This window comes from Oceanicaulis sp., assembly GCF_051859625.1.
GTDB lineage: Bacteria > Pseudomonadota > Alphaproteobacteria > Caulobacterales > Maricaulaceae > Oceanicaulis.
Window position 1 is genome coordinate 558908 of sequence record NZ_JBHYFH010000002.1, and the last position, 113713, is coordinate 672620.

A 113713-nucleotide genomic window follows, 5' to 3' on the forward strand; every position below is an offset into this window, starting at 1 on the left:
ACGACGGGCGCTCCAGATCTGGCGGACTCACCGCTTCATTCTAGCGCCCGCCCGGCGCTGAGGTCAGCCCGCGATTGCGGCGGACAGGCTGAGCGCGACAGCGATGAAGCCGACGATGACTGCGGCGGACGTCATATCTTCAATCAGGTTACGCATGGGGACAACTCCTTGATCAGCTGCGCTTAACAGCAGTTATTCCTGTTTTGTTCCATTGAATATTTTCTGCTTTTGTTCCGATCGTCAAGCAGATTTTGATTCGAACTGAAAAGCTGCGGAAAACCCGCAACTTGGAACATTTTAAGAACGGAATTCGGGGCGCGTCAGGCGCTCGTGAACGGGACCACGCGGCCGTGATCCAGAGTCACCACGCGATCCATGCGCGACGCCAGCTCGTGATTGTGCGTGGCGATCAACGCCGCCGCCCCGGCCCCGCGGCACGCGTGCGCGAGCGCTTCAAACACCTGATCAGAGGTCGCGGGATCAAGATTGCCCGTCGGCTCGTCCGCCAGAAGAATGCGAGGCTCGTTCACTAAAGCCCGTGCAATCGCGACGCGCTGCTGCTCGCCGCCTGACAACTGCCCGGGTCGATGGCGCAAGCGTCCGCCCAATCCCAAAGCGGTCAGTTGGGTCTCCGCCGCCTCGCGCGCGGCCTTGTGGCTGGCTCCAGAGATCATGCGCGGCAAGGCGACATTATCCAGAGCATCCAGTTCAGGCAGCAGATGATGAAACTGATAGACGAACCCCACCTCACGGCGACGCAAAGCCGTCCGGTCGCGCTCCGACAGCGCCAGCCCGTTCTGCCCGCCAATCCAGACCTCGCCGGCATTGGGGGCTTCCAGCAAGGCTGCGGCGTGCAGCAAAGAGGACTTGCCCGATCCGGACGGCCCCACCAACCCCACGAGCTCGCCGGGATTGAGGTCGAGATCGGCGTCGGTGAGAACCTCGAGGCGTTCGCCCTCGGTCTCATAAATTCGGGTGATCCCGCGCAGGGAGAGCGCTGGCTTACTCATAACGCAGCGCCTCCACAGGATCGATGCGGCCCGCGCGCCAGGACGGCGCCAGGGTCGCCACAAGAGAGGCGAACACGCCCCAGAAGGACACAAACGCCACCTCGCCCCAGTCGAGCCTGGCCGGCAGGCGATAGAGCGAATAGACGCTGGGGTCGAACACATTGACGCCGCTGACCCAGGAGACGAAATCCTGCAAGGGGCCGATCCCGACCACCGCCAACAGCCCCAGAGCAATCCCGGCCAGCGTGCCCAGCACGCCCACCGCCGCCCCGGCGATCAGGAAAATACGCATGATCGCGCCCTGACTGGCGCCCATGGTGCGTAAAATCGCGATATCGCGGGTCTTGTTCTTCACCAGCATGACAAGGCCGGAGATGATGTTCATCGCGGCGATCAGCACGATGGCCGACAGAATGAGCCGCATGGCGACCCGCTCGACTTGCAAGGCGTTCCAGAACGCCTGGTTCTGTCGCCGCCAGTCAAACATGACGCTGCCCTGGGGCGCGATGGCGCGAATGGCCTCGATCACCGGCTCGGGCGAATCGGGATTGGCGATCCGCACATCGATATAATCGCCCTGGGCGGGCCGATTGAAAAACAACGCCGCCTGGTCAAGCGGCATGTAGATGAGGATCTGGTCAAGGTCCTGGACCCCGACGCTGAGCAGCCCGCCAATGGTGTAACGCTTGGAGCGCGGCGTCATGCCAAGCGCGGTGGACGCGCCCTGGGGCGACACCAGGGTCACCTGCTCGCCCACGCCAACGCCGAGCTGAGCGGCCATGACGGTGCCCATGATGATCACGTCGCCGCCATTGCGTCCTTCGCCGAACTCATCAATCGAGCCGGCCACAAGACCGCCGCCCGCATCGTCTGCGCCATGCGCGCCCGTGATGAGGTCAAACCGCGCCAGGTCTTCAGGCCGCACACCGGACACCTGCGCGAAGGCGGCGGACCGCCCCGATGTGACAAGCGCTTGTCCGGTCGCAACCGGTCCCGCCTGACGCACGCCCTCAAGCTCACGAATCCGGTCAGCCAGCGTCAAAGCCGCCTCACCCTGCTCGGAAGGCACATAGACATAAACATGGGGCTGAACGCCCAGAAGCCGCGTCAGAAGCTCGTGCCGGAACCCGTTCATCACGCTCATCACGGTGATGAGCACCGCGACCGCCAGCATGATGCCCACAAACGAGATCACCGAGATCAGCGTCACGCCGCCATGTTTCTTGCGGGCGCGCAAATACTTGAACGCCAGCATGAACTCATAGCCGGAGAACGGCGCCGCGCCAGAGGATGGCGGCGACTGGGGCGCTGCTGTCGACGCGGCGTCAGAACTCACTTGAACGCGCCCTCCACAAGGCGATTGACGGCGTCTTCAAGGCTCAGCTCATGGCGTTCGCCGGAGGCGCGGATCTTCACCTCGACCTTGCCCTCTTTCAGGCCGCGCGGACCGATGACCACCTGATACGGCACGCCAATCAGATCCATGGTGGCGAATTTCGCGCCTGCGCGTTCATTGGTGTCGTCCAGAAGCGGCTCAAGCCCGGCTGCGTCGAGCTTGGCGTAGACATCATTGGAGGCAGCGTCACACGCCTCGTCGCCCGCGCGCATATTGATCACGCCCGCGCCGAACGGCGCGACGGCTTCAGGCCAGATCACGCCGTTCTCATCATGGCTGGCTTCAATGATCGCGCCCAGAAGACGCGACACGCCGACCCCGTAAGAGCCCATATGAACCGCCGTATCCTTGCCGTCCGGCCCAGTGACCAGCGCTTTCATCGGATCAGAATACTTGGTGCCGAAATTGAAGATATGGCCCACTTCGATGCCGCGGGCGGACAAGCGGCGCTCCTGCGGCACCTCCGCTTCAAACCGGGCGGCGTCGTGCATTTCCTCGGTGGCGGCGTAGAGCGCGGTGCGCTCGTCGACCAGCGGCTGAAGATCGCCGTCGAAATCGACCTCGCCGGGCGCCGGCATGTCCACCAGCTGAGCGTCGCAGAACACTTCGCTCTCGCCGGTTTCGGCCAGGATGATGAATTCGTGCGACAGCTCGCCGCCAATCGGCCCCGTGTCCGCCCGCATCGGGACGGATTTGAGGCCCATCCGCGCAAACGTGTTGAGGTAGGCCACGAACATTTTGTTGTAAGCCTTGGTGGCGCTAGCCAAATCAAGATCGAAGGAATAGGCGTCCTTCATCAGGAATTCGCGGCCGCGCATCACCCCGAACCGGGGGCGGATCTCGTCGCGGAACTTCCACTGGATGTGATAGAGGATCTTCGGCAAGTCCTTGTAGGACCGGCAATAGCCGCGGAAGATCTCCGTGATCATCTCTTCATTGGTCGGACCGTACAGAAGATCGCGCTCATGGCGGTCGACAATGCGCAGCATCTCCTTGCCGTAATCGTCATATCTCCCGCTCTCGCGCCACAGATCGGCGGGCTGCAAGGTCGGCATCAACAGCTCGATCGCGCCAGCGCGGTTCTGTTCCTCGCGCACGATATTTTCGATCTTGCGCAGCACCCGCAGCCCGAGCGGCAGCCAGGCGTAAATGCCCGCCGCTTCCTGGCGGATCATGCCCGCGCGCAACATGAGCTGATGAGAGACGATCTGCGCGTCAGAAGGGGTTTCCTTCAGGACGGGCAGGAAAAAACGGGACAGGCGCATGGGGCAAGAATCCGGCGACAATGAAAAACTGCGGGAACCCAACGATTAGACTTAGCGTTAGAGAAGGACAAGCCATCCATACCCGCCTCGCCTCACGGAACTCACAGGCCAAGCTCCGGAACTCCACTGATGAGCGAAACCCCGAACTCTTCTGAGGGCCAAGCCTCCCATAAAGCGTTGACCGTCACGCAACTGATCGCGGGCATGGCGATGTTCGGATCGGCCACGCCCGTGAGCAAGATCGTCACCCAGGCTGCGCCTGTTTTCATCGCCTCGTTGTTCCGGGTGGGACTGGGCGCGCTGTTTCTGGCGCCCCTCGCCTGGCGACGCCGTGACACCGTCCGCGACATAACGACGGGCGACTGGGTGCGGATCGGCTTCATCGCTCTCTTCGGCATGGTGGGCTTTTCCGCCTTCATGCTCTACGGAATGCGGCTCGCGTCCGGCGTGACGGGCGCCGTGGTGATGAGCACCACGCCAGCGGTGACGGCCGCCGCCTCCATGGCGTTTCTGGGAGACAGATCCACCTGGCGCAAAATGGTCGCCCTTGGCTGCGCGGTTTCAGGCGTCCTGATCTTGCAACTGGGCGGCTCTGGCGCTGAAACGGGCGGCTCGCTCTGGGGCGTCGTTCTGGTCTTCGCGGCGGTGTGTTGCGAAAGCGCCTATACGCTTCTGGGCAAGACGCTGACCAAGAACATGGACCCTGTGCTGGTGGCCTTTCTGGCGTCGGCGCTCTCCATTCCGCTCTTTGTTCCGCTGGCGGTCTGGCAATGGCCGTCATTCACCCCGTCAGACTTTGACGTCGGCGTCTGGACTGCACTGATCTGGTATGGCGTGGGCACCCTCGCACTGGGAAGCTGGCTCTGGTATGCGGGCGTTCAGAAAGCCGAAGGCGCGACCGCAGCGGCGTTCATGGGCGTGATGCCGGTGTCCGCTCTGGTCCTGTCCTACATCTTGCTCGGCGAAGCGTTCGCCTGGGTGCATCTGGCGGGCTTCGCCGTGGTCTTTGCAGGCGTTGTGCTGATGAGCTGGGAGCACGCCAGCATGTCAGGCGAGAGCGAAACGGACAGCCGCGACTGACCGCTACTCGTACTCGATATAACTCGGGCCCCAGCTCAGGGAGTCCAGATCGATCAGGCCAAATTCGAGAACCGTGAACAGAACCAGCCATACGCCCGCGGTCAGCACCGTCGCCAGCCACATTTTCTCTTTGATGCGCGGCGATACGGGCGCGCCGGGCTCGGAGCCTTCCACCACGTCATTGTCTTCAAACTGACCGCGGATATTTAACGGCAGCACGCCCAGAAACAGCATCCACCACGAAATCAGGAAAATCACCACGCCCGTGACGACCCCGACGCCGCGATCAGGCAGGAAGCCCTGAGCGATCCAGATCACAAAGACCAGGCCCAGCAGGGCGTATTCCGCATAGCGCCTCAATGGCCCGCCTCACCTTGGTATAGCGCCGGGTCCTGCATCAGCTCGACCAGCACGCCGCCTGTGTCCTTGGGATGGACGAAGATCACCGGCACCCCATGCGCGCCGATATAGGGCTCGCCGGTCCCGAGCACCGTCGCGCCGCGCTCGACCATGGCGTCACGCGCTTTGACGATGTCCTCCACCTCGAAGCACATATGGTGCTGACCGCCCTTGGGGTTCTTTTCGAGGTATTTGTGGATCGGGCTCGCCTCGCCCAGAGGCTCGATCAGCTCGATTTGCATGTTCGGCAAGGTCACAAACACCACCCGGACGCCCAGATGCGGGAAATCCTTGGTCTCGGTCCGCTCGGTCGCGCCATAAAGCTCGGCGTAGACCGCCGCCGCGGCGTCCACATCCGGCGTCGCAACGCCCACATGGTTCAAACGTCCCAGCTTCATGACGACTCTCCGTGCTTATCAAACCGTGAGAATAATAGCTTCCACATGAGGTTTCTTGCCCCAGATTCGGCTGGCCTCCCGCCGCACGCCGCGGCGGATCGCTTCCTCAACCGCGCCCGGATCCTTGCGCGCCCGGCGATCCAGGCGTTTGAACGCGGTGTCAGCCGCCTCCGCCAGATCATCCAGGAAGTCGTCAAGGTCATAGGCATGGGTGGACGCCACGCCCATGGCGCGCACGTCAATCTCTGACACCAGCTCGCCGTCCGCCAGCACAGCCGCCACGGTCAGATGACCGTTATAGGCCAGGCGGCGGCGTTCCTTGATGGATTCCGCATCCGCCTCGGTCAGAAAATTGCCGTCCACATGCAAACGGCCAGCGGGCGCTTCATCCACGATGGACGCGCCATCCTGGGTGATGCGAATGATCGAGCCATTGCGCGGCACCACGGCGTTGGGCACCTGAAGGTCACGCGCCAGCTGGGCGTGTTCGACCAGATGGCGATACTCGCCATGCACCGGGATCGCGGTGGTGGGCTTGGCCCAGGCGTACATCTGACGCAATTCGTCGCGGCACGGATGGCCCGAGACGTGGATATGCTCGTCGCGCTCGGTGATGATGTCCACGCCGCGCTCGGCCAGACGGTTCATCAGATCAAAGATGCCGCGCTCGTTCCCGGGAATGATCCGGGAGGAGAAAATCACGCTGTCACCTTTGTTTAGCGTGACATTGCGATGTGATCCTTCAGCAATGCGCGACAGTGCGGCGCGCGGTTCGCCCTGAGAGCCGGTACACAGCAGCAAGATCTTGTCGGGCGGGAAATAGCCGATTTCCTCTTCCTCGATGAAAGGCTGGCAATCGGCCAGAAGACCGACCGCTTTCGCGGCCTGGGTCATCCGGTGCATGGACCGGCCCACCAGGCAGACACGGCGACCATTGGCTTCGCCGGCGCGGATCGCGGTTTCAAGGCGCGCCACATTCGACGCGAAGGCCGCGATGGCCACGCGGCCCGTCTGCTTGCCGACGAGCTCGATCAGATTATCGCGCACTTCGCTCTCAGAGCCGGATTCCCCTTCGGTGAAGACATTGGTGCTGTCACACACCATCGCCATCACGCCTTCTTCGCCCGCCGCTTCCAGCGCGGCGACATCGGTTGAAGCGCCGATCAGCGGTTCGGGGTCGATTTTCCAGTCGCCGGTGTGCAGCACCGTGCCGACCGGGGTGCGGATGATCACGCCATTGGGTTCGGGGATGGAGTGGGTCAGCGTCACCAGCTGCATGTCGAACGGGCCCAGCTCAAACCGGGTGTGCAGGTCGATCTCGTGCAGCGCCACCTGATCGAGCAGGCCGTGCTCGGCCAGACGGTCGCGCATCAGCCAGGCCGTGAACGGCGTGGCGTAGATGGGACATTCCAGCTGGCGCCACAAATGAGCGACCGCGCCCATATGGTCTTCGTGGGCGTGGGTCAGCACGATGCCCAGAAGCTGGTGCTTGCGCTCCGCGATGAAGCGCGGATCGGGAGTGATGATGTCCACGCCCGGCGTGGTCAGGTCGCCAAAGGTCACCCCGCAATCGAGGATGATCCATTTGCGATCTTCTTCGGGACCATAGCCATAAAGGTTCAGGTTCATCCCGATCTCGCCGGAGCCGCCGAGCGGGACGAAATACAATGCGTTGTCAGTCTGGGTCACGATGCGTGCGCCCCTTCGCCCTGAGGCGCGTTACGTTTCCAGATTTCCAGAAGGCCCCGCATGGTCAGATCAGGGTCGTAATGGTCGATTGTGCGCGCCGCGTCCTCAAACAGGGAAACGACGCCGCCAGTTGCAATAACGGTCATGGGCTGGCCGTACTCGGCTTTGAGCCGCGTCACAAGCCCGTCGATGAGATCGACATAGCCCCAGAACACGCCCGACTGCATGGCGCCGACGGTGTCTGTGCCCATAACCCGTTGAGGTTTCTCGATTGCGATGCGCGGCAGTCGCGCCGCAGCCTGATGCAGCGCTTGCATGGAGAGATTGATGCCCGGCGCGATCACCCCGCCTTCAAAATTACCATCGGCGGAGACCACGTCGAAGGTGGTGGCCGTGCCGGAATCCACGATGATCATCGCCCCGTCATAGCGCACCCGGCCGCCTAGCGCGTTCACCAGACGGTCCGCGCCCGCTTCTTCAGGACGCGGCAGATTCACGCCAACGCCCAGATCCACATGGGCGTCGCCCACGACCACAGGCTCCGCCCCCACATAACGCCGCGCCAAGTTGCGCAGGTTAAACAGCGATTGCGGCACCACCGAAGAGATCACGCAACCCTTCAAGTCTTGCAAGCTAAGCCCTTGCAGTTGCAGGAGTTGCTGCAGCCAGACCGCATATTCATCCGCCGTGCGCGTGGAATGGGTCGCAGTGCGCCATTGCGCGCGCCAGTCATCGCCGTCATGCACGGCGAACAACGTGTTGGTGTTGCCGCAATCAATCGCGAGAAGCATGGATCGGCTCCCAGAAAGGGCGCATCAGCTTGAAGCGCCGGGAAAAAAGACATCGCCTGCGGAGATAAAGCGCCGACCGCCATCTTTCAAATCAAGTCGCAGCGAGCCGTCCGACCCCAGATCCGCGAACACGCCCTCAAGCGTCTCATGATCAAGGCGCACAAGGCAGCGCTCTCCCAGGCCATGCACACGTGACAGCCAGGCCTCACGGATCGGCGTGAACCCATCCTGCGCCCATCGGTTCAGCCAATGGTCAAAGCGCTGGGACAGGCGTTCCGCGGCGGCCTCCACGCTGAGTTCAGCGCCGTGAGCGCGCAGATCGGTGGCGGGACGCTCGGAGTCTTCAGGGTGATGGCTGAGATTGACGCCAATGCCCACCGCCAGCCAGAGCCCGCCATCAGCATGCTGACCGGATTCCAGCAAGATGCCGCTGATCTTGCGTCCACCGACCAGGACATCATTCGGCCATTTCAGGCGGACCTGTTCAGGGTCCAGAACGCTGGCGCACAGATCACCGACGGCCAACGCCGCTGCGAACGAGAGCTGAGCGGCCTGCGAAGGTTCGCACTCAAGCCGATACAGCCCGGTGGTGAAGAGATTGCCCGGTTTCGATGTCCAGACGCGGCCCCGACGCCCTCGCCCGGAACTCTGACGACGCGCGACGATCCAGAGCGGACCCGTTGCGCACGCCAGAGCCTGACGCTTGGCTTCCTCGTTCGTGGAATCCAGCGTGTCGAAATAGGTGATCGGCAGGCCCGGCTTAGCCGCCAATGCCTGCCCCGGCGTTGACCACAAGCGCGATGATCACGCCGACGACCGGCATGGACACCGCCACCAGAGCCGCCAGACGCGACACGATGGCCGGACCGGCCGGCGCCGGCAGGAAATCGCCATTGGGCTCGTCAAACCAGATCACCTTGATGACGCGCAGATAGTACGCGATCGACACCGTGGAGAAGAGCACCGCCAGAATGACCAACCAGATCAGACCCGCCTGCACCGCCGCATAGAACACGAAGAGCTTGCCGAAGAAGCCGATCATGAACGGCATGCCGCCAATGGAGAACATCAGGGCCGTCATGGACCAGGCGAGCGCCGGACGGGTCTGGGACAGACCGGCCAGATCCTCGATCCGCTCCACCATGCCCTCAGAGCGGCGCATGGAGAGGATGACGGCGAACGCGCCGGCGACGCCGATCACGTAAAGCGTCATGTAAAACAGCACAGACCACAGGCCGAGCGCGGTGCCGGCGGACAGGCCGACCAGCACATAGCCCATATTGCCGATGGAGGAGTAGCCCATCAGGCGTTTGATATTGGACTGCATCAGTGCGCCGAACGAGCCGAACGCCATCGACAGCACCGCCATCACCATGGTGACTTGCTGCCATTGCTCGGTCATCGGGCCGAACGGCTCCATCAGAACGCGGGCCAGCAGCACCATGGCCGCCAGTTTCGGCGCCGTGGCGAAGAAGGCCGCGACCGGGGTCGGCGCGCCTTCATACACATCCGGCGTCCACATGTGGAACGGCGCGGCGGAGACCTTGAAGGCGAGACCGGCGATTACGAAGACCAGCCCGAACAGCAGCCCCATATTCTGGCCGCCTTCCGCCGCCGCGACAGCGATGGCGTCAAACGCGGTGGAGCCTGAGAACCCGTAAACCAAAGACGAGCCGTACAGCAGCAGGCCCGAGCTGAGGGCGCCCAGCACGAAGTATTTCAGGCCCGCTTCGGATGCGCGCAGGGAATCGCGGTTGAACGCGGCGAGCACGTAGAGCGCCAGAGATTGCAGCTCAAGGCCCAGATAAAGCGTGATCAGGTCGTTGGCCGACACCATCACGCTCATCCCCGTGACGGCGAGCGTCACCAGAACCGGATATTCAAACCGGGCGAGCTGTTCGGCGCGCAGGTAATGCCCCGCCAGCACCAGAGCCACCGCACCGGCGAGATAGACAGCCGTCTTGGCGTACATGGAGAAGGAATCAAGCACGAACGCGCCGTGAAAGGCCGTGCCGCCCGGGCTTTGCGCCATCCAGACCGACACGCCGGCGGCGAGGATCAACAGCGCCGTGGCCAGCGTCATGATGCGTTGGGCCGCCTGGGCCTCGCCCTTGGTGTAGACCCCGATGAGCAAGAGCGCCATGGCGCCGACAGAGAGCAAAAGCTCCGGCGTCAGCAGTTGAAGGTCGGCGAGCAGCGTCGAAACAGTCATGACCTGTCCTTGCTAGTGCGCAGCGGTTTCAGCCGGCGCGAGATCAGAGGCTGTCGCCTCGACCGTCTGCGCGGACTGGTAGTGCTGAATGAGTTGGTCCACAGAGGCGCGGGTGGTGTCAGTGATCGGCGTCGAGAAGAAGCCGAAATACACCGCCAGCACGGCCAGAACGCCCAGATTGATCCACTCGCGGCCATTGAGGTCGGTGGCGGTTTCAAGCTTGGGATTGGTGATCACGCCGAAGACGACTTTCTTGTAGGCGACCAGCATGTAGACCGCCGAGAAGATCACGCCGAGCGCAGCGCCCGCAGCGACCCGCGGGTCCACCTGGAAGGCGCCGGTCATGGTCATGATCTCGCCAATGAACCCAGACGTGCCGGGAAGCCCGACATTGGCCATGGCGAACAGGCCGAACACGGCGGCGAACACCGGCATCTTGTGCACGAGGCCGCCGTAAAAGGAGATCTCGCGGGTGTGGAAACGGTCATAGATCACGCCGATGCACAAGAAGAGCGCCGCGGAAATGACGCCGTGGCTGAGCATCTGGAAGATCGCGCCCTGCACGCCGAGCTCGGTCATCGTGAAGATGCCCAGGGTCACAAACCCCATGTGCGCGACAGACGAATAGGCGATCAGCTTCTTGATGTCGGTCTGACGGAAGGCGATCAGCGAGGTGACGACAATGGCGATGATGGACAGCACGAACACCATCGGCGCGAAGAATTCGCTGGCGTTCGGGAACATCGGGATCGAGAAGCGCAGGAAGCCGTAGCCGCCGAGCTTCAGCAAGATGCCCGCCAGGATCACAGAGCCTGCCGTCGGCGCCTGCACGTGTGCGTCCGGCAGCCAGGTGTGAACCGGCCACATCGGCATCTTCACCGCGAACGAAGCGAAGAAGGCCAGCCACAGCCAGATCTGCAGGTCACGGGCGAACGGATGCGCCAGCAGAACTTCGATGTCGGTGGTGCCGACCTGGGAGAACATGACGATCATCGCCGCCAGCATCAGCACCGAGCCGATGAAGGTGTAGAGGAAGAATTTGAACGCCGCATAGATCCGGTTCTGACCGCCCCAGACGCCGATGATCAGGAACATCGGGATCAGCGAACCTTCAAAGAAGATGTAGAACAAGATCATGTCGAGCGCGCAGAACACGCCGATGACCAGGGTCTCCAGCAGCAAGAAGGCGGCCATGTAATCGGCGACGCGCTTGTCGAGCTTCCAGCTCGACAGGATGCAGATCGGCATCAGGAAGGCCGTCAGCACCACGAACAGGACCGAAATGCCGTCCACGCCCATCTTGTAGGAGATGCCGAGCGCGGGCAGCCAGGGCAGGTTTTCCACGAACTGGAACCCGGCCTGGGAGGAATCAAACTCGACCAGCAGCAGCAAAGACAGGGCGAAGACAAAGAGAGACACGAAGATCGCGACGCCCTTGGCGTTCCGGTCCAGCACCGCGCTTTCTTCGCTGCGCATCAGGGCGCGCAGCAGCAAGATCGCAACCGCCCCGAGAGCGGGCAGGAAGGTGATGGCGGAGAGGATGGGAAGTTGACCGAGCATGAGACCCTACGCTCCAGCGCCAGCGATCAGCCACAGGGCCAGTCCGAGGACCCCGATCAGCATCACGAATGCATAGTGATAGAGATAGCCGCTCTGCAGCTTGGCGATCCGGCGGGCCGAAGACATCGCCGTAGCGGCGATGCCGTTCGGGCCCAGCCCGTCGACGATCTTCTGATCGCCGAACTTCCAGAACAGATCACCCAGACCGCGCGTGGCCCGGACGAATGTGGCGTTGTAGATCTCGTCCACATACCATTTGTTCAGCAGGAAGCGGTGCAGCGGACCGCTCTTCTCGGCGATACGGCGCGGCAGTTCGGGATTGGCCATGTAATAGTACCAGGCCAGCGCGAAGCCGAGCAGCGTCACTGCGAACGGCGCAAACAGCACCCAGGTGGGCGGGTGATGACCGGCATGCTCGCCGTCATGAGCGTCGCCATGATCATCAGCGGCGCTGACAGCGTGCTCCTGAGCCGCATGGGCTTCATCGTCCGACATGGCCGCTTCCAGCGAGGCGGCTTCCGCCTCGCTCAGCTCGACGCCATGCTCATCGGCGTGGCTCTGGCCATAGCCTTCGACCAGATGGCCGTAATTGCCTTCGGCGTAAGGCCCGGCCGGCAGGCTCTCCTCCCAGAAGGTCAGAGCGCCCTTGCCGACGAAATCGGACTTGAACGCCATGCCCGCGAACAAGGCGCCAATGGCCAGCAGCACCAGCGGGATCACCATGACGGGACCGCTTTCATGGGCGTGCTTGAGCACTTCTTCCTCGCCGCGGTGCTTGCCGTGGAAGGTCATGAAGATCAGACGCCAGGAATAGAAGCTCGTCAGACCTGCCGCGATCACGCCGATCCAGAAGGCGAACATGCCGAAGGCGACGCCGTCCTGGCCCATCATGAAGGCTTCTTCGATGATCATGTCCTTGGAGTAGAACCCGGCGAAGCCGATCCCGAGGAGCGGAATGCCTACGCCGGTCAGCGCCAGCGTGCCGATGATCATCATAATCCAGGTGACAGGCAGCAATTTGTAGATGCCGCCCATATTGCGCATGTCCTGCTCGTCATGCAGGCCGTGAATGACCGAGCCTGCGCCGAGGAACAACAACGCCTTGAAGAAGGCGTGCGTGAACAGGTGGAACATGGCCGCTGAATACAGGCCCAGCCCCGCCGCGAAGAACATGTAGCCCAGCTGCGAACAGGTGGAGTATGCGATCACGCGCTTGATGTCGTTCTGCGCCAGCCCCACGGTCGCCGCGAACAGAGCCGTCGACGCGCCGATAAAGGTGATGAAGGCGGAGGTGTTGGGCGCCAGTTCGAAGATCGGATAGGCGCGGCACACCAGGAACACGCCCGCGGTCACCATGGTGGCGGCGTGGATCAGCGCGGACACAGGGGTCGGGCCTTCCATCGCGTCAGGCAGCCAGACATGCAGGAAGAACTGCGCGGACTTGCCCATGGCGCCGATGAACAGCAGGAAACCGATCAGTTCGAGGACTTTGAAGTTCATGCCGAAGAAGGCGATGGTTTCATCCACTATGCCCGGAACCTGGGCGAAGACTTCGTCAAACTGCAGCGAGCCGAACACCAGATAAATCGCCATGATGCCGAGCGCGAGGCCGAAATCGCCGACGCGGTTGGTCACGAACGCCTTGATGGCGGCGCTGGTGGCGCTCTCTTTCTGGTACCAGAACCCGATCAGGAGATAGGAGGCGAGCCCCACGCCTTCCCAGCCGAAGAACATCTGGATGAAGTTGTCCGCCGTCACCAGCGACAACATCGCGAAGGTGAACAGCGACAGATAGGAGAAGAACCGCGCCCGGTGCGGATCATGGGACATGTAGCCCCATGAATAGACGTGCACCAGCGAGGACACCGACGTGATCACGACCAGCATGACCGCCGACAGCGTGTCCAGGCGGATCGCCCAGTTGATCTCGAAATTGCCGACCGCCATCCATTGCGCCAGCTCGATGGTGCGGGCGTTGCCGTTCACCGCGACGTCAAAGAACAGCACCACAGAGCCGAGCGCCGCCGCGATGGTGGCGCCGGTGGTCAGGATCTGGGCCAGACGGTCCCCGATCTGCTTTTGCAGCAGACCGGCGATGATGGCCGCCAGAAGCGGGGCGAAGACGACGATATAAGCCATGACCGTGCGCTAGCCCTTCATCAGGTTGACGTCATCAACCGCGATATCGCCACGGTTGCGGAAGAAGACGACGAGAATGGCGAGACCGACCGCCGCTTCGGCGGCCGCGACCGTAAGAATGAACATGGCGAAGACCTGGCCGGTCAGATCGCCCAGATGGGCGGAGAACGCGACCATGTTGATGTTCACCGACAGCAAGATCAGCTCGATCGACATCAGAAGAATGATGACGTTCTTGCGGTTCACGAAAATGCCGAAAACGCCAATGGTGAACAGGATCGCCGCCAGGGCGAGATAATGACCCAAACCAACTTCAAGCATTAGCCAATCCCCTCGCCGCTTTTGATGTCGACGATCTCGACGGAGTCTTCGCGCTTGCGATTGACCTGGGCGTGCATGTCCTGGCGCTTGACGCCGTCGCGATGGCGCAAGGTCAGAACGATGGCGCCGACCATGGCGACCAGCAGCACAAGGCCCGCAAGCTGGAAGAAGAACACGTAGCGGTCATAGATGAGCGCCCCAAGAGCGGCGACATTGGTCATGTCGTCCGGCGTCGGCGATTGCAAAGCGGAGCTGGCGCTGTCGGCGCTGACCCAGCCCAGCCCCGTGGTCGCCAGGATGCCGGCGAGCGCGAGGGCCACCAGACCGCCGAGCGGCGCGTGACTGATAAAGCCTTCCTTGAGCTGGGCGAAGTCGATGTCGAGCATCATCACCACGAACAGGAAGAGCACCGCAACCGCGCCCACATAGACGATGACCAGGATCATCGCCAGGAACTCGGCCCCGAGAAGGACGAACAGCCCCGCCGCCGAAAAGAAGGCGAGGATCAAGAACAGCACCGCTCGAACCGGGTTCTTGGCGATCACCACCATCAAGGCGGAGAACACGGCGGTCGCTGAGAGAATGTAGAAGGCCGCTGCTGACAGCACTGTTGCCCCCCTTACGGGCGACGAGCTGAGACTCGCCGGACTGAGATCAAGTGGAGCAGGAGAGAATCCCCAGCCCCGGTATGGAGTCGCGCGCCGTGATAGCGTTAACGGTAGCGCGCGTCGAGTTCGAGGTTCCGCGCAATTTCACGTTCCCACCGGTCGCCGTTATCGAGGAGCTTGGCTTTGTCGTAGTACAGCTCTTCGCGGGTTTCGGTGGCGAATTCAAAATTCGGCCCCTCAACGATTGCATCCACCGGGCACGCCTCCTGGCAATATCCGCAATAGATGCATTTGGTCATGTCGATGTCATAGCGCGTGGTTCGGCGCGAGCCGTCCTCGCGCGGTTCGGCTTCAATGGTGATCGCCTGCGCCGGGCAGACCGCTTCACACAGCTTGCAGGCGATGCAGCGCTCTTCGCCATTGGCGTAGCGGCGCAGGGCGTGCTGACCGCGGAAACGCGGGCTAAGACGTCCCTTTTCAAAGGGATAGTTGATGGTCGGCTTCTTGCGGAAGAAGTACCGCATGCCAAGTGCGAACGCGCCCCAGAAGTCCATCAGGGCGGCGCCGCGCAGGGTTTGTGCAATCCGGCTCATGTCAGATCCTTAGCCCTTAACCAGCGTTCGAGTAGGCGACGATGCCGCCCATAAGCGCCACGGCGGCCAGCGAGGTGGGCAGGAAGATTTTCCAGCCCAGACGCATCAGCTGGTCATAGCGGTACCGGGGCACCAATGCTTTGACCATGGCGAACATGAAGAAGAAGAGAACCACTTTGATCGCGAACCAGAACACCGGGGGGACCCAAGTGAACGGAACAATATCAAACGGCGCATGCCAGCCGCCCATGAACAGGACGGTCATCAGGGCGCACATCAGAACAATGTTGAGATATTCGCCGATCATGAACAGCAGATACGGGGTGGAGGAGTATTCCACCTGATAGCCGGCCACCAGTTCGGATTCCGCTTCCGGCAAGTCAAACGGCGGACGGTTGGTCTCCGCCAGCGCCGAAATGAAGAACATCACGAACATCGGGATGGTGATCACGAACACCGGCACCGGGAACATGTCGAACGACAGGACGTGCCAGTTCCAGAACCCGCCGGCCTGCGCCTCGACGATATCGGTCAGGTTCATGCTGCCGACCATGAGAAGGATGGTCACCAGAATGAAGCCGATGGAAACCTCATAGGACACCATCTGCGCCGCCGAACGCATGGCGCCCAGGAACGGGTATTTCGAGTTGGACGCCCAACCGCCGATGATGATGCCGTAAACGCCCAGCGAGCTGATGGCGAAGATGTAGAGGATGCCGACATTGAGGTCGGAGATGACCCAGCCCGGAGCGACCGGGATCACCGCCCAGGTGATAAAGGCGAAAGTCAGCGTCAGAAGCGGCGCCAGAATGAACAGCGGCCGGTCCGCGCCGGCGGGCACGATGATTTCCTTCAGGACGAACTTGATGAAGTCCGCAAAGGACTGCAGCAGCCCGAACGCACCGACCGTGTTGGGACCTTTGCGCATCTGAACCGCCGCCCAGACCTTGCGGTCCATCAAAAGCAGGAAGGCCAGCGACAGCAGCAAGACGACCATGAAGCCCAGGATCTGGCCCACAGACGCCAGCGTGCCCCAGAGCGGTCCCCATTGAGTGACGAAATCGTACATGCGCCCTACTCCGCCGCTTGCAGGGTTTGCCGCGCCGCCGTCGCCGCAGCTGAACACTCAGCCATGGTCTTGGACGCCCGCGCGATCGAATTGGTAAAGTAGAAGTCTTCAACCGCGCTCTTGAACGGCGCGTCGGACACATCGCCCGCCTCGCCCAGCTCGGCGGGTTTGAAATCAGCCGCTGTCAGAGCCCCCGGCGCGTGATCAATCTGGCCCAGGATCTCATGATCCCCGATCAGCTTGGCGCGCAGAGCGTTCAGATTGTCATACGGCAAGGTCTTGCCAAGGCGCGCGGACAGGGCCCGGAAAATCGCCCAGTCCTCTTTCGCTTCGCCTTTGGGGAAGACAGCGCGCTCGGCCATCTGCACCCGGCCTTCGGTGTTCACGTAAAGGCCCGGCTTTTCGGTATAAGCCGCTGACGGCAAAATCAGGTCCGCGCGCTGCGCACCTTTGTCGCCATGGTGGCCCACATAGAGCACGAAGGCGGAGCCGAGCTTTGACATATCGATCTCATCCGCGCCCAGAAGCACGACGGTATCCACGTCGCCCGAAGCAGCGCCGTCAAGAATGGCATTGGTGTCGCGACCGCCTTCACCCGGCACGAAGCCGAGATCCAGAGCACCCACACGGCTCGCCGCCGTATGCAGCACGTTAAAGCCGTTCCAGCCCTCTTTCACCGCGCCGATCTTGTCAGCCAACTCACCCGCAGCGCGCAGCACCTGCTGGCCGTCTTCACGCGCCAGCGCGCCCGCGCCCAGGATGATCATCGGACGCTCAGCGTCTTTCAGGGTCTTGATGAAGCCGGAGCGTTTGCCGCTGAGGGCTGCGAGGTCTTTCGCGCCCTCGCCCACATGCGCATAGTCATAGGTCAGGTCATGCGCTTCGCCGATGACGCCGATCTCGCACTTGCCGGTCAGCCAGCGCTGGCGGATGCGGGCGTTCATCACGGCCGCTTCCACGCGCGGATTGGCGCCGACGATCAAAATCGCGTCGGCCTGATCAATGCCCTTGATCGTGGAGTTGAACAGATAGCTTTCGCGCGGACCGGCGCCGAGTTTCGAGCCGTCCTGGCGCGCGTCGATGGATGTGACGCCAAGCGCATCAAACAGCTCTTTGGCGGCGTAGAGCCCCTCGACATCGTTCATATCGCCGGCGATGACGCCGATTTTTGACGCGTCGCCGGACAGCTTGTCTTCGGCGATGGTCAGGGCTTCATCCCAGTCGATCGGCGCGAGCTTGCCGTCTTTCTTGGCGAACGGACGATCCAGACGCTGGCGGCCAAGGCCGTCCCAGACAAAGCGGGATTTGTCGGAAATCCACTCTTCGTTCACGTCGTCATGCAGGCGCGGCATGATGCGCAGCACGGCGCCGCCGCGGCTGTCGACCCGGATGTTGGAGCCAAGCGCGTCCATCACGTCGATGGTCTCGGTCTTGGTCAGCTCCCACGGACGCGCATTGAAGGCGTAAGGGCGAGAGGTCAGCGCGCCCACCGGACACAGATCGATGACATTGCCCGACAGTTCGGACGTCATGGACTGTTCCAGATAGGTGGTGATCTCCATGTTCTCGCCACGGCCGATCGCGCCCAGCTCGGGCACGCCCGCGATCTCGGTGGAGAAGCGGACGCAGCGCGTGCACTGGATGCAGCGGGTCATCTCCGTCTTGATCAGCGGACCCATGTATTTTTCTTCGACCGCGCGCTTGTTCTCGTCAAAGCGCGACCCGGAGCGGCCATAGGCCAGGGACTGGTCCTGAAGGTCGCATTCGCCGCCCTGGTCGCAGATCGGGCAATCGAGCGGGTGGTTGATGAGGAGGAACTCCATCACCCCTTCGCGCGCCTTTTTCACCAGCGGGCTGAGCGTGCGCATTTGCGGCGGCTCGCCATTGGGCCCGCCGCGCATGTCGCGCACCAGAAAGGCGCAGGAGGCGACGGGTTTCGGCGCGCCCACCAGCTCCACCAGGCACATGCGGCAATTGCCCGCCACTGACAGACGCTCGTGATAGCAGAAGCGCGGGATTTCCCGGCCTGCCGCTTCGGACGCCTGAAGCAGGTTATAATCGTTGGGGACGGTGACTTCCTCGCCGTCGATCACGATGGTGCGCAGATTATCAGACATGTCTGGTTCCTACTCCGCAGCCTGGGGCGTGAACACCGGCTTGCCGGCGCGGTAGTTGTTGATGCGATCCTCGATCTCGCCGCGGAAATGGCGGATCAGGCCCTGAACCGGCCAGGCCGCCGCATCGCCGAGCGCGCAGATCGTGTGGCCTTCCACCTGGCCGGCCACGTCCAGAAGATCGTCGATCTCGCTCGTCTCCGCTTCGCCGCGGGACATCCGGTCCAGCACACGCCACATCCAGCCGGTGCCTTCACGGCACGGCGTGCACTGGCCGCAGCTCTCGTGCTTGTAGAAGTACGAGATGCGCGCGATCGCTTTGACGAGATCGGTGGATTTATCCATCACGATCACGGCGGCGGTGCCAAGACCGGATTTGTGCTCTTTGAGCGCATCGAAATCCATCAGCACGTCGTCGCAGATTTCCTTGGGCAGCAGCGGCACGGACGAGCCGCCCGGAATGACCGCCTTGAGATTGTCCCAGCCGCCGCGCACGCCGCCGCAATGGGTCTCGATCAGGGTTTTGAGCGGGATGCTCATCACCTCTTCGACATTGCATGGCGCGTTCACATGGCCCGAGATCGAGAACACCTTGGTGCCGGCGTTGCCCTCGCGGCCAAAGCCCGCGAACCAGTCCGCGCCGCGGCGCAGAATGGTCGGCGCGACGGCGATGGATTCCACGTTGTTCACGGTGGTCGGCGCGCCATAAAGGCCGGCGTTCGCCGGGAATGGCGGCTTCAGGCGCGGCTGGCCCTTCTTGCCTTCGAGGCTTTCGAGCAGCGCGGTTTCCTCGCCGCAAATGTAAGCGCCGGCGCCGTGGTGGATATAGAGATCGAAATCCCAGCCATGGACATTGTCCTTGCCGATCAGCTTGGCGTCATACGCCTCCTTGATGGCGGCTTCCATCCGGCCCAGCTCGAACTGGTACTCACCGCGGATATAGATGTAGCAAGCGTGCGCCTGCATGGCGAAAGACGCGATCAGGCAGCCCTCGATCAGGGTCTGGGGATCATTGCGCATGATCTCCCGGTCCTTACAGGTGCCCGGTTCGGATTCATCGGCGTTCACGACCAGATAGTGCGGACGCGCCCCCACTTCCTTGGGCATGAACGACCATTTCAGACCGGTCGGGAAGCCTGCGCCGCCGCGGCCGCGCAGACCGGACTTTTTCATCTCGTCGATGATCCAGTCCCGGCCCTGATCCAGAATATCCTTGGTGGCGTTCCAGTGACCGCGTTGCTTCGCGCCCTCAAGGCGCCAGTCATGGCGGCCATAGAGGTTGGTGAAGATCCGGTCTTTATCCTGCAATAGCTGGGTCATGGATTACCCTTCCGCCTTGCCGGCCAGGGCTTTCGCCTGGTCGATCCAGTTATCGCGCTCGATCCGGCCGCGCAGCTTCAGCGCCGCATCGACCCAGACCGCTTCTTCAGCGCTCCAGCTTGCGATCTGGCTGTAATGATAGACGCCGATCTCATTGAGCGAGGTTTCAAGCTTCGGCCCGAGACCGGTCAGCTTTTTGAGATCGTCGGCCTTGCCGCTCGGCTTTTTCAGGAGCTTGGGCTCCTTACCGGCGCCAGCGTCCGCTGCGGCCGCTTTGGGCGCCGGCGATTTCGCCTTGGCTTTGGGCTTGGCCTTGGTCTCGGCTGACTTTTCCTGCGGCTTGGCGGGCTCCGCCTTGCGCACGTCTGAGTCGGTCGCGCCCTTGGTGTTGGGCAGTTTGACCTTTTTGGCGCGCGAGCCGTCATAAAGACTCTCATCGACCAGGGTCAGCGTCGTCGCCTGGGTCGGCTCGGAGCAGGACCGCCCCGAGATCGGACCCGCCTTGACCTCTTTGCCGGCGCGCAGATCATCAAGCATCTGCTCGAGAGCGTCCGCGGTCAGGTCTTCGTAATACAGATCGCCTTCGGTGTTGGAGATCTGGACCATCGGCGCATTGGCGCAAGCGCCCAGGCACTCGACTTCTTCCCAGGCCAGAAGACCGTCCGAAGAGACATGCTCGCGCCCCTTCTTGCCGATCTTCTTCTCGCACACCGCCTTGAGGTCATCCGCGCCGCGCAGCCAGCACGGGGTCGTGCCGCACACCTGGATCAGGTGTTTGCCGGTCTGGGCGAGATTGAACATGGTGTAGAAGGTCGCCACTTCATAGACGCGGATATACGGCATGCCGCAGCGTTCCGCGATCTCGCGCATGGCGGGCTCGGACACCCAATTGTCCTGCTTTTGCGCAATCCAGAGCAGCGGAATTACCGCCGACGCCTTACGCTCTTCAGGGTATTTGGCGAGCCAGAACTGGACCTTGGCTTCGCTCTTCTCATTAAAGGCGAAGCTTTCAGGCTGTTCGGCGGCGATGCGACGCGCGCTCATCGGTCAATCTCCCCGAACACGATGTCGAGTGAGCCCAGGATCGCGGAGACGTCCGCGAGCATGTGGCCCTTATTGAGGTAATCCATGGCCTGAAGGTGCGCGAAACCGGGCGCGCGGATTTTCAGGCGATAGGGTTTGTTGGTGCCGTCGCCGATCAGGTAAACGCCGAACTCGCCCTTGGGCGCTTCGACGTAGGCGTAGGCCTGACCTTCAGGAACGTGCACGCCTTCGGTGTACAGTTTGAAGTGCTGGATCAGCGCTTCCATGGACCGCTTCATCTCGGCGCGGCGCGGCGGCGCAAACTTGGAATCCACAGGCAGCACGTCGCCCTGGTTCTCCTCGCGGGAGAGCCAGTCGCAGCACTGCTTCATGATTTTCATGGATTCGCGCATCTCTTCCATGCGGCACAGATAGCGGTCGTAATTGTCGCCGTTCTTGCCCAGCGGAATCTGGAATTCCAGCTCATCATAGACTTCATAGGGCTGCGAGCGACGCAGATCCCAGGCCAGGCCCGAACCGCGCACCATGACGCCGGAGAAGCCCCATTCGAGCGCATCCTGCTTGGACACCACGCCGATATCGACATTGCGCGCCTTGAAGATGCGGTTCTCGGTCAGAAGGGTCTCAAGATCATCCACATGCTGGGTGAACTGGTCGCACCAGGCGTCGATATCATCGATCAGCTCTTGCGGCAGGTCCTGGTGGACGCCGCCCGGACGGAAATAATGGGCGTGCAAGCGGGCGCCGGAGGCGCGCTCGTAAAAGCCCATCAGCTTCTCGCGCTCTTCAAAGCCCCAGAGCGGCGGCGTCAGTGCGCCCACATCCATCGCCTGCGTCGTGACGTTCAGCAAATGGTTCAGGATGCGGCCGATTTCAGAATACAGGACACGCACATAAGAGGCGCGCTTGGGCACGGGAATGCCCGCGAGCTTCTCGATCGCCAGGCAGAACGCATGCTCCTGGTTCATCGGCGCCACATAGTCGAGGCGGTCAAAATAGCCGATGCCCTGAAGATAGGTCTTGTGCTCCAGCAGCTTCTCGGTGCCGCGGTGCAGAAGGCCGATATGCGGATCGACGCGCTCGACGACTTCGCCATCCAGCTCCAGCACCATGCGCAGCACGCCGTGTGCGGCGGGGTGCACCGGGCCGAAATTGATCGTGAAATTGCGGATATCGGTTTCAGCCATGACGTTTACGCCTTCCCTTCCGCTTTCTCATCGCCGGGCAGCACGTATTTCGCGCCTTCCCAGGGGCTGAGGAAGTCAAAGTCACGGTAGTCCTGGACCAGCTCGACGGGTTCGTAGACCACGCGCTTCTGCTCGTCGTCATAAACGACCTGGTTGAAGCCCGAGAGCGGGAAGTCCTTGCGCAGCGGGTGACCATGGAAGCCGTAATCGGTCAGGATGCGGCGCAGATCGGGGTGGTGATCGAACAAGATGCCATACATGTCGAAGGCTTCGCGTTCATTCCAGTTGGCCGCCGGAAACAGCTCGACCACAGAGGCCACAGGCGTGTCTTCATCCGTGCTCAGAACCACGCGGATGCGCTGGTTCAGATGCATGCTCAGAAGGTGATAGACCACGTCAAACCGGTCCGCGCGCGACGGCCAGTCAACGCCGCAAATGTCGATCAGCGTCGTGAAACGGCACAGGGCGTCGTCACGCAGGAAACGCAACACCTTCACCACGCGATCGCGGTGAATGGTCAGCGTCAATTCCTCATGGGCGACATCCACACTGCGGACATCGTCGCTGAGCGCCGCCGTAAGGTGCGCGCCCAGTTCTGTCAGCGTTTCGGTCTTGCTCATAAGAGCGTCTCCTAGACGGGCGCCTTAGCGCTCAATCGAGCCTTCGCGGCGAATTTTCTTCTGAAGCTGCAAGATGCCGTACACCAGCGCTTCAGCGGTCGGCGGGCAGCCCGGCACATAGATGTCGACCGGCACGATCCGGTCACAGCCGCGCACGACTGAGTACGAATAGTGATAATAGCCGCCGCCATTGGCGCAGCTGCCCATGGAGATGACGTAGCGCGGCTCAGGCATCTGGTCGTAGACCTTGCGCAGGGCCGGAGCCATCTTGTTGGTCAGGGTGCCCGCGACGATCATCACGTCAGACTGACGGGGCGAGCCGCGTGGCGCAGCGCCCAGACGTTCAACGTCATAGCGCGGCATGGAGGCTTGCATCATCTCAACCGCGCAACAGGCGAGACCAAAGGTCATCCACATCAGCGAGCCGGTGCGCGCCCAGGTGATCAGGTCGTCGGCGCGCGCCACAAGAAAGCCCTTGTCGGCCAGCTGATCGCTGACGCCGTCAAAGAACGGGTCGTGCTTTTGCGGGTCGTAATGCGGCGTCTTGGCCGTCGCGGCGGCGCCCGCCGGAACAATCAGGTCAGACATAAGCCCTACTCCCAGTCCAGCGCGCCTTTGCGCCACTCATAAAGAAAGCCAACCGTAAGCACCCCCAGGAAGACCATCATCGACCAGAAGGCCGTGATGCTGCCGTCGAAAATCGGGAACAGCCAGGGGAAGAGGAAGGCGACTTCCAGGTCGAAGATGATGAACAGGATCGCCACCAGATAGAAGCGCACGTCAAACTTCATGCGTGCGTCATCGAAGGCGTTGAAGCCGCATTCATAGGTGGAGACTTTTTCCGGATCCGGATCAGACGGCGCCAGCACGAAGGCGGCGAGAATGAACGCCAGGCCCAGCCCTGCGGCTATGCCCAGAAAGATCAGGATCGGCAGATATTCCAACAGGAGCGCGTTCATGAGAGGTCGCACCTTCCCCGCATCAAGATGGCCAGTGGGCCGAAGCATCACAGCGGTTCATTCGGTCAGATAAATCCAAACAAACGCTTGCACAGTGAGTCCCCGGCCGCGGTTGAGGCGGAAGCTAGTCCGGTGACTGCCCGCTCGCAAGCCGAAAGCACTGTCCAAATGCGGTCTAATATGGGGAAAAGACGACAATAATTGCGAATGCATCTCAATTACCGAACTAATCCTTTCAAGTGTTTCATTTTCTGCAACAGATCCAGCCATGTTACGCCGTACGTAAGGGCAAGATGACGCAACAGCGTCCACATTCGGCCAGGGGCATATACGTGAAACGCATTCTACTCGCAGGCGGAGTGATTATCGCCGCCGCAGCATTGATTTGGTTCCTCTTTTTCCGTGGCGGCGCTGCTGCGGCCGGCGACCTGCTCATAGAAACCTCGCCCGTGGAAGCGCGCGACATCTCGCGAATCGTTTCCTCCTCCGGCGCCATCGCCCCCCTGATCACCGTCGAAGTGGGCTCACAGCTGTCCGGCCAGGTGCTTGAGCTGCATGCCGACTTCAATGACCAGGTGACGGCCGGCGACCTGCTCGCGCGCATTGATCCCCAGACCTTCCAGACGCGTGTCGAGGAAGCTCAGGCCACATTGCAAGTGGCCAGCGCCCAGGTCTCGGTGGCGGAAGCCAATCTGGAGCGCGCGCGGGTCGATCGTGAAATCTCCCAACGCAATTTTGATCGGGCTGAAGAGCTGGTTCAGCGCGGCACGTATTCGGCGGCGCAATATGACGCTGCAGAATCGGAACTGGCGGCGGCCAACGCCGCGCTTCTGGTGGCCCAGGCCAATCTGCGGAACTCTCGCGCCAGCGAACAGCAACGCCGCGCCTCGCTTGAAAGCGCAGAGGTCGATCTGGAGCGCACCTTCATTCGCTCCCCCATTGAAGGCGTTGTGATCGACCGCCAGATTGATGAAGGCCAGACCGTGGCCGCATCCTTTAATGCGCCGGTGCTGTTCCTGATCGCACAGGATCTGTCGCGCATTCAGATCGAAGCGGAGATCGACGAAGCTGATATTGGCCAGATCGACGAAGGCCAGACCGTCACCTTTGATGTGGACGCCTATCCCGACCGAGAATTTGCCGGTGAAGTCACCCAGGTGCGCCTCGCCGCCACCAATGAAGGCAATGTGGTCACCTATACTGTGGTGATCCAGGCGGACAATCCCGGCCAGCGCTTGCTGCCTGGGATGACGGCGAACGTCTCCATCGTGACCGGTCAGGTCGAAGACGCGATGTCCGTGCCGAACGCGGCGCTTCGCTTCGCCCCGCGCGGCGCAGCGGAAAGCCTGGTGGTCGCCGCAGAAGACGAGGCGGACGGCGGGCAACGCGGCGGGCGCGGCGGCGCCGGCATGATTGACCGTCTGGCTGAAGAGCTTGAACTGACCGATGAACAACGCAGCGAGGCCGAACGCGCCCTGCGTGAAACCTTCCAGCAAATCCGCGCCCAGTTCCAGAACCCCGCCCCCGGCGGCGCGCGCCCAAATCCGCAAGCGCTGATCCGGCGCGCCTTGTCTGACATTCTGACCGCGGAACAATTGGCGCGATATGACCAGTTGAGCCAGGAACGCTCGCGCCAACGCGATCAGGTGCGCCGCGGTTCGATCTGGATTGAAACCGCCGAGGGCCGCCTTCAGGAACGCCAGGTCGGCATCGGTCTTTCTGACGGGCAGTACACCCAGATCCTCGGCCCTTCGATCACCGAGACGGATCGCGTGGTGACGCGTGTGCGAGAGACGAACGGATGACCGAGCCTCTCATTCAGGCGCGCGAACTGACGCGCGTCTACACTCTGGGCGGCAGTGATGTATACGCGCTCGCCGGGGTGGATTGCACCATCAACGCCGGCGAATACGTCGCCATCATGGGGCCGTCAGGTTCTGGCAAATCCACGTTCATGAACATGGTGGGCGCGCTGGACCGGCCCAGCTCTGGCGAGCTTGTGATCGCCGGAGAGGCGCTGTCGGGAATGACGCCGGACGAGCTGGCTGATTTTCGCAACCGCAAGGTCGGTTTCGTGTTCCAGCAGTTCAACCTGCTGCCCCGCACAACCGCGCTCGACAATGTCGCCCTTCCTCTGCTGTATCGCGGTCTGCCGCCCAAGGAGCGCAACGCCCGCGCGGCGGAATGCCTGACCATGGTCGGTTTGGGCGACCGGATGGATCACCACCCCTCCCAACTCTCCGGCGGTCAGCAACAGCGCGTCGCCATCGCCCGCGCTCTGGCTGGCAAACCCACGATCTTGCTGGCGGATGAACCCACAGGCGCGCTCGACAGCCAGACCACCATTGAAGTGCTGGATATTCTCGACCAGCTCAACGCTGAAGGCATCACCATTGTGCTGGTGACCCACGAAAACGAGGTCGGCGCGCGCGCCAGACGCCGTATCTGGTTCCGGGACGGCCTGATCGTGGAGGATGACCAATGAATATGATGGCGGCGATTGGGGTTGCGCTGACAGCCTTGCGCGTCAACGCGCTGCGGAGCTTCCTGGCCATTCTGGGCGTGATTTTCGGGGTCATGGCCGTCATCACGACGGTCTCGCTGGCCGATGGCGCCAGCCAGGCCGTGCAGGACCAGATTTCGTCTCTGGGTTCGAACTCGCTCAACATACGCGCCGGGTCCAATAATCGCGGCGGACGCCGCGGCGGCGCCGGCAGCGGCACGCCCTTTTCCTCTGACGATGTCGACGCCATGCGCAATCAGGTGGACGTGGTCGTGGCGGCCTCCGGCACGATCGACGGAGCCGTCACCGCCGTCGTGGACGGTGTGAACTGGCCGACGCAAATCACGGGCGTTCATCCCGATTATCTCGAAATCCGCGACTGGACGGTCTCGGACGGCCGCATGTTCTCCGTGGTCGATGTGGACCGCAGCTCCCGCGTCGCGGTTCTGGGCCAGACGGTGGCGGATGAACTCTTTCCCTCTGGCGGCGCCATCGGCGCTTCGGTCCGGCTCAACAGCCAGCCGTTCGAGATCATCGGCATCCTGTCTGAGCGGGGCCAGTCGAGCTTTGGGCAGGATCAGGACGATATCATCATGGCGCCCATCTCCACCGTGCGCTCCCGCGTGGTGGGCTATTCTCGAGCTGGCGTACGGGATCCTGTCCAGCGGGTCTGGGTGAAGATCGCCGCAGGCGAGGACATGGATTACGCCACCGAAGAGCTGGAGAATTTCCTGCGCGTCTTGCGCGGTATTGATCCGGGTGAGGACGATGATTTTCAGGTTCGCAATTTCGCTGAATTCATCACCGCCTTCCGCGCTACCGAAACCGTGATGGGCTTGCTGCTGGCGGTGGCGGGTCTGATCACCCTGATCGTCGGCGGCATCGGCATCATGAACGTGATGCTGGTCTCGGTGACCGAACGCACGCGAGAGATCGGCCTGCGCCTCGCCATCGGCGCGCGTCGGGCGGACATCCGCAATCAGTTCCTGATTGAATCCGTCGTGCTGTGCTCTGTCGGCGGCGTGCTGGGGTTGTTGTTCGGTCTGGGATTGGCGCTTAGCATCGAGCAGTTTGCGCCGGCGCTGGGCGTCAATCTGAACGTGGCGGTGAAGCCCACCATCGCGCTGGTGGCCATCGGCGCATCAACGCTGGTCGGCGTCCTGTTCGGGTTTTATCCGGCCCACCAGGCCAGCCGCCTCGATCCGATCACGGCGCTGCGCCACGAATAAACCCTCACCACTCGACAGGCTCATCCATCAGAGGCCGCTCCCAGAAGAGCGGCCTCTTTTGCATCCGTTACGCACCAGGCAAGCATCTGACTTTGGACATTCATGTTTTCAAAGTGAGTTAGCCATGACCGCCTCGCCCCGCCCTCTCCTGTTACTGGAGGTCCTGATCGCAGCCTTAGCGGCCACGGCGATCAAAGCCCTGATCAGCCTCGTCTTGTGGCGCTATGCCGGGCCGTTGACCCTGCTGATCGTTTTGTCAGGGCTGACAGTCTATTTACGCTGGCGCGGGCAGAGCTGGCGGTCCTTTGGCCTGATCAAACTGCCAAAGCTGAAATCCTGGCTCCTGCTGCCCCTGCAAGCGTTTCTCGGCGTCGTCGTCATCCTGGCGACGGGTGTGGGCGCAGCCTCTATCGGGACCGCGTTGGGTTTTGAGTTCATGGGCGAGGAAGCCGCCGGCGTCACCGATCGCTTCGGCGCAGTCTCGGACGGAAGCCTGCCTCATTATTTGCTATGGCTCGCAATCTCGATCCTTGCAGCCGGGCTTGGCGAAGAGCTGTTCTTTCGCGGATACATGATCAACCGGCTGCGAGACGCCTTGGGATCAGGCGTGCTGATGACCGCCATGAGCGTGCTCCTGCCGGCGCTCTTTTTCGGCTACGGACATATGTATTATCAAGGATTACGGGGCCTGATCACGACCGGCCTGATCGGGCTTTCACTGGGCCTGCTATTCTTGATCTACAAACGCAATTTATGGCCGCTGGTGATCGCCCACGCGACAGTGGACTGCCTGGTGTTCACCGCGCTCTATTTCAATCTGGACATCTAGACGCACAGTCTCAGCCGGCGCCTGGAACCGGGCGTCGGCTGCTGAGATAGCCTTTGAAAGTCTGGACTTTTTCGATCTGAACTGGCGCGAGTGACCGGGCTCGAACCGGCGACCTCCGGCGTGACAGGCCGGCGCTCTAACCAACTGAGCTACACCCGCTCAGATCAATGCACCGATGAGTTCGGGGCCAACTAAAATGCCGCTCGAAGCGGCGCGTCCTCATGATCTGAACTGGCGCGAGTGACCGGGCTCGAACCGGCGACCTCCGGCGTGACAGGCCGGCGCTCTAACCAACTGAGCTACACCCGCTCAGATCATCTGCGGCGCAAGGCCGCGTCAGGAAGCGTGTGTCTAAAGGCGCTCCCGCCAAGGGTCAAGCGGGTTTTGCCAGCAAATGCAGCGTCTGACTGTGGGAAAATCACAGCGTCGTGAGCCCGCTCGCCGCGGGCCGGGGACGGCGCTAAGCTGGCCTTATGACCCAGCCCCGTTACGTCCTGAAAACCGCCCTCCTCCTCGCGCTCATCACGCCCTTGATGCTTGGCCTCGCCGCCTCATGCAGCCCTGTGCGCTATATCATGATGACCGCCAATCCCCATGGCGCAGGTCCGGCCGCGGAGCCGCCTCTGCCGGGGCTGAACGCGGGGCTGGAGGGATGGATCCAGACCCGACCCCAGATCGCACAATCGCTGTCTGACACGCTGTTCGGCGCCCCCTTGCCCGCCGCGGATGTGCAGGTCGTCGACCGTGAACTGATCGATCCGCAGGCCTATCATCAATCGGGCGTCCTGGAGCGGGTGTCGCTCTCTATCGCCCTTGAAAACGGTGGTCAGGGCGCAATTGATCTGGCGCTGATCACGCCGCGCGATGCTCAAGGCCCCGTTCCGGTCATTCTGATTCCCAGCGATTGCGGCTTGCGCGCCCAGCTGCGCCGTCCTGACTGGCCTCAATCCACAAATCCGGTTCCAGGCTATTGCGAACCCTCGGGCTCGGCGCTTGAAGACTTCGCCAGCAGTTTCTTCGGAGATTACGTCGTCAGCCCGCCGATTGAGCAGATCCTGCGGCGCGGATATGCGGTCGCCGCATGGCATGAAAGCGATATCGCGCCAGATCGCGCCAGCGTTCATGACGCAACGCTCCGCGCGCTCAATCTTGATCCAGACGCACCTGACAGGCCCGGCGTCATCGGAGTCTGGGCGTGGATGATGAGCCGTGTGGCCGATCATCTTCAAACCGATCCGCGCATCGCGTCCGACCAGCTGAGCGTCATGGGGCATTCACGCCGCGCCAAAGCGGCCTTGCTGGCGGGCGCGCGCGATGAACGCTTCGGCGTCATCCTCGCGCATCAGTCCGGCACAGGCGGCGCCTCGCTCCATCGGGACAATCTGGGCGAACCGCTCGCCTCTATCACACAAAGCTATCCGCACTGGTTCGCGCCTGCCTATGCGACCTATGCAGACCGTGAAGACGCCTTGCCGCTGGATGCGCATTATCTTCTGGCGATGATCGCGCCGCGCAGCGTGCTCCTGGGCAATGGTCGCCGCGATGTCTGGTCTGACCCGGCGGGCGCCTGGCGCGCGGCGGAAGCGGCGAGCCCGGTCTGGTCGCTCTATGGCGAGGACGGTCTGATGCAGGACAGTCTTGAAGAGATGAACGTCACCGGCCGTATCGCGTTTCACATCCGCCCCGCCACGCATGGCGTGCGCGGGGAAGACTGGGATGCGTTTTTGCGCTTTCTGGATGCGCAGTTCGGAGCGTGATCAGCGCCCGAACGCTAGCGCCACTGCTTTATGCGGCCTTCGCGCACTTCGGTCAGTTGTTCACCGCCTTCGGCGCCCAGCATGGCCCGGCTCCAACCGAGCCGCCAGGCGGAATAGGCGCGTTGACGGTCATCGCCCTCAAGCCCCGCCTCGTCCATCGCTTTGAGGAACGCGGCGTAAGTCTCGAAATCAGTGTCGATATGAGCGGCGATAAACGCGTCATACGGGGTCATCGGGCTTGCTCCCCTAGCCAGGAGGCGCAAAGACGCCTCTCAGGCCTGAAACACTGGCTGAGCCGTCTGAGGACGGCAATGGGGAAATATCCCGACACGTCTGGTCCTGTGAGAAAAGTTGAGCCGGATGGTGGGTGGTGACGGGGTCGAACCGCCGACCTACTGGGTGTAAACCAGTTGCTCTACCAGCTGAGCTAACCACCCGTTTCCGACTCGAAGGACGTTCTTTTAGCCCTCAAGCGATGTCGGCTTCAAGCGATCTGAACCGTAAGAGCCGAAGCGCCGGACAGATTTCGCATAACCGGACAAATGCTCCAGCGCCTTGACCACAGCCTTGTCTTCCTCATGGCCATCCAGATCGAGAAAGAACATCTGCTCCCAGGGTGATCCGGGGACAGGACGGCTTTCCAGCTTGGTCATGTTCACCCCGTGTTGGCGGAAGCCGTCCAGAGCATCCACGAGCGAGCCGGACGCGTCCGACGTGATGAAGACCAGCGAGGTTTTGCACTGCAAGAGCGGGGACGCCGGGGCCGGATCAACCGCCAGCGCGACGAAGCGGGTTTCATTGCCTTCAAAGTCCGAGATCATCGGCTCGATCAGGTTCAGGCCGAACAGGCGCGCGGCGTCCGGTCCTGCAACGGCCGCCACCGACGGCCCTTCATCAAGCGCACGTTCCAGCGCTCGCGTGGTGGAGGTGACCGGGACTTTCTTCAGATCGGTGCGCGAATTGAGCCATCGTTGCGCCTGCCGCAGCGCCTGGGGGTGGCCGTAGACCGTCCGGACGGGCCCCAGATCGCTCGCCTTGCCCATCAGCGCGTGCTGGATCTTCATATGATGTTCGCCGGCGATCTTGAGGTTGGAGTCGCGCAGCAGGTCATAGACTTCGTTGACGCCGCCCGTGGCCGTGTTCTCGATCGGCAGGAAGCCGTAATCCGCCTCACCCTCCTCCAGCGCTTTGAAGATTGATGCGTAGTCTCGCTTGATCACCGGCGCGACGCCCGAATACCGGCCCGAGAAGTGCGCGTTCGCCGCAAACTGCGAATAGGAGCCGGGACCGCCGAGATAGGCGACCCGCGCCTCGGTCAGCATGGCGTCGCCCACCCGTGCATCCAGACCGGCGCGCTGTCGGCGCAGGGAATCGTCGATAATCGCCTGGAACAGGGTTTCAACGAAGCTGTCAGACAAGCCGTACTCGCGCCCCTTTTCCACGGCGCGCTCGATTACGGCGCGCTCACGATCCGTATCGCGCACCGGGCTGTGTTCGCCCGCTTTCAACGCCCCAAGCGCCTCGACCAGGCGCCGGCGCTCAGCCAGGATTTTCAAGATCTCTGAATCGGACGCATCAATCGCCTGACGCAGAATTAGACGCTCATCGCGCGGCTCGGTCTGGCTCATGGCCGACTCCCATTAAAAAACCCCGCCGAAGGGCGGGGCTGGTGACTTTCTCTTGCAAGCAAGCAGCGTCAACCGGCCCCGAAAGGACGATAGAAATAGCCGCCGAAGAAAAAGAGGTTCGTGTTCATCATGCGTCGCAGCATGAAACCCTAAACCTCACATGGTCAAGTCCTTTTGGCCGGACAATTGACATTCCGCCTGCGACACCGCCCGATAGCGCCACCCCGGTCAAAGGACACGCCCATGCCTGCACTCGTCACACTGCTGTCAGCCACAGCCCTTACGCTCGCCCTGCCTCAGGCCGTCATCGAAACCAGCCACGGCGCCATCGTGGTGGAGCTTGATGAGGCCGCCGCGCCGCTGAGCGTCGCCAATTTCATCGCCCACGCCCAGGCGGGGCATTTCGATGACGGATCTTTCTATCGCTCAGTCCGCGACGACAACGAGCGCGAAGGCGTCGCTCCGATGAACCTGATCCAGGGCGGGCACAGCTTTGACGGGTTGGCTGAGGCTGAGGGTATCGCCCATGAATCAACGCTCGACACCGGCCTGAGCCACACACGCGGCGCCATCTCCATGGCGCGCGACGCGCCCGGAACCGCCACTACTGAGTTTTTCATCATGGTTGCTGACTATCCCGGCCTCGACGCCGGGCCGGATGGTCGCAACCCCGATGAAGCCGGATACGCAGTGTTCGGCGAAGTGATCGAGGGTATGGATGTGGTGGAGCGCATCTGGATGAGCCCGACCAGCCTGGACCGCGCGCCGGACGATTTTCCCTACCCGCAGTTCATGACCGACCCCGTCGTGATCGAGACGGTTCGCATCCGCAATGCAGACTAGGGTCTAGCTTTTCAGCTCAAGGCGCAGCGTATTCAGGCGCTCGGCCACATCGCTCGCAATGTCCTCGCCCATCATCTTTTCAAGGCGCGCATTGACCGCTTCAAAAGCCACGCGGGCGCGTTCCGCCTTGGCGAGGCCATCGGTCGTGACCTTCAGGCGCCAGCGGCGGCGATCGTTTTCATCGCGGGTCCGTTCGATCAGGCCTTCACGCTGAAGCCGCGCCACCATCTGGGTGACCGCCGGTTCAGACAATTCCAAACGCACGGCTATATCACTCTGGGTCGCGTCTGGGTCGTTCAGCACCACGCCCAGAAGCGCCGCTTGCGCGACCGTCAGCCCCGCCGCCTCGATGACGACGGAATCCGCTTCCTGGCGAAGCCGTTCGGCGCTTTTGATCACGGCGGAATACAAACGGGGGCTGCTGGCGCTCATTCATTCTCTCGATAGGCAAGGCTCGCCGGATGAGACGAGACAACAACATAGATTTATACCGCTATCCCAGTTCGGTGAGAAAAGCCAAGTCGCTAAACGTCTAAAGCAAATGTCAGGACCATAAGAAAAGGCCCCGCAGTCGCCTGCGGAGCCCTTTCCCTCAGTCTTAAGCGGTTTTAGTGCGGGCGTTGCTCGCCGCCGCCGCTGACTTCAGTGGAACCGGGAAGCGCAGCCAGCGCCGCCGCATCCGCTTCCGTCCATTCGATCGGCTGGATCGGCTCGGTCAGCGCGACATTGAGGACTTCCTCAACCGTTTCAACCGGTATGATCTTGAGACCGTCTTTCACATTGTCCGGGATCTCGGCGAGATCCTTTTCATTGTCCTTGGGGATCAGAACCGTCTTCACGCCGCCGCGCAGAGCCGCCAGCATCTTCTCTTTCAGACCACCAATGGGCAGCACGCGGCCACGCAAGGTGATCTCGCCGGTCATCGCCACATCCTTGCGCACCGGCACGCCAGTAAGCGTGGAGACGATGGCGGTGATCATGGCCCCGCCCGCGGACGGGCCATCCTTGGGCGTCGCGCCTTCGGGCACGTGCACGTGGATGTCCGTGGTGCGGAAGACGGTGGGCTTGATGCCCAAGGCCGGCGCCCGGCTCTGAACGTAGGAGTTCGCCGCCGAGATCGATTCCTTCATCACCTCTTTGAGGTTGCCGGTCACCGTCATCTTGCCGCGACCGGGCATCTGCACCGCTTCGATCGTCAACAGATCGCCGCCGACCTCGGTCCAGGCCAGACCGGTCACCAGACCCACCTTGTCCTCGGATTCCGTCTCGCCATAGCGATACTTGCGGACGCCCGCGAACTCATCGAGATTCTCGGCGTTGATGATGATGTGGTCACTTTCACCCGCCACCAGCTTGCGCACGGTCTTGCGCGCCAGACGTGCGATCTCGCGCTCCAGATTCCGCACGCCGCTTTCACGGGTGTAATAGCGGATCAGATCACGCAAGGCGCTGTCCTCAATCGTCCACTCGCTTTCCTTAAGCGCATGCACTTTAAGCTGTTTGGGGATTAGGTGACGGCGCGCGATCTCCACCTTCTCATCCTCGGTGTAGCCCGCGATCCGAATGATCTCCATCCGGTCCAGAAGCGGCTGCGGCAGGTTGAGCGTGTTCGCCGTGGTGATGAACATCACGTCGGACAGATCGTAATCCACTTCCAGATAGTGATCGTTGAACGTGGAGTTCTGCTCCGGATCGAGCACCTCAAGCAGCGCTGACGCCGGATCGCCGCGATAATCCGCGCCCAGCTTGTCGATTTCATCGAGCAAGATGACCGGATTGGTCGATTTGGCTTTTTTCAGCGACTGGATGATGCGCCCCGGCATGGAGCCGATATAGGTGCGGCGGTGACCGCGGATCTCGGCTTCATCGCGCACGCCGCCCAGAGACACACGCACGAACTCACGTCCCGTCGCTTCCGCGATGGAGCGGCCCAGCGAAGTCTTGCCGACGCCCGGCGGGCCCACAAGGCACAGAATCGGGCCGCGCATCTTCTTCACGCGGGTCTGCACCGCGAGATGCTCGACAATACGTTCCTTGACCTTCTCAAGTCCGAAATGGTCGCGATCAAGCACCTGCTCGGCCACGCCCAGATCTTTCTTCAGGCGTTTGCGCTTGCCCCAGGGCAGCGCCAGCATCCAGTCGAGATAGTTGCGCACCACCGTGGCTTCCGCCGACATGGGGCTCATCTGGCGCAGCTTCTTGAGCTCCGCCTCGGCTTTTTCGCGCGCTTCCTTGCTGAGCTTGGCTTCCGCGACTTTCTGCTCAAGCTCGGACAGCTCTTCACGGCCGTCATCGCCCTCGCCCAGCTCGCGCTGGATCGCCTTCATCTGCTCGTTGAGATAATATTCGCGCTGGGTCTTCTCCATCTGCCGCTTCACGCGGTTGCGGATTTTCTTCTCGACCTGCAGCACGCTGATCTCGCCTTCCATCAGCGCGAACACCTTTTCCAGGCGCTCCACCACGTTGGAATTGGCCATCAGCGCCTGCTTCTCGGCGATCTTCACCGACAAGTGCGCCGCGATCGTGTCCGCCATCTTGGCGGCGTCCGTGATCTCGCCCACTGCGGCCAGCGCTTCAGGCGGCACTTTCTTGTTCAGCTTGACGTAGTCTTCGAACTTTTCAGCCGCTGCGCGCATCAGCGCCTCGACTTCCGCCGGATCGGCCAGTTCTTCTTCCACCAGTTCGGCTTCAGCTTCGAAATAGGCCTGATTGTCCAGGAAGCGGGTGATGGTCATACGACGACCGCCCTCGACCAGAACTTTCACCGTTCCGTCGGGCAGTTTGAGAAGCTGCAGCACGGACGCCACAACGCCATCATTATAGACCGCTTCATGGGCTGGATCGTCATCAGCCGCATTCTTCTGGGTGGCCAGAAGGATCTGCTTGTCCGCGCGCATAACTTCCTCGAGCGCCCGCACGGATTTCTCGCGGCCCACAAACAGGGGCACGATCATGTGCGGGAAGACGACGATGTCGCGCAGCGGCAGCAGGGGAAGCGTTTTAGTTTCGCTCATAGTCATTCTCCAAGGGGCCGGGTCGCTCCCGAACCGGGGCGCAACTCAACCTCGCCGACCCTTGCGGCGCCGGCCTCACGACCTGACCCGCTCATCAAGCCGAGCCTCGCCGTGTTTGCATGCCTAAACAAGTGGAGGCGGCGCCGTTCAGCTTCAAGCCTGAGGCTCAGCGCCGACTGCAGCGCATGGGCCTAGCGGGTGATGAAAGCCGGGTTGGCGCGCGCCTCGATGCAGGGCGCCGGGCTCGTATCCGTGATCATCTCATCGGGTGATGAAAAAAACCTCACAGCAAGCGACATGGCGCAGCCATCGCCATCCCAATTGGTCGTTTCAGTGTGAAACCCGCCGGGCAGGACGATCACGCGGCTATGGCTGAGGGTACGGGCCGCATCATAGCCCCAGGCCGGAGGGGTGAGCACGTCCAGCTCTCCCGCCAGGATCAAAGTCGGCGCATCGCTTGTGGTGATCGCCACCTCAGACGCCGGTCGCGCCGGCGCCCCCCAGCTCTCACACGTCTCCGGTGTGAAAGTGGCGCTGTCGATCCCGGCGAAACTGTTCGGCAAGGGACCGTTGCGGCGCTCGGCAAAGGGCAGCGCCTCGCTGCACCACACAGACAGGCGCACACCCCAGTCAAAGTCGGACACGCCAGAACTCAGAGACGTCGCGGCTTGCATACGGGTCGCCTGATCCATCAGACGTGGCGCCCGCTCCAAATCGGCCGCAGAGCCGAGCGGAACCGCATTCACAATGGCGCGCTGACACACCTGATCGGCTTCACACGCTCTGGGAGCGGCTTCGATCGCTGCGAAGAATCGGGCCTCGAGCTCTGGGAAGGCCGCGTCACACTCGGCTTGCGCGGCGCACATTTGCGCGACCCGGCGCAGTGCGTGTTCAAGATTGGCGGGGTAAGCGTCGTCAAACCGCGCGCTGTGAGGCAAAGGCGAGTCCAGAACCATGGACTGCACGCCCTGAGGATATTCCCGCGCATAGGTCAGGGCCAATCGCGTACCGTAAGACAGAGCGAACAGCGACCATTGATCAAAGCCCAGCACCTGCCGCAAGGCCTCTATATCAAACGCGCTGGCGGCGCTGTGATAGGCGTCGAGCCTGACGCCTTGCGCAACGAGCGCCGTGCGACACGTTTGAAGAGCCGTCTCCAGCCGCGCTTCAGCGCCGGGTTTCGCACTCGCCAGAGCCGGGCCGATCGCCTCACATCGCATGGAAGGCTCGGCGTATTGCGTGCCGCGACGTCCCAGAATGACGAAATCGCGTTCAGCGCTCCAGGGATAGGCGCCGGGATACTGCGCAGCGGATAACCCGCCCACCCCCGGCCCGCCTGGCAGAAACAGAACGGGCGCCAATCCTGGACGGGGCTCGGCCGCGCGGATGTGGATGACAGGAAGCCGGAGCTCCAGCGTGTCTTCGGGGTCATCGCTTTGCGCCACCACCAGATAGCCGCGCTGATAGCGTGGACCGCTGACCGCGAGAGGAAAGCTCGCCCCCTCTTCCACAGGCTCAAACCGGGGCAGCGCATCCTGAGCTGTCGCCGGCGCCAGAACGCTCAATGCGCCCGCCCAGGCCGCCAGCATCAAAGCAAACCGTCTAGAAAACGCCATACGCGCCCCCGATTCACAGCAAAAAGGCTGCACCAGGGGTGCAGCCTTTGAGCATATGGATCGGCACGCTTTAGAAGCGAATTAATTTCTGTTTACCCGAATCCCTACGCGCCTTGTTTCGGCGCAGCCTCGCCTTTGGACTTGGCGTAGATGTAAAGCGGGGTTGCGTCGCCCGTGACGACTTCGGCGTTGACCACCACTTCCTCGACGCCCTCAAGGCTGGGCAGGTCGAACATGGTGTCGAGCAAAATGCCCTCCATGATCGAGCGCAGGCCGCGCGCGCCGGTCTTGCGGTGGATCGCCTTGTTGGCGATGGCGGTCAGAGCGTCCTCGGTGAAGGACAGGCCGACGCCTTCCATCTCGAACAGACGCTGATACTGCTTGACCAGAGCGTTCTTCGGCTCGGTCAGGATCTGGACCAGAGCGTCAACGTCGAGATCTTCCAGCGTTGCGATCACCGGCAGACGGCCCACGAATTCAGGGATCAGACCAAACTTGGTCAGATCATCCGGCTCGACTTCAGACAGCACTTCCCCCTGACGACGGGCGTCAGGATCGCGCACATCAGCGCCAAAGCCCACGGCGGAGCCTTTGCCGCGCTGGGAGATGATACTTTCCAGGCCGGCGAACGCGCCGCCCACGATGAACAGGATGTTGGTGGTGTCCACTTGCAGGAATTCCTGCTGCGGATGCTTGCGGCCGCCCTGGGGCGGGACCGAAGCCACCGTGCCTTCCATGATCTTCAGAAGCGCCTGCTGCACGCCCTCGCCCGACACGTCGCGGGTGATCGAGGGGTTGTCGGATTTACGGCTGATCTTGTCGATTTCGTCGATATAGACGATGCCGCGCTGGGCGCGTTCGACATTGTAGTCCGCAGATTGCAGCAGTTTGAGAACGATGTTCTCCACATCCTCGCCCACATAACCGGCTTCGGTCAGCGTGGTGGCGTCGGCCATGGTGAAAGGCACGTCCAGAATGCGCGCCAGCGTCTGCGCCAGCAAGGTCTTGCCGCAACCCGTCGGGCCGATCAGCAGGATGTTGGACTTGGACAGCTCCACCTCGCCGTTCTGACCGGCGTGGTTGAGACGCTTGTAGTGGTTGTGAACGGCGACCGAAAGCACGCGCTTGGCCTTGGCCTGGCCAATCACATAATCCTGCAGGACCTGGAAGATTTCCTGCGGGCTGGGCACGCCCTCATTGGACTTCACCAGCGAGGTTTTGTTCTCCTCGCGGATAATGTCCATGCATAATTCAACGCATTCATCGCAGATGAAAACCGTAGGCCCTGCGATGAGCTTGCGGACCTCATGCTGGCTCTTGCCGCAGAATGAGCAATACAGGGTGCTCTTTCCGTCGCCTGTGGTCGCCTTGGTCATGGCTGCTCCCGTCGGTCCCGCTGTGCGCCTTGGCGCGGTTGGTTCGCTTTGGCCTAAATTCGTCAAAAGTGACTCGGCCCGTTCCTGCAAGATCAAGGCCGGACCTTAGCGAAACGTTTCTAAAGCGCATGTGATCACAGCCAGAGGGGGGTGATCAAGCATGCAAAACCGCGCTGGCCATATCTGGCGCAGCGCGGCTTGGGTGCTCAGAACCGGGACAGACCTGACTTAAATCAGGACGCTTCCGGTCCGCCGCGCTTCTCGTAAACATGGTCGATCAGGCCGAAATCCTTGGCTTCCATCGCGTCCATGTAGAAGTCCCGATCCAGCGTTTTCTCGACCTTTTCGATCGGCTGGCCGGTGTGTTTCACGTAAATTTCGTTCATCCGGCGCTTGATCTTGAGGATGTCCTCGCCGTGACGCTCGATGTCCGCCGCGGTGCCGCGGAACCCGCCGGACGGCTGGTGCAGCATGATGCGGGCGTTCGGCGTTGCAAAGCGCATGTCCTTGTCGCCGGCCGTCAGCAGCAGCGAGCCCATGGAGGCCGCCATGCCGACGCAAGCCGTGGCCACCGGGCAGCTGATATATTGCATGGTGTCATAGATCGCGAGACCTGCGCTCACCGACCCGCCGGGCGAGTTGATGTACATGGCGATCTCTTTTTTCGGATTTTCCGATTCGAGGAACAAGAGCTGAGCCACCATCAGGCTCGCCATATGGTCTTCGATCGGCCCGGTGACGAACACGATGCGTTCCTTCAGCAGGCGCGAATAGATGTCGTAGGCGCGTTCGCCCCGCGCACTTTGCTCGACCACCATGGGAACGAGGTTCATCATCACATCCTGCGGCTCACGCATAGCCAGCTCCTCAAGGAAAGCAGTGTTCGTCTAGGTCGGCCGGATATGGCCATGGATCAGCACTGTGACAAGGCCCGCGCCTGGGCGCAAACCCTCAAATGCACAAGGCCCGGGCCTTTTTCCTCTCGTTTGAGAAGAAACCGACCCAGGCCTTGATGGTCCCGTCAGGGTTAAGACTGGATTAGTCCTCGTCGGACTTTGCAGCCTTTTTCTTCGGAGCCGCCTTTTTCTTGGCCGGAGCCTTCTTCTTGGCGGGCTTTTTCTCTTCGGCGGCGGGCGCCTCGTCGTCTTCAGCGAACAGGGTTTCGCGATCGACTTCCTCGTCGGTCACATCAGCCAGTTCGAGAATGTAGTCGACGACTTTCTCTTCATAGATCGGCGCGCGCAGAGCCTGAATGGCGCCCGGGTTCTTTTGATAGAACTCGACCACTTCACGCTCACGGCCCTGGAAGCGGACAGCTTCCTGGTTCACAGCGCGCGACAGCTCTTCCTGCGTGACGTCAACATTGGCTTTACGGCCGATTTCCGCCAGCACCAGGCCCAGACGCACGCGGCGCGCGGCGATCTTGCGGTAATCGTCCTTGAGCTCGTCCTCGGACTTGCCCTTGTCTTCATCGTCAAGCTGGTCGTTCTCGATAGCGTTCTGGACTTCGCGCCAGATCTGCTCGAACTCCTGCTCGACCATTTTCTCAGGCAGCTCGACAGAGCCGTGCTCGGCGTCGAGCGCGTCCAGCAAGGTGCGCTTGACCTTCATGCGAGAAGCCTGGCTGTGCTCGCCTTCGAAACGCTTGATCAGCGCATCCTTGAGCGCTTCCAAATCTGAGAGGCCCAGACGTTCGGCCAGCGAATCATCAATCGTGGTTTCGCCCGGCGCTTGAACGGCCTTCACCTCGGTGGCGAAGACAGCGTCTTTGCCGGCCAGGTGTTCAGCCTGATACTCTTCGGGGAAGGTCACTTTGATCTCGACCTTGTCGCCTGCCTTGGCGCCGATCAGCTGGTCTTCAAAGCCCGGGATGAACTGGCCGGAACCAATGACCAGCTCTGCGCCTTCAGCGGCGCCGCCCTGGAATTCCTCACCATCGATGGAGCCGACGAAGTCGATCACGACCTTGTCGCCGTCCGCAGCCTTGCCGTCCTTGTCTTCATAGGAGACGGACTGCTTGGCCAGCTCTTCCAGAGCCTCATCGACCTGCGCATCGGCCACTTTGGCGACCGGGCGGGTCAGCTTGAGGGTTTTGGGATCGACAGTGTCGAATTCCGGCATGATCTCGAGGCTGATCTCGAACGCGAAATCAGCGCCGCTCTTCAGAACGTCTTCCGCATCGGATTTCACATCCACAGCCGGCTGAGAGGCCGGGCGGATCTTGCGCTCGTCCAGGGTTTCCTGGGTGGCTTGCGGGACCAGCTCCTGAAGGATGTCGCCCATGATGGACGCGCCGAACATCTTGCGGATGTGGTTGGCGGGCACCTTGCCGGGGCGGAAGCCCTTCAGGCGCACTTCAGGACGAATCTCTTCGATCTTGGCGGTCAGTTTCGCTTCGAGCTCCGACGCGGGCACGACAACCTCAAACGTGCGCGAGAGCCCTTCAGCGGATTTTTCAACTACGTTCATCTTGGCGAGGCCTTGTTAGAATGCGGTCGCCGCCTTGCTCAAACGTGCAGATGCACGCGGGGCGGCGGCCGGGAATGAGCGCGCGTTATGTCACGCAGAATTTGCAGACGCAACGCCCAGCGGCGGTGAATGTGTGCAGCCCGAGCTCCCACGCAGAGATATCGGGGGTGTCGAACGGGTGCAGGAACAGCTTAAACAGCATGCCCCCGCCCCGGACTCAATCAAAGCTTCGGCGCCAGCTGAGCGAGATTTCATTGCTGGAATCACCACTGACTTCCGACGCCAGGACGAAAGCCGGGGTCAACCGCCATTCGATGCGCGCCGCGCCCAGCGCCTGCCCCACGCCTGTCTCCAGCTCCAGATACACATCCTCGGTCAGCTGCCTGCCGCCCAGAAGCGTGACGGCGCCATCACCGTTCTGGCGCAAATCGAGCCGGTCCACGCCGAGCGCCGAGCGCACGCCCGCCATGGCGTCGAGCCATCCGGCGCCTGACAATTGCGCGGCCAGCTGAGACGCCTGCAAGGGGCTCAGGTCTGAAACGCCAGACCCGAACAGAAGCCGTGACAGAATTTCGTCCTCAGGCAGGCTTGGCGTGCTTTCAAAGGACACTTCTGGCGCACGCACCGAGCCTTCAACGCGCCCGATGACAAGCAAATCACTGGTTTCGTGCCGGGCTTCGATCGCGAGCCGGCTTTGATTCACAGGGCCGTCAAAGGTCACCCGCCCCGAAGTCAGGTCAAAGGGCGCCGTCAGCAAGGACGCCTGGCCCGACATCAGCGTCGCCTGCCCTGACAGGTTCGGCCGGTTGGCTGTGCCTGTGACATGCACGTCAGCAGACCATTCGGACGTAAACGCGCGGCTGGAGACGAACAGGCGCTCTTCAGCCCGCAGGTGATAATCAAGCTCGATCCGGATCGGACGACGATAGGCGCGATCAAGGGCATCGGGCCGGTTCAGCTCCACAACCTCGATCTGGGGGATGGCGTGGCCGTTGCCGCCTGATGTCGGACGCACATCCAGCCGCTGCACATCCGCTTCGCCTGTGACAGTCAGCACCCGTTCGCTGAGCGTGAAATCGGCATGACCTGACGCCCCGCCGGACAATTCGGGACGGTCCACCAGATACAAGCGGTTAAGCTCGATCCGTCCTTCGCCCTCCAGGCCCTCGTCTGTCATACGAAACTCGGCTTGCGCATTGGCGCCGCTTTTTTCGCCTTCACCGACGCGCAGCGATTCGATGACGAGCGCGCCATTGCGCCAGCCGCCTTCGGCGTTGATCGGCTGAAAGCTGCGCCCGGCGAGCCTGGAGTCGAGCGCCCCGTCGCTAAAGCTGACTTCACCAGACGTGTCGCGGCCTTCAATCGTGGCGTTGACCGACAGAGCACCGCGCAGAATCTCACCTTCCGGCAGATAGAGGCCTGCGAGCACCGCCACATCTCCGTTGACGCTCAGATCCCCACGCCAATCAGGACGCGTCAGCGTTCCGAAACCTGTCACGGCGCCCGGCAAGGCCAGATCAATCGCGATATCGAGGTCCGTGTCTGTGAACTGCCCGTTCAGCCGGGACTGTTCAGCCTGCACCTCCAGGCTGATCGCGCCGTTCAGAGCCCCCAGCTCATTATCCGTCGCCGAGGACAGCTCAGACACAGCCAGACTTGAACGCCCTGTCCAGCTGTCGTCTGCGCGGGTGAAATCACCGTCCAGCTGAAGCTCGCCCTGCGCCTGCGGCAGGCTGAGCAAACCCATGACCAGATCAGCGGGAACTGCGCTCAAGTCATAAGACAGCGCCGTGCTTTGCGGATCACGCCGCAGCGTGAACGCCATCTGCGCACCATCCAGCGCCAACTGAGCGTCCACCGACATGTCACCGCTGTCATAGACCAGAGAGAGCGGACCCGGCGATGTCAAATGACGCCCGGAGATTTCACCTGAAACATCCAGAACGGCGTCCGCGACGCCCGTCTCATAGCTGACCGGCCCGGCGACGGAGAGCGTGAAGGGCTCGGTGAACGCCCCTTCTGCAGTCAACTGGAATGTCAGCGCTTGCACTGGCCCCGACAAACGCGCCCGAGCCGTATTCAACGTCATGCCCGAGACGCGGTACCCCTCAAGCGCGCCGCTGAGATCCAGCTCGCCTGCAAGCATGTCAGCGCGAGACGCCCGATACGCCAGTGACGCAGACCACAGCTCAATCGCGCCGTCCTGCGAGGCCGTGAAATCAAGGCTCAGGGTTTCACCACTCAGCCGCGCCTCACCTTGGGCCAGGATATCGGCGTACCGCCCGGACCGCACGCCGATACGCCCCGCATCATCAGCCCAGGCGATATCGCCCTGCAGCAGCACGTCCGTCTCGCCGTTCACGGCGTCAAAGCGCCAATTGCCCGTCAGCCCGGCGTCAGATGGCGTGATCTCGATGCGCAACACCGGCTGTTCAAGCGCGACGCCGCGCGCTTGCAGGGTGTCTGCTTGCGCCTGAATGCGAGCGGACAGCCCGTCCTCTCCCTGATCAAGCTCCGCAGCGCCTGCGATGACGCCGGTCAAACCCGCGACGTTCAAGGCCTCAGCATCGACAGCGTACTCAAGAGCGCCATGCCAGCCTGGGCGCGCGCCACTGCGCTGCATATCCCCGCTCAGACGCACATACCGCCCTTCGATATCAAGATCAGAGACGGCGATCCCGTCACTCAGGTCTAGCCGACCCTGCCCGCTCAGCCCTGTGGCGAGCGTGTAGGGCGCGCCGTCTCCCGACAGATCTTCGCCCATCAGGGTCAGGGCGACGCCATTGGCGTCGCCAACGCCTTCCAGCTCCATCGGACCGGACAGCCCGTCCTGAATCCGACCAGCATCATCGAGCGAAAGGGAAAACCGCCCCTGAAAGTCCAGCGGCGCCAGGGACACATCGCCCATGCCGCTGGCGGATACGCCTTCAGAGCTCAGTTGCGCGGTTTCAAACCGGATCTCCCGGCGGCCTGGTTCATAAACGCCGACGGAGGAAAACTGCAGCTGATCTCCCAGAACCGCCCCGGCGCGCGCGTTCGCCCAGCGTAGATTTTGCAAATCGCCTGTCACATCGAACGCAAATGCGCCCTCTGCACGCCCCAACACAAAACGGGCGCTCATCTCATCCATGCCGATCTGGGGATGCTCGACGCCTTGCGCCTGCACATCCCCGGACAGCCAGTTTTCAGAATCAGCGCGATCGAGCTGCGCCTGAAAGCGTGCGTTTTGAAGGGTCACAGTCTCCGGCAAGAACAGCGACAGCCCCTCAGCCGACAGCTGTCCCGCCAGATCAATCACAGGGGTTTCAGCCTTGCTCACCGACAGCTCGCCAGCGGCGCTCGTGAAGACCAGACGCCCGGTCAGCGGGTCAAGCGCCCCCTCGCCGGACAGCTCGCCTCCCGCCAGAAGCGCGCGAATATCAGACGGCAAATCAGGCCAGGCTTCGGCGTCCGTCACCCCTTCGATCCGCCATGCGCCGTCATCCCAGGACCCACGCCCTTCAAGGCCGACCGTTTCACCAACTTCAAAACTGTAATCCGCGCGTCCGGCGTCAGGCGTTCCACTGATACCCGCTTCCAGGACAAAGCCGCGTCCGCTGGCGTAAACCAGACCTGAGAGCGGACTGTCCGCTTCGACCTGCGCTGACACATGCCCTTCGATCACGCCCTGACGATTGCGCGTCAGGTCAGCAACGAGGCGGTCAGACGCGCCGTCAATGCGGATGATTTCAGCGGACAGGCTCTGCCCCTCTTGCGGGTCAGCGCTCAGCTGGGCGTTCGCCTGCAGCGCGACCCGTTCGCCCAGCACAGGCGCATCAAGCAGAAGCTGCGCGATGGACAGACGATTGAGCCTGACTCCCCGTGAACCGCCCCCACCCGAAGCGGGTTCGCGCTCGAGCTCTGGACGGCGGAACACCTCGATACGGTCCGCCCGGACGGCGTTGATTGCGACTGCAGAGCCCAGCAAGGACCTGGCGCGCCACTCCAGATGCACGTTCTCCGCTTCCAGCCAGACGCCCTGCTCGTCTGACAGCGTCAAACGCTCAAGGGTGAAATCTGACAACACATCGCCTTGCAGTCCGGACAGATGCACAACGCCCACAGCGTTGATCCGCCGCCCATCCACCAGCTGCGTGACCAGCGCACGGCCCGGCGCATGACTGAGGCTGACCACAGCGGCGACGCCCAGGACCGCCACAAACGTCACCAGCACGGCGAGAGCTTTGAGAAGCCTTGAAGCGCGCATCCTCAGAACGCCTCCCCAAGCCCGATATAAAGCTGGATCTGCGGATCGCCGGAAATGGGATCAAGCGGCGTTGCGACATCAAAGCGGAGCGGCGCGAAATCGAGATAATAGCGAAGCCCTGCGCCGATCGCGCTACGGGCCGCCCCGAAATCAGGCGTTTCATCCCGTCCCGCCGCCGCGGAATCCACAAACATCACCGCGCCCCAGCGCCGTGATTTGCGCCATCTGAGTTCAACGCTGGATTCAACAATGGAGCGGCCGCCGATCAAATCCCCTTCATCATTTCGGGGCGAAAGCGACTGATAATCATAGCCGCGCGCCGACCCGCCGCCGCCGGCGAAAAAACGCTGTTCAGGCGGCAAGGACAGTAACGGCGCTCCGACCAGCCCTCCGGCCCGCAAGCGTCCGGCGAGGATCAACGACGAGGACAGGCGCTGATAGGTGCGGGCTTCACCCACGGCTCTGACATAGGACGAAGTTGCGTCCCCGTTCAGCAGGGTGGGCGAGGCATCCACAGAAAACAGATGTCCATGAGTGGGCATGATCGCGCTGTCGCGGCTATCCCAGACCGCGCCGAGAGAGATCGAGCTGGTGTAGATGTTGAGATCAAGCGTTTCCGTCTCACTGTGGGCGATGCTGAGATCACCGCCAATCGACACAGTCAGCGTATCGTTGATGGGTCGCGACACCCGCGCGCCAATTCCGGCCTCAGCCAGATCATAGGCGTCCGTCTCTTCACGCTCAGCGCGCGCTTCCAACGTCAACGCCTGACCCAATCGTCGCCAATGCGGAGCGGTCAGCTCCACGTGCAGACCGCTCTGCACAGTCGCCAGATTCAGTGTGACGTTCAGGGTTTCATCGCCACCAAACAGATTGCGCCGTTTATACCCGCCGTTCACACCGCCGCCTTCGCTGGTGGACAAGCTGAAGCCGGCTTCGGCCACATGCCGGGGCGACGGCGTCGCTGAAACGTTGACATCGCGGCCTTGCGGACCATCCGCCTCAGCCGGCGCAGACAAAGTCACAGCCGCGCCCGATATGCTTTCAAGCGCCTCAAGTCGGCTTTCAAAACTTCGCAGCTCAGCCACGCTGACCCGCTCACCCGCAGCGAAAGGCGCCAAGCGGCGCACGAAGCTGGCGCGCCACCGGTCCGTATCGAGTGATATGTCGCCGTAAAGGCTTTCAGCGCCAGGCTCATATGTGAAAACAACATCACCGCTGGCGTCTGCGTGATCGACCGTGACGACGCGATTGTCCAGACGCGCATCGGGCCATCCGGAAACACGCAAGGCGCGCAGGCCATCCGTCTCTGCGGCCAGCACGTCCGCCGCTCGAACCGGATCCCCTTCATCAAGCGCGATGCCGCTGCGCGCGACTGAACGCGCTTCGTTATGACCGTTCGCAACGACGTCCACGGTTGAAAAGCGAAACTGTTCCCCCGGGGTCACCTGAAAGGTCGGCGCCTCATCGCTTTGATCAACGATCACACGCGCCGTGTAATAGCCTTCGGACCGAAGATACCGCAGCAGGGTGTTCGCACTCGCCTGCGCATCTGATGCGCCGCTTTTGACCCGCTCCTCGAGGAGAGACTGCAGAGCATTGGACAACGCAGCGCTGTCCTCTCCAGTCACCGACACAGTTTGCCCTCGGGCTTCAGCGGTCAGGGCGATGCACGCAATCAGGGCAAGTGCGCGAAGCACGATCATCAGCACGGGTTCCGCAATAATGCGTCAAAAAAAGGAACGGCGGGGCCTGCGCCTCGCCGGTATTGCATCCTATCAGAGACAAGTATGGCCAAAAAACAGCCGCTGTAGCCGGGAATGTTATTTCAAACGGCCTGCTTCGAAACGCACGCTTCCATCCCCGAACTGGATTTCAACCGTGTCGTCCTGGGATTCTTGCCAGACTAACGTGCCAAGCGTACCGATCAGAACCAGAATGAGGGCGGCGGCGACCAGAACGACAGGGCTCGGTTTTTGGTTTTTCATCACCTGCTCCATGGCTACAGGCATCATAAACGCACGCCGCCGCCGAATAGTTCCAAAAAACTATTGGGAACGACATGCGCGTTCCGCGCGTTAGAGCGCTATGAAAACACGTGCATTGATCACCTATGGCCGCAGCCTGATGGCTCTGACCATTGCGGAGTCGGTCCGGCCTCTGGTCGACCATGTCATTGGTCTGGACACAATCGGGCTGACCGCCCTGTCCTTCTCGAAATATTGCGATGAAACACGGACGGTGTGCGAGCCATCAGATGAGGCGGCCTACACGCGTGACATCGCAGCGATCTGCAAGGAGTTTGCAGAGGACACCGTTCTGATCCTGCCAGGTTTTGAAGACATGGAAGCGCTGGCGCGTCACAAATCGCTGCTGCCGGAGAACGCCAGACTGGCCGCCCCTGACTGCTCATCCATCGAAAAAGTCACGCCCAAGCACCATTTTGCGGTTCTGATCGAAGACAACGACATCAACGCCCCGAAAACCGAAGTCTTTGAAACGGAAAAAGATGCGCAGGAAGGACCGGACACCCCCTTCCCGATCCTGATGAAACCCAGCCGCGGCGCAGGCGGGCGCGGTATTTCCAAGATCGCGTCACCGGATGAATACGAGGCCTATCTCAAAGCGCATGAAAACGACTACCCGCTGTTGGCGCAATCACTGGCGGATGGCGATGATTACTGCGTCAGCGCCTTGGCGCATGACGGCGAAGTGCTGGTGATGTCCGCCTACACCAATCTCGAGAACCAACCGCGCGAAGCCGGCGCCGGCGTTGTACGTGAAACCGTCAGCACCGCCCCCTTCGAAGCGGATGTCCGCAAGATCGCCAAGGCCACCAATTGGACGGGTGTCTTCGAAGCCGATTTCATGTGGACCGGAGAGGAGCATGACGCCCCCTCTGCCATCGAGGTGAACGCGCGGTTCTGGGCCGGGTTGCGCCACTCCACGCTGAGCGGCGTTGACTATGCCCGCTTGCTGGCGGAGCTGACCTTGCATGGCGCCTTGCAATCTGAGCCGGGCACGCCAGACATCGGCTTCCGGTCCCAAGTGCCGCTCGCCTGGATCCCCTCCGCCATAGACGGGGCCTTCAGCGCAAGCGACTACGCCAACCAGCTCTCCGAGAGCTGGAAGCGATTAAAGGATTCCAAAGGCTTCAGTCTGAAAAACTTTGGACGCCTGGTCGCGTCCCTGTCAGACGCCAAAGCCGCTAAGGAAGCGCTGGAGGATGTGACCCATCGCGTGATGGACCGGTCACATCTGGATGTGGATCTGCTGGCCAAGGATGATCCGGCGGCGGCGCTCGGCGCTCTGTTCATCGTGTCTCACCTGGCGAAGTACGGCGAGCTGCCGCCAGAAATCAGCTTTGACTCGGTCGGATCATGACACGTCCTGTCATCGGTTATATGACCGCCCCAAAGGGCGATTTCTTCCTGTCTGTACTGGTGGACGCAGTGATCCGCCTGTCCGGCGGCAAACCGGTGCGGGTGAAAAGTGAGCCGACTTCGGCTGCACGTCAGTTTGACGGCCTGATCCTGATGGGCGGCCTGGACATCCATCCGAGCCGGTATGACGCATCTATTGAAGTTGAAAGCCGGTTTGATCCCGATCGGGACGCTCTTGAAACCAGCTGGCTTCAACATGCGAAGGATCACGATCTGCCTGTCATGGGCGTCTGCCGCGGCCTGCAAATGCTCAACGTGTTTTACGGTGGGGATCTGCACCAGACGCTGGACCCGGAAATGACGCGCGACTGGCCGAACGGCCCGATCGGCTACACCTTTTTCAGAAAGCCGATCACATTGACCGGAGACAGCCTGCTGGCCGACAGTGTCGCGCCCCATGAAAGCGTCTCGGTCAACAGTCTTCACCGCCGGGCCGTGCGCAAGATCGCACCAGGCTTTCATGCCATCGCCTGCGGCGAGCGAGGCGGCGTACAGGCCATTCAATCCGACACCGCGCCCTTGCGGCTCGGCGTGCAGTTCCATCCCGAACTGCTTGTATACAGGCGTGACATGAGGCGTCTTTTCAGGAGCTTCATCAAGCATTGCCAATAAAAAAGGCCCCGTCGGATGACGGGGCCTTTTCACGACAGGACGGAGCCTAGTTTCGGTTTTCTTCGGCGGTGTCTTCGATGGCGTCGCCGGCTTCTTCAATGTCGCGACCAGCACCTGCAATAGTATTGCAACCGGTCAACAGAAGAGTGGCGACAGCAAAAGCACAAAGAACAACGTATTTCATAAAAACCTCCTGGGTTATGGCCTCTATAAAACGCGCCAGCACACAAGCCGTTCCCTACAAATCAGTCGTTTTTCTCACCCACCTGCAGAACAAAATCCATGCCGCCGTCTGCATTGGGTTCAGACCAGGTCCGACCGTCCAGCTGCATGGCGAACGCCTCCATCAATGAGGAGCCTGTACCTTGTGAGACATCGTCCCCCATGCCTTCACCGTCATCTGAGATCCGCAAGATCAGAGCTTCAGGCTCAGTGGCGATCAGGGAGATGAGAATTCGTCCCTGGGTGCGCTGGGTGAAGGCGTGCTTGTACGCGTTGGTGACGGCTTCTGCGACAAACAGTGCGATTGGCACCGCCGTGTCCGGCTCAAAAGACACTTCATCGCACTCCGCCTGCACGCTGACCGTGCGCGACCCGTCATCACTGGCATGTTGGAGATTCAGCGCGAGCTCTTTGAGGAATCCAGGCATGTAGACCGCCCGCAGATCATCCGCCTCATACAGGCTGCGGTGGACGAGCGACAAAGCGTTGATCCGGCGGCGCGCCTCCATCAACGCCATGCGGGCCTCCCCGTCCGTCATGCGGCCAGCCTGAAGATTGAGCAGGCTCACGATGATCTGCAGGTTGTTTTTGACCCGGTGGTGAATTTCGCGAAGCAGCGCGCCGCGCTGCTCGACCGATGCTTCAAGCTCGTTTTGCTGCTTTTCCAGGGACGCCGCCATCTCGCCCATGGTGTTCGCCAGTTCCCGAATTTCGCCCGGCGCATTGCGCGCGCGCACTGGCACGACGTCCAGACGACCGCCGCCATACACCGCAGCGATCCGGCGCAGATAGCCCAACCAGCGCAGGACGTAATGGTCGACCGCCAACCAGACGCTCACGAGCGCCAGAGCGTACATTAACAGCGGCACCAGAAAGGTCGCGGCGACTGACACCAGCCCCCATTGCGTGGTGGACGTCGGCGAGATCAGCAGCAAGGCGAGCTGTCCCTCAACAAGCGGCGCAAGAACGGCGGGCCTGTCTTCATCTTCAAACCGAATGTAAGTCGGTTGCGGCTGGTCGATCTGCAGGACGCTTTGAAGCAAGTCGCTTTGAATATCTATGCTCGCCGGCATGAGCATGCGGGAGCGATCCACTTCCCGCGCCTCAGTCGGCGTAACGAGCAGAACCTGGCTGCCATCCGCCATAGCGCTGTCGATCAGGATTCTAGAGGCGCGAAGCACGTCAATTGCAGCCGCCGCCGAGCCTCTGAAAGCGGGCCCGTCTCCAAGCCTGTTGGCGACAACGAGAATCGGTGTTCTGGAGACCGGTCCCATCAACACCCCGGACACGGCTTGCCGCTCGCCGCTACTGAGCGCCGCGTGCCAATCCTCAGACGCCATGTTCAGGTTTTGAGCCTCCTCAAGACCTGAACAAATAACGTCTCCATCGGCATCCGTCAGCGCGATGTTGGTCAAGACGGAATCACCGCCGGCGATTTGCGCCATGGCGCGGCTGCACCCTCCGGGCGCGCTCATGAAAGCGAAGCCCCGTGTGGAGACCGCATCGACGACGCCTTGAGCGCGCGCGATGGATTCATTGAGCTCAGACGCAGCCAAGGCGCCCAGAATGATCATGCGATCCCTCTGGACGCGTTGCTCCTCAAGCGCTTCACTCCAGGTTTGCGCCACGGCGATCATCAACAGCGGGAACAGCGCCACGGCGAGGACCAGAGCGAGTACGAAACGCAATCGCCCGGTCATTCCCCCCCCAGGTTTGAACGGCATGCTCAGCGCACCTGTTCAGCCAGATCGCTGACATGTCCAAGAAGCGTATCCACCGCGTCAGAAGCGGCGATGCCGTCTGCGTGCGCTTTCTCGGCCGGTCCGGCTTTCATGATGCCTTCCAGAGCCAGACGCGCCCGCGAGACCCGGCTTTTCACGGTTCCTGTCGCGCACCCGCAAATCTCCGCCGCTTCATCATAGGAATAGCCGCCCGCACCAACCAGAATGAGCGCTTCACGCTGGTCTTCCGGCAACTCGGCGAGGCCGCGTCGCAATTCGTCCAGAGCCACGACCTGTTCCTGGTTGTCGACAGCCGGCAAGGTCCGCTCTGCAAGCTCCTGATCCCAATCCATCTGGCGCCAGGACCGGCGTTTGTCGGAATAAAACTGATTGCGCACGATGGTCAGAACCCAAGCGCGGAAATTGGTGCCCGCCTTGAATTTGTCGCGTGCAGACCAGGCCTTCATCATGGCGTCTTGAGCAAGGTCGTCCGCGCTTGATGCATCACCGGTCAGACTTCGCGAAAAGGCGCGCATGTGAGGAATGGCGTCGGTCAATTCTTTTCGGAACTCTGCCTGGGGCATGAGTTCGGAGGCCTTGAGGCCAGTGCCGTCTGAACCGGACTTACTCATTTGAGTCATCCTTGTCGACGGCCCGCTCAGACTCGCCTTGCTCTAACCGGTCAAGAAGATCTGCAAAGGCGTCGGGCACACCCTCTTCCACCACGGAATCAAACATCTTGCGCAATCCAGCGCCAAGATTTTCCTGCTGCTTGCGAGTCCTCTGCAGCAAAGCAGGGTCCAGCTTGGCGGCAGCCCTGTTTTTATCCTCAGACATTGCCATTATAATTCGCCATTCTCACATACATACGATCATACAGAATACGTTTGTCGTATAAGGGAAACGAGCAAACCGGGATCGGGTTCCCAAAAAACTGAATTTTTTTTGGAACCGTTCGGATCGTCGTTCGTTTGTAGATCGGTATTTTTTGTGGGGAGAGCCCTAATATGAGTTTTGTTTCAGCGATACGCTCACACATTCCCTACCTGCGCCGCTATGCGCGCATCCTGACGGGATCACAACAAAGCGGCGACGCCCATGTGCGCGCTTGCCTGGAGGCGGCTGTTGAGGGCAACGAGGAACTGGGCCGGGATCTGCCGCCTCATGTCGCGCTTTTTCAGCTGTTTCACGCCTGTTGGAACAGCCAGCTTGACGTGACCGATTCCACAGACAGCCAAAACCCGCTGTCGCACGTCACACCCAAAGCCCGGCAGGTCATGCTGCTCACTTCGGTGGAAGGGTTCTCCATTGAGGATGTGGCCTCCATTCTGCGCATAGACGACGATGAAGCCCAGGCTTTGCTGATCTCTGCGCAACAGGAGCTGAACGCCGGACTCGCCACCCGAGTGATGATCATTGAAGACGAACCTGTGATCGCCCTGGACTTGCGAGCCATTGTGGAGAACGCCGGTCATACGGTCACGGGTGTGGCCCGAACCCGCGACCAGGCTGTGGAGCTGGCCCAAAAATCTCCTCCGGGGCTCGTTCTGGCTGATATTCAGCTGGCCGACGACAGCTCGGGCATCGACGCCGTAAAAGACATTCTGGGCGAGATGAACCTGCCGGTGATTTTCATCACCGCCTACCCCGAACGTTTGCTGACCGGCGAGAAACCAGAACCGACTTACCTGGTGACCAAGCCCTTCATGCCCGAAACAGTCACGGCCACAATGAGCCAGGCGCTGTTCTTCTTCGACAAAGAAGCTGTCGCCGCCGAATAATAGCAAGCACAAGCAAAACACGTACGACAAACGCCGGGGTGCAAACCCCGGCGTTTTTGTATGTGCCAGACAATGTGTCAGAATAAAGAAGCAACGCCATAATAGTTCCGCGAAATCGCCCAACTATATTTTGGAACCAGCAGAAGTTCACACCGTTTCTTAGTTGCGTTCGAATTGATCGCTAGCAAAAAGGAAACAGTTATGTTGAACAAGCTGATGCTGACCACCTCGATCGCTCTGGTTTCCACCACTGCTCTCGCAACTGCACAAGCTCAGGATGCGACGGCTCACATGGAAACGGAGTCCCATGCCGAAACAGCTATGATGGCTGACACCATCAAAGCGTCTGATGTTGTCGGCGCGGATCTCGAATACGCAGACGGCGCCTCCGCCATCACCGATATCCGGATGAGCGATGCGGGCGATCCTGAAGCGCTGATCATTTCCCGCGGCGGTTTCCTGGGTCTGTTTGACGAGGAAGTCGCAGTCTCCACGATCGCTGCGAACCTGTCTTATGACGCGGAAGGCGAACTTGTCGTGACCGCGTCCATCACCGACGATCAGCTGGATGACGCTGAGGTGATTGATGACAGCCCGTTTGTTGTGTCCGTTGAAGATCAACGTGAAGACGGGGATCTGTTTTACAGCGAGCTGACGGGCTCCGCCATCCTGAACGCCGAAGGCGAAACCATCGCCCATATCGAAGATGTGGAGTTCACGGCGCAAGGCGACACCGAGTACGCCATCATTCGTGATGGCGGGTTCATCGGCTTTGGCGGCGAAGTCGGCCGCGTTGACTTTGACGCTCTTGAGCTTGGTTACACCGCTGAAGCGGGCTGGACCGTCTCAGCCGACCTGACATCTGACGATGTCGAGATGCTCGAAGAAACCCCGGTGAACGCTGGCGCCTATCTTGATGGCCGCTAAGTCTGAAAGGTCTGACCAACCTTTTCCCTGGGGGCGCGCTTAGGCGCGCCCCCTTTTTTATGCGCCCATCCGCCCCAAGCCATTTTAGGAGGCGGAGGTCATGTCAGGGGCAGACCCGCCTCCCCCTCATGCCTCGACATGCCAAGCAGCCTTGATCGCTCAGGCGCGCAAGAGCCCAGGCGTCACAGCAAAGGCATGACCGACAAGGCCGCACGACAAAGCCGCCCTCAATTCGAGGGCGGCTTTGTTCAGTCCGCCAGCAGCTGTCAAAGATGCGTCAGGATCCGAAACAGCGCGTCAACGCTGACCGTCCGGATTATTCGATCTCTTCATGCACCTGGCCATACGCCAGCCCCGCAAAGAGCGCTGCGCCGCCCAAAGTATTGCCGATCAGAACGGGGATGATGAAGCTGATCGCGTCACCGACGCCCCAACTGCCTGCGACAATCAAGACAGTCGCCTCAACGGTGCCGGCTACGATGTGCGGAAACCCGCCGGCTCCCACCAGATAGGTCACAATGAACACCGCCCCGTGCTTTTCGTATGGCAGGCCGGGCAATGACCAGGCCATCAGCCCAATCAGGAAGCCGGCCGGCAACGCGGCGATGAAATTGCCCAAAATCTCGCGGTGCATGATGTGAGAGGATGCCGTGACCATTGCGTCAAACAACTCAGGATCGGTCACATGGCTGAGCACTGAGCCGATCAGAACCGCCCCGACCAGATTGCCGAACAGGACAATCGCCCAGAGCCGCATCAACAGACGCACAGATCTCCAGCGCCGGTGTTTGGTTACAGGCAGAACCGCCGTGAGCGTGTTTTCCGTAAACAGCTGCATGCGCGCCATTGCGATCAGCAAAAAGCCCGCCGGGTATCCGACAGCGATCGCCAGATAGTTCCAGTCTGCATCGCCGACAGCGCGCTCAATCGCGCCCATCAGCAAAACGGACGCGCCCATGGCGAGTCCGGCCGTCAAAGCGGAATACAATAAAGAGCTGGAGGGGCGCAAAAGCTCCTCTTTGCCCGTCTCGGCAATAATGGAATAGAGCGTTTTAGACGCAATTTCGCTGCGCGCCGCAAATCGTTTGGCGCGCAGCTCCTGATCATTCTTTTTTGACAAGGGAAGACCCTTTAACTGGAGGCCGCAAACTTTGAGAGGGCTGACAGGGCAAGCTTTGGCTTTCGAGCCAGAAGCGCGCCCAGTCCCATCAAGGCTGCCGTGGTTTGCAGCGGCTTACGTTTCATTGCGGTCTCAACCAGCGCCAGAGGCGACGCGGAACCCGAAGGTGTCTGAGCCGGGGGCTTGCTCGCCTTGGCTTTCCACAACAGGGTCGCCGCGGCGATTGAACCCAGGCACGCATAAATAGCGCCGACCAGCGCGCTGGCCACCCATGGGGAGTACTGGTTTGACGCCCAGCTCCATCCCGCATGGGTGGCGAACACTGCGCCGAGTACGGGCCCGATCAGCGCGATAGCTATCAGAAGCACGTTCACAGCGCGTCTCCTAGCGACGCATCAGCAAGGCGCCGAGAAAGCCTGCGCCGATCGCGGCGCCGCAAGCGCCAAGCGGGTTCTCACGAATGAGCTCACGCAATTGATCGGGGGCTTCTTCAGCGGCGTCCAGACCGTCCTCGATTGCGGAACGTCCGGCTTTCACGCCCGATTCCCCGCTTTGCTGGACGATCTTGGAAAGATCGCCAACCAGCTGATCCATGTCCGCACGCAGCGAATCCAGATCGGCTTTAAGCTCTTCAGTCGTAACGTCGGAATTAGCAGTGGCGCGTGCCATGTCGCTCTCCTTTATTTTCTGAAGGGGGTGATGGTCGCAAGGCTGGGCTTAGCGAGACGGATCGTCGGTCGCATCTTCGATGGCGTCTTCGGCGTCATCGGCCGCGTCATCCATGTTTTCGCCAGCTTCCTCAAACATGCCCTGGTCTTCACCAGTCACGTCCTCGACCGCCTCATCAACATTTTCGCCGGCGTTCTCTGCCGGGCCGTCCGAACAGGCCGCAGCGGCCATGAAGAACGGGGCGATGAACAGAGGGGCAAACTTTTTCATGATCAAATATCCTTATGTGAAGCGTTCAGGATGAAGTCTGGCGGCGCCGCCGCCAAACTTCTCAAAGGGGTCGGGTTCAGGCTCGGGGCGACCGTCCGCGCAGGGCGCCAAACAGCAGCGACACCACGAACAGCACCAGAAAGACGAAGAACAGGACTTGCGCGATTGAGGCCGCGCCGGCTGCAATGCCGCCAAAACCGAACAGGGCCGCGATCAGGGCGACGACGAAAAATCCAAGGGCCAGTCTCAGCATTGGGTAGCTCCTTCAATATCAAACAGTCCCCCAATCAACGCCCCGTGTTGAATCTGGTTCCCAAAAACTTTCAGAAAATCCCGCTTCACATTCAGCCTATATAATAAAGCATAGTTTTTTTCTGCAGGTCCGTGCTGACGTTTTCCAATGGATTTGTTTTTGAGACCCGGGTGGAACGCCGCAGATTTACTGCCAGCTTTTGGAACCCATCCGCCATGACCCGCGTTGATAGGGTCCGCAACTGATGGAGACTTGATATGAGCAGCACCGCTTTGGCATCCAAATCCGCCGCGTTCGCCCCGAAATCCGGCATCGAAGCTGAGGATCGCACCCAGATCGCTGGCGCGCTGGGCAAGGTGCTCGCCGACAGCTACATGCTGTTTATCAAGACCCAAGGCGTTCACTGGAATGTGGTTGGACCGACCTTCTACAGCCTGCACAAGCTGACCGAAGAGCACTACGAGAATCTCCATCGCGCCATTGATGAACTCGCCGAGCGGATCCGCGCCCTGGGTGAGAAAGCTCCGGCGTCCTATCGCAAATATGGCGAGTTGTCCGAGATCCGCGATTACGATCTGGAACAATCAGCGGACGCGCATGTCAGCATGCTGGTGGACGACCACCGCACAGCGGTGACATCCATGCGCGCCGCCATCGAATGGTGTGAAGACAAGAAAGACTTCGTCACCGCCGACATGTTGATCGAGCGCATGAGCTGGCACGAAGAAGCGATCTGGATGCTCAACGCCATCATCGCCGAGAAGTAAGCTCAACTGATTTTGAAAAAGCGGGCCAGTCGGTCCGCTTTTTCATGCGCGGGAATCTGTCATGACCCAAACACCGGACTCATCGGCGTCAGACGCCCTCGACGCTGTTGAAGAAAACGTCCAGGGCGTCGTCGAGCAAGGCCGCACGGCCTTCACTGAACTGCTGGCCTGGATCGCCGAAGACACACAATCGGTGACCCTGGCGCTTGCAATCACCCTGGCGGTGACCATCACCGCGCTCCTGATCAAATGGGGCGTGTCGTGCGCACGCCAGCGCACGGATCAAAGCAGTCTCGCGCACGTCATGTTGGGAACGGCCGAGCGGCTGTCCGCCATGACCTTTCTGATCATCGGCGCCGCTGTCGGGCTGAGCGTTACATCCGCGCCTCAAAGCGTTCTGGACGCGATCTGGTATGTGCTGGGCCTGGTGTTGATCATACAGGTCGCCGCGATCCTTCGCGGTCTGGCTGTCGATCTGGTGCAGCGCCGCGCGCTTCAACGCGCGGACAGCCGCAGCGCGGTCTGGAACGGCATCGCCATCATCAAATGGGCGATCAGCACCTTTATCTGGTCAGCGGCCTTCCTGGTTCTGCTCGATAACGCCGGCGTGGACATCACCGCCCTGATCGCGGGTCTCGGCATTGGCGGCATCGCCATCGGTCTGGCGGCCCAGGGTTTATTCAGCGACTTGTTCGCCGGCATCTCAATTCTGTTCGACAAACCCTTCAAACGTAATGACTTGATCGAGTTTGGCGACTGTCTGGGCACGGTCAGCAAGATCGGGCTGAAAACCACCCGCCTGCGCTCCTTGTCAGGCGAAGAGATCGTCATCCGCAACACCAATCTGCTCGACATGACGATCCGCAATTTCCAGCGGCTCGAAGAACGGCGCTGGCTGTTTCAGATCGGCGTCACCTATCAGACCGCCGCAGATCAGCTTGAGCAGATCCCGGACTGGATCAAAACAATTATCGACGACACCGACCAGGCCCGTTTTGAACGCGCCCATTTCGCTCGCTTCGCCGACAGCGCAATGGAGTTTGAGGTCGTCTGTCATGCTCAGAGCCTGGACTACGCCGTATACATGGACGTGCGTCACGCCGTGAATCTCGCACTTGTCCGCAAGTTCGCCGACGAGGGCGTCGAGTTCGCCTATCCCACGCGCACCCTGATGCTCGCACGCGATGACGGCTCGGTCGTCGACCCCGCTGCAACACCAACCCCCCAGGAAAGAGGTGACCAATGACCAAGGACCATGGTCCTTCCGTGAAGGATGACGAAACCTATGAAGCCCTGCGCGAGGACGGCGCGTCCAAATCCAAGGCCGCCCGCATCGCCAACGCCCAGGCGTCTGATGATCAGGACGCCGCCGCGAAAGGGGGCGCGCACAAAGCCTATGAAGACTGGACGAAGGACGAATTGTACGACCGCGCTCAGGAGATCGGCATCGAGGGGCGCTCGAGCATGACCAAGAGCGAGCTGATCAAGGCGCTGCGCGACGGCCAATAGTCGCCTTGAACACGTCAGCCACCCTCTGAAGGGAACTGTTTCGCCTCCCTGACGTTAGTTTTTCATACGGAACCGGGAGGACGTCATGTTCGCAACCACTGCTGTTTTGCTGGCCTTGCAAGCTGCACATATTTCGGACGTGCACGTTCCCGCTCCTGTCCTGAGCAATTTCGCCGAGCAATTACAGGCCGAGTTCCAAGACACTGGCGACAGCGCCTGGTCCATTCCGCTGGGCGGCGCGGACAGTGCAGCGTTGATCCCAACCCTCTCCGCCCAGAATGAAAGCCGCGAGGACAGTGATGAGCTGTCCGCATTTGGCGTCGGCCTGGAGCTGGAGACCAGCCCCCTCGCCTTTGGCTCGATCTCCCGGCTGAGCCTGATCGTGTCCTATGATCAGGAAACCGTCATCATGCGTCCGGGCGGTGGCGGCGTCAGCGCCCTGACCCGCGTGGCAGGCGAAGTCGGCGTGGCGGACGGATTTGCGGGCCTGGGCATGTCGCTCAATGATCACGGCGCGGTCACCGCTGGATATATCCGTCAACAACGCGAAATCCGCTTCGGCGAAAATAGCTGGAACGCGCAATCTAACTTCGTCGGCCTGAGCTATCGTCAGGCCTGGTGATCTAGACCAGCCATATCACCAAGACCGCCCCCAGCGCGCCCAGGCACAAGCCCGCAGAAACCAGATCTCCCAGCCAGTTCGAGCGCCCTTTAAGACAATGGGCGCTCAGCGATCGTACGACGGCCCGGTCACGCAGACGGCCCATCACGATCAATCCCACCGCCAGCACCATGAACAGGCTGGAGATCAGCTTGGCGACCCAAGTGGGCTCAAAGCTGTCGAAAACCACCTGCATCCCCAGCCCGACACCGATGGCGGCCAACGCGGTGCGCAGCCAGCTGGCGAACGTGCGCTCGCTGGCCATCAGCGTGCGGTCTTCCGCCCAGTTCGTCCGGTCTTCGGCAAGCTCTGTTTTAGCAACGGTCATCGCGATTCCCTGACAAAACCGGGAACCGGACGTCCCATGGCACGTTTCTATACCAAGCCTGATTATACACGAAGGAGGCCCTACCGATGAAGACCGCTATGACCCTGACTGCGATCGTGGCCCTGGCCGGATTGTCGGCGACCGCCTTCACCCAAAACCTTGACGCGCCACAGAACACCCTGGTCAACGAAACGGCTGACGGGAAGGCGTATTATCTGGCCTCCACGCTGTTGCGGTCGCGCCTGACGTTCACTGACGGGGACCTTCCCATCAAGGATCTGCTGCTGGACGAAGCGGGCAATCTGCACGCCATCGTCGTTGACCATCCCAACTGGCTGGACGGCGATGCTGCGATCGCAGCCGACCTTGTCTATCTGGCCGGCGCGCATGGCGATGAAACCCTGCGCGCCGACATTACCCGCGCGGAGTTCCAGATGCTGGCCCAAGGCGGCGGCTACGAACCCATCGGTTTGAGCTGGGCGGCGGAATATCGCGACGCGGAATCAGCGCGCGCCCTCTTGGGGCAGTCCATTCAGGTCAGCGCCACTGCGCCCGATATCGCGATTGATGACCTTGAAATCAGCCAGGGCGGCGCCGTCATGGCGGTGCATTTTGAAGACAGCGGCTGGCGCGCTTTTGATGCGCTGGACGGCCGCATTCCGATGAACGCCCTGCACTTTGACTATGACGCCCCCCAGGGCTGGACCGTCGCCACGACCGTCAATGACGCACAGATCAACGCGCTGGCGGGCCGGGACACCTCGTTGTTTCTGAGCGCGTCCAACGCGTCCTGATCCGCTTATCACTTTAAAAGGAGATCTTCATGAGTACTCAATCCACAGCAACCGGCGGCGATATCCTGCGTTTGATCCTGGCCATTCTTTTGCCGCCGCTCGGCGTGTTCTTCCAGGTCGGCCTCGGCCTTCATTTTTGGCTGAACATCGTCCTGACCCTGTTCGGCTATATCCCCGGCATCATCCACGCCGTCTGGATCATCGCCACACGCCGCTAGACCGGCAGCACATCGCCGACACGATCATCGGGCGCTGGAGTTCTCCCCCTCCAGCGCCCGATGCATATCTGGATCAGGACCAACTCCCCCAAACCTTGCCCCCCGAACCCATATAGGGTTCGCAAGGGCGAACGCCCGCCCGCAGCGACGCGAGGATGTCTTTGCAAAGAAGAAATGGTGCGGGTGAGAAGACTCGAACTTCCACGTCATAAGACACTGGTACCTAAAACCAGCGCGTCTACCAATTCCGCCACACCCGCACAGGCAGGGCAGGCCGCAGAATTAGCTCTTACGTCATGCCGCGGTCAATCTGCGTTTGCCGTCGCGAGGCAGATCAACACCCGGCGCCAGACCTGCGTCTGCATCTGGACGTCACAGGTCAGCGCTTCATCATGTCTGCAGCTTTCACCAAGAGAGATCGCGCCATGACGACTGACCGCCCCGCCGACGCTCCCCCATCAGAAGACCGCAGCAGTTTTGACTGGGAAGCGCGGTTTCAGGCCGATGACGCCCCCTGGGAGCGTCAGGGCGTCCACCCGGCCTTGATCGACTGGATTGATTCAGGCGTTCTGAAGCCTGGCCAGACTGTCCTGACCCCCGGATGCGGGCGCAGCGAAGAACCTGTCTTTCTGGCGCAACAGGGGTTGAGCGTCATCGCCACGGACATCGCGCCCAGCGCCATCGCCTGGCAAAAGGCGCGCTTTGAGAGCGCAGGCGTCACCGCGCAAGCGATAGAAACGGACGCCCTCGCCTGGCGCCCGGAAACGCCGGTTGACGTGCTCTACGAGCAGACCTTTCTGTGCGCCATCCATCCCAAAAAGCGCGATGCGTATGAAGCCATGGCCCATGCCAGCGTGAAACCGGGCGGAGTGTTGCTGGCCTTGTTCATGCAGAAGTCCGAGCTCGGCGGCCCGCCCTATGGCTGCGGCCTGGACGCCATGCGCGCCTTGTTCACCGAAGACCGCTGGCGTTGGCCCGAGGCCGAACCGCGTCCCTACCCGCATGGCGGACTGAACGGCAAGGCCGAACTGGGCACTGTTCTGACGCGGGTCTAAACCTGTACGAAGCGTCAAAGCACTTTGTTAAAGTCTTAGCCCGAGAGTGGAATTCTGTATCAGGGCAAGCCAATGATCACGACCGGACCCACATATTCAGCCGCAACGCTGCTTAAAGCCGGGATGGCGCGTGACGCGGGCAAGCCTTCGCCCGCCCAGACCGGACCTGTGTTCAAAACCAGCGGCGACGAGCGCGATGAGAAGGCTTTGCGTACGCTGAAGTCTGTGGTGGAAACGCTGAGCCGCGCCCAGGACGAGCCCCAAAAGGCGGCCAAAGCCCAGGCGCGCGAGCGGGTTGAAGCGCTCAAAGAGCGCATCAAAATGCTCAAGCAGTTCTCCGGCATGGACCCCAAAGCGCTGGCTCGGGCGTTGAAGCAGATCGCGAACGAACTCAAAAGCGCGCTGAAGGATTACGCCAGCACGGGCGGAAGCCTGTCGGATATTGGCGTCAGCGCCTCTTCAATCACCGCCACGCCCGTCCCAAATTCCACGGCGTCCGCTGAGGCCGAAGCTGAAGCCGCCTCAAATGAGGCCCAGACCGCCGAGCGCGACGCGCAGAACGTTGCTGAAGACGCTGAGGCTGCAGCTCAAGCTGCACAATTGGATGCGCAAGCGCAGGACGACTCTTCACAGGCGGGCTCCCCGGACGACCAACGGCGCATTGCGTTGGCCGAGCGCGAGGGTGAGCTGAAAGCGGATCAGCACTTCGCCAAAGAGGTTCGCGAGCTGACACGGCAGATCAAGGACCTGTTCGAAAAAGCCAAAAGCGACGCCGCGCGACAGCCTAACGAGGCCTCCGCCAAGCGCGTTCTGGATGAGACCAAGGACGACATCAAAGAGCTTGAAGACGAGCTTCAAGACTTTCAAACCGATGTCTCCACCGAGTTGAACAGCGTTCAGCTTCAGATGAGCTTTTCCCAAGACCTGCCGAGTCCGCCCACTCTGGCCATCACGGTCTAGCGCTTGCCGCCCTCTTTGGCGGTCAGGGGCGCATATCTGAGCACCAGAAACCCGATCAGCAGGCCGGCGATCAGATTGGCGGTGAACAAGCCCCAGATGACGCCGTTGGCGTCGCCCAGAAATCCGCCAAGCCAGCTCAAGGGTATGATCAGGACCAGGCCGCGGAAGGCATTGCACGCCACGCCCAGAAAGGGTCGGCCCAGGCCGTTGAAGCCCGCCGCAGCGGCCATCGCCACGCCATAGCCGCCCATGGCGAACGGCGCGATCGCCCAATAGGCCACGGCCATGGCCTGCCCGTCTTCAGACGGCAGGAAGACCGGCGCCAGAAACCGCCCCGCCAGCAACAATAAGACCGCCATGGACGCGCCCCAGCCCCAGCAGAAGATGAAGGATTTCACGAAGGCTTCGCGCACCCGGTCATTTAACCCGGCGCCGCCGTTCTGACCGGTGATGGGACCGATGGAGCCTGACAGGGCGAACAGCGGAATGAGCGCCAGCGCCTCCACCCGCATCCCCACGCCCAAGCCCGCCACGGCGGGCTCGCCATACGGCGCGATGGCCGCGAAGACGAGGGTGTTGGCCAGAGGTCCGATCATGTTGGAGCCCGAAGCCGGCGCGCCGATCCGGGCGATCTCGCGCCAGTTCCAGAACAGGGTGTCAAAACCGGGCCAGCTGAAATCAATCAGTTTCTCGCGAAACACCAGAATGCCCATGGCGATGACGAAGACCGCCATGTTGGCGATCAGCGTCGCCAGCGCCGCGCCGGTGACTTCCATCGCCGGAATGGGCCCCAGGCCGAAGATCAGGATCGGGTCCAGCACCATATTGATGAAGGCTGCGATGATCATGATCACGCTCGGCACGATGGCGTCGCCCATGGCCCTGAGCAGATTGCTGGCCACCATGGGGCCGACCATGAAGACCGCGCCCGCAAACCAGATCGTCATGTATTCATGCACGAAGGGCATCATCGCGTCCGTCGCGCCCATCGCCCGGAAGACCGGACCGATCAGGGGAATGCCCAGCACGCTGACCAGCAGGACCACGATAAAGGACAGAGTGATGGCGTCTGTCGCCACGCGGCGGGTGGACTCGCCGTCGCCACGTCCGGCCGCACGCGCCACCACCGACACCGCCCCGGCCCCAAGACCGATGGAAATGCTCATCACCAGCATGGAGACGGGAAAGACGAACTGGACGGCGGCCTGCTGGTCCGTTCCCAGCCGCCCCACCCAGTAGGCGTCGATAACCCCCACCAACATCATGGCGAGAATGCCGAAGCTCATCGGAGCGACGAGACGCAGGATATGGCCGAAGACCGGCCCCTGCGTCAGATCATTGGAGGCGCGGGTGGAAGCCATGCAAACGCTTTCAGAAAGACGGAGGACTCAAATCATCGCCATAGGTAGGATGACCTATGGCGATGCGCCATGTCTTTCATGGAAAAGGTCTGTTCACATCTCTCGGCTTCCGGGCCGAAAGGCGCAAGTGAAGCTTATTGTGTGCGGGTGATCGAGCTGTAGCGCGGATGGGCGTAGTCCTGCTCGACCGTCAGCTCAGGCAGACCACAGAGCTCGGAGCGCGTTTCACCCACCTCCATCAGATCAAACCCGGCGCAATCGGCACCGCCTTGCGCATGGCCAGTCTCATGAATGGTGTTTGAGGAAAACCCAGCTTGCACAGCAAAGATGTAGGCGTATGGGAAGTCATAGCTGAAGGCGTAGGTAAAGGCGTTTTCACCGGCCTCTGTGAGCGCAAATTGCGATGCGCAGTCTTCAAAGTCGAGATCCGCATCAGAGCTGCTCATCGCGATGCAATTGCCATCAAAACGGAATTCAATGGTGAAATCCTCATGGTACACGGCAGCGTCTGAAGAAATCACCACCTCCCAGACCTGCCCTTGCAACGGATCATCGTCCGAGAGCGCAGCCGCCTGTCCGCAGCCGAGCCATCCAAAACCAAATGCAGCGAGTGTTCTGATCAACGTACGCAACAGCGTCCCTCCCCTGGAAAACAGAGGGCACTCTGGCACGGAGAGATTAAAGCTCTGCGCTATGTCGCTTTTTGCGATGGCGTATGATTGAGATCATAGGCGGCCAGCCCCGCCAGATTGACGATGTCCGACACGTTTGATCCAACCCGCGCCACCTGAACCGATTGCTCAAGCCCGATCAAAAGGCCCTCGATCACCGTCGCCCCGCCCGCAGATTTCAACAAGCGCGCCGCGATGGAGGCCGAGTGCACCGCCGGCATCACCAGAACGTTCGCAGCGTCTGACAGGCGTGAGAACGGATAGCGGTCGCGATGATTGGGATCGAGGGCGATGTCCACCGCCATCTCGCCTTCATATTCGAAATCAAGATCGAGCTTATCAAGCTTGCTGACCGCGCTCTGGACCTTGGTCGTCCGTTCGCCCGGCGGGTTGCCGAAGGTGGAATAGCTCATGAACGCCACGCGCGGATCGAGACCCAGCCGGCGCGCGGCATGGGCGGCGCCGACGGCGATCTCGGCCAGTCCGTCAGAATCGGGGAACTCGGTGACGTTGGTGTCTGCGATGACCAGCATCTTGCCGCGCGCCAACGCCACGGTCAGGCCGATCACACGCCCGCCCGGCGCCGGATCCAGCACCAGTCGAATATCGCTCATCGTGTTGGTGAAATGACGGGTGACGCCCGTCACCATGCCGTCGGCATCACCAAATTTGAGCATGCAGGCGGAAAAGACGTTGCGATCATTATTGACCAGGCGCTGCACGTCACGGCGCAGATATCCCTGACGCTGAAGTCGCTTGTAGAGCCAGTCGGCATAGTCGGCGTTGCGATCGGAGAGACGCGCATTCTGGATTTCCAGCACGTCGTCAGGCAGTCCCAACTCGCGCATATTGGCGCGGGCGATCTCTTCACGCGCCACCAGCACCGCCTTGCCCAAGCCTTGGGACTGGAAGGCGAAAGCGGCGCGGATCACGCTCGGCTCTTCGCCTTCGGCGAAGACAATGCGCTTGTCAGAGCCAGAGATCGCCTGGGTGACGCGCTGTTGCAGGGCGGCGGTCGGGTCCAGGCGGCGCGCCAGCGACTGGCGGTATTTCTCTTCATCCTCGATCGGAATACGCGCCACGCCGGTTTCAATCGCCGCACGCGCCACATAGGGCGGCACGAAGCTGATCAGGCGCGGATCAAACGGCGACGGAATGATGTAATCACGGCCAAAGCGCAAACCGCTGTCTGACTTGTTGGCGGTCGAGACCTCGTCTGGCACGTCCTGACGGGCGAGATCGGCGAGCGCGCGGGCGGCGGCGAGCTTCATCTCCTCATTGATCGTCCGCGCGCGCACGTCCAGAGCGCCGCGGAAAATGTAAGGAAAGCCCAGCACATTGTTGACCTGATTGGGGAAATCAGATCGCCCGGTCGCCACGATCGCGTCCGAGCGCGCCGCACGGACTTCGTCGGGCATGATTTCCGGCGTCGGGTTCGCCATGGCGAAGAGAATCGGATCCGCCGCCATGGACTTCACCATGTCCTGGCTGACAATGCCGCCCGCGGAGAGGCCGAGGAACACATCCGCGTCCACCATCGCCTCTTTAAGCGTGCGCAAATCCGTTTCGCGGGCATGTTGAGCCAGTCGGTCATGAAGGTCGTTGCGGCCCGTATGAACCACGCCGTTCACGTCCACCACGGTGACATTGTCATGCTGCACGCCGAGCGACTTCACCAGCTCCAGCACCGACAGGCCCGCCGCGCCGGCGCCGCACAGCACCAGCTTGATGTCTTCAAACTTGCGGTTCGTCAGATGACAGGCGTTGATCAGCCCCGCGGCCGCGATGATCGCTGTGCCGTGCTGATCGTCATGGAACACGGGAATATCGAGCTTTTCGCGCAAGCGCGCCTCAATCTCGAAGCATTCCGGGCTCTTGATGTCCTCAAGATTGATGCCGCCAAAGCTGTCGCCGAACCCGGCGACGCAATCCACGAACTTGTCAGGGTCGGTGTAGTTGATCTCGAGATCAAAGCCGTCAATGTCCGCAAAGCGTTTGAACAGGACCGCCTTGCCTTCCATCACAGGCTTTGAAGCGGCCGCGCCCAGATTGCCCAACCCCAGGATCGCCGTGCCGTTGGACACCACCGCCACGGTGTTGCCCTTGGAGGTGTAATCATAGACCGCGTCCGGGTTCTCCGCGATGGCCCGCACCGGCGCCGCAACGCCCGGCGAATAGGCCAGCGCCAGATCGCGCTGGGTCGCCATCGGCTTGGTCGGGATCATCGCCACCTTGCCCGGCGGGCTCGCGCGGTGAAATTCCAGCGCGTCTGCGTCGGTCGAGGAAAGCTTTTCTGTGTCGGACATGGCGATGATGGATCTATCTGCTCTGGGAAAGTCGTGAATGAGCTATACGCGTCTGCGCGCTCGCTTGCTACACCATGTGTGGGTTCAATCGCTGCAGAGCCGCCTTGCGATTTTGCGCCTGTGAAACAGCGTCAAGCGCCTGGGGCAATTGCACAAGCACCGTGTCCGCCGTGCCGCCCGGACCCAGGCGCCGTCCCGCATCGCCATGCACATAGACCGCCGTGCAGGCCGCCTCATGCGTCGGTGCGCCCTGGGCCAGGAACGCGCCGATCAGCCCGGCCAGCACATCGCCCGTGCCCGCCGTGGCCAGACGCGCGCTGGCGTGGACATTGACCCAAACCTCCCCGCCCGGCGCAGCGATCACCGTGTCCGGCCCCTTGAACACCACCACCGCCCCGCAGCGCCGGGCGGCCTCCCGCGTGCGTTCGATCTTGTTACCTGCATGCGCCGCCCCTGCGAGGTCGGGAAAGAGCCGCGCGAATTCTCCGCCATGCGGGGTCAGGACGCAGTCCGCATGAAGGCTCTCAAACAAGGCCTCCGGCGCGTCTTCGAACACGCTCAGTGCGTCAGCGTCGAGCACAAGGGGGATTTTCAGATCGCAAGCGGAGCGCACCTGCGCTTTCAAGCGCGGGCTGATCCCTGCCCCCGGCCCCATCACAGCCGCGCTGGCGCGGTGATGCTCAAGCACATCGCCGAACGGCGCTTCAGCCTCATACTGACGCGCCACCAGGCTTTCAGAGGATGATGCGATCTCATTCAGCGCCCCCTGCCCGGACAAGACAGTGACGAAACCGGCGCCGCCAACCTGACCCGCTCGGGCCGCCAGACGCGCCGCACCAGTCGCCCCGCGCCCGCCCGCCAACACGCAGAGCCGTCCACGGCTGTGCTTGTGCGCATCTCTATCAATCCGAGCGCCCGGCACACGCCACAGATCGGGATGGTTCAGCGTCGCACAGGGCGCGGCCTGTTCGCTCCACCCGTCCGGAATCCCAATGCCGCACAAGACCACCTCCCCGCATAGCGCGCGTCCCGGCGACAATAGATGCGCGGGCTTGTACCGATGGAAGGTGACGGTCAGGTCCGTACGGAACACCGGCCCCTGCACCGCAGCCCCATCGCCGGACAGGCCGCTGGGCGTATCCACAGCCACACACACGCCGTCATATCCTTGGCTATCTTGCGCCAGTCGCGCGGCTTCCCCCTCCAGGGGCCGGTTCAACCCTGCGCCAAACAACGCATCAACGATCAGGGCGTGATCGCTCAGACGGCAGTCACCCAGCGGGTGGACAGGTCCGCTCCAGCCCGCCGCGGCCCAGGCGGCGTCTCCGCTGAGCTCAGAGACTTGCGCCAGCGTGAAGACGCGGACCGGCCAGCCCTCATCACGCAAACGCTGGGCGATGATCCAGCCATCACCACCATTATTGCCAGGCCCGCACAGCACCGCCGCCTCACGCGGCGACCAGTTTTGCAGGATGGTCCGGACGGCGGCCTCCCCCGCATTTCTCATCAAGACCTGACCCGACACCCCTTGCGAGACCGCATGGGAATCCGCCTCGGCCATGGCGGAAACAGTCAGGATGGCGTGGGGCTGATCAGACATGGTCAAAGACATCCTTCAAATTCGCATCAGTATCGAGCATCTACGCCTCAGAATCGAGCAGAGAAGGTTTTGCGCATCCCTGCGACATGGCTCCGGCTTGCGGCGTTGGACACGAGGGTTAGCGTCCATTTGGTGAGCGGAGGCCCCGAATGAAAAAAATCGAAGCGATCATAAAGCCGTTCAAGCTGGACGACGTAAAGGAAGCCCTGCAAGAGATCGGGCTGCAAGGCCTGACCGTCACTGAAGCCAAGGGCTTCGGACGTCAAAAAGGGCATACCGAGCTGTATCGCGGCGCAGAATATGTCGTGGACTTCCTGCCCAAAATCAAAATCGAACTGGTCATTCCCGATGACCGCGTCGAGGCCGCCATCGAGGCGATCCAGACCGCCGCCCAGACCGGGCGCATCGGCGACGGCAAGATCTTCATTTTCCCGGTGGAAGGCGCGATCCGCATCCGCACCGGCGAAACCGATGACGACGCCATCTGACCCCCGCAAGACAACGCCCGCCAGCACCCAAAGCCAGCCATAAGGACCTTACCATGTCTGCTGAAAAGATTCTCAAGCAAATCAAGGACGAAGACGTCGAGTTTGTCGATCTGCGGTTCACTGACCCGCGCGGCAAGCTGCAACATGTCACCTTCGACGTGGACATGGTGGATGAAGACTTCTTTGAAGAAGGCTCCATGTTTGACGGCTCTTCCATAGGCGGCTGGAAGGCCATCAACGAGTCCGACATGGTGCTGATGCCCGACACGAGCAGCGCTTATATCGACCCGTTCTTCCAGCAGACCACCTTGTCCATCGTTTGCGACATTCTGGAGCCGGATTCAGGCGAAGCCTATAATCGCGACCCGCGCACCACGGCGAAAAAAGCCGAGAACTTCCTCGCCGCCTCCGGCATTGGCGACAAGGCGTTCTTCGGTCCGGAAGCGGAATTCTTCGTCTTTGACGATGTGCGCTGGTCCACCGCTCAGAACAACACCTTCTATGCGCTGGATTCCGACGAAGGCCCCTACAATTCCGGCACGAAAATGGAGGGCGGCAATCTCGCCCACCGTCCCGGCCCTAAGGGCGGCTATTTCCCGGTCCCGCCGATCGATTCGCTTCAGGACATGCGCTCTGAAATGCTGTCGGTGATGAAAGAGCTGGGCCTGCAGCCTGAAAAGCATCACCACGAAGTGGCGCCGTCGCAGCATGAGCTGGGGATGAAATTCTCCACCCTCACCGAGATGGCCGACCGCATGCAGACCTATAAGTACATCGTGCACAATGTGGCCGCCGTTTACGGAAAAACCGCGACCTTCATGCCCAAGCCCGTCCATGCGGACAACGGCTCCGGCATGCACGTGCACCAGTCGATCTGGAAAGACGGCAATCCGCTGTTTGCTGGCGACAAATACGCCGGCCTGTCCGACACCTGCCTGTATTACATTGGCGGCATCATCAAGCATGCCCGCGCCATCAACGCGTTCGCCAACGCCTCGACGAACTCCTACAAGCGTCTCGTGCCTGGCTTTGAAGCGCCGGTCCTGCTCGCCTACTCGGCGCGCAACCGTTCGGCGTCCATCCGGATCCCGCACGTGCCGTCCGCCAAGGGCAAGCGCCTGGAAACCCGCTTCCCCGATCCGGCCGGCAACCCGTATCTGACCTTCGCCTCGCTGCTGATGGCGGGCCTGGACGGCATCGAGAACCAGATCCATCCCGGCGACGCGATGGACAAGGATCTCTATGATCTGCCGGCTGAAGAGCTCAAAGACATCCCGACCGTTTGCTCCTCCCTGCGCCAGGCGCTGGAATCACTCGACGCGGACCGCGACTTCCTCAAGAAGGGCGGCGTGATGGATGACGACCAGATCGACGCCTATATCGATCTGAAGATGGAAGAAGTGACCCGTATCGAGCATCACCCGCACCCGGTTGAGTTCGACATGTATTACAAAGTCTAGGCTCAGGCTTTCATTTCGTGACGACCGGCCGCTCTGGACATATCCAGGGCGGCCGTTCGCATTTGGGAACCCGTTTTGGGCAAAGCGCGAAAAATGGCTGCGGCGCGCGGGCTTGCAATGGTCGACGTGCGCAAAACCATGGGCTAGAAAGATGGGATGACGCACGTTTGGTTCACAAGTTGTGAACCTGCGCCTGACCGGAGACCGACGCATGCGCCGCAGCCTTTTCGCCGCCGTTTCCCTGACCGCCCTCATCGCTTCGCCAACCTGGGCGCAAGAGACGATCAACGACGAACGCACCGAACCGGTCCAGACTTCTGATGCAGACGGCGCCGGCAACGCCGATGACATCGTCATCGGCACCAATGGGCGCGTCACGCTGATCGGCGTTCCGGGACCCGCTGTGCACGTCGACTCCAACAATGACCTGACGACGAACAGCGGTTCGATCATCCGGATCAATGATCGCGACGCGGACGGCGACGCCGTCAATGTGGACGGCGCGGTCGGTGTCCAGATTGATCCAGGCGTCGAAAGCGACTTCGTGCATAACGGCCGCATCATCCTTGATGACAGTGACGATCCTGCCGATAGCGGAACCGATGACCTGGTTGATTCAGATCTCGACGGTCAGGTGGATGATCCGGATCAGGAAGCTGACGGTCCCTTCGCTCAGGACCAGAACAAGACTGGCCTCCTGATCGGCGCGGTGGATTCCGACTTCAACCCGATCGCCAATCAGGACGCGGTGACGGGCGATGTGACCATTACCGGCAGCGGCACAGTCAATGTGCAGGGACAAAACAGCTTTGGCGTGCGGGCTGTCACTGATCTTGACGGCGATTTCATCGTCAACGGCTCAGTGGGCGTCACCGGTGAAGGCAGCCGCGCCATTTCACTGGAAGGCGATGTCAGCGGTGATGTTGATCTTCGCACGGTCTCTGCTGTCACCCCGGGTGGCGAGGCCGTCGTTATTGAAGGTGATGTTGGAGGCGGCATTCGCGCCAACGGCACGATCCAGGCTTACGGCTACCGCATCACGACGCGCTACAATCAGACCCTGATGGCTCTGTTTGAAAATGAAGCAGAGGCTGCTGAGCGCGGCGATGTCGCCGACAATCTTGATTCAGGCTCCGCCTTTCTGATCGCAGGCTCGGTCGCAGATGGCGTTTTCATCTCTTCAGCCGGCACGGTCCAGGCCTACACCGGCGGCGGCGCGGGTCTGGAGATTCGTCCCGATGAAGACGGTTCCGGAGATGTGGTGATCGGCGAAGTCGCTCTGCCCGACGATTACACCAGCGACCGCACAGATGATGACGACGATGGCGACCAGCTCGGCTTTGGCGTCGTCAACGAAGGCGCCATCAGCAATAATGGCGTGTTTGACGGCAAGGACGCCACAGCCATTCTTGTGGTCGGACGCAATGACAACGGCGTCTTGCGCTCCGTGATCCTGGGCGCTGACGGATTTTCAAACGTCGGCACGGTCACAGCCACCGCATATGACGGTCGCGCTGTCGCCATGCATTTCGGCGAAGGCGCCCAGGCGGACACGCTCCAGAATACCGGCGCCATCCGCTCTTCTTCGATACTCGGCCATGCCGAGGATGGATTCGCCGACGACGCTTATGGCTCTGGTGAAGCGGTCGCGATTGATCTGGATGAGAATTCTCAGATCCGCAGCATTCTGAATGAAGCGGGAGCCATCTCGGCGTCTCTCGTCCGTGGCGGACAAAGCGCCGTTGCGATTCGCTCCAATGACGACAGCCTCGAAGAAATTCATAATACAGGCGCGATCACGGCGTTCATCAGCAGCATCGACGACGCCTTCTCCGCTGACGACATCGACCTGATCGCCGTAGACGCCCGCAACAATAATGGCGGCCTGAGCATCATTCAGGAGCAAGGCTTTGATGATGACGGCGAGGCGTTGTCCGCCCCCGTCATCAATGGCGACATCTTGCTGGGCGACGGCGATGACCGGGTCGAAATCCTTGCGGGCTCCGTGAATGGCGACATCGCCTTCGGCCTGGGTTCGGACGTGCTGATCATCGACAACGCCACGCTGAACGGCGCATTGAGCGATGCGGACGGCGATCTTGTGCTCGACGTCACCAATGGTCAGATCGGCCTGACCGGTACGGACGCGCTGGCCCTGCGCGACGCCGTGTTCCGCAATGGCGGCGTTCTGGAAGTCACCATCGACACCGCTGATCGCTCGAACGCCTTTTTGAACGCATCCGGCGACGTCACTTTCGAGGAAGGCTCGTCCCTGTCCGTGGGGCTCGCCAACATGATCGGTCAGGGCGGCGACTTCGACATCGTCTCAGCCGGCAATCTGACGCTGGCCGATGCAGACGGCACGTTGACCACGACTGAGTCACCCTTCCTCTATAACGCCTCTCTGCAACGCTCCAGCGAAGACGAGAACAAGATCGTTCTGACGCTTCAGCTGAAGACCGCGGATGAGTTGGGCATGCACGCCAACCAGGCCGCCGCCTATGACGAAGCCCTCGCCGCCTTCGAAACCGTTGAGAGCCTGGGCGCGGCCTTTGCAAGCCTGCGCAGCGCTGAAGAGTTTTATGGCGCGTATGATCAGCTGCTGCCTGAATACGCCGCCAGCGCGATCCAGTTCGCCCTCGCCTCCAATGATGCGGCCGCGGGCGCGCTTCAGGGCCGCTTGAGCAATGCGCGCCTTGCGCCTGACAATCTGGCGGGCGTCTGGATTCAAGAGTTTGGCTATTATGCTGACCGCTCCGGCTCCGCTCTGGGCTCGGGCTATCGTGGTCAGGGCGTCGGCCTCGCTGTCGGCCTGGATCGCCCGGTGGGTCCGTTCTACGCCGTGGGCGTTCAGCTCGTGGGCGCCGCCAGCGAAATCGAAGAAACCAACGGCTTTGATCAGCCCATGGTGTCTCTGACCGGTCAGATCGGCGGCTATGCCGCGATGGATCTCGGCGGATTTGATATCTCGGGCAATATCGGCATCGGCTATGACTATTTTGAAATCGACCGTGAAATCCGGATTGGTGACTTCAGCGCGCTGACCAGCGCCGACTGGAGCGGCTGGCACGCCACCGCGAGCCTGCAAGCCGGTCGTGATTTCGCCTTCGGCGAGTGGGTGCTGCGCCCTGAAGCGGCCGTGACCTATCTGTCCTTGTTTGAAAGCGGCTACACCGAGACCACGTCCGGCAGCAATGCGGATGCGATCAGCGGTCTCGCGCTGATGGTCGATGACCGTGATTCCTCGACAGTCCTGGGATCGGGCACGCTGACCCTCGCGCGCCGCTTCGGCACGGACGTGTCCTGGTGGGCGCCCTCGATCCGGGTCGGTTATCGCGGCGAATTCTCCAGCTCGGGCGGTGAGACCACGGCGCAGTTCGGCCAGGACGGAAATCCGTTCACCCTACGCTCCCAACAGCTCTCCAACACAGGCGCGCTGGTCGGATTCGGATTTAGCGCAGGATCGGACTACTCCACCTTCACCTTTGCGTATGACGCTGATATTCGGGATGATTTCGTACGCCATGTCGCCCGGTTGGTGATCCGCCTGACGTTCTAGGCGACAACCGCACATAGCCCAATTGCACGTCTCAGGGGAATCTGGTAAGGCTTTTTCGTCTTCCTGTCCTGACCCCATGCATAGACGGCGAAGACATGGGTCGGCGCGTGCGACGCAGGCGCGCCGACCCTTTTTTTTGGAGCTCGCCATCGCTCCGCTCAGGCGATCCTCGCTAAAGCTGCGGGCGGCCTTTGGCCTTGCGAACCTGTCAGGTTCGATTTGGAGCTCGCCATCGCTCCGCTCAGGAGCTCCTCGCTGAAGCTACGGGCGCGTTTCATCGCTGGTTAACCGTGTCCGGCGAGACTGACAGCATGGTTTTCAGGTCAGTCATCATAGGCGTTCTTAGCCTCGTTCTGCTGTCAGGGTGCGCGTCAGGGCCGCCTGACCAGGTCCATGACGCCTGCCTGATCCTTGAGGACAATCGCAGCTGGTGGCGCGACCTGCAGCGCACCGAGCGCCGCTGGGGCCTTTCGCCCGGAACCCAGCTCGCCTTCTTGAAAAAAGAATCAAGTTTCAACCGCAATGCGCGCCCGGCGCGGCGGCGATTGCTGGGCGTCATTCCCGGCGCGCGTCCCTCTTCCGCCTTTGGCTACGCTCAGGCTCTGGACGGCACCTGGGACTGGTATCGTGAAGACACGGGACGACGCGGCGCGGACCGGAATGATTTTGGCGACGCGGTGGATTTCATCGGCTGGTACGCCAACAAATCCCAACGCCTGTCCGGGATTTCCCTCAATGACCCGTATTCGCTCTATCTCGCCTATCATGAGGGGCATGGCGGGTATAACCGGCGCACCTATCGCAACAAGGACTGGCTTTTGCGCGCCGCGCGCACCGTCCAGACCGATGCGGAACGCTATGACCGCCAGATCAGCCGCTGCGAGCGACGTCTGGGGCGTAGACTGATCCCGTTTTTCTAGGCGCTCTGGCCGCCTGACAGCCGTTTGAGCACGCTCAAGGCCTCGTCCGCCCTGTCCTCCGGCACGAACACATGGTCATGGTGAAGCGCAGCGACGACATTGGCGCTGACCCCCGCCTCCGCCAGCGCCTGACTGACCGCCGCCGTCAGTCCCACAGCCTCCAACGCCGAGTTCACGTCAAGCGTGATGCGGCGGCAGATAAAGACAGGTTCAATCCCCTGATCCTCGAGCCGTTTGAGCGGCGCGATCACCGACCGCCCCTCCTCCTCCTCAAACACCGCGATAGGCGACAGCACATCCAGCGCCTGTGAACGCGGAGACGCGGCATAAGCGTAACGCTCAGGGTCGAGCACAGGACTCAACTGGCGCAACAACACGTCCAGATCGGAGATAGGCGGCGTCATGATCGACTTTCCACATGGCAATGCGTCTCGGGCTGCGTCCTCCCACTACACGATGGGCCGACGCTAGGGCAGATTACGATGTGATGGCTGATGATTCGCAAGACGATCTGTTTTCCGCTCCGTCGGCGCCCAAAGGGCCCGCGACGCCGTCCGCCCCGCGCGAGACGGCGCCTGCTCCTGCGCCCAATTCAGCGCCGGTTTCAGAACCGCCGAGCTCGCCCTCGCCAGAGCCCGTAGCGGCGGCGCCGAAACCAGCGCCCAAGCCTACACCCAAACCCGCCAGCCCGCCGCCTGCGGCGTCCGCTGAGAACAAGGGTTATGACGCCTCCTCGATCGAGGTGCTGGAAGGGCTGGAGCCCGTCCGCAAACGCCCCGGCATGTATATCGGCGGCACCGATGAACGCGCGCTTCATCACCTGTTCGCGGAAATCCTCGACAACTCCATGGACGAAGCGGTGGCGGGTCACGCTGACCGTATCGAAGTCATCATGGATGAGGATGGCTTTGTCTCAGTCAGTGACAATGGCCGCGGCATTCCTGTCGATCCGCACCCGAAATTCCCCGACAAGTCCGCGCTGGAAGTGGTGATGACCACGCTCCACGCCGGCGGCAAGTTCTCTGACAAGGCGTACCAGACCGCCGGCGGCCTGCACGGCGTCGGCATTTCTGTGGTGAACGCCCTGTCTGAACTGGTCGAGGTGGAAGTCGCACGCGACAAGACGCTGTGGCGCCAAGTCTATGTGCGCGGTCTGCCGCAAGGTCCGGTGGAGAAAGTGGGCGCCGCTCCCAATCGCCGCGGCACCACGGTGCGGTTCAAACCCGATGCCGAGATTTTCGGCCCGCGCGCCGTCCTGAAAGCGCCGCGCATTTTCAACATGGCGCGCGCCAAGGCCTTCTTGCGCCGTGGCGTCCAAATTCGGTGGAAATGCCCCGAAACCCTGGTCGAAGGCACCGAAATTCCGGCCGAAACCACCCTCGCCTTCCCTGGCGGGCTTGCTGACCGACTGACCGAGCTGACGCCCAATTCCTCGCTGGTCACCGAGCAGTTCGCCGGACGGGTGGAACGTGACGGCCGCATGGGCGCCGTGGAATGGGCGGTCGCCTTTTCCGAAAACGGCTTCGGCCCCGATGACAGCTTCTGCCAAAGCTATTGCAACACGGTTCCCACCCCCATGGGCGGCACCCACGAACAGGGCTTGCGCGCCGCGCTGTCCAAGGGGCTGCGCGCCTATGGCGAGCTGGCCAATGTGAAAAAAGCCGCCCAGATCACGGCTGACGACGTGATGGGCGGCGCGGGCATTCTGGTGTCGGTTTTCATCAAGGATCCCGAGTTCCAGGGCCAGACCAAGGACCGGCTCTCAACCGCCGAGGCCGGGCGTCTGGTGGAGCAGGCCATTCGCGACCAGTTCGATCACTGGCTCGCCGGCCGTCCCAAAGACGCCGCCCGCCTTGTGGAATGGGCGGTGGAGCGCGCCGAGGACCGCCTCAAGCGCAAGCGCGAGAAAGAGGTCAAACGCCAGTCTGCGACTCGCAAGCTGCGCCTGCCGGGCAAGCTGGCCGATTGTTCGCAAAACTCCGCCGAGGGCGCCGAACTGTTCCTGGTGGAGGGCGATTCCGCAGGCGGGTCCGCCAAACAGGCGCGTGACCGGAAAACACAAGCCATCCTGCCACTGCGCGGCAAGATCCTGAACGTGGCTTCCGCCACGGCCGACAAGATCGCAGCGAACCAGGAAATCTCGGACCTGCTGCTGGCCTTGGGCGTACAGCCGGGCAAGAAGTTCGACCTTGAGGATCTGCGCTATGAGCGCGTGATCATCATGTGTGACGCCGATGTGGACGGCGCCCATATCGCGGCCCTGCTTGCGACCTTCTTTTATAAATTCCTGCCCGGTCTCATTGAGTCGGGCCGCCTGTTTATGGCCCAGCCGCCGCTCTATCGCCTGACCCAGGGCGGCAAGACGCTCTACGCCCAGGACGACGCGGAAAAAGATCACCTGCTGGAAACCGCCTTCAAGAAGGGCAAGGTCGAGGTGGGCCGCTTTAAAGGTCTGGGCGAGATGACGCCGCCCCAGCTCAAATCCACCACCATGCTTCGCGAAAGCCGTTCGCTGGCCCGAGTGGTGGTGACCCCGGAGATGCGCGAAAGCGCGGACGCTCTGGTGGAGACCCTGATGGGCAAGAAGCCCGAGCTGCGCTTCCAGTTCATTCAGGACCATGCGCCCTTCGTGGAAGACGTGGACGTCTGATCCCTCACTGCAGAAACGTTCAAAACCCCGAAAGGCGAATTGTTTATATGGATTCGCCTGTAAGTTGTTTTTGATCTAGGGTGACTCTCGCATCAGGGGCGACGCCGTTTCATACAGCCCCTCAAACCGATGCTGGTGTGACGGAGTTCGCCATGACTGATCGGCTTACATGCCTGCTCGCTGCTCTGGCCCTGTGGTGCCTGGGCGCGCCCGCCCTTGCTCAGGGGAATGAACCCCCGGATGCGGATGCGTTTGATTCAGCTACAAACTTTCTGGCGTGCCGCGGAAATGGGTTCGCCTTGTGCTATTATTCCGGCCCGGCCGGGGATCAACCGACACAGTCGGGAACAAGCTCCCCGCCCCTGCCCTGCAATCCCAATCTCGAGGATACCGCCGCGTGCACCTGCTACGCGCTTCCCGGCGGCATGCACGAAGACGAGCTGATCTGGAATTATGTCGAGATCGGCTCCATCCTCAATGAGTCCGTTCGTCACGACACCATGGAGCTGTGCCATGAAGACGGCTCCAATTGTCTGAACATGAAGAACCAGCGCGACATCTGTCAGGAAGTGGACGGGGTGATCGCGGATGCTGAACAATGCCAGATGGCGCCCGTCTGCGCCGCACTCGGCAATCCTGCGGCTGGCGTCCCACAAACACTCTATCCAGAGCTTGAGAACGCCGTGCTGATCTCGACCTTCTCATTCATTTACAGCGATGTGCACGAATTCGGCTCCACCGATTGCACTCAGATCGACACCCCCTCCTATGCCGGTTGCATGACGGCGCCGTGCCGTGAGGATGAGAATGGCCTGACGACCTGCGACTGTCCGGTCGTGGACGGGCCCTACCAGGTCGGTCAGGAATATGAGGACCTGCAGTGCGATATCGGCCCGCATATCTGGTCCGCCGCCTACCACGAACCGTCCGACTCTGATTCTGAAGACTAATCCCCCCTCAGACAGTTGAGCGGGCTCTCTTAGAGAGCCCGCTTGCTGGCTTCAGTCGATTTGCGCGGTCACATCGAACAGGATGATTTCCGCCATCTCGCGCCGAAAGGTTCGTATCCCGTTGAAGCTCGATGCTTCAGCATGCAGGGCGAAGACGAGCGGCTCGCGGTCCTCACGCGTCAGATAGCCCACATACCAGCCTTCAAATCGGCCCTCCATATCGCCCAGCACCACAGGACCCGCGCCAGTCTTGCCATGAAGCTCGCCATCAGGGCGCTGCCCCGCCTGAGACACCTCATCAAGGGCGGCGAGGCTCGCTTCACTCACGCCTAGCTCCCGATTCAGCAGCCGCTCGAGGAAATCGACCTGCTCGCGCGGTGAGATTTCCAGGGTGTGATCCAGCCAGAATGTATCGGAGCCGTCAGCGACCTCGGCATCGCCATAGGACCAGGCGGGCAGTATTTCCTGATAGGTCGGCGTCCCGATCTCGACCGCCAGATCCTGAAACGCCCAGGCGGCCGAGCGGATGAAGGCGGTTCTCAAGGTCTGATCCTGACGCCAGTCATCGGGCCAGTACTCGGCTGGTGGACGACGCTCGGGATCCCAGGGCAGCTCGGTCTCAAGGCTTTCGGCGGCGCCTGTTTCCAGCGCAATTACCAGATTGGGGATCTTGAAGGTCGACCACGGCCCGCGGCGGCGGTCTGCTTCGCTGCCCTCAAGCACATAGGTGGTTCCGGTCTCCAGATCACGGGCGACAAAGCTGACCTGACGATCGCCAATCGTCTCGAGATGATCGTCACGACTCAAAGTGACATCAGCCGGTTCAGGCTGCGCCAGCGCGGAGCCGCTGACCCCAAGCGCAATGAGCACGCCCAGGCGGCATACGAGTAAGTTCATCGCAATATCCTCTTCCTCATTTCTCTCCCGGGTACGGGGGCATCAAGGCGAAGACAGGGCCAAACTGGCGCTTTCACAAGGAGAATGCGCCTCCGCGGCGGGCAAATGTTATCAAGTAACCCCTTCCCTCACCCCTTGGAAATAAGTCAGTCTGCGCGCTTCGCGATCCGCGTCTCGCAAATGACGCGACAATTAGGGGAGACTTCTGTGCACAGAACACTCAAAGCGCTTGGCGCGTCGATTGCGGCTTTGTCCGTGCTCGGCCTCGCCGCGTGCTCATCTGAAACCGGGTCCAGTTCAGGATCCAGCGGCGATGTCGACGTCGTCCGCTATGAACCCAATCCGTTTCCGAGCACGTATGAACCCATTCCGTCCGGCGTCACCCTGATCACCGGCGCCACCGTGTTTGACGGCGTCGGCGGCGAGCTGGAAAATACCGACATCCTGATCGAGGATGGCCGCATCGCCGCAATCGGCCAGGGGCTGCAAGCGCCCGAAGGCGCGAGCGTGATCGACGCTGATGGCCGTTACATCACACCGGGCGTTGTGGATATTCACTCGCATCTGGGCGTGTACCCCTCGCCTGCCGTGAACGCGCACTCGGACGGCAATGAAGTCACCAGCCCCGTCACGGCTGAGGTCTGGGCCGAGCATGGCGTCTGGCCGCAAGATCCCGGTTTTGACACTGCGCTGGCGGCGGGCGTCACCACGCTTCACGTCCTGCCAGGCTCGGCGAACCTGTTTGGCGGACGCGGCGTCACCCTGCGCAATGTGCCGTCCCGTTCGGTGCAGGGCATGAAATTCCCCGACGCGCCCTACACGCTGAAAATGGCGTGCGGTGAAAACCCCAAGCGCGTTTACGGCAATCGCGGCCAGGCGCCGGGCTCACGCATGGGCAATGTGGCCGGCTATCGTGAAGCCTGGCAGCGCGCCGTGGAATACCGTCGCTCCTGGAACGAGTATTGGGAAGCGGCTGACAACGGCGAGGACGCCAACCCGCCGACGCGCAATCTGGAGCTGGACACGCTGATGGGCGTGCTCGACGGCGAAATCCTGGTGCAGATGCATTGCTATCGCGCGGATGAAATGGTGCAGATCCTCGATATGGCCGATGAGTTCGGCTACCAGGTCACCACGTTCCACCACGCCGTCGAAGCCTATAAAATCCCCGACGTCCTGGCCGAGCACAACACCTGTGCGGCGGTGTGGGCGGACTGGGGCGGCTTCAAGATGGAAGCCTATGACTCCATTCGCGAGAACCTGCCGCTCACCCATGCCGGCGGCGCGTGCGCGATGATCCACTCAGACAGTGATCTGGGCATTCAACGCCTCAATCATGAAGTGGCCAAGGCGCTCTCTGACGGACGCCGAATGGGTCTGGACATCTCTGATGCGGACGCGGTGAGCTGGTTCACCTCCGCGCCAGCCCGTGCGCTCGGCATTTTTGAAGAGACCGGTTCCATCGAAGAAGGCAAACGCGCCGACATCGTGCTGTGGTCGGGTCATCCCTTCTCCAGCTACGCGCTGGCGGACACCGTCTATATCGACGGCGCCCTCATGTTTGATCGTGCTGATCCGGATCGCCGCACCATTCGCGACTTCATGCTGGGTCAGCCCGGTGAAGGAGACTACTAATGAAAAAGCTCCTGACATCCTTAATGCTGGCCGCCGCCGTGATGGCGCCCGCCAGCGCCCAGACGCTCGTGATCAACAATGGCCGTGTGGTGACCAACACCTCCACCGGGGTCATCGAGAATGGCGGCGTGGTCATTCGTGACGGCGCTATCGTCGACGTCGGCTCAAGTGTCTCCATTCCTGACGGCGCCGAAGTCATCGACGCCCAGGGCGGCTGGATCACGCCGGGCCTGTTCCACCCGCATACCCAGCTGGGTCTGATCGAGGTGGGCGCCGAGCCCTCCACCCATGACGATGCGGCGGACGAGTCGAGCTTCACCGCGGCCATCGATGTGGCGGACGGCTTCAACCCGTCAGGCACCCATATCGATTCCGCCCGCATCGAAGGCCTGACCCGGTTTGCGGTTCACCCCAACACCGGTTCGGCCATCCTGGCCGGTCGCGGCGCTCTGGCGGACGCCAGCGGCGAGCCTGACAGCCTGTTCGCCACACGTCAGTTCATGCTGGTGGACATGTCCCAGTCCGGCGCCCGCACGGCTGGCGGCTCTCGCACGGCGGCCTGGGCCTTCCTGCGCGCGGCTATCGAGGACGCCCGGTTCTACCCGGGACGTTTCATGTCGCACCATGAAGGCGACGCCATTGACCGCTATGACGCCGCCGCGCTGGTGGGCGCGGTGCGTGGGGAAATGCCGCTGGTGATGATCATGGACCGGGCGGCGGATATCCGCCGCGCCATCGCCTTCGCCGCGCAATATCCCGCCATCAACATCATCATCGCCGGCGGCGCGGAAGCGCATCTGGTGGCCGATGAGCTGGCGGCGGCGGACATTCCGGTCATCTATGACCCGATGCGTAACCTGCCTGACAGCTTTGACACCCTCGCCTCCACCAATGAAGGCGCGGCGATCATGCATGATGCAGGCGTCCAGCTGGCCTACACCACGGTGGGGTCGGATCTGTACTTCAACCCGCGGCTTCTGGCCCAGCACGCCGGCATCGCCGTCGCGCACGGGGCGGACTGGGACGACGCTTTCCGGGCGATCACCCTGACGCCGGCTGAAATCTATGGCGTCGGCGACCAGTATGGCGCGCTGGCGACGGGATATGTGGCGGACGTGGTGGTCTGGGACGGTGATCCGCTCGAAGTGATGAGCGCGCCGACTCACGTGCTCATCAATGGCGAAACTCAGAGCCTTGAGACCCGCCAGACGCGTCTGCGGGACCGTTACGCCGAGGTGACGAATGATCACGCCTACGCTTATGAGCACTAAATCGCGTCCCTAAAACACCACACCAGGGCGATTTAGTCACAGAAAAGGGCCGGCCGCGTTGACAGCGCGCGCCGGCCTTTTATGTTCGCGCCACGCAGATGCGCCGGAATGATCGGCGCCGGTAAGACGAGATCGACCCCGATCTTGGCCGATTTAGCGACTTCAGAGGCGCATGACGTTTGAAGACCTCGGGCTGAGCCCCGCACTCCTTTCAGCAATTGCTGACGCTGGTTACGAAAAGCCCACCCCGATCCAGGAGGGCGCCATTCCCGTTGCGCTCACCGGACGCGACGTGCTGGGCATCGCCCAGACCGGCACCGGCAAGACCGCATCCTTCACCCTGCCCATGATCGAGCGCCTGTCGCGCGGCCGCGCCCGCGCCCGCATGCCGCGCTCTCTGGTGCTGGCGCCCACGCGCGAGCTGGCGGCGCAGGTGGCTGATAACGTCAAGCTCTACGCCAAGAACCACAAGCTCAACATGGCGCTCTTGATCGGCGGCGTCTCGTTTGAGCCGCAAAAACGCATTCTCGATCAGGGCGCCGATATCCTGATCGCCACGCCGGGGCGGCTTCTGGACCATTTCGAGCGCGGCGGCCTGTTGCTGACCGGCGTCGAAATCCTCGTCATCGACGAAGCTGACCGGATGCTGGATATGGGCTTCATCCCCGATATCGAACGCATTCTCAAACTGCTGCCGCCGCGTCGTCAGACCTTGTTCTTCTCGGCCACCATGCCGGGAGAGATCAAGCATCTGGTCGATAACTTCCTCAACGACCCGGTGCGGGTTGAAGTGGCGCGTCCGGCGCAAACCGCAGAGCTGATCACCCAGTACATTCTACGGGTGTCCGACAATCAGGCGCGCACCAAGCGCGAAGCCCTGCGCGACGCCATCAACCGCGACACCGTGAAAAACGGCATCATCTTCTGCAATCGCAAGCGCGATGTGGATGTGGTCGCCCGCTCGTTGCAGCGTCACGGTTTTTCCGCGGCGCCGATCCATGGCGACCTTGATCAAAGCCAGCGCACCAAAACACTGGCCGACTTCAAGTCCGGCGAGCTGCGCCTGCTGGTCGCGTCTGACGTGGCCGCGCGCGGCCTCGACATTCCCGCCGTCAGCCATGTGTTCAACGTGGACATTCCGCGAAACGCCGACGATTACGTCCACCGTATCGGACGTACCGGCCGCGCAGGCCTGAAAGGCGAAGCGGTGACCCTGGTCTCGGCTGAAGACGCCAAGGCCCTCGCCAAGGTCGTCAAGCTGATTGGCAAGGAACCTGAAGAGCTCAAGCTCGACGGCTCTTCGGCCACACAAGCGCCCAGCACGCCCACCGCAGAGCCTGTCTCCTCTGAAGCAACCAGCGAAGACAAGCCCAAGCCTCGCCGCCGGTCGCGCTCGCGCAACAAACCCGACGCCAGCAAGGCCCAGGCGAACGCCTCTGAGACCCCGGATGTGGCGGCCCCTGAAGACGCGCCTGCAATGGCGGAGGCTCCGGTTGAAGCGCGCGCCCATGAAGAGCCTCAGCCCTCAGAGCGCGCCGCGCCCAGAGAGCGGTCCTCGCGGTCACAGCGCTCCTCTCGTCAGGACCGTTCGTCGCGTCAGGACCGTTCGTCGCGTCAGGACCGTCATGAGCGGGACACGTCACCGGTTGGTTTCGGCGATCATGTTCCAGAATTTTTGCTCCGTCCCGCCTTTCCCTAGGCAAAAAATGGTCGGCGTTTACCCGATCTTTTGATTCAGAGCACATACTTCCCGCCAAGAACCGCTCAATAGCGGTCCAAGGTCAGGGGTATGCTTTGAACGGTCGTCTACACGCTGCTGAAGGGATCGAAATCGGGCGCAAGGCGCTGGATTTGATGGCGAGTCTCGGACTTGTTCCCACGCCACATAACTATGCGGTCTTTACGGCATACGTGTCTGACACCATTCCTGATTTATGCTCTGTCATTCAAAGCCATATTGACCGGGACGAACCCTTGTCCTCCGAGCTTCTCGAAGATCTCTACGACACGCATTTCAGCTTCAAACGCATCCAGAGCGCTGTTCTGGATGCGGGCGGCGCCATGAGCCGTGAGCTGGGCTCCGTCGTTCAAACCCTGCAGGCCGCTGAACGCGACACCGCCGCCTATGGCGCGGAACTCGCGGGCGCCACGGGCCGTCTGGACAAGGTCACAGACGCTTCTGGAATCAAACAGATGGTTGAAGGCCTGGTCGCGGCGACCGCTCGCATGCAACGCCGGTCCCGTGATCTGGAACGCCGTCTTCAGGAGACCAGTCAGGAAGTCAATCAGCTTCGCAGCAATCTGGAAAAAGTGCGCGAAGAAGCGATGACTGACGCACTGACCGGTATCGCAAACCGCAAACGCTTTGACGAATCCATGCGCAAGTCGCGCCGGGACGCAGACCTGAACGGCACCCCGTTCTCCCTGGTGCTGTGTGACATCGACCATTTCAAGCGCTTCAACGACACTTGGGGCCATCAGACGGGCGATCAGATCATCCGGTTCGTCTCCGCTTGCCTGGCCCGCTATGCGTCTGATCATCATGTAGTGGCGCGCTATGGCGGTGAAGAGTTCGGGATCGTCATGCCGAACACATCGCTGCAGGACGCCGCCGAGATCGCCGAGAGAATCCGTCAGATCGTTGAGAGCAAACGTCTGCTGCGCAAGTCCACCAATGAAGATCTGGGCAACATCACGATCTCCATGGGCGTCTCACAATTCAGACCGTCTGAAGTGGTGGAATGCCTGATAGAACGGTGCGACGCCAATCTGTACAAGTCCAAGCAGCAAGGCCGAAACCGCGTCACCACGGATACTGCAAACGCGTCCGGAGACCGGGGAGTCGCAGCCGCCTGAAAGGCTCGCAACAGCTTCATATGAATAACAAAAAGCGCCCTCAGCCGCATGGCTGAGGGCGCTTTTTGTCGGCGAACACATGCCGTCCTAGACGGCCGGCGGGCGGGTCTGTTCAAAGCTGGCGCGCTGATCCCACCGCGCGGCGAACGCCGCCAATTCAGGATAAGTCTCCCGCCAGTTCAGCTCGGCGAACCTCAGGTCCAGATAATGAAGCGCAATGGCGACGCTCAGGGCGCCCAGATCAACAGAGCGCTCATATTGGGAACGATCCTGGTTTAACGCGTCCAGAGTGCGCCGGACGCCACGTTCCCAACGCTCTGACCAGAAATCCCATTGCTTGTCGGCGTCTCGCTGCATCTCGATGCGGCGACCAATCGTCAGGTCGATCAGCCCATCGGCCAAGGCCTGCTGGCGCATCACAAGAATTCGGCTCTCACCACGACGGGGAATCCAGTTCTCCTCGTCCATTCTGTCGATGAACTCGCAAATCAACGGAGAATCCATCAAGGCAGGCGCGCCATCGCGGTCCAGCGCCGGCACCTTGCCGAGCGGATTGATAGCCAGCAGCTCTTCTGGATCACTCCGGGGGTCGCACTCGATCACTTCGATCTTGCGCTCAAGGCTTTTCTCGATGATCAGCGCCCGGCATTTACGCGCATAGGGCGAAGTGGGAGAGACATACAATTTCACAGCGCCAGTCCTCTATTGGGATCGGCATGTGGCCGCGACGCCCGTTGAAAGGCAAGCAGAGGATACAGATATCGGCCTAATCGGCGAGCTGTGCGGGCACCAGAGTCACACTCTCGCCACAACCGCAGGCGTCGGTTTCATTGGGATTGCGGAACACGAATTTGGCGTGCAAGGGCGTGATTTCATAGTCAATCTGCGCGCCCAGCATGAAGAGCAGGGATTTGGAATCCACCACAATCTCCACGCCCTGATCCTCGACCCGTTCGTCCAGCGGATCCGGCTCGGACACGTAATCCATGACGTATTCCATGCCGGCGCAACCGCCATTTTTCACACCCACGCGCAAATAGCCGGCGTCACGATCCGCCATCAGCTTTTTGACGCGCTCAGCGGCGGCTTCGGTCAGGGTGACGGCTTTGGGTCTTTGTCGGGCCATGATCGGCTCCTTAAAACATGTTCAGCGTCAGCTTGGCTTCGTCAGACATGCGGTCCGGCGTCCAGGGCGGATCGAAGGTCAGGGTCACATCCGCGCGCTCCACGCCTTTGACCGTTTCACACGCATCGCGCACCCAGCCCGGCATTTCACCCGCGACCGGACAGCCCGGCGCCGTAAGCGTCATTTCGACTTTCAGGCTGTGATCGGGCTCCAGATCGACCTGGTAGATCAATCCCAGCTCGTAAATGTCGACCGGGATTTCCGGGTCAAACACCGTTTTCAACGCCTCGATCACATCATGAGTGATGCGCTCTATCTCTTCTTGCGGAATATCCTGATCCGGCGCGGCGTCCGACGACGCTTCCGGTTCAGCCGAAGTCGGCGCGTCCAGGGTCATGGACGGGGCGGCGCCCAGATCCATCATGTCGCGCTCAGAGCTTTTGTTGTCAGTATCCATGCTCGTCATACTCTCTAGATGAGAAAGCTCTTGGCTTTTCGCAACGCCTCAAGCGCCGCATCCACATCAGCTTCGGTGTTGTAGGCGGCGAAGCTGGCGCGCAGCGTGCCGGCGACGCCAAACCGCTGCATCAGCGGGTGGGCGCAGTGATGGCCCGCCCGGACAGCGACGCCATACTTGTCCATGAGCTGAGCCAGGTCATGCGGGTGCGCGCCCTCAAGACTGAACGAGGTGATGGCGCCCTTGTCTTGCGTGCGCCCATAAATGGTCGCGCCCTCAAACTCGGCGAGCCCCGCTTCGAACCGGTCCATCAGCTGGCGCTCATGCTCCATCAAAGCGATCCGGTCGAGGCCGCACATCCAGTCCAGCGCTGCGCCCAGCCCAATGACTTCGGCGATCACCGGCGTGCCGGCTTCGAACTTGTGCGGCGCATCGGCGTAGACCACGCCGTCCTCGCGCACTTCAGCGATCATTTCGCCGCCGCCCTGATAGGGGCGCAACCGGTCCAGCCAGTCGCCCGCCGCATAAAGCGCGCCGGCGCCGTTGGGGCCGTATAGCTTGTGGCCGGTCACCACGTAGAAGTCACACCCGAGCGCCTTCACATCGACCGGCATGTGAACCGCGCCCTGAGAGCCGTCCACCAGCACGGCGGCGCCGACGGCATGGGCTTTCTGCACAATCGTCTCGATGGGCGAAATGGTGCCCATCACGTTGGACATATGAGTGATGGCGACCAGCTTGGTGCGCTCGGTCACAAGGGCGTCGAACGCGTTCATGTCCAGCGCGCCGTCATCGGTCACCGGCGCCCATTTGAGCACCACGCCCTTGCGTTCACGCAAGAAGTGCCAGGGCACGATGTTGGAATGGTGCTCCATCTGGCTGAGTATGATCTCGTCGCCCTCGCCCAGCGTCGCGCCAAAGCTGTCAGCGACCAGATTGATCGCCTCGGTGGCGCCGCGCGTGAAGACGATCTGGTCGGCATGATCCGCGCCCAGAAAGCGCGCCATCTTGCCCCGGCTCGCTTCAAAGGCTTCGGTCGCCTCATTGGCCAGCGTATGAAGGCCGCGATGGACGTTGGCGTAGGAATGACGCCAGACATCCGCCACCGCCTCGATCACCGCTTCAGGCTTCTGCGCGGATGCGGCGCTGTCGAGATAGACCAGCGGCTTGCCGTTCACTTCACGGCTGAGGATCGGGAACTGGCTGCGGATTTGCGCCACATCCAGACCGCGCACGGGTTTGCGTTCTGCAGACATCAAAGCGCCTCCAGCGCCGCCAGCAAGCGCGTCATCAGGCGCTCGCGGTCATCCTCGTCGCGAATACGTTCGATCGGTTCGGCCAGAAAGCTTTGCGTCAGAAGCGCACGCGCTTTGGCGTCCGGCAGGCCGCGCTGGCGCATGTAGAACAACGCGTCTTCGTCCAGTGCGCCAAAGGCGTTGCCATGGGCGCAGACCACGTCATCGGCATAAATCTCAAGCTCGGGCTTGGCGTCGATCTCGGCCTTGGAGTCCAGCAACAATCCGCGATGCTGCATCTGGGCGTCGGTCTTCTGCGCCGCTTGCTCCACATGGATCTTGCCCTGGAACACGCCCTTGCCGCCCTTGGCGGCCGCGCCCTTGAACAGCTCAGCTGTCGCTCCGTTCGGGCCCACATGGCGCACGACGGAAGTCTGGTCGAGATGCAGCCCGTCGCTCAGCACATAAGCGCCGTCGAGGCGCAGCTCGGCGCCCTCGCCGGCATGGTTCACATGGGTTTCAAGACGCGCCAGCCTGGCCCCAAACCCCAAGGTGGTCTGGTTCAGCGTCGCGCCCGGCGCCAGATCAATCAGGCTGGTGACGACCAAAGCCGCATCCGGCGAGGCGTCCTGCTCGATGATCCGGTCCAGCTGCGCGCCCGGCATCACCACGATCACGAGCGTCAGGTTCGCGAACCCGTCCGCCTCAACAGCGTAGCTTTCAATCAGCTCCGCCTTCACGCCTTCCGGCACAAGCACCAGAACCTGTTGATGCGCAAAGCCCTTGGTGGCTTCGACGCCCAGCTCCAGCCGTTCGCCGTCTTCCAGCGTGTAGACCTGAATGTCCTCGCCCAGCGCCGAAGCGAGGCGCGGCATGAGGAGGCCCGGCTCTTCGTCCTGCTCGGCCCAGGCGTCAGGCTCGCGTGAGATGGTGAAAGTCAGAACGCCCGGCTCGGCGGACAGTTTGCCAACCACCGTACGCAGATCGGTCCATTTCCACTCTTCCACGCGGCGATTGGGCAGGCCCTGTTCGGAGAGAAGAGCGCGCAAGGGCGCGTCCTCGGGCAGCTGACCAATCAGCGCCGTCTCCATATCAGTGAGTTTGACAGCCGCACCCATTACGCCGCCTCGCCTGCGTATTTGTCATAGCCTTCTTTTTCGAGCTTGTGCGCCAGCTCCGGCCCGCCCGTTTCCTGGATGCGGCCCGCCGCCATCACATGCACCACGTCCGGTTTGAGGTAGTCGAGCAGACGCTGATAGTGGGTGATCACCAGCATGCCGCGCTTTTCATTACGCAGGGCGTTCACGCCCTCAGCGACCACCTTGAGGGCGTCGATATCGAGGCCGGAATCGGTCTCGTCGAGGATCAGGAATTTTGGCTGCAGCATCAGCGCCTGGAAAATCTCCATGCGCTTCTTCTCGCCGCCCGAAAAGCCCACATTCACCGGGCGCTTGAGCATGTCATTGCTGATGCTCAGCTGAGCGGCGGCTTCGCGCGCCAGTTTCATGAAGGCCGGCGCCGGCACTTCATCCTCGCCGCGCAGACGTTTTTGCGCGTTCAGCGCTTCCTTCACGAAGGTCAGCGTCGGCACGCCGGGAATTTCGACCGGATACTGGAAGGACAGGAAAACGCCCGCTGCGGCGCGCTCTTCAGGCGCCATCTCGGCGAGGTCCTGACCCTCAAAGATCATCGATCCGCCGGTGATCTCATACCCGTCACGGCCCGACAGCACGTAAGACAGGGTGGACTTGCCGCAGCCATTGGGCCCCATGATGGCGTGGACCTCTCCTGCCGGGACTTTCAGGCTGACGCCCTTGAGAATTTCACGGCCGTCGCCGTCTTCCGCATCCACACGCGCTTTGAGATCGTCAATCACCAACATGGTCGTCTTCCTTATCGTCGCGCCGGCGCATGAGAGGGAGGCCGGCTCGAACCCTTATTCGTCTCGGCGCTCGCCCCTGGCGCGCGCCATCTCGTCTTGTCTTACAACGCCGCCTCGCAAGCGGTCAGAAGCGCGTTCGCATCAAGCCCCGTCGCGTCAAACGCCGGGCCGGGCGTGAGCACGCAGGCGCGGTCCGCGAGATCACTGTCCAGTTCATAGGCCAGAACCAGCCCGTCATCAGACAGCACATAGGCGTGATAGGCGTACTGGACCGCCGAGCCGCGAGAAGAGATGCCCAGAAGGCCCGTCTCCTGATCGCGCTCAAGACCCAGACCGCTCACCTCGCCCGCGGGCTCAAAGCGCCCGTCAATCAGCTGTCGGATGCGGTAGACCGTGTTCACATTGCCGGTGAAGTCCGGGATGATCAGTTCGGGATCGCCGTCCTGATCAAGATCCTCCAGAGACGGGGCCGACATGGCGTTGCCATGTTCTTCGTCAAAGCTCTGCAGCTCCGCACCGCCTTCCAGCGCCAGCAGGCGGAAGTCGTACCCGCCCTCGGTGGCCGTATAGATCAGGCCGGTCGTGTCGCTCACGGATTGAACACAACCTTCCGCCAGACCCTCGCCGCACATGGCGAGGCGGGCGCTGGTCTGTTCCACAGACGGCGCCTCAGCCTCGGGTTCAGGCGGGGTGCAGGCCGTGATGGAGGCGGCGACCATCATGATCGCGCCGGAATAAATCAGCGTACGCTTAGCCATGCTCGTGTTCTTTCCCAACTTTACCAGACTGGTAATCCGCCACGGTGTGGTTCGGATCGCCCTTGCTGACGGTCGCCAGCATGATCATGCCGGCGCCAAACGCTGTCAGCATGATGAAAGGGATCACGCTCATCACCAGACCGGCACCGAGCCGCGCGCTTTCAAACCATAGCAATACGCCCAGAGCCATCGCGCCCAGAAACACGCCGACCACCGCCCAGCCTTGCCAGACAATGGGCGAGAACCGCCCTTTGAAGGCAGGCTTGCCGATATCTTCAGCGCGGCGACGTGCGAACCAGTACTGGGTCATCGCTTAGCCCACGCTCCCTTCGAGCGAGACTTTCAGGAGCGCCTGGGCTTCCACGGCGAACTCCATGGGCAGTTCCTGCAGCACTTCGCGGCAGAAACCGTTCACCAGCAGCGCCACGGCGCTTTCTTCATCAAGGCCGCGCTGACGCGCATAGAAGAGCTGTTCTTCCGAGAGCTTGGAGGTGGTCGCCTCATGCTCCAGCGTGGCTTTCGGCGTCTTGCATTCGATATAGGGCACGGTGTGCGCGCCGCAGGTATCGCCGATCAGCAGGCTGTCGCACTGGGTGAAGTTCCGCGCGCCCTCGGCTTTTGAGTGGACCGAAACCAGCCCGCGATAGGTCTGGTCGGACTTGCCCGCCGAGATCCCCTTGGAAATGATGCGCGACTTCGTATTGCGGCCCAGATGGATCATCTTGGTGCCGGTGTCGGCCTGCTGGCGGCCATTGGTCACCGCGATGGAATAGAACTCGCCCTGGCTGTTATCGCCCTTCAGGACGCAGGAGGGGTATTTCCAGGTGATGGCGGAGCCCGTCTCGACCTGGGTCCAGCTGACCTTGGAATTGCGGCCCCGGCAGTCGGCGCGCTTGGTGACGAAGTTATAGACCCCGCCCTTGCCGTCCGCATCGCCCGGCCACCAGTTCTGGACCGTGGAGTATTTGATCTCGGCGTCATCGAGCGCGACGAGCTCCACCACGGCGGCGTGCAGCTGGTTTTCATCGCGCATGGGCGCGGTGCAGCCCTCGAGATAGGACACATAGGCGCCCTCGTCCGCGATGATCAGCGTGCGTTCAAACTGGCCGGTGCCTTCGGCGTTGATCCGGAAATAAGTCGACAGCTCCATCGGGCAGCGCACGCCCTTGGGCACATAGACGAACGAGCCGTCCGAGAAGACCGCGCTGTTGAGCGTGGCGAAGAAATTGTCCGTCACCGGCACGACCGAACCGAGATATGTCTTGATCAGCTCGGGGTATTCGTGAACCGCCTCGGAGATCGGCATGAAGATCACGCCGGCCTTGGACAGCTCTTCCTTGAAGGTCGTCACCACCGAAACGGAGTCAAACACCGCATCCACGGCCACCTTGCGCTGCGACCCTTCGGTGCGCGCATCGGCGGCGCTGGCGTCCGCGCCTTCAACGCCGAGCAGGACTTCCGCCTCTTTCAGCGGAATGCCGAGCTTCTTGTAGGTGTCGAGCAGCTCCTGAGGAACCTCGTCCAAGCTCTTGTATTTGGCAGAGTCTTTCGGCGCGGCGTAATAATAGGCGTCCTGATAGTCGATCGGCGGATAGCCCACTTTCGCCCAGTCCGGCTCCTTCATCTGGGTCCAGCGGCGATACGCTTCCAGACGCCAGTCGAGCAGCCAGTCAGGCTCGCCTTTCTTGGCCGAGATGAAGCGCACGGTGTCTTCGCTCAGACCCTTCGGCGCGCGCTCTTGCTCGATCTCGGTGGTGAAGCCGTACTTGTACTTGTCAGATTCCAGCTGACGAACGTCTTCGATGGTTTCCTTGACCGCAGGCATAAGCCGCTTCCTTTTTACTCTCAGACCGCCGCGCGAGGGCGCAGGCGGGTGTATTCATTCAGCCAGGCGTTCGCGAACGCCTCGATATCGTCTTCAGTGGTCGTCCAGCCCAGCGAAATGCGCAGCGCGCTCTCCGCGTCCGCAGATGACGCCCCCATGGCTTCCAGCACCTTGGATTTGCGCACCTTGCCTGATGAGCAGGCCGATCCGGCGCTGACAGCGAAACCGTTCAGATCAAGCGCGATCACCTGGATCTCGCTGGGCCAGCCCGGCGCGGACAGACACAGCGTGTTGTCGAGCCGGTTCTCGCGCTCACCCCAAATTGTCAGTTCGGGCGCGCCCGCCTGAAGCTGCGCTTGCAAAGCATCGCGCAACCCCTTGATCCGGCTTAGCTCTTCGTCAGAGCCCGCCGCAGCCACAGCTGCGCCGAAGCCAGCGATCCCGGCCACGTTTTCAGTGCCCGCCCGTCGGCCTTTTTCCTGGCCGCCGCCGATCATTTGCGCCGCGACGCCCGCTTCGCACGCGACCGCCAGAGCGCCGACGCCTTGAGGGCCGCCGACCTTGTGCGAGGACAGCGCGGCGAACTGCGCCATGGAGCCCGCAAAATCAAACGCCGCCTTGCCCAGCATCTGGACCGCATCGATGTGATAGAGATGGCCCGCCTCGCGGATCATCCGCCCCGCCTGCTTATAAGGCTGGATCACGCCAGTTTCGTTATTCGCCGCCATCAACGCGAACAGGATTGGCGTTTCGCCTTCTTGTTCAGCGCGTTGCAGACGATCCTGAAGCCATTGCATATCCGCCGTTCCGGCAGCGGTCACCGGCCAGACTTCACAGGGCACGCCCAGCGCGCGTGCAGCAGCGCCGACCGCTTCATGCTCGATCGCGGACACGATCACACGCGTCGCGCCAGCAGCGATGCCGGCCTTGAGGCCGAGATTGTTCGCTTCGGTGCCGCCGGAGGTGAAGACCAGGTCTTCGGCACGCGCGCAAATTGCCTTGGCGATCACGCTGCGCGCCGTCTCGACGCGCGCACGCGCCGCTCGCCCCGCCCCGTGAACCGAAGACGGATTGCCGACGGCATCCAGAGCCTCGATCACGCTGGCGCGCGCTTCAGGCCGGATCGGCGCCGTGGCGTTATGATCGAGATAGACCGTCACTCCGCAGCCGCCTCCAGGGTCGCGTTCGCCGTGCGGCGCCCCATGGACAGGCCCATCACCCGGCGTTCCAGCACGTCTTCCAAAGTCACATCGCTCAGGAAGAGATGGATATGCCGGCTCAGCTCGTCCCACAGGTCGTGGGTGACGCAGCGCCGTCCGCTTTCCAGACAGCCTGCCGCCTTGCCCTGGCAACGGGTCACATCCACGGGCTCTTCAACAGCCAGCATGATGTCGGAAATGCGGGTTTCATTGAGCCCCCGCCCCAGCTTGTAGCCGCCGCCCGGGCCGCGCACAGATTTGACAACGCCGGCGCGGCGCAGTTTTGCGAACAATTGCTCAAGATAGGAGAGCGAGATTTCCTGGCGCGAGGCGATGTCACCCAGCGGCACAGGACGCTCTAGGCTGGCCTGGGCGAGATCGACCATGGCCATGACTGCATAACGCCCCTTGGTGCTCAGCTTCATGACATTATCCTTGGCTAACCCGTACAAATAAGCGCGATACGCTCGCATTGTGCGGCCCGACCGTGTTAAGAGGCCGATCCGATTGTCTAACAGCGCTCGCGTATCAGGGAGCTAGTATCCCCAGCGCGAGAGTCAAGTATTAGGACTTGGTTTTCGCATACCCCTTGCACCACCTGGAAATCAATTCCTGAGTGCAGAGCTAGGGAAATTGAAGCAGGACCCGTAAGCTTTCCATGCCCGACGTTATCATTCCCGGCCCGGCCGGCCGCCTTGAAGGCAAATACAGCCCGTCCAAGACTCCTGGCGCTCCCGTAGCGCTGATCCTGCACGCTCACCCGCGCGGCGGCGGTCATATGGACACGCCGGTCAGCACCATGATGTATGACGAGTTCAAGGAGCGCGGCTTTTCCGTGCTGCGGTTCAACTTCCGCGGCGTCGGCCGCAGCCAGGGCACGTATGACCAGGGCCTGGGCGAGTTGTCAGACGCCGCCACCGCGCTCGACTGGGCGCAGGCGCACAATCCCAACGCGTCCTATTGCTGGGTGGCCGGACATTCCTTCGGCGCCTGGATCGCCATGCAGCTTCTGATGCGCCGCCCGGAGATCGCCGGCTTCATCTCGGTGTCTCCGCCCACCAACATGTATGATTTCAGCTTCCTGGCGCCCTGCCCGGCGTCGGGCCTGATCGCGCATGGGGAATCAGACGCCATCGTGCCCCATGACGAGATGGAGCGCGCCATGAGCAAGGTGCGCACCCAGAAGGGGATCATCATGACCCATGACATCATCAAGGGCGCGGGCCATTTGTTCACCGATCACCTGGAACCGCTGGAAGCTTCGGTGAAGGCCTATCTCGACAAGCGCCTTCCTGAAGTGGATATCGAGCGCGCCGAGATGGCGAACACCGGCAAGCGCTAAGCTGTCACACGGCGCGCCCGCACATGACAAAAGCCCCGGCCTGACAGGCCGGGGCTTTTTTGTTTCCGCCCAGAGGTCAAATGCTCAAGGGCGCGCGATCCGGCCGCCTGTGAGCGGCTGCGCAATCCCCGTGGTGCCCGGAAAGCTGAGCGGCAAGCCGCGCAGCGTTCGCGCCGCCAGCACCGCAAAGGCTTCCGCCTCGATCAGATCGCCGCGCCAACCGACGGCTTCCGCATTGCAGACCGATATCCCTGTGACCTCACTGATGCGGCGCAACAGATCCGCATTCTTGCGTCCGCCGCCGCAGACGATCAGGCGCTCAGGGCGCTCAAGACAGGCCGCCAGCCCCTGGCCAATGGCTTCAGCGGTGAACTGGCTCAGCGTCGCCGCGCCGTCCTCCACCGTCAGATTGCGGGCGGCATCAAGGGAGAAATCCCAACGGTCGAGCGATTTGGGGCCTTCCAGCGCAAAATGCGGGTGCGCCAGCAATTCCTCGAGCCCCGCCTCATGCACGCGTCCTTCAGCGGCCAGGGCGCCGTCCCGATCCATGGCCTGGCCCGTGCGCTCTTCAACCCAGGCGTCGATCAGCCCGTTGCCGGGCCCGGTGTCGAACGCGTCGAGCGATCCGTCAGACCGGATCAAGGTCAGATTGGCGACGCCGCCGATATTCAGAACGCCCACAGGCCGCTCAAGGCCCGACCATCGCGCCAGCACTGCGTGATAGATCGGCGCCAGCGGCGCGCCCTGCCCGCCCGCGTCCATGTCGGCGGAGCGAAAATCATACGCCACCGGCACGCCCAGACGCTGCGCCAGCGCGGCGCCGTCACCCAGCTGACAGGTCCGTCCCGGTCGCCCCGGCTGTGGCGGGATATGGATGACCGTCTGGCCATGAAATCCCACCAGATCAAGCTCGGCCAATGTCAGCCCGGCGCGCTCGGCCACAGCCTCCACAGCGCGGGCATGGGTCTGGGTGAGCACGTCTTCGGCCTGTTTGAAAATGTCAGGCTCCGCCCCTTCAAAGCGCCAGTCGAGCGCAGCATCGACCGCCGCTTTCAACACCGCGCGCTCTTGGGCGCCAAAGGCGGTTTCCGCCCCCGGACCAAAGCGGGTGATGGTCTCGCCGTCCGTTTCAAGCAAGGCGGCGTCCACGCCGTCCAGCGAGGTGCCGCTCATCAAACCGATGCAGATCATGGCGTATCCTGTTGAGGCGTGTCCGTCGGGGTGTCGTCTGGGGGCGCCGGCGGCGTTGCTGCGTCCTCAGCCGCGGTCTCGCGCTCCTCACGGGCCTCGGCCTGTTCCTCGCGGCGTTCCGCCTCCAGCGCCTCAAGTTCGCGCTCCGCAGACGTGCCTTCGAAAATGCGCCGGAATACGCCCGGCGCGAGCGCGGAGAGCGGATTGGCGCTGACGCGCGTTTCACTGAACGGCCCGCTGACGGAGAAGGTCACCCCGATCACGCCTTCCCCCCGGCGCGACGTCAGAAGCTCGCCCAGAACCGGAACCGAGCCCAGAACCGAATTGACGCCGTAAGAGGGCAATAGCGTGCCGTTGACCGACATGCGTTCATCGCTGAAGTCCACAAGCCCGTTCCATGTCGCCCCTAGCGACGCTCCGGCGACGCGCGCCTCTCGCATCTCGATGATGCCGTCCTGCCAGACAAACTCACTTTGCAGGCGCTCAAAGCCGATGCCCTGACCGCTCAGCAAACCACCGAGCCCTTCCAGCGAGCCCGCCGCCAGGATCCGCGCCAGCAAAGGCATGCGGTTCAGCGTAAACGCGCCCACTTCAATCTCGCCGCTGACCCCGCCAGGCTGGCCCAGAGGCGGCGCCTCCCCGCTCAGCCTCAGGGATCCGCCGTAAATATTGTCAAACCCGGCGAAGGCGGACAGCAACAGGCCTGCGTCCGGCCCCAATGCGCTCAGCCGGCGCACGCCGGTGTCGGCTTCAGGTTCGAACCGGACAATGACAGGGCCTTGCGATGCGTCAGCCTCCAGCACAAAACGCTCAACCCCTTCAGGCCGCACATTCAGCACCAGCCCCACGTCCGTGAAACGCTGGTCGCGCACCAGAACCCGGTCCAGAACACCTTCAAAATTCACCGCCGCGCCCAGGGTCATGCCGCCGCCCGACGGCGCCGCGATCCCGAACAGGTCTTCAGCGTCCATGAACGGGCCCTGGACCGCGATCTGAAGCACGCCTTCCGGACCGTCGGGACGGGAAATGTCTGCGCTGAGGTCAAGCCTGTCGCGAACGAAGACGCGAGACGCCTGCGCCGCGAGCAAGCGCCCGTCCGGCGCCAGGTCCGCGCTGGTTTCCAGCGCTACGTCCTCGCCCGTCAGGCGCAGTCGGCTCAGCTGCACCGCGCCGTCCTCCGCCACCCCCGCCTGCAAGGACGCAGCGGCCGGCTCGCCGGCTGGCTTGTCCCACAGCCCCGCAGGCAGGGCGATGGCGGTGTTCTGAAGGTCAAGCTCCAGCCCCATTTGCGAGAAAGCGAGGCCGCGACCTTCAATCGTCGCATCAACGCCAACCGCTCCGTCCATGAATCGCCGCAACGGCAAACCGAGCTGATCCAGCTCTCGCGCGGTCATCACTGAGGTCACGCGCACCTGGGTGGAGTTGACCTCCGGCTCGAGCCCGAACGTCTCCGTCCAGACGATCTGGGCCTCCGCTGACGCGATCCGCGCATCCCCTTCCACGCGCAGCCCGTCAGGGTTGACCGTCAGGGTCACTGCGCCGTCAGACAGTGAGACGCCAGGCGGACCGGCCGGGCCTGAAACATCTTCAAACTGTCCAGAAATATCAAAACCCAGATCCTCGGCGGGAACCATGCGCAACATGGGGCGGCGGATTTCAAACGCCAGCTCGCCCTGCCCCCCAAAGGCTGCAGGATCAAACCCGTACTCGGTGGACAGATTGAGCGGAGGCTCACTGACAAGCGCCAGGAAGTCAGAGACATCGCCCCTGCCCGTGCCGCCAAAGCGCGCCACGGCGCCCTTGGGGTTCAAACGAGGGATGTCCACATAGATCCGCGTCGCGTCCAGCTCACCGATGGCGCCGCCCGCGCCTTCAAGGCTGAGAGAATTGCCCCGCAGCACCGCTTGTCCTGACAGCCCCAGCAGCGGCGTCATCGTGCTCATATAGCGCACATCCGCATCGGAGAACTGGAAGCTGAGGGTCAGATCTTCATCCGAGAGCGTCTTGGCGGCCAGCGCCTGGGCGGTGAGATTCAGGTCGAGCGTCGCGCTGGTCACCCGACCGTCCAGAATGCTGTCACGCACCCAGTCCCGGGCGCCGAGCGCGAAATTGACAGGCCAATGATTGAGAACGTCCGTCTTGGTGAGCGCGCCCTCAACGGGACCGCTGAGTTTGACGGTGGGCAGCAAGCCCGAAATGGTCGGCTCCAACGCCAGCGAGCCCGTCATCGACGCGCGGGCGGCGGGCAGCACCGCATCCAGCGTTTCAAAGCTGATCAGGCTTTCTTCAATATCCATGACCCCCGCCAGCGCGGCGGATCGCCATTGGAGAGGCTCGGGAAAGGCGCCGTTGAGATCAAGGCGCCCCGCACCGGACGTCAGCTCATAGCGCGCCCGCGCCGGGATCGCGTCGTCATAGTCTGAAAAGTCATACAGCGCGCCGCTCAGCGACAAGGACAACAGGTCTGAATCCACCTCCAGGGTCTGCAGATCGAGGCGTCCCGCCTCCACATCCAGCGCAGCGTCAATGCGGGCGTCGCGTATGGCGGTCTGTCCGCTGGCGGTGCGCACAACGCCGGACTGCGCGGCCATTTGCAGACTGGCCTGACGCAGGCCTTCTTCTCGCGAGGCGTCAAACACAAGATGCATGTCAAACGGCGCATCCAGCGCCGACACCCCCGCAAACGGGCCTTGCAGGGGCGCAGCCGCCGCTGGCACCAGATTGGACAGGCGCGCCTCGACAAAGACGCTGTCCAGCGACCGGCCCGTCTGCACATCAAGCGTGATCGGCGCCATGCCCGCAGAGGTGACCAGCCCGCCTTCCGCCCGCAGCGACACCACCCCGTCCGACAGGTTCATCGCGCCGCCCATGCCCGTGAAGAGCCCGGTCCAGTCATGATATTCCTCACGCACCTGCAAGGTGACGTCAGAAACATCCACCATCAACAAGCGCGCAAAAACCCGGCTGGCCTGATCCATATCGAAATCAGGCGTGACGCTGTCGCTTTCCTGAGTGGCGCCGAACCGGTCCTCCAGCGCGCCCAGCCCGCCGGTCAGACGGCCCAGCTCGTCTCGGTACAGCCAGAGCGTTCCGCCGCGCGCCTCAAGGCTCACAGGCGCGATCCGGCCGGTCATCAACAGATCGAGCGCCAGTCCTGCTTCGATCAGCTCTGAGGAGATGACGACATCGCCCGTGTCACGCGTAATGCGGACATCGCGCGCGGTCACCACAAGGGCGGCGAGCGCCGGATCAAAGCTGATTTCAAGATCGCCGATGACAGCCGCGTCGCCCTTGACCGCGTCCAGCAGGACTTCCGTGACGACGGGGCGGATCATCTCGGCGTTGACCGGTCCCTCCGCGAGGCGCCACAACGCCGCGCCGAACGCCACCACGGCCAGCGCCAGCAGCGCGGCGATCGCTTCAAGCACATAGAGAAGGGACAGACGAGCGATACGGCGCATGTGAACTCAAAGTCGGGTCGCGACTGGACGTGGCGGGGCGAATTGACAATCTTCCGGGCCGAAGCATCGGAAATCATCATCAAGGACGACACTCATGAGCGAGCTTAAGCCCGGCGACAAGGCCCCAGACTTCACGCTTCCTGCAGATGGCGGCCGACAGGTGTCATTACGTGAACTGAAGGGCAAATCCGTCGTCCTGTACTTTTATCCCAAGGATGACACGCCCGGTTGCACGACAGAGGCCATCGGCTTCTCCGAACATATCGATGCGTTCAAGGCCGAAAACACGGTGGTCATCGGCGTGTCCAAGGACACCGTAGCCAAGCATGACAAGTTTCGCGACAAGCATGAGCTGAAAGTCATGCTGGCCTCGGACGAAGACGGCGCCGTGACCGAGGCCTATGGCGCCTGGGTGGAGAAGAACATGTATGGGCGAAAATACATGGGCATTGAACGTTGCACCTATCTGATTGGTTCCGACGGCGTGATCCGGCAGGTCTGGCGCAAGGTGAAGGTTAAAGGCCATGTGGAAGCGGTGCTGGACGCGGTGAAATCTGCGTGACGGCCCCGGCTCCCAAACCCTGCGTGATGGAAGCGGCGGCACGGGTGGTCGCCACCGTCGCCCCTGACGCCAAAACCCGACGGGCGAGAGAGACCGCCGCCGCCTGGCGGTCAGGCGACCTCGCCTTGCCTGAAACCGGCGCCCCTTCCCGCGCGCCCGATGCGCCAGGCCGACCGCCGAGACCAGAGCTGAAACCGCCCGGACAAACGCCGCGGCGGCGCTTGGGCAGTCTTGAGGGGCGCTTCGCCCTGATGCATGCCGTCGCGCATATCGAGTTCAACGCCATTGATCTGCATTTTGACATGGTCGCCCGTTTCGCAGGCGACCCCAGAATCGCGGACGATCAGCGCGCCGCCTTTGTGTCAGACTGGATCAGCGTCGGCGACGACGAAGCGCGTCATTTCACAATGGTGCGTGACCGTCTTCAGCAGATGGGCGGCGATTATGGCGATCTGGCCGCCCATGACGGGCTCTGGGAGGCGGCGCAAAACACAGCGCATGATCTGGCGGCGCGGCTTGCCGTCGCACCCCTGGTGCTCGAAGCGCGCGGGCTAGACGTCACGCCGCCCATGATCGAGAAGCTGTCTAGCGTGGGCGATGCGGAAAGCGTCGCCATACTGAGCGTGATCTATGAAGAGGAGGTGGGCCATGTCGCCGCAGGCGCGCGCTGGTTTGATCATGTGTGCCGCGATGAGACCGAGACGCCCGAACACTGCTTCCACCGACTGGTTTCAACCTATTTCAGCGGCGCATTGAAACGTCCCTTCAATGATGACGCCCGCGCGGCGGCGGGCTTGCCGGGATGTTTCTACGAGCCTTTGGCTGAACAGCTTTCCTGAAACCAGGACTTGCATATAACGCCGACGCACGGGACATTTTCATTCGTGTCCCATAGGGACCGGAACAAGGCTTGCAACGGATCAGTTGATAAACGATGCGTTATCATGCGAGATAGCGCATCGAGGGGCGAGGATAGCGAGGCGAACGCAGTCGGATGGTGAAACGACTACTGGCCGGGCCGTGGGAGCAGATCAAGCAACGCTTCCCTGATCGGCAGATCTATCACCGGACCGAGGGTCAGGTGAGATACTTCGCTATCACGACCGAGATGCAACTCTCGGCAATCGGGGGCGTGTGTCTGCTGGCGGTCTGGCTGTCTTTGACGACTGTCGGCATGCTGCTCGACGGTCGCGCCGATCAGCGCGTCAAACAGCAATTCGCCCAGATCGAAGCCGAATATCAAAACGAGGTTGATGAAGCGCGCGCCGCAGAGGCCGCCGCCATCGCCTATATGGAATCGCGCACCGACGCCTTTGACCGCACGGCCGGCGAATTCCAGATGCGTCATGACACGCTCCGCCGCCTTCTGGATTTCGCCGACGATCTGTCGGTCGGGGAAGAGCGCGAGAGCCCCAGCCTGGATGAAGGCCGAATCCTGATGGCCGCCTCGCCCGCCGATCCTGATCCGCGCCAGGCGCTGCTGGATCCGGTCGGGGAAGAAGCCTTTGACGGCCTGGCTGAAGAGCGCGTCGCCGCGCTTCTGGCCGATCAGGAAGCCGCCCTGGCCGAGGCCGAGAACGCCGCCGAACGCCGCCTTGAGAATTTGCGCGCAGTCTTGCGTCTGACCGGCATGCGGGTCGATGAAGCCATGCAGGAAGGCCCGCTGGAGGATGAAGACGGCGGCACCGGCGGTCCTCTGATCAGCCTGGACCAGGCGCCGCTGTTCAGCGATGCGCTTAATCTCGATGACCCCTTCAATGCGCGCGTCGCCCGCATCGCCAACCGGATTGTGGAAAGCGAACAGGTGGAAAACCTGCTCAACGCCACGCCTCTGGGACTGCCGATCGAGGGACCTTTCCGCGAGACATCGCGGTATGGCGCCCGCATCGACCCGTTCACCCGACGCCTGGCCATGCACGCCGGCAAGGATTTCGCCGCCTTTAGAAACGCACCTATTGTGGCGCCTGCGCCGGGAGAGGTCGTTTACGCGGGCTGGCGGGCCGGGTATGGTCGCACCGTCGAAGTGGATCACGGATACGGGTTCCGCACGCGATATGGCCATCTTCACGCTATCGACGTACGCCGCGGCGATGAGGTGGAGCTGGGCCAAAGACTGGGGGGGATGGGATCGACCGGACGTTCAACCGGCACGCATCTCCATTATGAAATCTGGTTCCGCGGCGAACACATTGACCCCGAAGATTACATAAGAGCCGGACGCTATGTTCACTAAAAAAGATACGCCCCCCAGCGACAGTCACGCCGCCGCCGTCCCCGCTCCGACCAAGAGGTCCGCCATGAAAACAAAAGCCCCATCCATTCTGAGCGCTGATCTGAAAATCACCGGCTCCATCGTGTCAGACGGCGAAGTTCAGCTTGACGGCGCTGTGGAAGGCGATGTCCGCGCGACGGACCTCACGATCGGCGAAGAAGCCTCCATCAAGGGCGAAGTGGTCGCCGAAAACGTGGTCATCCGTGGCCGCGTGGTCGGCTCGGTTCGCGCCCGTCAGGTGCAGCTCTCCGCCACCGCCCGTGTGGAAGGCGATGTGATCCACGCCACCCTCGCCATTGAGAGCGGCGCGTTCTTTGACGGCCTGTGCAAGCGCTCGTCTGACCCGCTGTCGGACGCCAAATCCTCATCGGCGACATCCAGCAAGTCGGCGTCTCAGAACGGAAGCGCCTCCACCTCTTCCAGCACCGCCTCCTCCACCCCGCCGCCGGCCGCCGCGGCCAGCGCGGACAAGGCGGTCGCCAACGACCCGTTCACCTCGAAATCCTAGGGTTTCAGGCACAGGCACAGAAAAAGGGCCGGCGTTTCGCCGGCCCTTTTTTTATTCCGCGTCTGTCGAGAGCCTTAATCGTCTTCGGATTTGCCCACGCGCTGGGCCAGTGCGGCGCCCATGAAATCGTCCAGATCACCGTCCAGCACCCCTTGGGTGTCTGAGGTTTCGACCTGGGTGCGCAGGTCCTTGACCATCTGATAGGGCTGCAACACGTAAGAACGGATCTGGTGCCCCCAGCCGATATCGGTCTTGGATTCGGCGTCGGCCTGGGCCGCTTCCTCACGCTTTTGCAGCTCCAGCTCGTAAAGCCGGGCGCGCAGCATCGTCCAGGCGTTCGAGCGGTTCTTGTGCTGGGAGCGATCGGTCTGGCACGCCACAACGATGCCGGTGGGCTCGTGGGTCAGGCGCACCGCGGAATCGGTCTTGTTGATGTGCTGACCACCGGCGCCGGACGCGCGATAGGTGTCCACGCGCACATCCTTGTCCTCAATCTCGATGTCGATGGTGTCGTCCACCAGAGGATAGGTCCAGACCGAGGCGAAGCTGGTATGGCGGCGACCAGAGCTGTCATAGGGCGAGATCCGCACCAGACGGTGCACGCCCGCTTCGGTTTTCAGCCAGCCATAGGCGTTATCGCCTTTGATCAGGAGGGTGATGGATTTCAGACCCGCCTCTTCACCGGCCTGCGCCTCGATCACTTCAACCTTGTAGCCGGATTTCTCCGCCCAGCGCGTATACATGCGCGCCAGCATGGACGCCCAGTCCTGGGCTTCGGTGCCGCCAGCGCCGGGATGGATTTCCAGATAGCTGTCATTGCTGTCAGCCTCGCCAGACAACAAGGCTTGCAGTTCAGCCTTGCCGGCGCGCGCCTTGAGACCCCGAAGCGCGGTCGCCGCTTCCTCATACAGCTCTTCATCGCCGTCCAGCTCGGCCATCTCGGCCAGCTCCAGCGTGTCAGCAAGATCGGTGTCGATCTCACGCACTTCGGTCATGGACTGGTCAAGCCGGTTGCGCTCGCGCATGAGCGCCTGGGCGTCGCTGGGCCGATCCCACAATGTGGGGTCTTCGGCCTTGGCGTTCAGTTCATCAAGTCGTTTCTCAGCCGTAGGCCAGTCAAAGACGCCTCCGTAGCAAGGCGGTGGACTGTTCGATGGCGTCTTTGAGTTCAGCGATCTCGGCGCGCATGGCGGATCTCCTGATAGTCTGAGAAAGAGGTTGGACCGGGTCGATAAACGAGGCGCAGCCCCCGGACAAGGGACTGCGCCTGTTGCAGGCTTTAAAATCGACGAGGCTGAGCGTTAGTAAAGCCCGCCCAGCGTGTCCTCGGCGTCATCATCGTCGTCTGCATCATTTTGGGAGCCTGAGGAGAAATCCACGCCCAGCGCATTGGCGCCAAAGCTCAGCGTTTCCTCTGCATTGGTCTGGCCGCGCTGAGGCTCGGTGCCCGGTTTGAACGCTTCCAGGATCACGCCGGGGCGCCCGATGACGGACGGTTCGCCGGTTTCGCGATCAATCGGCGCCAGGCTCACCCCGTCGGGCACCCGGAACGGGCTGACGGAATAGGTTTCAAGCGCCGTGCCCAGGAAGTCGCGCGCCACCGGCGCCGCAACCCGGCCGCCCGCCTCGCCCGACCCCAGCGGTCTGGGGTTATCAAAGCCCACATACACGCCCACCACCAGATCAGGGCTGAAACCAACGAACCAGGCGTCGTGGAAGTCATTGGTGGTGCCAGTCTTGCCGCCCAGCGGACGGCCCAGCGAGCGCAGCGCCGTGGCTGTGCCGCGCTGAACAGCGCCTTCAAGCATATGCACGATCTGGTAGGAGGTGACCGGATCGATCACCTGCTCGCCGAGTTCCGGCAGCTGCGGTTCATGGAGGCTAGGCTCGTAGCCGCCAGGCACGTCACATCCGACGCACTCGCGCTGGTCGTGAATATAGATCGTCTCGCCCGAGCGGGCCTGAACCCGGTCGATCAGAGCCGGCTCGATCAGACGGCCGCCATTGACCAAGGCGCCATAGGCGCCGATCAGCCGCATCAGCGTGGTCTCACCCGCCCCCAGCGACATGGCGAGGGTCGGTTGAAGATCGTCATAAATGCCGGTCCGCTCGCCGATATCCACGATCGGAGCCATGCCCATATCCTGCGCCAGGCGCACCGTCATGACGTTACGAGACAATTCCAGCCCCCGCCGCAGCGTGGAGGGTCCGTAAAACACCTCCGAATAGTTCTGCGGGCGGTAAAAGCGCATTTCAGCGTCGCCCGACGCCACGAAAGGCGCGTCCAGAATGATCGAGACCGGCGTGTAATCGTTTTCAAGCGCCGCAGCGTAGACAAACGGCTTGAACGAGGATCCCGGCTGGCGACGCGCCTGCACGGCGCGGTTAAACTGGCTGTGCTGGAAGGAATAGCCGCCCACCATCGCCAGAACCCGGCCTGTGAACGGGTCAATCGCAACAATGCCGCCATTGACGTCTGGCAATTGGCGCAAGCCGTAATGGTCGTCCTCAACGGTTTCATCGGGCGCATCCTCGGCGACCAGATCTTCCACGATGACCACATCGCCCAGCTCGAACACGTCAGATGGCCGACCAATGGCGCCGCCCGTCCGCGGGAAGCCGTTCTCGTCCCGGCGCGGCTCACGCGCCCAGGCCAGAGCGTACAGCGGAATGCGTCCGCGGGTGCGGTCGGCGAAACCGATCATCGCATCAGTGTCCGTCATCTCCAGAACCACGGCCAGACGCCAGCCCTCATCAAGGTCGGCAGGCGGATCAATCTCCGCCAACTGGTCCGGCCAGGCGTCAAAGCTCTCCATCCGCGCGACCGGACCGCGATAGCCGTGGCGGCGATCATAGGTCTCAAGTCCATCGCGCAAGGCCGCACGGGCGGCCAGCTGCATGCGGGTGTCCAGCGTGGTGCGGATCGACAGCCCGCCTTCATAGAGCTGGTCCTGGCCATACCGGTTGAAGACTTCGCGGCGCACCTGCTCGACGAAATACTCCGCCGCCAGATATTCGTCGCCATCCAGACGCTCGGCGGTCTCCAGCGGCATCTCCATCGCCGCCTCGCCCTCTTCGCGACTGATGACGCCATTGGCGATCATGCGCGAGAGCACCCAGTTGCGGCGGCCGATCGCAGCTTCAGTATTGCGGGTCGGATGATAATTGCTCGGCCCTTTGGGCAGGGCGGCCAGATAGGCCGCTTCGTGCAATTCCAGCTCGTCCAGGGATTTATCGAAATAATTCAACGCCGCAGCGGCGATGCCGTAGGCGCGATTACCCAGATAGATCTCGTTGAGATAAAGCTCGAGGATCTGGTCCTTGGTGAAGGCGCGCTCCATCCGGCGCGAAATGACGATCTCGCGAATCTTGCGGTCGATGCGCTGGTCCGAGCTGAACAGGAAGTTCTTGGCCACCTGCTGAGTGATGGTGGAGCCTGACTGCAGCGCGGCGTTGGGATTACGCAAACGCGAAATCACCGAGCGGATGCCGCCCCGGATCATGCCCAGATAATCCACACCGCCATGATTGTAGAAATTCTTGTCCTCGGCGGACAAATAGGCGTCGATGACCAGCGGCGGAATATTCTCGATCGGCACGAAGACCCGGTGCTCGATGGCGTATTCCTGGATCAGGCGTCCGTCACCGGCGTGCACCCGACTCATGATCGGGGGCTCATATTCGGCAAGCTGCTGATAATCAGGCAGGTCTTCGGTGACGCGGACCACATAGACAGCGATGGCGATTGACGCCACCACGCCCAGAACCACCGCCGCGCCCGCGCCCCAGATCAAGGCGCGCAACGCGTTTTTCCAACTCAACAGCTTCATCTTGCCCTCATCGACGGCGCGCAAGGCTTGCCCGCCCCCGCCTTTTGACGCCCGCACATGGCGCTATTATGGCGTGTCTCAGGCGTCAACCCAATGACGGATTCCGCACAGGTTCAGATTAACGGGTGCTGGAGGCGCTCGCCGTGTTCTGGGCGATATAGCGATCCGAGCCGCCGCCCTGGCAATGAGAGAAGTGCTCATCAATCGCGGACGCCGCAGATTGCATCAGCCGCCGCCGGTCCGTGGCGCTGTTCAAACGCCGGGCGTCATTGCGATTGGTCAAAAAGCCCATTTCAAACAGGACCGCCGGCACTTCAGCGTCGATCAAAACCGCGAAATTGGCGCGCATGGCCGTATCGCGGAACAAGGGTTGCACCCGACCGACTTCGGTGCGCAGGGCGTCCGCGAAGCGTTCAGACTGGCTTTCCTTGTTGGTCAGAGACATCTCGACGAGGATGCGGGAGACCTCTTCAGGCCGGTTCGCATCCACCCAGTCGCCCTGGCTGATGGCGCGGCTGCGCGCACGGTCCACGGCCCGGTGATTCATGGAATAGACGGTTGCGCCTTCAGGTCCTGCGGAATTGCCCGCCGAATCTGCATGCAGGGAGATAAACAAGTCCGCCTCGGCCTGACGCGCGATCTCGACGCGATCATAGAGGTCCACGAACACATCGCGGTCCCGGGTCATGATGACCTCATAACGCCCGGTGGCGTTCAGGATGTCGCGCAGCACCAGGCCGGCCGCCAGATTGACGTCTGCTTCATCCCCGCCGCCAAATCGCGCCAGTGCGCCGGGGTCACGTCCGCCATGTCCGGGGTCGATCACCACACGCACAGCCTCACACGCCGGCGGCGCTGCGGACACGACCGCGTTTTCCACAAGGAACTGAGCCATATTTCTGCTTTCCGACGGAAAGCCCGAGGTTTGCTGGAACGCCGTCGCGCCCACGGGCGCCAGATCCACGACCGTGCGGTAGCCGCCGCCATCGGGGGCGAGAGAGAAATGATGATCAATGGTGGAAGGCGAATTCAGCGCAAACACCAGACGCGGCGCGCCCGCCTGTCCGTCAAACTGAAAGCGGCCGACAAGCCCCTCGCCTTCGCCTTGTCGATTGGGCAGGGCCGGAACATCCCAGCCCGCCTGATCAAAGGAGACCACGAGACGCGAAACCGGCTCGGCCAGCGTAAAGGCGCGCGAATCAAGCGGAGTTTCGCTTTCAATGACGATGCGGGTATGGGTTTCGTAGGCGCCGAAGCGCACATTTGTAATATCAGACGCCATCGCCGATCCGGCGGACAGCGTCAGGGCGCAAGCTACAAGACCCGCTAAAAATCGCATTCCGACCACCACCATGCCGAAGTCCCAAACGGGCTTTGCGTCATTTTACGTCGCGCAAATGCTCCGATGAAAATCACTGTAAAACGCCACGCCTTGAGATTCGGTTAGCGAGTCCTTACCGAGAGTCTAACACGGCGAAGCTCGCTTTTCATTGGCGACATTATCGTGCAATGTGATTATGTTCGTAATCGGGATCGGGCGCGTTCGCGCGCCGCCCACATGAACACCCTTGAAGATCCGCCTCAGGGCGCAAATCTTCAAAGCACACAGATTTCTGGACGACGCGGGAGGGCTCACGCCCGCCGCCGGCGCCACAAGCCAGAATGACTGGCGCTCGGGCGACGCTTCGAATCAGAACGCGCCCCTGCCCGGTTAAGGACAGACCCATGATGCGCGCTCCCGCCGCGAGATCATCTTTAGTAAGAACAGATCGCCGCCGAGCGCGTTCCATCCACAATCGCCGCACGTCTGACGCCGCCTCCTTGTTGAGCGCGGCTTTCGCCATGCGGTATGGAGCGTATTTTAATGTCACGCAAAATGCTGATCGACGCCGCACACCCGGAAGAGACCCGGGTCGTGATTGTCGACAACAATCGAGTTGAGGAATTCGATTTCGAGTCGGCTTCCAGAAAGCCGATTCGCGGAAATATCTATCTCGCCAAGGTCACGCGTGTAGAGCCATCGCTACAGGCCGCATTCGTCGAATATGGCGGCAACAAGCACGGCTTTCTCGCCTTCAACGAGATCCATCCCGATTACTACCAGATCCCTCATGCGGATCGCGAAGCGCTGCGCGAAGCGGAAGCTGAAGCGTCCGGCGATCTGAATGACGACGCCGGTCCTGACGACGACAATGAAGACGCGCCGACGCCCGATGAAGACGATCTGATCGACGAAGCGGCGCGCCGTCGCCGCTCCTTCATGCGCCGCTACAAGATCCAGGAAGTGATCAAGCGCCGTCAGGTGCTGCTGGTGCAGGTGGCCAAGGAAGAGCGCGGCAATAAGGGCGCGGCGCTGACGACCTATCTGTCGTTGGCCGGCCGGTATTGCGTGCTGATGCCCAACACCGCACGCGGCGGCGGCATTTCGCGCAAGATCACCAACGCCCCCGATCGCAAGCGCCTGAAATCGGCGGTGTCCGAACTGGCCGTGCCCCAGGGCATGGGCCTGATCATCCGCACCGCAGGGGCTGCGCGCACCAAGGTCGAGATCAAGCGCGATTACGATTACCTGATCCGGCTGTGGGAGACGATCCGCACCACGACGCTGGAATCAAGCGCCCCCAAGCTGATTTATGAAGAAGGCAATCTCGTCAAACGGGTGATCCGAGATCTCTATGACAAGGAGATCGACGAGGTGCTGGTGGAAGGCGAGGACGCATACAAGGAGGCCAAGGCCTTCATGCGCATGCTGATGCCGAGCCACGCCAAGAAGGTGCAGCATTATCGCGACGCCACGCCGCTCTTCCTGCGCCATCAGGTGGAAAGCCAGCTCGAGGCGATCCATTCGCCTGTCGCGCAGCTGAAATCAGGCGGCTACATCGTGATCAACCCGACCGAGGCGCTGGTTTCCATCGACGTCAACTCGGGCAAGGCGACCAAGGAACGCAATATCGAGCAGACCGCGCTCAAGACCAATATGGAGGCGGCCGAGGAAGCCGCCCGCCAGATGCGTCTGCGCGACCTCGCCGGCCTGCTCGTGATCGACTTCATCGACATGGACGAGAACAAAAACGTTCGCGCGGTCGAGAAGAAGATGAAGGACTCGCTCAAGCGTGACCGCGCCCGCCTGCAAGTGGGCCGCATCTCGCAATTCGGCCTGATGGAGATGAGCCGTCAGCGCCGGCGCACCTCGCTGGTGGAAGGTTCGAGCAATGTCTGCCCGCATTGTCAGGGCTCAGGCCATATGCGCTCGATCGAATCCAGCGCTCTGGTGGCTCTGCGCTCACTGGAAGAGGAAGGCGTGCGCGGCCGCACGTCCAAGGCGCGCCTGGTCTGCGCGCCGGAAGTGGCGCTGTATATCCTCAACGAGAAACGCGATCATCTCACCGCGATTGAAGCGCGCTATGACATGAGCGTCACGGTGGACGCCGATGACAGTCTGATCCGCCCGGACTGCACCTTGGAGCGTCTTGAGAGCCGCAGCGAAGCGGCGCGCGCCGAAGCGATAGCCGCCCGCGCCGACACCCCGCTGACCAGCGCGGCCGCCGTTGTTGCAGATATCGATCAAGACGACGACTTCGAGGATGCGGACGAAGCAGAGGCGACTGAAGAGCGTGAGGAACGCGACGAGCGCCCGGCTCGCACCGCGTCTGACGAGACCAATGAAGACGGCTCGAAAAAACGCCGCCGTCGCGGACGCCGCGGCGGCCGCAATCGCCGCAAGCGCAATGACGAGACCGGATCGCCCGAGGACGCCCAGGCGGCTCTGGACTCGACCGAGGAGAGCGACGGCGACACCGGAACCGAGTCTGCGTCCAAGGACGCCGACACGTCCGATGAGGTCGCGGGCCTGCAAGTGATCGAACCGTCTGAATCTGAACCCTTTGGCGCTCAGACCGACGATGAAGGCACACCGCCCCGGCGCAAACGCCCCAGCCGCCGCCGTCGCAAGCCGGCCGGCCAGAGCGAGACCGCTCAGGATGAAGCCGGCCAGGTCGAGACGAGCGCTCCGGACGCACCTGCTTCTGAAGCCCAAGCCGAGAACACGCCCGCGGAGGCGGACAGCGACGCAGGCGACGAAACGGCGCCGGCCAAGCCCAAACGCAGCCGCCGCACGCGGAAAAAGCCTGCCGACGACGTCGCGGACACTTCGGAGGCCAAAGCGTCTGAGGCAGACGCCCCTAAAGCTGCTGAAGGTGATGCGGCGGAGGACAAGCCCAAGCGTCGCACGCGCCGCAAGGCGGCCGCCCCCGCTGCTGAAGCGTCCGCCGAAGGCGAGGCGCCCAGCGAAGGGGCCGCTCAGACGGACGCCGACAAACCCAAGCGACGCACGCGCCGCAAGAAAGCGGAACCGGCTGCACAGGCGGACACCACCGATACGATGGCGCGCGAAGCCATGGAGCAGTCCAGTTCTTCTGCGCCGGAGCCTCAGGCCGCCAGCGAGAACGAGGCCAAGCCCGAGCAGAGCGAGCCGACTGGCGCGGCCCCGCAAGAGGCTGATCAGGCGAGCGAGGACGAAGGCTCAGACGAGAACCGCCCCGCGAAACGCGGCTGGTGGCAGCGCTCGTCGAAATTCCTCGGCCTGAGCTAAACACGCGAACGGCGCCGGTGGTCACACTTCCGGCGCCGTTCTCACGTTCTCTGGCGTGCAGACGGACAGAAGGATAGACTGTTGTCTTCCAGGGCTGGCTGACACGAAGGACGCTTGCATTGCGTATGCTCAAACCCTTACGGACCGGCGCTGCCCGCATCGCCGCCGCAGCAGGTCTGGCGCTCGCCAGTCTGTCGGGCGCTCACGGACAGGGCCTGATCCGGGACACCGAGACTGAGCGCGCCATGCGCGAATACACCGATCCGTTGCTGGAAGCAGCGGGGCTGGATGTGAGCGCAGTGGATTTCTATCTGGTCGGCGATATGGATTTTAACGCCTTCGTCACCGGCGGGCAGAATATCTTCCTGAACACAGGCACCATTGTCCGCGCCGAGAATCCAAATGAAATCAAAGGCGTTATCGCCCACGAGATCGGCCATATCGAAGGCGCCCACATCATCCGGCGCGGCGAAGCCACTCGGGCCGGTCTGGCCACCATGGCCGCCTCCTTGGGCGTGGGACTGATCGCCGCCCTCGCCGGCGCACCGGACGCCGGCGCAGCGATCATGGCGTCCGCCCCGCAATTTGGTCAGCTGAACCTGCTGACTTATACCCGCGCTCAGGAAGCCTCCGCCGACCAGGCCGCCGTCCGCTTTCTGACCGAGACCGGGCAATCAGGCCGCGGTCTGGTGGCGACGTTCGAACGTCTCGCCTATCAGGAACGAATCTCGTTTCAGCGCCGTTGGGAATATTTCCGCTCTCACCCGCTGTCTTCAGACCGGGTGGCGGCGCTACGCCGTAATGTGGAAGCATCCCAGTTCGCCGATGTGCCCGACAGTGCGGAAGAGATCGCCGAGCTGCAACGCCTGCAGGCCAAGATCATCGGGTTCATGGCGCCGCCCGCCCAGACGTTTTCTCGCTATCCCGAGAGCGACACCTCCATCCCGGCGCGCTATGCCCGGGCGGTGGCGTATTACAAGCAAGGCCTGACCGATAACGCCGAGAGCGCGGTCAATGAATTGCTCGAGCTTGAGCCCGACAATCCCTATTTTTACGAGCTCAAAGGCCAGATGCTGTATGAGAGCGGCCTGATCGAACGCTCAATCGAGCCTTATCGCCGCTCCATTGAATTGCTGCCCGATGCGCCGCTGCTCCGCATCGGTTACGCGTCTGCGCTGATCGCCACCAACACCGAAGAGAACGCCCGAGAGGCGCTGAGCCAGTTGCGCATCGCCCTGGTGAGCGAACCGCAAAACCCCTACGCCTGGTTCCAGCGCTCCCTGGCTCATCAGCAATTGGGGGAGACGGCGTTGGCGGAGCTGTCCACAGCGGAACGCGCCTATGCGGTCGGCGACGAAATGCAGGCTCATATCTTCGCGACGCGAGCTCATGAAGAACTTGAACGCGGCACTGAAGCCTGGATCCGCGCGACCGAAATCCTGGCGGTCACCCGACCCGACAGCCGGGAAATGCGCGACTGGAACCGCCGCGAGCGCGAACGTCAGCCTAACTTCCAGCATCTGGATCGCGGCGCTCTGTTACAGCCCTAAACGGGCTTGTGATTGTGCCGGAACGCAGAACCGCGTTAAACGCGGTGACAAATGATTTCTGACTGATGACTGGAGCTTTCATGCGCATCTTGCTGCTCGCCCTCGCCGCCGCTTTCGGCATGACCGCTTGCGCCCCGGCGCAAGAACCCGCCAATCGCGCTGAAATCGAGCAGATTGTGCGCGATTACATCCTGACCAATCCCGAGATCATCGAGGAAGCGCTGATCGAGTTGCAGCGCCGCGCGCGCCAGCGTGAGCAGGACGCCATGCTGGGCGCTGTCACCTCCAGCGAAGACCGGCTGTACGCTGACGCCCGGGACCCGGTTGTGGGCGCCGACAACCCGGTCGTGACCGTGATCGAGTTCTTTGACTATCGCTGCCCGTATTGCACCGTCTCGAACGAATGGATTCAGTCCGTCTTGGAAGAGCATGGCGACCAGGTGCGTTTTGTCTTCAAGGAATTTCCGATCCGGGGCGAGCAATCCACGAACGCTTCGCGCGCCTCGCTCGCGGTCTGGCGGATCGCACCTCAATCCTATGAGGCGTTTCACAACGCCCTGATGAACGCCAGCGGCCCGCTGCCGGATGAGCGGATCGACGCCTTCGCCGTCACCGCCGGAGTGGATGTGGCGGCCATGCGCGCTGAAATGGCTTCAGACGAGATCACCCGTCAGCTGAGTGATGTGCGCGAGCTGGCCCAGGCCAT

Annotated in this window: 103 protein-coding genes and 4 tRNA genes (2 of these 107 cut by a window edge); 37 read left to right on the forward strand and 70 right to left on the reverse strand. The window is 62.0% G+C overall.

Annotated features, from left to right (window positions below; genetic code table 11):
• From dnaE to proS, 4 genes are all read right to left on the reverse strand, one after another.
• On the reverse strand, window positions 1-2 hold a 2-nt sliver of the coding sequence (gene dnaE, locus ACTIGF_RS12245) for a DNA polymerase III subunit alpha (protein WP_439637156.1). The gene continues 3451 nt to the left of window position 1, outside the view; a 2-nt sliver of its 3453-nt coding sequence is all that appears in the window; only part of the start codon is in view: it crosses the left edge, with 2 bases visible at window positions 1-2; its stop codon lies beyond the left edge, outside the window.
• 318 nt (window positions 3-320) lie between these two features.
• Complete coding sequence (locus ACTIGF_RS12250) at window positions 321-1010, reverse strand: ABC transporter ATP-binding protein (RefSeq protein WP_439637157.1); 690 nt, start codon at window positions 1008-1010, stop codon at window positions 321-323.
• On the reverse strand, window positions 1003-2346 hold the full coding sequence (locus ACTIGF_RS12255) for a lipoprotein-releasing ABC transporter permease subunit (protein WP_439637158.1): 1344 nt from the start codon (window positions 2344-2346) through the stop codon (window positions 1003-1005). Before ACTIGF_RS12255 ends, ACTIGF_RS12250 begins: the two co-directional genes overlap by 8 nt.
• Window positions 2343-3671, reverse strand: a complete 1329-nt coding sequence (proS, locus tag ACTIGF_RS12260) for a proline--tRNA ligase (protein WP_439637159.1) — start codon at window positions 3669-3671, stop codon at window positions 2343-2345. The genes ACTIGF_RS12255 and proS overlap by 4 nt, the downstream gene beginning before the upstream one ends.
• 129 nt (window positions 3672-3800) lie before the next feature.
• Between proS and ACTIGF_RS12265 the strand changes: the two genes are divergently transcribed.
• Window positions 3801-4751, forward strand: coding sequence for a DMT family transporter (locus ACTIGF_RS12265; protein WP_439637160.1), 951 nt, complete (start codon window positions 3801-3803; stop codon window positions 4749-4751).
• A 3-nt stretch (window positions 4752-4754) separates the two neighbouring features.
• Here ACTIGF_RS12265 and ACTIGF_RS12270 read toward each other — a convergent pair whose 3' ends face one another.
• The 19 genes from ACTIGF_RS12270 to ACTIGF_RS12360 all read right to left on the reverse strand — a co-directional run bounded on the left by ACTIGF_RS12270 (window position 4755) and on the right by ACTIGF_RS12360 (window position 23774).
• Complete coding sequence (locus ACTIGF_RS12270; RefSeq protein WP_439637161.1) at window positions 4755-5111, reverse strand: DUF1467 family protein; 357 nt, start codon at window positions 5109-5111, stop codon at window positions 4755-4757.
• Window positions 5108-5548: a methylmalonyl-CoA epimerase gene (gene mce / locus ACTIGF_RS12275; RefSeq protein WP_439637162.1), complete on the reverse strand. Its 441-nt coding sequence runs from the start codon at window positions 5546-5548 to the stop codon at window positions 5108-5110. Before mce ends, ACTIGF_RS12270 begins: the two co-directional genes overlap by 4 nt.
• An 18-nt stretch (window positions 5549-5566) precedes the next feature.
• A complete protein-coding gene (locus tag ACTIGF_RS12280; protein ID WP_439637300.1) occupies window positions 5567-7177 on the reverse strand; it encodes a ribonuclease J in 1611 nt (536 codons plus the stop codon).
• A gap of 56 nt (window positions 7178-7233) precedes the next feature.
• Window positions 7234-8028, reverse strand: a complete 795-nt coding sequence (locus ACTIGF_RS12285) for a type III pantothenate kinase (protein WP_439637163.1) — start codon at window positions 8026-8028, stop codon at window positions 7234-7236.
• Between the two features lie 24 nt (window positions 8029-8052).
• Window positions 8053-8799 (reverse strand): biotin--[acetyl-CoA-carboxylase] ligase, encoded by a 747-nt coding sequence (locus ACTIGF_RS12290; protein ID WP_439637164.1) that lies wholly within the window; start codon window positions 8797-8799, stop codon window positions 8053-8055.
• On the reverse strand, window positions 8789-10240 hold the full coding sequence (gene nuoN, locus ACTIGF_RS12295) for an NADH-quinone oxidoreductase subunit NuoN (RefSeq protein WP_439637165.1): 1452 nt from the start codon (window positions 10238-10240) through the stop codon (window positions 8789-8791). The genes ACTIGF_RS12290 and nuoN overlap by 11 nt, the downstream gene beginning before the upstream one ends.
• 12 nt (window positions 10241-10252) lie before the next feature.
• A complete protein-coding gene (locus ACTIGF_RS12300) occupies window positions 10253-11800 on the reverse strand; it encodes an NADH-quinone oxidoreductase subunit M (RefSeq protein ID WP_439637166.1) in 1548 nt (515 codons plus the stop codon).
• 6 nt (window positions 11801-11806) lie between these two features.
• Complete coding sequence (gene nuoL / locus ACTIGF_RS12305) at window positions 11807-13939, reverse strand: NADH-quinone oxidoreductase subunit L (RefSeq protein ID WP_439637167.1); 2133 nt, start codon at window positions 13937-13939, stop codon at window positions 11807-11809.
• A 9-nt stretch (window positions 13940-13948) separates the two neighbouring features.
• A complete protein-coding gene (gene nuoK, locus ACTIGF_RS12310; protein ID WP_022699584.1) occupies window positions 13949-14260 on the reverse strand; it encodes an NADH-quinone oxidoreductase subunit NuoK in 312 nt (103 codons plus the stop codon).
• Complete coding sequence (locus ACTIGF_RS12315) at window positions 14260-14868, reverse strand: NADH-quinone oxidoreductase subunit J (protein ID WP_273147711.1); 609 nt, start codon at window positions 14866-14868, stop codon at window positions 14260-14262. Before ACTIGF_RS12315 ends, nuoK begins: the two co-directional genes overlap by 1 nt.
• A gap of 104 nt (window positions 14869-14972) precedes the next feature.
• A complete protein-coding gene (gene nuoI, locus ACTIGF_RS12320; RefSeq protein WP_022699586.1) occupies window positions 14973-15461 on the reverse strand; it encodes an NADH-quinone oxidoreductase subunit NuoI in 489 nt (162 codons plus the stop codon).
• Window positions 15462-15477: 16 nt separating this feature from the next.
• Complete coding sequence (gene nuoH / locus ACTIGF_RS12325) at window positions 15478-16530, reverse strand: NADH-quinone oxidoreductase subunit NuoH (RefSeq protein WP_022699587.1); 1053 nt, start codon at window positions 16528-16530, stop codon at window positions 15478-15480.
• 5 nt (window positions 16531-16535) lie between these two features.
• Window positions 16536-18647: an NADH-quinone oxidoreductase subunit NuoG gene (gene nuoG / locus ACTIGF_RS12330; RefSeq protein ID WP_439637168.1), complete on the reverse strand. Its 2112-nt coding sequence runs from the start codon at window positions 18645-18647 to the stop codon at window positions 16536-16538.
• Window positions 18648-18656: 9 nt separating this feature from the next.
• Complete coding sequence (gene nuoF, locus ACTIGF_RS12335) at window positions 18657-19964, reverse strand: NADH-quinone oxidoreductase subunit NuoF (RefSeq protein WP_439637169.1); 1308 nt, start codon at window positions 19962-19964, stop codon at window positions 18657-18659.
• Between the two features lie 3 nt (window positions 19965-19967).
• Window positions 19968-21008 (reverse strand): NADH-quinone oxidoreductase subunit NuoE, encoded by a 1041-nt coding sequence (gene nuoE / locus ACTIGF_RS12340; RefSeq protein ID WP_439637170.1) that lies wholly within the window; start codon window positions 21006-21008, stop codon window positions 19968-19970.
• Window positions 21005-22195 carry an NADH-quinone oxidoreductase subunit D gene (locus ACTIGF_RS12345; protein ID WP_439637171.1) on the reverse strand — a complete coding sequence of 397 codons (1191 nt, stop codon included), beginning with the start codon at window positions 22193-22195 and terminating at the stop codon, window positions 21005-21007. Before ACTIGF_RS12345 ends, nuoE begins: the two co-directional genes overlap by 4 nt.
• Before the next feature lie 5 nt (window positions 22196-22200).
• On the reverse strand, window positions 22201-22815 hold the full coding sequence (locus ACTIGF_RS12350; RefSeq protein ID WP_439637172.1) for an NADH-quinone oxidoreductase subunit C: 615 nt from the start codon (window positions 22813-22815) through the stop codon (window positions 22201-22203).
• A 24-nt stretch (window positions 22816-22839) separates the two neighbouring features.
• Entirely contained in the window at window positions 22840-23403 is a 564-nt protein-coding gene (locus ACTIGF_RS12355; RefSeq protein ID WP_022699593.1) for a NuoB/complex I 20 kDa subunit family protein, read from the reverse strand.
• A gap of 5 nt (window positions 23404-23408) precedes the next feature.
• Window positions 23409-23774, reverse strand: a complete 366-nt coding sequence (locus ACTIGF_RS12360) for an NADH-quinone oxidoreductase subunit A (protein WP_028284441.1) — start codon at window positions 23772-23774, stop codon at window positions 23409-23411.
• 332 nt (window positions 23775-24106) lie between these two features.
• Between ACTIGF_RS12360 and ACTIGF_RS12365 the strand changes: the two genes are divergently transcribed.
• From ACTIGF_RS12365 to ACTIGF_RS12380, 4 genes are all read left to right on the forward strand, one after another.
• Window positions 24107-25579 carry an efflux RND transporter periplasmic adaptor subunit gene (locus ACTIGF_RS12365; protein ID WP_439637173.1) on the forward strand — a complete coding sequence of 491 codons (1473 nt, stop codon included), beginning with the start codon at window positions 24107-24109 and terminating at the stop codon, window positions 25577-25579.
• Window positions 25576-26259, forward strand: a complete 684-nt coding sequence (locus ACTIGF_RS12370) for an ABC transporter ATP-binding protein (protein WP_439637174.1) — start codon at window positions 25576-25578, stop codon at window positions 26257-26259. The genes ACTIGF_RS12365 and ACTIGF_RS12370 overlap by 4 nt, the downstream gene beginning before the upstream one ends.
• Before the next feature lie 2 nt (window positions 26260-26261).
• Window positions 26262-27506, forward strand: a complete 1245-nt coding sequence (locus ACTIGF_RS12375; RefSeq protein WP_439637175.1) for an ABC transporter permease — start codon at window positions 26262-26264, stop codon at window positions 27504-27506.
• Window positions 27507-27630: 124 nt separating this feature from the next.
• On the forward strand, window positions 27631-28335 hold the full coding sequence (locus ACTIGF_RS12380) for a CPBP family intramembrane glutamic endopeptidase (protein ID WP_439637176.1): 705 nt from the start codon (window positions 27631-27633) through the stop codon (window positions 28333-28335).
• 82 nt (window positions 28336-28417) lie between these two features.
• Here the strand turns inward: ACTIGF_RS12380 and ACTIGF_RS12385 are convergent.
• Window positions 28418-28494, reverse strand: a tRNA-Asp gene (locus tag ACTIGF_RS12385).
• A gap of 73 nt (window positions 28495-28567) precedes the next feature.
• A tRNA-Asp gene (locus tag ACTIGF_RS12390) sits at window positions 28568-28644 on the reverse strand.
• 164 nt (window positions 28645-28808) lie between these two features.
• On the opposite strand from ACTIGF_RS12390, the gene ACTIGF_RS12395 reads away from it, so the two are divergent.
• Window positions 28809-30092, forward strand: a complete 1284-nt coding sequence (locus ACTIGF_RS12395) for a glucuronyl esterase domain-containing protein (protein ID WP_439637177.1) — start codon at window positions 28809-28811, stop codon at window positions 30090-30092.
• A gap of 14 nt (window positions 30093-30106) precedes the next feature.
• Here ACTIGF_RS12395 and ACTIGF_RS12400 read toward each other — a convergent pair whose 3' ends face one another.
• The 3 genes from ACTIGF_RS12400 to ACTIGF_RS12410 all read right to left on the reverse strand — a co-directional run bounded on the left by ACTIGF_RS12400 (window position 30107) and on the right by ACTIGF_RS12410 (window position 31720).
• On the reverse strand, window positions 30107-30325 hold the full coding sequence (locus ACTIGF_RS12400) for a hypothetical protein (protein WP_022699600.1): 219 nt from the start codon (window positions 30323-30325) through the stop codon (window positions 30107-30109).
• Between the two features lie 128 nt (window positions 30326-30453).
• Window positions 30454-30529, reverse strand: a tRNA-Val gene (locus ACTIGF_RS12405).
• A gap of 24 nt (window positions 30530-30553) precedes the next feature.
• Complete coding sequence (locus tag ACTIGF_RS12410; RefSeq protein WP_439637178.1) at window positions 30554-31720, reverse strand: bifunctional chorismate mutase/prephenate dehydratase; 1167 nt, start codon at window positions 31718-31720, stop codon at window positions 30554-30556.
• A 243-nt stretch (window positions 31721-31963) separates the two neighbouring features.
• Here ACTIGF_RS12410 and ACTIGF_RS12415 point away from each other — a divergent pair, with 243 nt between their 5' ends.
• On the forward strand, window positions 31964-32563 hold the full coding sequence (locus ACTIGF_RS12415; RefSeq protein ID WP_439637179.1) for a peptidylprolyl isomerase: 600 nt from the start codon (window positions 31964-31966) through the stop codon (window positions 32561-32563).
• Between the two features lie 3 nt (window positions 32564-32566).
• Here the strand turns inward: ACTIGF_RS12415 and ACTIGF_RS12420 are convergent, their stop codons facing one another.
• The 9 genes from ACTIGF_RS12420 to ACTIGF_RS12460 form a co-directional block, all read right to left on the reverse strand.
• Window positions 32567-32995 carry a MarR family winged helix-turn-helix transcriptional regulator gene (locus ACTIGF_RS12420; RefSeq protein WP_439637180.1) on the reverse strand — a complete coding sequence of 143 codons (429 nt, stop codon included), beginning with the start codon at window positions 32993-32995 and terminating at the stop codon, window positions 32567-32569.
• 176 nt (window positions 32996-33171) lie between these two features.
• Window positions 33172-35577 (reverse strand): endopeptidase La, encoded by a 2406-nt coding sequence (lon, locus tag ACTIGF_RS12425; RefSeq protein WP_439637181.1) that lies wholly within the window; start codon window positions 35575-35577, stop codon window positions 33172-33174.
• Window positions 35578-35768: 191 nt separating this feature from the next.
• Complete coding sequence (locus tag ACTIGF_RS12430) at window positions 35769-37193, reverse strand: alpha/beta fold hydrolase (protein ID WP_439637182.1); 1425 nt, start codon at window positions 37191-37193, stop codon at window positions 35769-35771.
• 104 nt (window positions 37194-37297) lie between these two features.
• Window positions 37298-38569, reverse strand: a complete 1272-nt coding sequence (clpX, locus tag ACTIGF_RS12435; RefSeq protein WP_022699607.1) for an ATP-dependent Clp protease ATP-binding subunit ClpX — start codon at window positions 38567-38569, stop codon at window positions 37298-37300.
• 233 nt (window positions 38570-38802) lie between these two features.
• Window positions 38803-39426, reverse strand: a complete 624-nt coding sequence (locus tag ACTIGF_RS12440) for an ATP-dependent Clp protease proteolytic subunit (protein WP_107713103.1) — start codon at window positions 39424-39426, stop codon at window positions 38803-38805.
• A gap of 181 nt (window positions 39427-39607) precedes the next feature.
• A complete protein-coding gene (gene tig, locus ACTIGF_RS12445; protein WP_439637183.1) occupies window positions 39608-41038 on the reverse strand; it encodes a trigger factor in 1431 nt (476 codons plus the stop codon).
• Window positions 41039-41255: 217 nt separating this feature from the next.
• Window positions 41256-45284 carry a translocation/assembly module TamB domain-containing protein gene (locus tag ACTIGF_RS12450; protein WP_439637184.1) on the reverse strand — a complete coding sequence of 1343 codons (4029 nt, stop codon included), beginning with the start codon at window positions 45282-45284 and terminating at the stop codon, window positions 41256-41258.
• Between the two features lie 2 nt (window positions 45285-45286).
• Window positions 45287-46990 (reverse strand): autotransporter assembly complex protein TamA, encoded by a 1704-nt coding sequence (locus ACTIGF_RS12455; RefSeq protein ID WP_439637185.1) that lies wholly within the window; start codon window positions 46988-46990, stop codon window positions 45287-45289.
• 117 nt (window positions 46991-47107) lie between these two features.
• Window positions 47108-47272 (reverse strand): hypothetical protein, encoded by a 165-nt coding sequence (locus ACTIGF_RS12460; protein ID WP_439637186.1) that lies wholly within the window; start codon window positions 47270-47272, stop codon window positions 47108-47110.
• Window positions 47273-47372: 100 nt separating this feature from the next.
• Between ACTIGF_RS12460 and ACTIGF_RS12465 the strand changes: the two genes are divergently transcribed.
• Both ACTIGF_RS12465 and ACTIGF_RS12470 read left to right on the forward strand, forming a co-directional pair.
• A complete protein-coding gene (locus ACTIGF_RS12465; RefSeq protein ID WP_439637187.1) occupies window positions 47373-48668 on the forward strand; it encodes an ATP-grasp domain-containing protein in 1296 nt (431 codons plus the stop codon).
• A complete protein-coding gene (locus ACTIGF_RS12470; protein ID WP_439637188.1) occupies window positions 48665-49339 on the forward strand; it encodes a gamma-glutamyl-gamma-aminobutyrate hydrolase family protein in 675 nt (224 codons plus the stop codon). Before ACTIGF_RS12465 ends, ACTIGF_RS12470 begins: the two co-directional genes overlap by 4 nt.
• Before the next feature lie 46 nt (window positions 49340-49385).
• Here the strand turns inward: ACTIGF_RS12470 and ACTIGF_RS12475 are convergent, their stop codons facing one another.
• The 4 genes from ACTIGF_RS12475 to ACTIGF_RS12490 all read right to left on the reverse strand — a co-directional run bounded on the left by ACTIGF_RS12475 (window position 49386) and on the right by ACTIGF_RS12490 (window position 52125).
• Window positions 49386-49523 carry an entericidin A/B family lipoprotein gene (locus ACTIGF_RS12475; RefSeq protein ID WP_107713097.1) on the reverse strand — a complete coding sequence of 46 codons (138 nt, stop codon included), beginning with the start codon at window positions 49521-49523 and terminating at the stop codon, window positions 49386-49388.
• A 61-nt stretch (window positions 49524-49584) separates the two neighbouring features.
• Window positions 49585-51261: a sensor histidine kinase gene (locus ACTIGF_RS12480; RefSeq protein WP_439637189.1), complete on the reverse strand. Its 1677-nt coding sequence runs from the start codon at window positions 51259-51261 to the stop codon at window positions 49585-49587.
• Between the two features lie 26 nt (window positions 51262-51287).
• Entirely contained in the window at window positions 51288-51866 is a 579-nt protein-coding gene (locus ACTIGF_RS12485) for a sigma-70 family RNA polymerase sigma factor (protein WP_439637301.1), read from the reverse strand.
• Window positions 51867-51906: 40 nt separating this feature from the next.
• Window positions 51907-52125, reverse strand: coding sequence for a NepR family anti-sigma factor (locus ACTIGF_RS12490; protein WP_439637190.1), 219 nt, complete (start codon window positions 52123-52125; stop codon window positions 51907-51909).
• Between the two features lie 164 nt (window positions 52126-52289).
• Here ACTIGF_RS12490 and ACTIGF_RS12495 point away from each other — a divergent pair, with 164 nt between their 5' ends.
• Both ACTIGF_RS12495 and ACTIGF_RS12500 read left to right on the forward strand, forming a co-directional pair.
• The gene (locus tag ACTIGF_RS12495; protein WP_439637191.1) at window positions 52290-53063 is read left to right on the forward strand and encodes a response regulator; all 774 of its coding nucleotides are present in this window, start codon (window positions 52290-52292) and stop codon (window positions 53061-53063) included.
• Between the two features lie 201 nt (window positions 53064-53264).
• A complete protein-coding gene (locus ACTIGF_RS12500) occupies window positions 53265-53990 on the forward strand; it encodes a PRC-barrel domain-containing protein (protein WP_439637192.1) in 726 nt (241 codons plus the stop codon).
• 316 nt (window positions 53991-54306) lie between these two features.
• Here the strand turns inward: ACTIGF_RS12500 and ACTIGF_RS12505 are convergent, their stop codons facing one another.
• The 5 genes from ACTIGF_RS12505 to ACTIGF_RS12525 all read right to left on the reverse strand — a co-directional run bounded on the left by ACTIGF_RS12505 (window position 54307) and on the right by ACTIGF_RS12525 (window position 56302).
• Window positions 54307-55110, reverse strand: a complete 804-nt coding sequence (locus ACTIGF_RS12505) for a formate/nitrite transporter family protein (protein ID WP_439637193.1) — start codon at window positions 55108-55110, stop codon at window positions 54307-54309.
• Between the two features lie 11 nt (window positions 55111-55121).
• Window positions 55122-55484 (reverse strand): hypothetical protein, encoded by a 363-nt coding sequence (locus ACTIGF_RS12510; RefSeq protein ID WP_439637194.1) that lies wholly within the window; start codon window positions 55482-55484, stop codon window positions 55122-55124.
• Window positions 55485-55494: 10 nt separating this feature from the next.
• A complete protein-coding gene (locus ACTIGF_RS12515) occupies window positions 55495-55779 on the reverse strand; it encodes a hypothetical protein (protein WP_022699623.1) in 285 nt (94 codons plus the stop codon).
• A 48-nt stretch (window positions 55780-55827) separates the two neighbouring features.
• A complete protein-coding gene (locus ACTIGF_RS12520) occupies window positions 55828-56049 on the reverse strand; it encodes a hypothetical protein (RefSeq protein WP_439637195.1) in 222 nt (73 codons plus the stop codon).
• Between the two features lie 76 nt (window positions 56050-56125).
• A complete protein-coding gene (locus ACTIGF_RS12525; protein WP_022699625.1) occupies window positions 56126-56302 on the reverse strand; it encodes a DUF1328 family protein in 177 nt (58 codons plus the stop codon).
• 257 nt (window positions 56303-56559) lie between these two features.
• Between ACTIGF_RS12525 and ACTIGF_RS12530 the strand changes: the two genes are divergently transcribed.
• The 4 genes from ACTIGF_RS12530 to ACTIGF_RS12545 all read left to right on the forward strand — a co-directional run bounded on the left by ACTIGF_RS12530 (window position 56560) and on the right by ACTIGF_RS12545 (window position 59200).
• Window positions 56560-57069: a Dps family protein gene (locus ACTIGF_RS12530; protein ID WP_439637196.1), complete on the forward strand. Its 510-nt coding sequence runs from the start codon at window positions 56560-56562 to the stop codon at window positions 57067-57069.
• Window positions 57070-57130: 61 nt separating this feature from the next.
• Entirely contained in the window at window positions 57131-58315 is a 1185-nt protein-coding gene (locus ACTIGF_RS12535; protein ID WP_439637197.1) for a mechanosensitive ion channel family protein, read from the forward strand.
• The gene (locus ACTIGF_RS12540) at window positions 58312-58578 is read left to right on the forward strand and encodes a DUF7218 family protein (protein ID WP_439637198.1); all 267 of its coding nucleotides are present in this window, start codon (window positions 58312-58314) and stop codon (window positions 58576-58578) included. Before ACTIGF_RS12535 ends, ACTIGF_RS12540 begins: the two co-directional genes overlap by 4 nt.
• A gap of 85 nt (window positions 58579-58663) precedes the next feature.
• Window positions 58664-59200, forward strand: a complete 537-nt coding sequence (locus tag ACTIGF_RS12545; RefSeq protein WP_439637199.1) for a hypothetical protein — start codon at window positions 58664-58666, stop codon at window positions 59198-59200.
• A gap of 1 nt (window position 59201) precedes the next feature.
• Here ACTIGF_RS12545 and ACTIGF_RS12550 read toward each other — a convergent pair whose 3' ends face one another.
• Complete coding sequence (locus tag ACTIGF_RS12550) at window positions 59202-59567, reverse strand: YidH family protein (RefSeq protein WP_439637200.1); 366 nt, start codon at window positions 59565-59567, stop codon at window positions 59202-59204.
• Window positions 59568-59653: 86 nt separating this feature from the next.
• Between ACTIGF_RS12550 and ACTIGF_RS12555 the strand changes: the two genes are divergently transcribed.
• Both ACTIGF_RS12555 and ACTIGF_RS12560 read left to right on the forward strand, forming a co-directional pair.
• Entirely contained in the window at window positions 59654-60361 is a 708-nt protein-coding gene (locus ACTIGF_RS12555) for a hypothetical protein (protein ID WP_439637201.1), read from the forward strand.
• Window positions 60362-60390: 29 nt separating this feature from the next.
• Window positions 60391-60579 carry a YqaE/Pmp3 family membrane protein gene (locus ACTIGF_RS12560; RefSeq protein ID WP_286799757.1) on the forward strand — a complete coding sequence of 63 codons (189 nt, stop codon included), beginning with the start codon at window positions 60391-60393 and terminating at the stop codon, window positions 60577-60579.
• 175 nt (window positions 60580-60754) lie between these two features.
• On the opposite strand, the gene ACTIGF_RS12565 is transcribed toward ACTIGF_RS12560, so the two are convergent.
• Window positions 60755-60839 (reverse strand) — tRNA-Leu (locus tag ACTIGF_RS12565).
• Between the two features lie 165 nt (window positions 60840-61004).
• Here ACTIGF_RS12565 and ACTIGF_RS12570 point away from each other — a divergent pair.
• A complete protein-coding gene (locus ACTIGF_RS12570; RefSeq protein ID WP_439637202.1) occupies window positions 61005-61634 on the forward strand; it encodes a methyltransferase domain-containing protein in 630 nt (209 codons plus the stop codon).
• Window positions 61635-61706: 72 nt separating this feature from the next.
• Window positions 61707-62594, forward strand: coding sequence for a hypothetical protein (locus ACTIGF_RS12575; RefSeq protein WP_439637203.1), 888 nt, complete (start codon window positions 61707-61709; stop codon window positions 62592-62594).
• Here the strand turns inward: ACTIGF_RS12575 and ACTIGF_RS12580 are convergent.
• The 4 genes from ACTIGF_RS12580 to ACTIGF_RS12595 form a co-directional block, all read right to left on the reverse strand.
• Window positions 62591-63955, reverse strand: coding sequence for an MATE family efflux transporter (locus ACTIGF_RS12580; RefSeq protein ID WP_439637204.1), 1365 nt, complete (start codon window positions 63953-63955; stop codon window positions 62591-62593). The genes ACTIGF_RS12575 and ACTIGF_RS12580 overlap by 4 nt on opposite strands.
• A gap of 134 nt (window positions 63956-64089) precedes the next feature.
• Window positions 64090-64587 (reverse strand): hypothetical protein, encoded by a 498-nt coding sequence (locus ACTIGF_RS12585; RefSeq protein ID WP_439637205.1) that lies wholly within the window; start codon window positions 64585-64587, stop codon window positions 64090-64092.
• A 59-nt stretch (window positions 64588-64646) separates the two neighbouring features.
• Window positions 64647-66932, reverse strand: a complete 2286-nt coding sequence (locus tag ACTIGF_RS12590) for an NADP-dependent malic enzyme (RefSeq protein WP_439637206.1) — start codon at window positions 66930-66932, stop codon at window positions 64647-64649.
• A gap of 67 nt (window positions 66933-66999) precedes the next feature.
• On the reverse strand, window positions 67000-68532 hold the full coding sequence (locus tag ACTIGF_RS12595; protein WP_439637207.1) for an NAD(P)H-hydrate dehydratase: 1533 nt from the start codon (window positions 68530-68532) through the stop codon (window positions 67000-67002).
• A 149-nt stretch (window positions 68533-68681) separates the two neighbouring features.
• Here ACTIGF_RS12595 and ACTIGF_RS12600 point away from each other — a divergent pair, with 149 nt between their 5' ends.
• The 4 genes from ACTIGF_RS12600 to ACTIGF_RS12615 all read left to right on the forward strand — a co-directional run bounded on the left by ACTIGF_RS12600 (window position 68682) and on the right by ACTIGF_RS12615 (window position 74959).
• Window positions 68682-69020 (forward strand): P-II family nitrogen regulator, encoded by a 339-nt coding sequence (locus ACTIGF_RS12600; protein WP_439637208.1) that lies wholly within the window; start codon window positions 68682-68684, stop codon window positions 69018-69020.
• Between the two features lie 53 nt (window positions 69021-69073).
• On the forward strand, window positions 69074-70480 hold the full coding sequence (glnA, locus tag ACTIGF_RS12605; protein ID WP_439637209.1) for a type I glutamate--ammonia ligase: 1407 nt from the start codon (window positions 69074-69076) through the stop codon (window positions 70478-70480).
• 211 nt (window positions 70481-70691) lie between these two features.
• A complete protein-coding gene (locus ACTIGF_RS12610) occupies window positions 70692-74039 on the forward strand; it encodes an autotransporter domain-containing protein (RefSeq protein ID WP_439637210.1) in 3348 nt (1115 codons plus the stop codon).
• Between the two features lie 311 nt (window positions 74040-74350).
• A complete protein-coding gene (locus tag ACTIGF_RS12615) occupies window positions 74351-74959 on the forward strand; it encodes a hypothetical protein (protein WP_439637211.1) in 609 nt (202 codons plus the stop codon).
• Here ACTIGF_RS12615 and ACTIGF_RS12620 read toward each other — a convergent pair.
• Window positions 74956-75363: an ACT domain-containing protein gene (locus ACTIGF_RS12620; protein ID WP_439637212.1), complete on the reverse strand. Its 408-nt coding sequence runs from the start codon at window positions 75361-75363 to the stop codon at window positions 74956-74958. The genes ACTIGF_RS12615 and ACTIGF_RS12620 overlap by 4 nt on opposite strands.
• Window positions 75364-75446: 83 nt before the next feature.
• On the opposite strand from ACTIGF_RS12620, the gene parE reads away from it, so the two are divergent.
• Entirely contained in the window at window positions 75447-77609 is a 2163-nt protein-coding gene (gene parE / locus ACTIGF_RS12625; protein ID WP_439637213.1) for a DNA topoisomerase IV subunit B, read from the forward strand.
• A gap of 152 nt (window positions 77610-77761) precedes the next feature.
• Window positions 77762-78559, forward strand: a complete 798-nt coding sequence (locus tag ACTIGF_RS12630) for a hypothetical protein (protein WP_439637214.1) — start codon at window positions 77762-77764, stop codon at window positions 78557-78559.
• Between the two features lie 51 nt (window positions 78560-78610).
• On the opposite strand, the gene ACTIGF_RS12635 is transcribed toward ACTIGF_RS12630, so the two are convergent.
• Window positions 78611-79456 carry a penicillin-binding transpeptidase domain-containing protein gene (locus ACTIGF_RS12635; RefSeq protein ID WP_439637215.1) on the reverse strand — a complete coding sequence of 282 codons (846 nt, stop codon included), beginning with the start codon at window positions 79454-79456 and terminating at the stop codon, window positions 78611-78613.
• Between the two features lie 207 nt (window positions 79457-79663).
• Between ACTIGF_RS12635 and ACTIGF_RS12640 the strand changes: the two genes are divergently transcribed.
• The 4 genes from ACTIGF_RS12640 (at window position 79664) to ACTIGF_RS12655 (ending at window position 85218) form a co-directional block, all read left to right on the forward strand.
• Window positions 79664-81091 (forward strand): amidohydrolase, encoded by a 1428-nt coding sequence (locus ACTIGF_RS12640; protein ID WP_439637216.1) that lies wholly within the window; start codon window positions 79664-79666, stop codon window positions 81089-81091.
• Window positions 81091-82362 carry an amidohydrolase family protein gene (locus ACTIGF_RS12645; protein ID WP_439637217.1) on the forward strand — a complete coding sequence of 424 codons (1272 nt, stop codon included), beginning with the start codon at window positions 81091-81093 and terminating at the stop codon, window positions 82360-82362. Before ACTIGF_RS12640 ends, ACTIGF_RS12645 begins: the two co-directional genes overlap by 1 nt.
• A gap of 172 nt (window positions 82363-82534) precedes the next feature.
• Window positions 82535-84061, forward strand: coding sequence for a DEAD/DEAH box helicase (locus ACTIGF_RS12650; protein WP_439637218.1), 1527 nt, complete (start codon window positions 82535-82537; stop codon window positions 84059-84061).
• Window positions 84062-84156: 95 nt separating this feature from the next.
• The gene (locus ACTIGF_RS12655) at window positions 84157-85218 is read left to right on the forward strand and encodes a GGDEF domain-containing protein (RefSeq protein WP_439637219.1); all 1062 of its coding nucleotides are present in this window, start codon (window positions 84157-84159) and stop codon (window positions 85216-85218) included.
• A gap of 87 nt (window positions 85219-85305) precedes the next feature.
• Here ACTIGF_RS12655 and ACTIGF_RS12660 read toward each other — a convergent pair whose 3' ends face one another.
• The 11 genes from ACTIGF_RS12660 to ACTIGF_RS12710 all read right to left on the reverse strand — a co-directional run bounded on the left by ACTIGF_RS12660 (window position 85306) and on the right by ACTIGF_RS12710 (window position 94125).
• Window positions 85306-85908 carry a glutathione S-transferase gene (locus tag ACTIGF_RS12660; RefSeq protein ID WP_439637220.1) on the reverse strand — a complete coding sequence of 201 codons (603 nt, stop codon included), beginning with the start codon at window positions 85906-85908 and terminating at the stop codon, window positions 85306-85308.
• A 76-nt stretch (window positions 85909-85984) separates the two neighbouring features.
• Complete coding sequence (locus ACTIGF_RS12665) at window positions 85985-86344, reverse strand: HesB/IscA family protein (RefSeq protein ID WP_439637221.1); 360 nt, start codon at window positions 86342-86344, stop codon at window positions 85985-85987.
• Between the two features lie 10 nt (window positions 86345-86354).
• The gene (locus tag ACTIGF_RS12670; protein ID WP_439637222.1) at window positions 86355-86801 is read right to left on the reverse strand and encodes an SUF system Fe-S cluster assembly protein; all 447 of its coding nucleotides are present in this window, start codon (window positions 86799-86801) and stop codon (window positions 86355-86357) included.
• A gap of 14 nt (window positions 86802-86815) precedes the next feature.
• Window positions 86816-88057, reverse strand: a complete 1242-nt coding sequence (locus tag ACTIGF_RS12675) for a cysteine desulfurase (protein WP_439637223.1) — start codon at window positions 88055-88057, stop codon at window positions 86816-86818.
• Window positions 88057-89154, reverse strand: coding sequence for a Fe-S cluster assembly protein SufD (sufD, locus tag ACTIGF_RS12680; RefSeq protein ID WP_439637224.1), 1098 nt, complete (start codon window positions 89152-89154; stop codon window positions 88057-88059). The genes ACTIGF_RS12675 and sufD overlap by 1 nt, the downstream gene beginning before the upstream one ends.
• On the reverse strand, window positions 89154-89918 hold the full coding sequence (gene sufC / locus ACTIGF_RS12685; RefSeq protein WP_439637225.1) for a Fe-S cluster assembly ATPase SufC: 765 nt from the start codon (window positions 89916-89918) through the stop codon (window positions 89154-89156). Before sufC ends, sufD begins: the two co-directional genes overlap by 1 nt.
• Window positions 89919-90019: 101 nt before the next feature.
• Entirely contained in the window at window positions 90020-90676 is a 657-nt protein-coding gene (locus ACTIGF_RS12690; RefSeq protein WP_439637226.1) for a hypothetical protein, read from the reverse strand.
• On the reverse strand, window positions 90669-90986 hold the full coding sequence (locus ACTIGF_RS12695) for a hypothetical protein (RefSeq protein WP_439637227.1): 318 nt from the start codon (window positions 90984-90986) through the stop codon (window positions 90669-90671). The genes ACTIGF_RS12690 and ACTIGF_RS12695 overlap by 8 nt, the downstream gene beginning before the upstream one ends.
• A gap of 3 nt (window positions 90987-90989) precedes the next feature.
• Window positions 90990-92501, reverse strand: a complete 1512-nt coding sequence (gene sufB / locus ACTIGF_RS12700) for a Fe-S cluster assembly protein SufB (protein WP_439637228.1) — start codon at window positions 92499-92501, stop codon at window positions 90990-90992.
• A 20-nt stretch (window positions 92502-92521) separates the two neighbouring features.
• The gene (locus tag ACTIGF_RS12705) at window positions 92522-93661 is read right to left on the reverse strand and encodes a cysteine desulfurase family protein (RefSeq protein WP_439637229.1); all 1140 of its coding nucleotides are present in this window, start codon (window positions 93659-93661) and stop codon (window positions 92522-92524) included.
• Entirely contained in the window at window positions 93658-94125 is a 468-nt protein-coding gene (locus tag ACTIGF_RS12710) for an Rrf2 family transcriptional regulator (protein ID WP_439637230.1), read from the reverse strand. Before ACTIGF_RS12710 ends, ACTIGF_RS12705 begins: the two co-directional genes overlap by 4 nt.
• Window positions 94126-94358: 233 nt before the next feature.
• Between ACTIGF_RS12710 and ACTIGF_RS12715 the strand changes: the two genes are divergently transcribed.
• On the forward strand, window positions 94359-95042 hold the full coding sequence (locus ACTIGF_RS12715; protein WP_439637231.1) for an alpha/beta hydrolase: 684 nt from the start codon (window positions 94359-94361) through the stop codon (window positions 95040-95042).
• A gap of 84 nt (window positions 95043-95126) precedes the next feature.
• Here ACTIGF_RS12715 and ACTIGF_RS12720 read toward each other — a convergent pair whose 3' ends face one another.
• Both ACTIGF_RS12720 and ACTIGF_RS12725 read right to left on the reverse strand, forming a co-directional pair.
• Window positions 95127-96233 (reverse strand): anhydro-N-acetylmuramic acid kinase, encoded by a 1107-nt coding sequence (locus tag ACTIGF_RS12720; protein ID WP_439637232.1) that lies wholly within the window; start codon window positions 96231-96233, stop codon window positions 95127-95129.
• Window positions 96230-99694, reverse strand: coding sequence for a YhdP family protein (locus tag ACTIGF_RS12725; protein ID WP_439637233.1), 3465 nt, complete (start codon window positions 99692-99694; stop codon window positions 96230-96232). The genes ACTIGF_RS12720 and ACTIGF_RS12725 overlap by 4 nt, the downstream gene beginning before the upstream one ends.
• Window positions 99695-99788: 94 nt before the next feature.
• Between ACTIGF_RS12725 and bcp the strand changes: the two genes are divergently transcribed.
• From bcp to ACTIGF_RS12745, 4 genes are all read left to right on the forward strand, one after another.
• On the forward strand, window positions 99789-100256 hold the full coding sequence (bcp, locus tag ACTIGF_RS12730; RefSeq protein WP_439637234.1) for a thioredoxin-dependent thiol peroxidase: 468 nt from the start codon (window positions 99789-99791) through the stop codon (window positions 100254-100256).
• A complete protein-coding gene (locus tag ACTIGF_RS12735) occupies window positions 100253-101095 on the forward strand; it encodes a ferritin-like domain-containing protein (protein ID WP_439637235.1) in 843 nt (280 codons plus the stop codon). The genes bcp and ACTIGF_RS12735 overlap by 4 nt, the downstream gene beginning before the upstream one ends.
• Before the next feature lie 155 nt (window positions 101096-101250).
• Window positions 101251-102489, forward strand: coding sequence for a M23 family metallopeptidase (locus tag ACTIGF_RS12740; RefSeq protein ID WP_439637236.1), 1239 nt, complete (start codon window positions 101251-101253; stop codon window positions 102487-102489).
• 64 nt (window positions 102490-102553) lie between these two features.
• Window positions 102554-103036 carry a bactofilin family protein gene (locus tag ACTIGF_RS12745; RefSeq protein ID WP_439637237.1) on the forward strand — a complete coding sequence of 161 codons (483 nt, stop codon included), beginning with the start codon at window positions 102554-102556 and terminating at the stop codon, window positions 103034-103036.
• A 74-nt stretch (window positions 103037-103110) separates the two neighbouring features.
• Here the strand turns inward: ACTIGF_RS12745 and prfB are convergent.
• The 3 genes from prfB to ACTIGF_RS12760 form a co-directional block, all read right to left on the reverse strand.
• Window positions 103111-104224 (reverse strand): peptide chain release factor 2 gene (prfB, locus tag ACTIGF_RS12750; RefSeq protein WP_439637238.1). Its coding sequence is split into 2 segments (ribosomal slippage): window positions 103111-104154 and window positions 104156-104224, totalling 1113 coding nucleotides; the frame shifts between segments, so codons are not numbered across the junction.
• Window positions 104225-104337: 113 nt separating this feature from the next.
• Window positions 104338-106866, reverse strand: coding sequence for a penicillin-binding protein 1A (locus ACTIGF_RS12755; RefSeq protein WP_439637239.1), 2529 nt, complete (start codon window positions 106864-106866; stop codon window positions 104338-104340).
• Window positions 106867-106984: 118 nt separating this feature from the next.
• On the reverse strand, window positions 106985-108205 hold the full coding sequence (locus ACTIGF_RS12760; protein ID WP_439637240.1) for an N-acetylmuramoyl-L-alanine amidase: 1221 nt from the start codon (window positions 108203-108205) through the stop codon (window positions 106985-106987).
• A 525-nt stretch (window positions 108206-108730) separates the two neighbouring features.
• On the opposite strand from ACTIGF_RS12760, the gene ACTIGF_RS12765 reads away from it, so the two are divergent.
• From ACTIGF_RS12765 to ACTIGF_RS12775, 3 genes are all read left to right on the forward strand, one after another.
• Window positions 108731-111457 (forward strand): Rne/Rng family ribonuclease, encoded by a 2727-nt coding sequence (locus tag ACTIGF_RS12765; protein WP_439637241.1) that lies wholly within the window; start codon window positions 108731-108733, stop codon window positions 111455-111457.
• A gap of 125 nt (window positions 111458-111582) precedes the next feature.
• Window positions 111583-113007 carry a M48 family metalloprotease gene (locus ACTIGF_RS12770; protein ID WP_439637302.1) on the forward strand — a complete coding sequence of 475 codons (1425 nt, stop codon included), beginning with the start codon at window positions 111583-111585 and terminating at the stop codon, window positions 113005-113007.
• An 80-nt stretch (window positions 113008-113087) separates the two neighbouring features.
• On the forward strand, window positions 113088-113713 hold the 5' portion of the coding sequence (locus ACTIGF_RS12775) for a DsbA family protein (protein WP_439637242.1). The gene runs 103 nt beyond the window's last position; 626 of the gene's 729 nt are visible here — the first part of the coding sequence; the start codon lies at window positions 113088-113090; its stop codon lies beyond the right edge, outside the window.

What these genes read in the sequence shown, in the direction of transcription:
- ACTIGF_RS12250 (WP_439637157.1), bottom strand. Translation starts at nt 1,010, where the DNA reads ATGAGTAAGCCAGCGCTCTCCCTGCGCGGGATCACCCGAATTTATGAG.
- proS (WP_439637159.1), bottom strand. Translation starts at nt 3,671, where the DNA reads ATGCGCCTGTCCCGTTTTTTCCTGCCCGTCCTGAAGGAAACCCCTTCT.
- ACTIGF_RS12265 (WP_439637160.1), top strand. Translation starts at nt 3,801, where the DNA reads ATGAGCGAAACCCCGAACTCTTCTGAGGGCCAAGCCTCCCATAAAGCG.
- mce (WP_439637162.1), bottom strand. Translation starts at nt 5,548, where the DNA reads ATGAAGCTGGGACGTTTGAACCATGTGGGCGTTGCGACGCCGGATGTG.
- ACTIGF_RS12280 (WP_439637300.1), bottom strand. Translation starts at nt 7,177, where the DNA reads ATGAACCTGAACCTTTATGGCTATGGTCCCGAAGAAGATCGCAAATGG.
- ACTIGF_RS12285 (WP_439637163.1), bottom strand. Translation starts at nt 8,028, where the DNA reads ATGCTTCTCGCGATTGATTGCGGCAACACCAACACGTTGTTCGCCGTG.
- nuoN (WP_439637165.1), bottom strand. Translation starts at nt 10,240, where the DNA reads ATGACTGTTTCGACGCTGCTCGCCGACCTTCAACTGCTGACGCCGGAG.
- ACTIGF_RS12300 (WP_439637166.1), bottom strand. Translation starts at nt 11,800, where the DNA reads ATGCTCGGTCAACTTCCCATCCTCTCCGCCATCACCTTCCTGCCCGCT.
- nuoL (WP_439637167.1), bottom strand. Translation starts at nt 13,939, where the DNA reads ATGGCTTATATCGTCGTCTTCGCCCCGCTTCTGGCGGCCATCATCGCC.
- nuoK (WP_022699584.1), bottom strand. Translation starts at nt 14,260, where the DNA reads ATGCTTGAAGTTGGTTTGGGTCATTATCTCGCCCTGGCGGCGATCCTG.
- nuoI (WP_022699586.1), bottom strand. Translation starts at nt 15,461, where the DNA reads ATGAGCCGGATTGCACAAACCCTGCGCGGCGCCGCCCTGATGGACTTC.
- nuoH (WP_022699587.1), bottom strand. Translation starts at nt 16,530, where the DNA reads ATGTACGATTTCGTCACTCAATGGGGACCGCTCTGGGGCACGCTGGCG.
- nuoG (WP_439637168.1), bottom strand. Translation starts at nt 18,647, where the DNA reads ATGTCTGATAATCTGCGCACCATCGTGATCGACGGCGAGGAAGTCACC.
- nuoF (WP_439637169.1), bottom strand. Translation starts at nt 19,964, where the DNA reads ATGACCCAGCTATTGCAGGATAAAGACCGGATCTTCACCAACCTCTAT.
- nuoE (WP_439637170.1), bottom strand. Translation starts at nt 21,008, where the DNA reads ATGAGCGCGCGTCGCATCGCCGCCGAACAGCCTGAAAGCTTCGCCTTT.
- ACTIGF_RS12345 (WP_439637171.1), bottom strand. Translation starts at nt 22,195, where the DNA reads ATGGCTGAAACCGATATCCGCAATTTCACGATCAATTTCGGCCCGGTG.
- ACTIGF_RS12350 (WP_439637172.1), bottom strand. Translation starts at nt 22,815, where the DNA reads ATGAGCAAGACCGAAACGCTGACAGAACTGGGCGCGCACCTTACGGCG.
- ACTIGF_RS12355 (WP_022699593.1), bottom strand. Translation starts at nt 23,403, where the DNA reads ATGTCTGACCTGATTGTTCCGGCGGGCGCCGCCGCGACGGCCAAGACG.
- ACTIGF_RS12360 (WP_028284441.1), bottom strand. Translation starts at nt 23,774, where the DNA reads ATGAACGCGCTCCTGTTGGAATATCTGCCGATCCTGATCTTTCTGGGC.
- ACTIGF_RS12370 (WP_439637174.1), top strand. Translation starts at nt 25,576, where the DNA reads ATGACCGAGCCTCTCATTCAGGCGCGCGAACTGACGCGCGTCTACACT.
- ACTIGF_RS12375 (WP_439637175.1), top strand. Translation starts at nt 26,262, where the DNA reads ATGATGGCGGCGATTGGGGTTGCGCTGACAGCCTTGCGCGTCAACGCG.
- ACTIGF_RS12380 (WP_439637176.1), top strand. Translation starts at nt 27,631, where the DNA reads ATGACCGCCTCGCCCCGCCCTCTCCTGTTACTGGAGGTCCTGATCGCA.
- ACTIGF_RS12395 (WP_439637177.1), top strand. Translation starts at nt 28,809, where the DNA reads ATGACCCAGCCCCGTTACGTCCTGAAAACCGCCCTCCTCCTCGCGCTC.
- ACTIGF_RS12400 (WP_022699600.1), bottom strand. Translation starts at nt 30,325, where the DNA reads ATGACCCCGTATGACGCGTTTATCGCCGCTCATATCGACACTGATTTC.
- ACTIGF_RS12410 (WP_439637178.1), bottom strand. Translation starts at nt 31,720, where the DNA reads ATGAGCCAGACCGAGCCGCGCGATGAGCGTCTAATTCTGCGTCAGGCG.
- ACTIGF_RS12415 (WP_439637179.1), top strand. Translation starts at nt 31,964, where the DNA reads ATGCCTGCACTCGTCACACTGCTGTCAGCCACAGCCCTTACGCTCGCC.
- ACTIGF_RS12420 (WP_439637180.1), bottom strand. Translation starts at nt 32,995, where the DNA reads ATGAGCGCCAGCAGCCCCCGTTTGTATTCCGCCGTGATCAAAAGCGCC.
- lon (WP_439637181.1), bottom strand. Translation starts at nt 35,577, where the DNA reads ATGAGCGAAACTAAAACGCTTCCCCTGCTGCCGCTGCGCGACATCGTC.
- ACTIGF_RS12430 (WP_439637182.1), bottom strand. Translation starts at nt 37,193, where the DNA reads ATGGCGTTTTCTAGACGGTTTGCTTTGATGCTGGCGGCCTGGGCGGGC.
- clpX (WP_022699607.1), bottom strand. Translation starts at nt 38,569, where the DNA reads ATGACCAAGGCGACCACAGGCGACGGAAAGAGCACCCTGTATTGCTCA.
- ACTIGF_RS12440 (WP_107713103.1), bottom strand. Translation starts at nt 39,426, where the DNA reads ATGCGTGAGCCGCAGGATGTGATGATGAACCTCGTTCCCATGGTGGTC.
- tig (WP_439637183.1), bottom strand. Translation starts at nt 41,038, where the DNA reads ATGAACGTAGTTGAAAAATCCGCTGAAGGGCTCTCGCGCACGTTTGAG.
- ACTIGF_RS12450 (WP_439637184.1), bottom strand. Translation starts at nt 45,284, where the DNA reads ATGCGCGCTTCAAGGCTTCTCAAAGCTCTCGCCGTGCTGGTGACGTTT.
- ACTIGF_RS12455 (WP_439637185.1), bottom strand. Translation starts at nt 46,990, where the DNA reads ATGATCGTGCTTCGCGCACTTGCCCTGATTGCGTGCATCGCCCTGACC.
- ACTIGF_RS12460 (WP_439637186.1), bottom strand. Translation starts at nt 47,272, where the DNA reads ATGAAAAACCAAAAACCGAGCCCTGTCGTTCTGGTCGCCGCCGCCCTC.
- ACTIGF_RS12465 (WP_439637187.1), top strand. Translation starts at nt 47,373, where the DNA reads ATGAAAACACGTGCATTGATCACCTATGGCCGCAGCCTGATGGCTCTG.
- ACTIGF_RS12470 (WP_439637188.1), top strand. Translation starts at nt 48,665, where the DNA reads ATGACACGTCCTGTCATCGGTTATATGACCGCCCCAAAGGGCGATTTC.
- ACTIGF_RS12475 (WP_107713097.1), bottom strand. Translation starts at nt 49,523, where the DNA reads ATGAAATACGTTGTTCTTTGTGCTTTTGCTGTCGCCACTCTTCTGTTG.
- ACTIGF_RS12480 (WP_439637189.1), bottom strand. Translation starts at nt 51,261, where the DNA reads ATGACCGGGCGATTGCGTTTCGTACTCGCTCTGGTCCTCGCCGTGGCG.
- ACTIGF_RS12485 (WP_439637301.1), bottom strand. Translation starts at nt 51,866, where the DNA reads ATGCCCCAGGCAGAGTTCCGAAAAGAATTGACCGACGCCATTCCTCAC.
- ACTIGF_RS12490 (WP_439637190.1), bottom strand. Translation starts at nt 52,125, where the DNA reads ATGGCAATGTCTGAGGATAAAAACAGGGCTGCCGCCAAGCTGGACCCT.
- ACTIGF_RS12495 (WP_439637191.1), top strand. Translation starts at nt 52,290, where the DNA reads ATGAGTTTTGTTTCAGCGATACGCTCACACATTCCCTACCTGCGCCGC.
- ACTIGF_RS12500 (WP_439637192.1), top strand. Translation starts at nt 53,265, where the DNA reads ATGTTGAACAAGCTGATGCTGACCACCTCGATCGCTCTGGTTTCCACC.
- ACTIGF_RS12515 (WP_022699623.1), bottom strand. Translation starts at nt 55,779, where the DNA reads ATGGCACGCGCCACTGCTAATTCCGACGTTACGACTGAAGAGCTTAAA.
- ACTIGF_RS12520 (WP_439637195.1), bottom strand. Translation starts at nt 56,049, where the DNA reads ATGAAAAAGTTTGCCCCTCTGTTCATCGCCCCGTTCTTCATGGCCGCT.
- ACTIGF_RS12525 (WP_022699625.1), bottom strand. Translation starts at nt 56,302, where the DNA reads ATGCTGAGACTGGCCCTTGGATTTTTCGTCGTCGCCCTGATCGCGGCC.
- ACTIGF_RS12530 (WP_439637196.1), top strand. Translation starts at nt 56,560, where the DNA reads ATGAGCAGCACCGCTTTGGCATCCAAATCCGCCGCGTTCGCCCCGAAA.
- ACTIGF_RS12535 (WP_439637197.1), top strand. Translation starts at nt 57,131, where the DNA reads ATGACCCAAACACCGGACTCATCGGCGTCAGACGCCCTCGACGCTGTT.
- ACTIGF_RS12540 (WP_439637198.1), top strand. Translation starts at nt 58,312, where the DNA reads ATGACCAAGGACCATGGTCCTTCCGTGAAGGATGACGAAACCTATGAA.
- ACTIGF_RS12545 (WP_439637199.1), top strand. Translation starts at nt 58,664, where the DNA reads ATGTTCGCAACCACTGCTGTTTTGCTGGCCTTGCAAGCTGCACATATT.
- ACTIGF_RS12550 (WP_439637200.1), bottom strand. Translation starts at nt 59,567, where the DNA reads ATGACCGTTGCTAAAACAGAGCTTGCCGAAGACCGGACGAACTGGGCG.
- ACTIGF_RS12555 (WP_439637201.1), top strand. Translation starts at nt 59,654, where the DNA reads ATGAAGACCGCTATGACCCTGACTGCGATCGTGGCCCTGGCCGGATTG.
- ACTIGF_RS12560 (WP_286799757.1), top strand. Translation starts at nt 60,391, where the DNA reads ATGAGTACTCAATCCACAGCAACCGGCGGCGATATCCTGCGTTTGATC.
- ACTIGF_RS12570 (WP_439637202.1), top strand. Translation starts at nt 61,005, where the DNA reads ATGACGACTGACCGCCCCGCCGACGCTCCCCCATCAGAAGACCGCAGC.
- ACTIGF_RS12575 (WP_439637203.1), top strand. Translation starts at nt 61,707, where the DNA reads ATGATCACGACCGGACCCACATATTCAGCCGCAACGCTGCTTAAAGCC.
- ACTIGF_RS12580 (WP_439637204.1), bottom strand. Translation starts at nt 63,955, where the DNA reads ATGGCTTCCACCCGCGCCTCCAATGATCTGACGCAGGGGCCGGTCTTC.
- ACTIGF_RS12590 (WP_439637206.1), bottom strand. Translation starts at nt 66,932, where the DNA reads ATGTCCGACACAGAAAAGCTTTCCTCGACCGACGCAGACGCGCTGGAA.
- ACTIGF_RS12595 (WP_439637207.1), bottom strand. Translation starts at nt 68,532, where the DNA reads ATGTCTGATCAGCCCCACGCCATCCTGACTGTTTCCGCCATGGCCGAG.
- ACTIGF_RS12600 (WP_439637208.1), top strand. Translation starts at nt 68,682, where the DNA reads ATGAAAAAAATCGAAGCGATCATAAAGCCGTTCAAGCTGGACGACGTA.
- glnA (WP_439637209.1), top strand. Translation starts at nt 69,074, where the DNA reads ATGTCTGCTGAAAAGATTCTCAAGCAAATCAAGGACGAAGACGTCGAG.
- ACTIGF_RS12610 (WP_439637210.1), top strand. Translation starts at nt 70,692, where the DNA reads ATGCGCCGCAGCCTTTTCGCCGCCGTTTCCCTGACCGCCCTCATCGCT.
- ACTIGF_RS12615 (WP_439637211.1), top strand. Translation starts at nt 74,351, where the DNA reads ATGGTTTTCAGGTCAGTCATCATAGGCGTTCTTAGCCTCGTTCTGCTG.
- ACTIGF_RS12620 (WP_439637212.1), bottom strand. Translation starts at nt 75,363, where the DNA reads ATGACGCCGCCTATCTCCGATCTGGACGTGTTGTTGCGCCAGTTGAGT.
- parE (WP_439637213.1), top strand. Translation starts at nt 75,447, where the DNA reads ATGGCTGATGATTCGCAAGACGATCTGTTTTCCGCTCCGTCGGCGCCC.
- ACTIGF_RS12630 (WP_439637214.1), top strand. Translation starts at nt 77,762, where the DNA reads ATGACTGATCGGCTTACATGCCTGCTCGCTGCTCTGGCCCTGTGGTGC.
- ACTIGF_RS12635 (WP_439637215.1), bottom strand. Translation starts at nt 79,456, where the DNA reads ATGAACTTACTCGTATGCCGCCTGGGCGTGCTCATTGCGCTTGGGGTC.
- ACTIGF_RS12645 (WP_439637217.1), top strand. Translation starts at nt 81,091, where the DNA reads ATGAAAAAGCTCCTGACATCCTTAATGCTGGCCGCCGCCGTGATGGCG.
- ACTIGF_RS12650 (WP_439637218.1), top strand. Translation starts at nt 82,535, where the DNA reads ATGACGTTTGAAGACCTCGGGCTGAGCCCCGCACTCCTTTCAGCAATT.
- ACTIGF_RS12665 (WP_439637221.1), bottom strand. Translation starts at nt 86,344, where the DNA reads ATGGCCCGACAAAGACCCAAAGCCGTCACCCTGACCGAAGCCGCCGCT.
- ACTIGF_RS12670 (WP_439637222.1), bottom strand. Translation starts at nt 86,801, where the DNA reads ATGGATACTGACAACAAAAGCTCTGAGCGCGACATGATGGATCTGGGC.
- ACTIGF_RS12675 (WP_439637223.1), bottom strand. Translation starts at nt 88,057, where the DNA reads ATGTCTGCAGAACGCAAACCCGTGCGCGGTCTGGATGTGGCGCAAATC.
- sufD (WP_439637224.1), bottom strand. Translation starts at nt 89,154, where the DNA reads ATGGGTGCGGCTGTCAAACTCACTGATATGGAGACGGCGCTGATTGGT.
- sufC (WP_439637225.1), bottom strand. Translation starts at nt 89,918, where the DNA reads ATGTTGGTGATTGACGATCTCAAAGCGCGTGTGGATGCGGAAGACGGC.
- ACTIGF_RS12690 (WP_439637226.1), bottom strand. Translation starts at nt 90,676, where the DNA reads ATGGCTAAGCGTACGCTGATTTATTCCGGCGCGATCATGATGGTCGCC.
- ACTIGF_RS12695 (WP_439637227.1), bottom strand. Translation starts at nt 90,986, where the DNA reads ATGACCCAGTACTGGTTCGCACGTCGCCGCGCTGAAGATATCGGCAAG.
- sufB (WP_439637228.1), bottom strand. Translation starts at nt 92,501, where the DNA reads ATGCCTGCGGTCAAGGAAACCATCGAAGACGTTCGTCAGCTGGAATCT.
- ACTIGF_RS12710 (WP_439637230.1), bottom strand. Translation starts at nt 94,125, where the DNA reads ATGAAGCTGAGCACCAAGGGGCGTTATGCAGTCATGGCCATGGTCGAT.
- ACTIGF_RS12715 (WP_439637231.1), top strand. Translation starts at nt 94,359, where the DNA reads ATGCCCGACGTTATCATTCCCGGCCCGGCCGGCCGCCTTGAAGGCAAA.
- ACTIGF_RS12720 (WP_439637232.1), bottom strand. Translation starts at nt 96,233, where the DNA reads ATGATCTGCATCGGTTTGATGAGCGGCACCTCGCTGGACGGCGTGGAC.
- ACTIGF_RS12725 (WP_439637233.1), bottom strand. Translation starts at nt 99,694, where the DNA reads ATGCGCCGTATCGCTCGTCTGTCCCTTCTCTATGTGCTTGAAGCGATC.
- bcp (WP_439637234.1), top strand. Translation starts at nt 99,789, where the DNA reads ATGAGCGAGCTTAAGCCCGGCGACAAGGCCCCAGACTTCACGCTTCCT.
- ACTIGF_RS12740 (WP_439637236.1), top strand. Translation starts at nt 101,251, where the DNA reads ATGGTGAAACGACTACTGGCCGGGCCGTGGGAGCAGATCAAGCAACGC.
- ACTIGF_RS12745 (WP_439637237.1), top strand. Translation starts at nt 102,554, where the DNA reads ATGAAAACAAAAGCCCCATCCATTCTGAGCGCTGATCTGAAAATCACC.
- ACTIGF_RS12755 (WP_439637239.1), bottom strand. Translation starts at nt 106,866, where the DNA reads ATGAAGCTGTTGAGTTGGAAAAACGCGTTGCGCGCCTTGATCTGGGGC.
- ACTIGF_RS12760 (WP_439637240.1), bottom strand. Translation starts at nt 108,205, where the DNA reads ATGCGATTTTTAGCGGGTCTTGTAGCTTGCGCCCTGACGCTGTCCGCC.
- ACTIGF_RS12765 (WP_439637241.1), top strand. Translation starts at nt 108,731, where the DNA reads ATGTCACGCAAAATGCTGATCGACGCCGCACACCCGGAAGAGACCCGG.
- ACTIGF_RS12770 (WP_439637302.1), top strand. Translation starts at nt 111,583, where the DNA reads ATGCTCAAACCCTTACGGACCGGCGCTGCCCGCATCGCCGCCGCAGCA.